Genomic DNA, 115,343 nt, shown 5'->3' on the forward strand with positions numbered 1-115,343 from the left:
TCTGGCTTTTCGCTCATCTGACTACATTACCATATTTTTCGGCTCTCAATCAACTATTTTTTACCTGAATCCTTACGCTGTGCCTCCTACCTGCTTGAAAGTTTTGTTAGTAGAAGATAACCCTCAAGAAGCTGAGCTTATTGAAGATTTGCTGTCAGGAATTGGCGGGCGGCAGCGTATATTGCTGACGAAAGTAGAGCGCCTCAGTGAAGCGCAGCAGCGATTGAATCAAGAAACTTTTGACATAATTTTATTAGACCTTTCACTGCCAGATAGTCTGGGCATCGAGACGGTGGCTCGCGTACAAGAGTACGGGGTAAATGTGCCGATCGTAGTTTTGACCGCCCAAAACGACGAAGAGCTTGCCCTGCGGTTGATTTCGGTGGGCGTACAGGACTATTTAGTCAAAAGAAAAATCGATGGCGAACTGTTAATTCGATCGCTCCGTTACGCCATAGAACGCCAGAACAGCCAAGATGCTTTGCGAAAAAGCGAAGAAAAATATCGCTCGGTGGTGGAAAATTCCCTGATCGGAATTGCCATAATTACGCCAACTATTGAACCCCCAATTCCTGAAAATTGCAAGTGGATAGAAACTAACGATGCGTTGTGCAATTTGCTTGGCTACGAGCGCGACGAACTCGTACAAAAGAATTGGCTGGAGTTGACTCATCCAGAGGATTTTGATGCCAATTTTGAAAAATTGTCTCAGATGTTAGCAGGTACGCTCGATGCCTACATCTTAGATAAAAGGTGGCTTAGAAAAGACGGCGAAATAGTTTACACACGAGTTTCGCTGCGCTGTATCCGCCGCCAAGATGGGTCGATTGACCGAATAATTGAAGTAGTGTTAGATGTGAGCGATCGCTACCGCTACGAAGCCAAACTGAAAGCGTCAGAAGAATTTTTAAACCACACCATAAATGCTACGCCCGACCCAATTTTTGTCAAAGACGAGCAGCATCGCTGGATGATATTAAATGATGCTTTTTGTCAGTTGCTCGGCAAATCGCGGCAAGAACTGATCGGCAAATCAGATTATGACTTTTTTCCAAAATCTGAAGCTGATGTTTTTTGGGCAAAAGATGAAGAAGTCTTGACAACGGGTATCTGTTTGGAAATCGAAGAAAAATTCACAGACGCCGCAGGGAAAGAACGTATCATCTCTACCAAAAAAAGCGTCTTTAAAATAGCAGACGGCAGTAAAGTAATAGTTGGCACAATTAGAGATTTTACCGAATACAGACGCCAGCAGAAAGCCCTGGAACAAAGCGAAGCTAGATTTCAAAAAATGGTAGCTAATTTACCGGGGGCAATTTATCAATTCCGAATATCAGCAACTGGAAAAAAGTCTTTTCCTTACGTCTCTTCAGGCAGTCGCCAACTGTACGAATTAGAGGCAGAAGCAATAGAGCAAAATGCGGAACTAATTTTCAGCACAATTCACGCAGACGATCGCTTAGATTTGGAAGCATCGATCGCAATTTCAGCGGCTACTCTGGAACCTTGGCAGCAGCAGTGGCGACATATTATGCGATCGGGAAAAGTTAAGTGGCTACAAGGAGCGGCAAGACCGGAAAGGCTCAATAATGAGACAAACTCTGGGAGCGAAAGCGATATTCTCTGGGACGGTTTAGTGATGGATATCACTGAATTAAAGCAGGCCCAAACAGAGCGCGATCGCTTTTTCACCATTTCTTTAGACTTGCTTTGCATTGTCGGTTTCGACGGCAATTTTAAACGTTTAAATCCTGCTTGGTCAACGGCCCTGGGCTACAGTAGTGCCGAACTGCTCGCCAAGCCAGCAATCGAATGTATTCATCCAGATGATCGAGAAGCCACTCTAGTCGAAGCGGAAAAACTAATAACTGGTGCGCCCAGTATTTACTTTGAAAACCGCTGTCTCTGCAAAAATGGTTCTTACAAATGGTTGCTGTGGACGGCCTCGCCCTTTAGCGAAGAAGGTTTAATTTATGCGGTTGGCCGCGATATTACTTCTCGCAAACAAGCTGAGTCGAAACTTCAGCGGCAAGCAGTAGCAATGGCCTCTGCCCATGACGGAATCGCCATTTTTAACGAGCGTAAAGAATGTATTTATTCAAATGATGCTTATCTCAGAATGTACGGCTGGGCTGACCATAGCGAACTGCAAGGAAAAAAATGGCAAATGCTCTATAGCCCCGCAGAAATTCAATATCTTGAACGAGAAGTAATGCCACTTGTCCAGGAAAAAGGTTATTGCAGTATAGAAGGAACTGGCCAGCGCCGCGACGGTAGTCAGTTCCCTCAAGAATTATCGCTAACTATGCTTGCAGGCGGCGAGATGATTTCGATCGTTCGCGATATCACTCAAAGAAAACAAGCAGAATCAGCACTGCAATTGAGTCAGCGCCGCTATCAAACTTTGGCAGAAGCATCGCCAGTTTGTATATTTCACAGCGATGCGTTTGGCAATTGCTTTTATGTGAATCAGCGGTGGAGCGAAATCACGGGATTAAATGCAGAATTAGCAGCAGAAACTGGCTGGATGTATGGCATTCATCCCGATGATGCGGAGCGGGTAAAACATGAATGGTATCGGGCAATTATTGAAAAAATTCCTTTTAAATCAGAATACCGCTTTCAGCGTCCAGATGGTCGTGTAATTTGGGCGATCGGTCAGGCGATCGCCGAAATCGGAGACCAGCAGGAAGTTAAAGGCTATATTGGCAGTATTACTGATATTAGCGATCGCAAAAAAGCCGAATTAGACCTACTGCGGGTGACTCAAGCGGTGGAAAGTACGAGTGATGCGATCGGCATTGCTGACTTGACAGGGCGATCGATCTACCACAATCAGGCGTTTATTCAGCGGTACGGCTACACAGCAGAAGAACTAAACACAGCAGGCGGAGCAACGGCAATTTACCCCCAAACTCCAGTGCTGGTAGAAATGTTTAAAACGATCCGTAAAGGCAAATCTTGGCAAGGCGAACTCAAAATCCAAACTAAAAGCAACGAACTGGTAACAACTTTATTTCGCGCCGACTGTATTAAAGATGAAACTGGCAATTTAATCGGGTTAGTGGGAGTAATTACCGACATCACCGATCGCAAACAAGCCGAGATGGCGCTGCTACACCAACTAAGGCGAGAACGGCTGGTAGTTGCCATGCTCGATCGCATTCGCTCCTCCCTCAATTTAGAAGAAGTCCTCACCGCTGCTGTCGAACAAGTGCGGCAATTTTTGCAAACAGACCGCACAGTCATTTACCGCTTCAATCCCGACTGGAGCGGCATTGTAGTTGTGGAATCCGTAGCACAAGATAGAATTTCGCTGCGAGACTTTGACAATCTTGACTACTGTTTTAAAGAGAGATTTGTTGAGATTTACCAGCAAGGCTATATTCGAGCTATGGAAGATATTTATCTGGAAAATTTGACTGAATGCCACATTAAAATGCTGGAAGGATTTGAAGTAAAAGCTAACTTAATAGTGCCGATTTTAAAAGCACGAGAAACTATTTCCCAGACCCAACCGACCGCAGAAAATCAGCTCTGGGGACTGCTGATCGCCCAGGATTGCAGAGGCCCCCGTCCCTGGGATTCCTCAGAAATAGAATCCCTCCGGCAATTGTGCGTGCAATTGGCGATCGCGATCCAGCAATCGACGCTATTTGAACAAGCACAAACCGAAATTGCCGATCGCAAACAAGCAGAATCCGCCCTCCAACAAGCCGTATTAGCAGCAGAAACCGCCAACCGTGCCAAAAGTGAATTTCTCGCCAACATGAGCCACGAACTGCGCACGCCTTTAAACGGCGTTTTAGGCTACGCTCAAATCCTCAAAACCGACAAAGACTTAAGCTCAGATCAGCAAGAAAGTCTCACCAACATTCAACAGTGCGGCGAACACTTGCTGATGTTAATCGACGATATTTTAGACCTTTCCAAAATCGAAGCTAGAAAAATGGAACTCTACCCAGAAGAGTTAAATTTTCTAAATTTCACAAAAAATATTGCCGACCTGTTTCAGATGCGGGCTGCTCAAAAAGGAATTCGTTTCAATTACGAACAAGTATCTCCCTTGCCTAGCTGCGTCCATGTCGATCCAAAAAGATTGCGCCAAGTTCTGATAAATTTACTCAGTAATGCTGTTAAGTTTACTAACAGCGGCGGAGTAACTTTCAAAGTCGGGTATGTCGGCACAGAGGCCTGGAGTCTAAGCCAAGGAGAAAAATATCAATTGTCGCTTTTGAGTTCGGAACTGAAAGAAAACTATCTGCGATTCTTTCACAATGCGAACGCAGCGAAACACGCTTTAAAAATCCGTTTTCAAGTCGAGGATACTGGGACGGGAATAGATGAAAATAAGTTAGAAGAAATATTTTTGCCTTTCCACCAAGCAGCAGGCAATACATTTATTGAAGGTACGGGTCTCGGACTCTCGATTAGCCAGAAATTAGCGAAACTAATGGGCAGCCAAATTTGCGTCAATAGCACTTTCGGCAAAGGCAGCACTTTCTGGCTTGATTTAGAATTGCCCGCAGCCAAACTGGACTTAAAAGTTTCTCCTTTGCGGATAAAACGCTGGCTTATCGGTTTTGTTGGCAAAAAGCGGAAAGTGCTAATCGTGGACGACGATCAACTAAATCGTGATTTGTTATGCAGGATGCTACAACGTTTGGGATTTGAAATTGCCGAGGCTAAAAATGGTGAAGAATGCCTCTGGAAAGCAGTTATGTTTCAACCAGATGTGATTTTAATGGACTTGCGGATGCCTGTAATGGATGGCTTAGAAACTGCCAGGAGACTGCGGAAGTTGCCGGAATTTAAAAATGTGGTGTTAATCGCTCTGTCAGCTAGCGTTTTCGAGGCTACGCAACAAGAGAGCATCCTTGCAGGGTGCGATGATTTTCTTCCGAAGCCGATCGAAGTCAATCAGTTTTTGGAACAGTTGCGAGTGCATTTGAAACTAGAATGGATTTACGAGGAATCTTCGGCAAGCAAAAAGCGGACAACTCCCAGTTTGCCACCAGTATCTAATTTTCCTGCTTATGCTTCTCTGTTACCTGCTGCTTCTGAGTCGGTAGCAAAACTTTTGAAACTCGCAGCTATGGGCGACATTGAAGAAATTTTTGAGGAGAGCGCTAAGCTGGAAAGTTTGGAGCAAAAATTAGTGCCGTTTGCGACGAAGCTGCGCCAACTTGCTAAGGGATTTCAGCTTAAACAAATTCGGCAGATTTTACAGCAGTATATTGAGGGGAAGTAATTGGAAATTGGGAATTGGGAATTGGGAATTGGGAATTGGGAATTGGGAATTGGGAATTGGGAATTGATCCGGGAGCAGAGCGGGCGGTTTAAACCCCACTTATACAATGTTAATTGTATCTAAAAACCAAATAAATCTCCTACTGTCAGCCACAATGCAACGGTTGTTAAATGCCAGATATCTTTGGCGACAGCAGAGATTTTGAGCGGCGCCGGATGTGGCTCGATGTTACCATAAAGAATTGGTTTAAAGCCGGAACTCTGATCGGGAGAAATTAAAATTCGACGATTCATTACTCCAATCTTTTTCCTTCCAGGTAGAGGTAGATGTTAACTGTCAACTGTCAACTGTCAATTGAATGAAGGTGTTTTGTACTATTTCAAACTTGAAATTTCTGGTAAACTAAACTGTAAAGTTGCCTTTCATGCTAGACTGAAGTCAAAGGGTTTTCAGGCTATTTTTTGACAATAGAGTTTTTGAGAGAGTTGGGATTGAAATTACTTTGCCTCAGTAACGGCCACGGAGAAGATGCGATCGCCCTTCGCATCTTGCGGGAACTGCAACAGCACCCGCACCCGCCAGAATTAGCCGTGTTTCCGCTAGTGGGCGAAGGGCAAGCTTTCGCTCAACTAGAAAACGCCCCCATCATCGGCCCGGTGCAGCGGATGCCTTCGGGTGGCTTTATTTACATGGACGGAAGGGAATTTTTGCGCGATGTCAAAGGCGGCCTACTTCAGTTGACCCTAGCTCAGTTTAAAGCGATCCGGGCTTGGGTGCGATCGGCACAACAGTCACAATCTGGGAATCAAGACGCGGTTATCTTAGCCTGCGGGGATATTGTACCACTGCTGTTTGCTTGGCTCAGCGGCGCGCCCTATGCCTTTGTCGGTACCGCCAAGTCCGACTATTATTTGCGGGACGAGAACGGGCCTCTGGCTCGCAAATCCCGTTTTTTTGCTTGGATTTCGTCGCCGCGATCGGTTTATTTCTCTTGGGAGCGCTGGTTGATGACGAGAAAGCTCTGTAGAGCCGTTTTTGTCAGGGACGCCCTCACCGCCGAGACTTTAGAAAAGCTGGGAATTCCCGTCTACAATCTCGGAAATCCGATGATGGACGGACTCGAACCGGAAAACCCAGCCAGTTTTTACGGCCCTGATGCAGAGTTTCGGGAAAGATCGCGAGCGATCGTCATCACCTTACTGCCCGGTTCTAGAGCGCCGGAAGCCTATGCGAATTGGCTGCTAATAGTAGAGGCTGTAGCCGGAATTTTGTCGCTATTTGCCGATCGCAAATTGTTATTTTTCGGAGCCATTTCTCCAGAATTAAACTTAGAAGCTTTGCGACCTAGTTTAGAATTTTTCGGCTGGCGCCAAGAGGGCGAAACTAGAACGCAGCGGCGAGAAGGAAGTATTTTGCGACCTCCTGTTTCTAGCGCTCAAGAAATTCATAAAGAATCTCCTAATTTGCTCTTGCCATTGACATTTGTGCAGAGAAATGCCACGATGATCTTGACTCAGCAAAGTTTTAACGATTGTTTGTCCGAAGCCGATTTAGCAATCGCAATGGCCGGAACCGCTACAGAACAATTTGTAGGTTTAGGAAAACCTGCGATCGCCATTCCCGGAAACGGCCCGCAATTTACTTCCGCTTTTGCAGAAGCTCAAAGTCGCCTCTTAGGCCCATCATTAATTTTAGTCAAACATCCCGTCGAAGTTGCCGGCGCAGTGCAGTCTTTATTCCGCGATCCCGACAGGTTGCAGCTAATCGCTGAAAATGGCTGGCGCCGCATGGGAGAAAGCGGCGCATCAGCCCGAATTGCCGAGTGTTTAATTCAACGGTTCGGTGGTGAATCCAACAATTCTCAATGGCCTAAAATACATTAAGGACACAACAATGTTGTGTCCCTACCGAATATCTTTAGGCGTTGCTGATTTACGGTATGAAAGGCTAAATATGCAATTCATAAAAACCAGCGTCTACAAAGTTTCTGGATTTTAAAATTATTTATTTCATACCCTGATTAAGCAACGCCTATCTTTAATTCTACTTTCTTTAAAAAAAATATTGCTCGCTAACTACTAACTCTCGTAGGGTGCGCAATGCGCACATTCCTAATTCTCGTAGGGTGCGCAATGCGCACATTCCTAATTCTCGTAATGAACCGGTGCGCAATGCGCACCATACAAACTCAATCGGTACGCATTGCTACAAACTCGCCAAAAAAATTAATTCGCCGTTTTTTCCGAATATGGAACCCAGAAATCAGCCTAAGAAATTTTAAAATCCGACTTCACCAAAACACCCGGTTCTCGCTGCATAGGGAGCACATCTAAAGTATCCAATTGCGCGCAATATTTTAAATCTTCAATCACACCCAAACCGAGGAGGCGCTGGCCGTGACTGGCTTTTTCCAACAATTCATGCAGCCGATCTTGCCAATGCAGATAAAGAGCGATCGCCCCAAACACTTCATCGTTACCAGCAAAATCGATCGCCGGAATACCACTTTCTGCCAAGAGACTTTGGGCGATCGCACCAGCACACACCGTATCCTCCAACGAATAACTCCCTTCCCAACCAGAACCCACAATCCAAATACTTTCCGGCTTTTTACTTAACAGAAACTGCACCACAGATTTGCGGTTAATCAAAGCCGCCGTCAACACAGTTGCAGCAGCTTGCACTCGTTGCAAAGCCCGAGTACCGTTAGTTGTGCTGATAAAAATTCGCTTCCCACTCACCTTTTCTCGCGGGCAGTCCAGCGGAGAATTCCCCATGTCAAAACCGTCAACTGTTCCTCCGCCGCGCTCTCCCGCCCGAATCCGCTTGTCTGCAGGCCATTTTTCACTCTCTGCCATCAGCTTATCTAAGTCGCTGAAAACTTGGACAGCTTCCGCCCCATTATTCAGGGCCGTTGCCATTGTCGTAGTCGCCCGCAGTACATCAACTGCGATCGCGCAAGCCGGCATTTTGTCCGCTGGCGTAAGTTCCGGGGTATGGTAAATAAAAAGCTTCACTTTTGGGGCTACCTGCAATAAATCCTCATACGCAATAATAATAGAAAATGACACTCTCACGCCTAATCTCTCAACCACCAAGACGGTAAGGATGTTCTTAATTCCTGAAATCCTTGATTTTATTGCTTCTGAATTCTATCGGGACAACAACTAAATCCCTCTTCCTTCTTCCCTCTTCCTTCTTCCTGATGACTACTGACTACTGACTACTGACTACTGACTAATGACTACTGACTACTGACTTCTTTCTTCTTCCTTCTGCATATGTCAAAACAGCTCAATTCAAATCCCGCCCCCGCAGCCCTTAGCACACCAATTGGACTCCTCGCAGGTTTCACCTATCCTTTGCGAGCTTTCACGCTGATTTGGCAAACTCCCAAGCTGTGGACTTATGTATTAGTTCCCGTCGTGCTAAATTTTCTAATTGGTATCGGTCTTTATTTAAGCTTGCTATTTCCCAGTTTGGCAGGCATAGACGTTTTAGTTGCCGATTTATCTGTCCAATTTAATACTTTAATTGCGAGTTTGCCAGCTTGGCTGAGCTTTCTCGGCGTGTTAACAGTTGCTTTCGGCTGGCTGCTGCGCGTACTCCTAGTGTCAGGACTTTTGGTAATAATCGGGTTTTTATTAGTACAGTTCGGCGTGATTTTAGGTTCGCCCTGGTATGGCCAACTTTCCGAACAATTGGAACTGCTGCGGAACGGTCAATTGCCCGCAGAAGCACCGATGAATTTGGCGAATATTTTTCGGGATATTCAATTGGCGATCGGCTTTGAACTGCGAAAACTACAAATTTTGTTGAGCATCGGCATACCCCTGCTGCTGCTGAATTTTATCCCTGGCTTCGGCTCTATTCTTAGCACTTTGGGCGGCGTTGCTTTAGGCGCGATTATTGTCGGTTTGGACTTTTTAAATGCACCTTTGGAGCGGCGGAAGCTGCCTTTTCAGAAGAAGTTTGAGCTAATTCGGGCGAGTTTGCCGGCCAGCGGGAGTTTTGGCTTAGTTTGTTTGGGTTTGGTGAGTATTCCGCTGTTGAATCTGTTGGCGATTCCGCTGTGCGTGACGGCGGGGACTTTGTTTTTTTGCGATCGCATTTGGCCCGCCCATTTTGCCCCAGAAGAAACCAACCGCGCCCCAGAAACTAACATTACAACTTAAAAACTAGGGAGATGCTTCTAGTTTCCGCCGAATGCTTTCTCCCTTCGGCTAACTCTGGGACTTAAAACTCAGAAACGGGCTTAAAAACAACCAACTAACGAAAAAGAATGAAGCTGTAAATAGCTGGACAATATCGATCGCCGACAAATATCCGTCAGACAATAGTGCAATGCTTCTATCTGTCAGCCCGAATATCCAAGAGAGAATCCCAAACAGCCAAATGCCTTTTTGGAGCATTGACAAAAATGCTGAAACTTCGGAGTTTTGCTGATTATTCATTGATTTAGCCCTTGTTTGCGAAGAATCTGATTAACCGCGCACCCCAAGGGCTTAAGGATTTTTGGTGTCTCCTCGGATTCCCTTTGTTCTCTATATGTTAAGAAATGTTTCCCAATATTGCAACTTGCCCTGGAGGTATTTGCGCATCTATCTCAAGAGGTAGTCACAACGTCAAAAATCAGTAAACTTTGCTACACTTTGTCAGGAAGGGCGATCGATCTCCCACCATGAGTCCGCTCTTGCCATTAGTCGCAGGCGCTTGGTATAGTTAGTCACAGGCTGGGTAAAAAAGCGAAATCAAAAACTATGTTATTTAACAGTATTGAATTTGTAATATTTTTTGCGATTGTTTTCGCCATATATTATTTCCCTCCCTTGCAAAAACTGCAAGTTCCCATCCTCATAATTGCCAGCTTTATATTTTACAGTTGGAGCGCGCCCGCATTGCTGTTAATCCTGCTGCTATCAATTATTATCAACGCTACAGTCAGCTTTCAAGTTGCCCGAATTCCTGACAAAAAACAGCGATTTATTTGGGCATTATCGGGAGTATTTCTCAATGTATTAATTTTGAGTTTGTTTAAATACGCTGGTTTGCTGACTACCTTTGTGGCGGATGTTTTTAATATTGCCAGAACCGAAGGCAGTATTGCTTATTTGTTTTTAAAATTGCCTCTGCCGATCGGCATTTCTTTCTACACATTTGAAGGCATTAGTTTAATAGTTGACGTACTGACTCAAAAAGACAAAAACGAAACAGAATCACACGCTTATGTCTCTCCCAACTTCAGCCAACACCTGCTCAACACTTCATTTTTCATTAGCTTTTTCCCGAATTTACTGTCAGGCCCAATTTTAAAATCCAAGACATTTTATCCCCAACTTGGCGTTAAATATTTTAAAGACATTCCTGCAAATTTCATTTTTCGATCGCTCACAGTCGGCTACTTCCTAAAAATGGTCATCGCCGACAACCTAAAAGACTACACCTTCTGGATCAGCTTTCCCTACTACCAAGGATTTGGAACTATTACCAACTTGACGCTGCTGTTCGGCTACTCAATCCAAATATTCGCCGATTTTGCCGGTTATTCCTTAATTGCGATCGGTTTTGCTGCTGCTTTGGGTTACAAAATTCCCGACAACTTCGACTTTCCCTACATCTCCCGTTCCCTCTCCGAATTCTGGAGAAGGTGGCACATTTCTCTCTCAACTTGGCTGAGAGATTATCTATACTTTCCCCTCGGCGGAAACCGCAAAGGAAAAATCCGAACTTATGTTAACTTAATGACAGTAATGACTTTAGGAGGATTATGGCATGGGGCTGCTTGGAGTTATGCAGTTTGGGGAATTTATCACGGATTTGGTTTAGCCGTGGAACGCTTTTTTGGGTTCGATAAATCCAAAAACCAATCGCCAGAACCAAATCAAACAGAAACCAAACCAATCTGGCAGCAATTATTATTTGACAGCCTTAGCGTTGTAGGAATTTTCTCTTTTGTTTCCTTCGGATGGCTGCTTTTCAAACTGCCGCGATTTGAAGAAGCGGTTGACTTCGCAGTTACTTTATTTCGCAACTATAAAGTTAAACCCGGTTGGACTCACATTATTCCGACGCTAATTTTTTCCATACCCGTAGTAATTTATCATATTCCTCATTTTCCCACTTGGCAAAATCTGATGAAACAAGATTCAATGAAAAAAGGTCAAAAAGTCTGGAGTCTTTATCAAGATTTAGCTTTAGGAATTATGCTAGCAATGATCTTCCTCAACAGCGGCAGCTCGAAACAATTTATTTATTTCCAATTCTAGAAGGTGTTCTATGTTTGTCAAACCCCAGTTGCGTTCTATTTTGCGCCCGGTACTAATTTTTCTGTTTCTAATGAGTTTTTATCAAGTGCTTGTCAGCGGCGGAGTTGTGCCAGCTTCTGAGGGAGTTAGCCTGATTCAAAATAATATTGTCAAAGCTCAAAGGTATGTATATCAGGATGATTCGGATCTAAAAATGGTAATAGTGGGTAGTTCCTTAGCTGCCAACCTTAATGTTAAAGACATTGGAGAGGGTGTAAAGAGCATAGCTTTGGGGGGAGGAGCGAGCCAAACAGGTTTAGAAATAGTTAAAAGAAGTAAAAGTAAGCCTCCGATAGTTTTGGTAGAAATTAACGATACTATTATCCGCAAAATAGATGCCGACTTAGTTGATTCTTTGTATCACCCTATTTTTTATTGGCTGCGCCAGTATCTGCCGATGATGAGAGAGGAATACCGTCCGATTAGCGTTTTTGTTGATTCTTTTAAAAGTCGCTCGAAGCAGAATCTAAAACTGATGAAGCGAGAAGCACTAGATAGCTTAGAAGGTCGCAATCTTACTCCCGAATTATCGCAAAAAGCTATCCAAACGACTGTTGATATTCAAAGCAAACCTTTGTCAAACCAAGATGCAAAAAATATGAAACAAGAAGCTGATTTGATGAAAAATCAAATCGCTGAAATCACAAAGGATAGCGGGGCAAAAGTAGTTTTATTTGACATACCGCTTGAGTCGCGAGTTAATGCTACACTCAGAATAAAACAAGTCCGAGAATTGGCGAAAAAGCTGTTTCCGCCCGATCGCTTTGAGTGGCTACCACCCCCGCCCCCGCGAGAATGGCGTACCAATGACGGCATCCACTTGATCCGCAGCGATGCTAGAGATTTTGCCGAGTTTTTGAGGGATAAATTGCTGGGCTAGTAGGGGTGGTGTCAAGAGTGGCGGCCCAGATTTCGGGTTTCTGAGATGTACTGGATCAACCCGTAATCTGCTTTAATAATTGAATCAATCCGTTAAATTCGTCAGTCCAGGACGCATCAAGACAGATGAGTTACTGCATAAATCCTCAATGCGAACAACGCGAAAACCTTGCTGCTGCTCAAAATTGTCAGGCTTGCGGCACGGCTTTGTTAATTGCCGATCGCTATCGTATCCTTAAACCAGTGCGATCGCCCAACCCCGCACACCCCACAGACATCTTTGAAGTCGAAGATTTCGGAACAGGGGACAACGAATGGGGAACTGTCAAAGTTTTAAAACTCTTGAAACACAGCCACAATCCCGATTTACTTCGTTTGTTCAAGCAAGAAGCGCGAGTGTTAATTTGGCTAGCGGGAAAGGCGAAAGTTCCCCAAGTCGAACCAGATGGTTATTTCTCAATTAAACTCCCCCATAACTCCCAGAAATTGTCTTGTTTGGTGATGGAAAAAATTAGCGGCGAAAACTTGGCAGAATTCTTAACGAAAAACCAGTACGTTTGTCAAACACTAGCTGTTGATTGGCTGCAACAAATGCTCAATATTTTGCCGGCAATTCACAAATATCATTTAGTACATCGGGATATTAAGCCATCCAACCTGATGCTTGCAGCCGATGGAACATTGCGATTAATTGACTTCGGCTGCGCCGTAGAAGCAGACACGGATACCACACCGATAGGTTCTGCTGGATACTCCGCGCCGGAACAAATTGTAGGAAAACCAGAAGTGCGATCGGACTTTTTTGCCCTGGGGCGTACTTTTGTACATTTATTGACAGGCATATCGCCGATCGACTTTCCTGTAAATCTCACAACTGGTAAGATTAACTGGAGGAACCAGGCTTTAGATGTTGACCAGTCATTGGTAGAGTCGATCGACCAATTGATGGAACCCCTACCCGAAAACCGACCGAAAAACACCCAAGTCATTTTAGAAAAACTCAAAAATATAGACCTTTTGATTACCTCCACAGAATCGAACTAATAATTTCCAATCCTCTATGCCCAATGCCCAATGCCCAATGCCCAATCAATAAATCTCTTCCAACCTGCGAAAATCCCGCTCAACTTCCGCCCACAAAGCCCGATTGTGAGGGTCAGTTTTTACAGCTTTTTTCAAATAAATTCTCGCCTTATCAACCTGCTTTTCGCTAATTAAATGCCGTCCCCAGCGCTGATAGGCGATCGCCTGCCACTGACGCACCTCCAAATCTTCGGGCACCCGCTGGGCCAAACCCTCAATTAGAGCGATCGCCCGTGGAAACCTTTGATATTTCAACAACTGTTGCAGTTCAAAATAAGCATCTTGCTTTAACTTTTTTTCCGCCCCCGACAGATCCTGGCTATCTGGATTCGGTTGCTGTTTCCGAGTCACCTTAACAGCCTGTGGTTGAGCTTTCACCGCCTCCACTGGCGCTGTCGCAGTCGGCGGCACAGTTGAATTGGCAACTTTCGACTCCGCAACATCGGCGGGCGCAATATTCACCAGGAACTTATAAGCCTCAGTAATAGCAATAAACTTATTCTTAGCCTGTTCGTTTCCCGGATTCACATCGGGGTGATACTGTCTGGCTAACTTTCGATAAGAAGCCTTAACTTGCGATAAACTCGCACCAGACCTGAGTCCTAACTGTCGGTAATAATCTGCAATATCCATTTAGCATGAATGAGCGTGGATAATACCATTAAATATGGCAGAATCCTTAAATGTAAAGATTCTGCCAAAATTTACTGTGAACTAGGTCGTAGTGCGAGGTTTCCCCGCACTACTTCCCTATAAAAATCACTTACCTGCATCACAGGGGATTTAAGCCCCCACGTTGTAGGTGGATTGTTTTTAGGCTGGGGCTTAAATCCCCTGCCTAAAAACTTCACTGTCAACTGTCAACTGTCAACTGTCAACTGTTAAGGACGATCTTCGACTACTTTGTCGATCAAGCCGTATTCTTTGGCTTCCTCGGCGGACATGAAATAGTCGCGATCCATGTCTTTCTCGATTTTCTCGATCGGCTGTCCGGTATTTTTAGCATAGATACCGTTGAGTTGGTGGCGCAACCGCAGAATCTCCTTCGCCTCAATCTGAATATCCGTTGCTTGTCCCCGCGTACCCCCAGAAGGTTGGTGAATCATAATCCGCGAGTGAGGCAAAGCCAACCGTTTCCCCTTCGTACCGGCAGCCAGCAGGAAAGAACCCATCGAAGCAGCCAAGCCCACACAAATCGTCACCACGTCCGATTTAATGTGCTGCATGGTATCAAAAATAGCCATGCCTGCCGACACCATCCCACCTGGGGAATTGATGTACAAAATGATATCCTTACCCGAATCTTCCGAATCCAGATACAGCATCACGGCGATGATTTGATTGGCAATTTCATCGTCAATGTCCTTACCCAAGAAAATAATCCGTTCCCGGTAAAGGCGATCGTAGATATTAATCCACTGAGTATCATAACCCCCCGGCATTTTGTAGGGAACTTTTGGCACACCTATAGGCATAATTCGGAACTCCTTTTAGTTGGTAATTGGTAATTGGTAATTGGTAATTGGGCATTGGGCATTGGTAATTGGGAATCGGTAATTGTTAGGAATCGGTAATTGGGAATTGTTAGTCATAAAAAGACTATTGAATAACTAATCAGGGTAGAAACTACTAGCCATTAACCCTTAATTATTACTCATGCCCGATGCCCGATGCCCGATGCCCCATTCCCCATTCCCCATGCCCTATTCCCAGTTAGATGACTCCAGCAGCCAGCGGTTTCGCCAATTCTTCCGAACTTTCAAGAACGCGATCGATCAAACCGTATTCTTTAGCTTCCTGGGGTGTCATGTACAGCAACCGATCCATATCTTTAGTAATTTTTTCGATCGGTTGGCCAGTACAACTTGCAAAAATCTCAAGCATCGTCGCCTTATTTGCCAGCACTTCCTTCGCCCGAATTTGAATGTCGCTGGCTTGACCCCGCGTGTAAGCCTTGGGTTGGTGCAACACGATCGAAGCGTGGGGTAAACTCGCCCGAAAGCCCTTTGTACCCGCCGCTAGCAGCATCGCAGCCATGCCCATTGCCGAACCGAGGCAAATAGTGTGCACGGGCGGCTTAATGTACCGAATCGTGTCGCAAATAGCGAAGGCTTCCGTTTCAAAGCCAACGGGTTCGCCACTATAACCAGAAGTGCCTGTCGAGTTGATATAGATTTTGATGGGCTTATCCGGGTCTTCGTACTGCAAGAACAACAGTTCAGCGATAATCAGTTCTGTTACCGCAGGTACCAGAGGCATACCCAGATAAACGATCCGCTCCTTCAGCAACAGGGATGGCAAATCGGGAGGCGGCGTCCGAGAGTTGCCTTCCCCGTAGTATTGCGATTGCACAGCTTTTATTGGTGTGTTCATAAACCGAAATGTTGCCTGAACTGATGGAGCTATTCTTATAAGAAATAGTAACGCAATCTTTAGGTATCCCGCATGAAAGTTAGTTTGCTCCCGGTGTTAAACGACCCCAACCTTGATGCTACTGCGCCCTCAACCCAGCGCCAGCTAGCCATTTCGGTGTCTGCGACGGCAAGCGCGATCGACTCCAGCGTACCCTTAAACCTGTGCCTGATTCTCGACCACAGCGGCTCGATGGGCGGACGGCCCTTGGAAACTGTCAAACAAGCCGCCGGACGGTTGCTGGACAGGTTGAAGCCTGGGGATCGCTTTTGCGCGGTGGCTTTCGATCACAAAGCCAAAGTCCTCGTCCCCAATCAAGTTGTGGGAGATCCCGCCAGCATTAAACGCCAAATTGAGCAATTGCGCCCCGCCGGCGGTACAGCAATTGATGAGGGCATTAAGTTAGGTATTGAAGAGTTGGGGAAAGGCAAAAAAGAAGCTATATCTCAGGCGTTTCTGCTGACTGACGGCGAAAACGAACACGGCGACGACAGCCGCTGTTTGAAGTTGGCGAAACTAGCCGCCGAGTATAACATGACTTTGAATTCTCTGGGATTTGGCGATAACTGGAACCAGGATATTTTAGAAAAGATTGCTGATGCGGGCGGCGGTGCTCTGGCTCACATTCAGCGTCCCGAAGATGCGGTTGATGAGTTTGGCAAGCTGTTTACTCGCATCCAAGGTGTAGGTTTGACTAATGCTTATTTGCTATTTTCGCTAATGCCAAAAGTGCGGTTAGCCGAACTTAAACCGATCGCGCAAGTTGCCCCAGATACGATCGAATTACCGGTACAGCAAGAGGGCGATCGTTTTATGGTGCGCCTGGGAGATTTAATGAAGGATGTAGAGCGAGTAGTTTTGGCTAATATTTATATTGGACAGTTACCGGAAGGTACGCAGGCGATCGGGCAATTGCAAATTCGCTATGACGATCCGAGTGTCGGTGAAGGTTTGCTTTCCGATCCTGTGGCACTTTCTGCTAATGTCCTGAAAGTTTATCAGCCGGCACTTAACCCGATGGTGCAGCAGCACATTTTAGCTTTGGCTAAGTACCGTCAAACTCAACTCGCAGAAACTAGGTTACAACAGGGCGATCGCGCTGGTGCGGCCACGATGCTACAAACAGCAGCTAAAACTGCTCTGCAAATGGGCGATAAAAGTGCCGCAACTGTGCTACAAACCTCTGCTACTCGTTTGCAGTCTGGTGAAGAATTGAGTGAGGCCGATCGCAAGAAAACTCGGATTGCTTCTAAAACTATTCTTAAGTAGTGTAATGTGCGGTTAATTGCGATCGGCAGCATTGTTCGTAGTAAAGACTTTAATCCTAATTGACTAAAAGTCACAGAGAGGACTGAAGTCCTTACTACGAACCGGTTTATAATGTGTGTATCACCTATCAAGAGCCCTTGTATGAGCCAGACAATATCTGATAAAGTACGCTGGACTACCGCCGATTTGGAACTATTGCCCGATAACGGCGATCGTTACGAACTTATTGATGGAGAGTTATTTGTGACTAGATCACCGCATTGGGGTCATCAACAGACTTGTGGCAGATTTTTCTCTGTGCTTGATACTTGGTCGATGTCTTCTGGTTTAGGACGAGCTGCAATCAATCCAGGGCTGATTTTCACAGATGCCGATAACGTCATTCCTGATGTAGTTTGGGCCAGCAATGAACGCTTGGCCCTCTTGCTAGACGAAGCCGGCCATTTAACCGCCGCCCCTGAGTTAGTTGTTGAAGTATTATCTGCTGGTACAGACAATGAAAGACGGGATAGAGATTTGAAACTCAGACTCTATTCAGTGCGGGGAGTACAGGAATACTGGATCGTGAATTGGCGGTTGCAGCAAATTGAGGTTTATCGCAGGGAACAAGCAAGTTTAAGGCTAGTTGCTACACTGTTGATAAACGATCAACTTACTTCGCCTTTGTTACCTGGTTTTAGTTGCTCTGTCGCTCAGATTTTTGCTTAGATTATTTATGAAACTCTTTTACAGGGCGATCGCCCTTTGGGGATTTGTGACAATTTTGGGCGGCATATCCCCTGCCATTTCTACAAAACCCTCACCAATACTAATCGTTCAAAATTCGGCTGAAGACTTATTTAACAGCGGTTTAGCCAAATCAGAGGCTGGAGACATCCCAGGGGCGATCGCAGATTATACCGCAGCCATTCGCCTCAACCCCAACTACGCCCAAGCCTACAACAAACGTGGCATCATTCACGGCCGCAACCTCAAAGACTATCCAGCAGCCAAAGCCGACTTCGATCGCGCAATTGAAATTGACCAGAACTACGGCGACGCTTACTACAACCGCGCCAAAGTCCGCTATTTATTAAAAGACAAACCGGGCGCAATTGCCGACTATCAAAAAGCCGCAGAAATCTATCAAAAAGATGGCAAAACAGAAGATTGTCAAGATGCCATGAAACACCTCCAAAGCCTGGGGCAATAAATAGCTTTGTGAAAACATGGTATAAAATAAATACCCAAAAAAATATCAGCGTTCATCAGCATTCATCAGCGGTTGAACACTCCAAATTAACTATTCAAAAAATGCCCGTAACCTCCACCCTCACCGTCACCGTACCCGCCACCACCGCCAACCTCGGCCCCGGATTTGACTGCATCGGCGCCGCTTTAAGCCTCTACAATCATTTCCAATTCTCCCTCCTCGAACCGTCAGCAACCGAGAAATTGAAAATTACCGTTACAGGCCCGGAAGCGACTAAAGTCAAGACAGACGACAGCAATCTCGCTTACCAAGCCTTTGTCAAGTTATACCAACACCTCCACCAATCGCCGCCACCAGTCACAATCCATATAGATATGGAAGTGCCGCTGGCTAGAGGTTTAGGAAGTTCCGCTACAGCTATTGTCGGCGGGTTGGTGGCGGCGAATTGTTTAGCCGGTAAGCCTTTGAGTCAGGAAGATGTGATGCAGTTGGCGATCGAACTTGAAGGACATCCCGACAACGTTGTCCCCGCTTTGTTGGGAGGTTGTCGCCTCGCAGCTAGCAATGCACCCCCCCAACCCCCCCTTAGCAAGGGGGGGCTAAGAGCAGAATCCCCTCTTACACCCCCCCTTAGCAAGGGGGGGGTTTCCTGGGAGATTTGCGATATTCCCTGGCATCCTGATATTGTGCCGGTGGTGGCCATTCCCGACTTTGAACTTTCTACCGCCGAAGCGCGCAAGGTTTTGCCCAACGATTACAGTAAGGCTGACGCGATTTTCAATGCAGCACACCTCGGTTTGTTGGTGCGGGCTTTGGAAACGGGTAATGAAAACTGGTTGCGCTGCGCCCTGCAAGACAAAATTCACCAACCTTACCGGCAATCGCTGATTCAGGGATATGAAGCGGTGCAACAAGCTGCTGTCGCTGCTGGCGCTTGCGGTACGGTAATTAGCGGTGCCGGGCCGACGATTTTGGCTTTGACAAATTCAGCATCTGCGCGGGCTGTTGAAGAAGCAATGGCGGCTGCTTGGATGGAATTTGGGGTGAAGGCTGATGTAAGGGCTATTTCTCCCGATACTCAAGGAGCACAAATCTCGGCTTAATTATTGGTAAGGTGGGTAGCCAAAATGGTAATTGTGCAATCTTTCAGTCATCAAAAACCTGGTTTTTCGGCCCCACGCACTCCGACAAAGAAACCGGGTTTTTTACCAAGTGTGCGGGTAACAACGAAGTATCTCGGAAAGAACCCGGTTTCTGAACCCACTCGATTGTAGCGACAATAGCAGATGGCTACCACACCGAATGCGATCGAACCACCTTCAGTATCGAATAATTTACTTTAGTTTACTTAAAAAATCGTTCAATTCCCCTACCAACCATTTTTTCTCAGCTTGCGGCAAAAATAAGCCCAAAAAATAGTGACGCGACTTGGCGCGAATTCGGCAAAAACTAATCGATTTTTTGAGCAATGGCAGATGAATTTTGCTCAATTTTACCCGCTGGATATCTTGAGGGATAATTTGAATTTGTCTGCTCAACAAATAACAATAAATCAAACACAAACACATCAAACCATAAAATACGATTAATATTATTAGAGCTTGGACAGAGCTAAATACAAATAGATTAAATAAGTTAGGTACCCAGTAGGCTAAAGTGTATTTAAAAAAGCTGAACGCGCCCACTGGTAAGGCTATGGAATTTATTATGGCGTAGAAAGGTTGAAGGATCAAAAAGCTGGGAAGTAAAACTTTACAAGTCCGATCGATAAAGTGCAAAAACCTTTTGAGTTTGCTAGGTAAATGAGTGGGGTGTATATGAATGAACAACCGCCGTTTAGCATCAATTAAAGTAATTCGGGATTGGGGCGATCGCTTAAACATTTTGTCTGGATTAATCCCGCTTGGCTTGTTCTCTCGCAGTGCTGATAAAGCATCTTTTGCTGAGTGAAATCTATCTTCAATTTCGGGTTCAACTATCTTCTCTAACCAGTCGGCAAACTCTGTAGAAATAGAGACGATATCGCGGAATTGTACCTTCAGCTTTTTTCTGGGTAAATCTGATGGAAATTTCTGGGTTAACAAGAAAAGCAGTGTTGTGCCTAATCCATACAAATCTGTTGATAATACAGCTTTTCCTCGGAATTGTTCTGGTGCCATGTAACCGTAGGTTCCCACAACGGTACTGCCTCCAGTAACAGTATGATGGTAAGTATTTTGAACTGCGCCAAAATCAACTAAAAAGACTCGCCCATTTTTTTGGATAATAATATTTTGAGGTTTAATATCTCGGTGGATAGTAGCAGGTAACAGCGATTGCAGATAAGCCAGAATTTCTAGCAATTGATGGGCGATATGACGAACTTGCGCTTCATTTGGTTTCCAGCCATTTTCTATCAACTGTGCGAGAGATTTTCCCGGTGCGAGTTGTTGGGCGATATAAAAACAACGATCTTGGGAAGTATCAACTTGAAAGTAGTCAATGTAGCGAGGAATTCCCGGATGATTCAATCCCGATAAAGTTTTTGCTTCTCGTTCAAATAACTCGACTTTCTTCCATTCAGTTGTCAGACGCAGGGACAAAGCTTTGAGTGCAACTTTTTGATTGCTTTTTAAATCTACAGCAGCATAGGTGATTCCAACTCCACCCTGTCCTAATTTGCCGAGAATGCGATATCTTTCAGCAATAATTTTTTCCGATTGTTGAATAATTTCCATATTTTTGTGCCTGGGTTGATTTTGGATGATTAGTGGGTTCGCTACCACACCGAATGCGATCGAACCACCTTCACTATCGAATGATTTACTTGAGTTTACTTAAAACATCGTTCAATTCCCCTACCAACCATTCTTTCTCAGCTTGTGGCAAAAATAAGCCAAAACAATAGTTACGCGACTTGGTGCGAATCCGGCAAAAACTAATCGATTTTTTGAGCAATGGCAGATGAATTCCACTCAACTTTACCCGCTGGATATCTTGAGGACTGATTTGAATTGGTCTAGTGAATAGACGATAAGCAATCCTACACAAGCACCTACATAACCACATCAAAGCATAAAATATGGTAAATGTTGTTATAGATTGGATTGATATAATAAAAAATTGCTGAAATAATTTATTTACCCAGTCGGCTACAGCGTATTTAAACAAGGGATAGCCTATGTTCTGTAGGCCTATAAAAAATCCCAGAATCAAAGAGATGGGAAGTAAAACTTTATAACTCAGATGAATGAACTGGAAAAACCATTTGATTTTGCTAGGTAAACGATTGGGGTGTATCTTGATGAATAACCATTGTTTAGCGTCAATTAAAGTAATTCGAGATTTGGGCGATCGCTTAAACATTTTGTCGGGATTAATCCCGCTTGGCTGTTTCCCTCGAAATGCTAATAAAGCATCTTTTGCTGAGTGAAACCTATCTTCAACTGCGGGTTCAACTATCTTCTCTAACCAGTCGGCAAACTCTGTCGAAATAGAGACCAGATGTCGGAATTTTACCTTCAGCTTGTGTCTGGGTAAATCCGATGGAAATTTCTGGGTTAACAGGAAAAGTAGTGTTGTGCCTAATCCATACAAATCTGTTGATAATACAGCTTTTCCTCGGAATTGTTCTGGTGCCATGTAACCGTAGGCTCCGACAACGGTACTGCCTCCAGTAACAGTATGATGGTAAGTATTTTGAACTGCGCCAAAATCCACTAGGAAGACTCGCCCATTTTTTTGGATAATAATATTTTGAGGTTTAATATCTCGGTGGATAGTAGCAGGTAACATCGATTGCAGATAAGCTAGAATTGCTAGCAATTGATAGGCGATATGACGAACTTGCGCTTCATTTGGTTTCCAGCCATTTTCTATCAACTGTGCGAGAGATTTTCCCGGTGCGAGTTGTTGGGCGATATAAAAACAACGATCTTGGGAAGTATCAACTTGAAAGTAGTCAATGTAGCGAGGAATTCCCGGATGATTCAATCCCGATAAAGTTTTTGCTTCTCGTTCAAATAACTCGACTTTCTTCCATTCAGTTGTCAGACGCAGGGACAAAGCTTTGAGTGCAACTTTTTGATTGCTTTTTAAATCTACAGCAGCATAGGTGATTCCAACTCCACCCTGTCCTAATTTGCCGAGAATGCGATATCTTTCAGCAATGATTTTTTCCGATTTTTGTAGTGTTTCCATATTTTTGTGAGCAGGTTAATTTTGGATAATTAGTAGGTTGCACCCCAATCTCTAAGTATTTCTGCTGCTGCTTGTCGGTGGGGAGTCGAGTTGGTTTCTGCTACATTTAGCGGCGTGTAGCCTGAGAAGTTTCTAGCGTCAATTGTGGCACCTTTAACAATCAGCAATAGTAAAATTTCTAAATTCCCATAATGTGCGGCTTGGTGCAGTGGAGTTGTGTCATATCTATCTCTGTTATTAACATCTGTGCCGTTTTTAATTAGTAGTGCAGCAATATCATTGTGTCCGATCGATATCGCTTGATACAACGGAGTTTGACCGTTCGCATTTCTAGTGTTAACCCTTGCACCATTAGCAACTAGCAGTTCAGTGATATCTTGAGATCCTTGAGCAACAGCAAGATGCAGGGGAGTTTGACCCAAGTTATTTTTGGCATTAACGAATGCACCTTTGGCAATGAGTTGTTTTGCTACATCCTTAAGTTTGAAACTGACAGCGATATGCAGTAAAGTTCGGCCATCGTCATCTTCACTATTAACATCTGGGTGTTTACTAATCAGCAGTGCTACTGTATCCTGAAGTTTCAGGTCTACGGCGATGTCCAGTGGAGTTTTTCTGTGAGTTTTTCTGTGAGTTTCGTATGACGGAGTATTTCCATTATTTTTAACATTAATTTTTGCGCCATTAGCAATCAAAAAAGAGGCGATTTCTGGGCGTTTATCTTGAACAGCTCGGTGTAATGGAGTATTGTCAAATTCGTCCCTAGCGTTGATATCCAGCATGAGCCATGCAGCAACTTCTTTGGTGGCTGCATAGTGCAGTGGAGTTCTTTTTTTACTATCCCTGATAACAATATTCATGCCGTTGTTAATTAGCTGTTGTACCAACTCCTTAAAGCCTATTTTTGCTGCGTTATGTAATAAAGTTGTACCCTTGCCATTTCGGGCATTTTCTTCTTTAATGTTAATTTTTGCGCCTGCAGCGAGTAGTATTTGTGCGATCGCCTTCGATCGCGCTATATGTAGAGGAGTTATGCCATTTTTGTTTTTGGCATTGACGTTTGCGCCTTTAGCAATCAGCAACTTGGCCATTTCAGGCGATCGGGCATAGAACAGAGGAGTTGTACCCATACTATTGCCAGGTAAAGACCCTCGCAATCTATAAGTCCATATAGACTTCGATATATCCCAATCAACATGAGGTTCACTCTGGGCGTTAATATCTACACCTTTAGCAATTAGCGTCTGTGCCACTTCTATGCGATCGTATCCAGCAGCAAAGTGTAACGGGGTAAAGCCAAATGTATCCTGAGCTTTGACATCTGCACCCTGGGCAATTAACAATTCTGCCACCTCTTTTGAGCCAGCAAAGTGTAGTAAATTAAGATTTTCTATCCTGGTATTGGCACTAATACCAAGATCAAGATAATGCCTAACAGTTTTAGTATCTCCCTGTTTAACAGCCTGGAAAACTGCATCGGGGGTAAATCCAATCCGGTTGAGGATGGGATATTTAAAGTGATTGAAAACAGCAACAGTAGTAACAGCAGCAACAGCAGCAATTCCTATTTTCAGGCGTTTTTTCCATTGCCTCGCTCGATTGGATTTAACGCTAAGTATTCGAGGATTGCGAAGCAATTCAAGCGCTTCTTTTGCCGATTGAAAGCGGTTTTCTAAATCTGACGCTATCATTTTTTCTAACCAATCGGCAAATGCTGAAGAAATCTGAATTTGAAAGCGAAAATCTATCTCTAGTATATTTGTTGGTAATTCGGCGGGGGAACGGTGGGTTAGTAAATACAACAACGTCGCTCCTAAACCATATAAATCTGTTGCAGGTACGGCTTGTCCAAGAAATTGTTCTGGAGCCATATAACCATAGGTTCCAACTACGGTACTTCCTCGCATTAAAGTATTGTAATAAGTGTTTTGCACTGCTCCAAAATCTACTAAGCAGACTGCCAAATCTTTTTGTTTATGGGAATTGATGGGCGATTTGAATACAATGTTCTCTGGTTTAATATCCCGGTGGATCACAGGTGGTGTCTGTGAATGGAGATAAACTAAAATCTCCAAAATTTGTGCGGCAATGCGTTGAATTTCGGATTCGCTAGCGTGCCAGCCATTTTCCACTAAACTTGCTAGAGATTGCCCTTGTGCCAGTTCTTGTACTATATAAAAACAACGGTTATCGGGAGTATCGACATAAAAATAATCCAAATAACGCGGAATTCCCGGATGATTCAATTTTGATAAAACATTGGCTTCTCGTTCAAATAGTTCCAGGACTTTCCAGTCATTCATCTTCTGTAAAGACAAAGCTTTGAGTGCAACTCGCTGGTGTGTTTTGAGGTCAATGGCTTCATAAGTTGTGCTACTACCGCCTTCTCCGAGGAGATTTTTAATCTGATAGTGTTTGACTAAGTTATGGGGAATTTGTTGAACAATATCCATAGCATTATCCTGAGTTGATGAGTACCAACAAACATTTTTTATTTGGGTTTTTACAACCCAAGTTTTGAGAAAATATTCAATAAAAATTGAGCGTTTGAGTAAAATTCAAACAATTCAATAGAAAAGTCAATGAATGACTATGTATATGTGCTTAAATTTCAATGACCGTATTCCTACGGATAGCTTACCCAGAATTTTAGAGTGTCATATCACCTTTAGCAAAAATTTGCGGTTGACAGATTTTGCCGTAGTCAATTCCAATAAGCACTTGTAACAGAGCGGGTTAGATCGTAATTTCAGGCTTTGAGTTGTCAATTATTAATCTTATTTGACTATCTCGAATCGCAAACAGGACGATCGCTTTTGTGCAAGCGCCCTCTCGGCCCTCTGCGCCCTCTGCGTTAAATAAAAAATTAGGCATCGGGAATACACGCAGCAGACCAAACAATCGATCGCACTCCTCAATTTTCGATGGGATCTAAAATTCACATAAAGTTCCATCCCCGATCGCAAAACCCTTCCTAAAATAGAAGATAGGGACGATCGACCTAAAAGCCGATCGAGGGGCAAACGCCAAGCACCTGAAAATCCCCAACTAGCGAGCCGCAAGACAGGGAGAACATCAAAATCATGGTAAACGCGCCAACAGGGGAAACCCGTCTGGGCCCGACCGAGCAGGTGCAAGCCTTAGACCGCGATTGCACAACCCTATCCCGTCACGTACTCCAGCAACTCCACAGCTTTTCAGCAGATGCTCAGGATCTCAGCGCTCTGATGAATCGCATCGGGTTGGCTGCTAAGCTGATCGCGCGCCGACTTAGAGCCGGGTTAATGGCAGATGCTTTAGGGTTTACAGGGGCTGTGAACGTGCAGGGAGAATCCGTCAAAAAGATGGATATCTATGCTAATGAAGTGTTTATCTCGGTATTCCAGCAAAGCGGACTTGTCTGCCGCTTGGCTTCCGAGGAAATGGAAAAACCCTACTACATTCCCGAAAATTGTCCGATCGGACGCTACAGTCTGCTCTACGACCCCATAGATGGTTCTTCCAATCTTGACATCAATCTTGATGTCGGCTCAATATTCAGCATCCGCAAGCAAGAGCTACGGTGTGCACACAAGTCTAGTTGGAAATCAAATGACGGAAAAAAACGGAAGTTTATTTTTTTAATCCTTGATTTTCCGTTAATTATTATCAATAAGGTAAAACTATTGATAAATAAATCGATCGTCTAAAAACTTTGCCTACTCAGGATTGTGTCAGACAGAGCCAAGTTTTTAGGACTTGTGTGTACACCGTAGATCTCTACTGGTTAAAGTTCGTGAAAGTAATACATCACAACGCCAGTTACTGGATCGTTCTCGATACTGAGATAACCCGTTTTGAGCATTGCTGTGAAAGCCTCTTCCACTTCGGCAAAAGTAGCGCCCGTTGCCATCACCCCTTGGGTTACAGATAATCTGCCATTCTTGGTATAAGCTGCCTTCAGGAGTTTAATCCCTAACTGTTCGGGGGTTTGCTTGGGGTATGTCGAGGCGATCGCCCCGCCGATCGGAGATAGCGGTATACCTTGGGGAGATACGCCGAGTTTGCCCCTGAGACTAGCATTGTGTTCGTCCACCATGTTCGGTAGCAGCAGCAAGTCAAACAATTGCCCGAACCCAAACAAGCCAAAGGTACACAGCCACAGCAAACCCGTGCCAATCTTGCCGTTATAGAGACGGTGGAGTCCGAAGGGGCCGAAAAAACAAGCAGCCCATAACAGGTAACTAACACCTAAATTGCTCATTTTATGACCGTCCTGTCTGGTTATTCTAAGAATTGGAGTCCCTTTATACATTTTGTACTTTCTATCTGGTGTTTGAACAGTTTGACACCAGCAGATCTTTGTGCATTGTCCGAAGTTATTGGTTATTTAAGCTGTTGTGCATTTAAATTGTATATTTCGACGATCGATCAAAAATCTTCTCCCCTCTCCCCCTCTCCCTCTCTCCCCCTCAATCACCATACACAATTGGGATGCAAAACAGCTTACTACCAATGCCCCATGCCCCATGCCCCATGCCCGTAAGTAATTGTGCGTAGCAATTCTTAACGCCAGCAAAATATTTTCAGGGTCGAAAACTTGGTACACTGGAGGGCGTGGAATATTTCAGCAGCTTTGAGTTGGATGCCACACAAAGCGCAAAAGTGCGCCGCACAGCGCTGGTAGGAGATAAAAGGGCGATCGCCCCTTCCGATACCTCAAACGAGCGAGCAATTATAAGCAAAAAATCCAATAAAAATATGGTAGATTCCCTCAAAAAACCAGCTTTTGCAGAACAGCAAGAAGCGAAAACCCCAGCCAAAGAAACTATTCTCACGCCGAGATTTTACACAACAGACTTTGACGAGATGGCCAAAATGGACATCTCCATCAACGAAGCCGAACTCGAAGCAATCATCAAAGAGTTCCGCGTTGACTACAACAAAACCCACTTCGTGCGCGATGCCGAGTTCGATCAATCTTGGGAACACATCGACGGCGAAAAGCGCAAGTTATTCATTGAATTCCTCGAACGCTCTTGCACCGCTGAGTTTTCTGGCTTCTTGCTCTACAAAGAATTAGCACGCAAGCTCAAAGACAAAAATCCGGTACTCGCCGAAGGTTTCTTGCTGATGTCCCGCGATGAAGCGCGACACGCCGGATTCCTCAACAAAGCGCTGTCGGACTTTGGTTTGTCCCTGGATTTGGGTTTCTTGACAAAGAGCCGCAGTTACACATTCTTTAAGCCGAAGTTTATTTTCTACGCCACTTACTTATCCGAAAAAATCGGTTATTGGCGCTACATCACGATTTATCAGCACTTGAAAGCGCATCCTGAAGACCAGATTTATCCGATTTTCCGATTCTTTGAAAATTGGTGCCAGGATGAAAACCGCCACGGAGATTTCTTTGATGCGGTGATGAGAGCTCAGCCTCAAATGCTGAACGATTGGCGCGCTAAGCTTTGGTGCCGTTTCTTCTTGCTGTCGGTATTCGCGACAATGTATCTCAATGATATCCAGCGCGGTGGTTTTTATCGATCGCTCGGACTCGATGCTCGCGAATACGACATTGAAGTGATCAAAAAAACCAACGAAACCGCAGGTCGCGTCTTCCCCGTGATGCTAGACGTGAACAATCCAGAATTTTATGAACGGCTGGATATTTGCCTCAAAAACAATCAGCAATTGACCGCAATTGTCGCTTCTGAAACTCCGAAATTCTTGCAATTGTTCCAAAAATTGCCTCTGTATTTGTCCAACGGCTGGCAGTTGGTGAAACTGTACTTCATGAAGACGATCGAATCGCCTTCTGTTGAAGGTGCAGTCCGTTAAGTTTTGATTTTTCATCCTCTGTTACGGCGGTTCTGCGGAAGTAGAGCCGCTTTTTTTTGGTATGATGTTAGGTTGGTTTTCGTGAAAGGGCGATCGGGTTTCAAATTCAATTGAGGAACTTTATGAAGAAGTTAACTGTGAGATGAAAAGTGAGTAATACGAGTACCGGAAGACGCAACTCTTTTGAACTAGAAGATATTCAAAGGCAATGGAGAGAATGGCAGTAGAAAAGTAAAAAAATATTTTTAGCAAGTTGGTAATTTTTACGCTATTCTCAACTCAGTATTTTAAAATTCAGGCTCTCAAATCTACGATATTCCGGTGCACTTTATGCAAGCGAACAAAAAACAATCCCACAAATCAATTGTGATTTTTTATCTAGGAATGCTCGGCATTTTCCTTGTGTCCTTAACTCTGCGCTTTTGGGAACTGGAGCGATTTAACACTTTCGTATTTGACGAGGTTTATTACGCCAAATTTGCCAACGATTATCTCACCAGAACTCCTTTTTTCAACGCTCACCCGCCGCTTAGTCAATACATAATTGCGATCGGGATTGCGATCGGCACTCATCTGCCTTTCGGGAAAACCGCCGTCAACAGCCTAGCAGGCTCAATTCTTTCACCTTGGGACTACCGCTGGATTAATGCTCTCACAGGTTCCTTTATCCCGCTAGTTGTCGGAGCCTTCGCCTATCAGCTCCTTCGCCGCCGCACCTTTGCTTTTCTTGCTGCTTTATTTATCGCCTGCGACGGTTTATTTTTAGTTGAATCTCGCTACGCACTCAATAACATTTATCTAGTTTTATTCGGAATACTTGGTCAATTATTTATTCTTAAAACCGTAGAAGCTGAAGGCAAAAAGCGCTTGCTTTGGCTAGTATTAGCTGGGATAGGATTAGGTGCATCTGCTGCTATCAAATGGAACGGATTGTGGTTTTTGTTGGGGGCTTATCTCATTTTAATCTGCGCTTGGGCCGTGCGTTTAATTCAGGCAAAGAGAGGAAATGAAGAACCAATCCGCGAGGTGAATTCTGCTCTCCTTCCGCCCGAAAGTCCAGTACAAAAATTGACTGAGCTAACTTTTGTTGAAGTATGCTGGAGTCTAGCTGTAATTCCTCTTTTAGTTTACAGCATCTGCTGGATTCCTCACCTGCATCTCAATCCAACTCCCAATTTCTGGCAGATGCAAACGGAAATTTTGACTTATCATGAACGCATTAAAAGTGGCCCTAGCGTGCATCCTTACTGTTCCACGTGGTACAGTTGGCCTTTGATGCTCCGCCCCATAGTGTACTTCTACAAAACTGCTAGCAATAATGCAAAACCCGATCCGGTTTTGCCACCTTTACCCAGCGGTGCAACTGAGACAATTTTTGACGTTCACGCGATGGGAAATCCTTTCCTTTGGTGGTTTTCTACTTTAGCTTTAATATTAGTAGCAGGAGTTTTAATTCACCGGATTGTGGTGTGGTTCCAAACGCGCCAAGTGGCTTCTGTTGAAAGCATAGAACAGCAGCAGCCGATTTTGTTTCCGCCGACGGCCCAAATGTGGATGTTGTTATATTTGATAGTTAATTGGGCTGCTAATTTGCTGCCTTGGATGAAGGTGAGTCGCTGCGTATTTTTGTATCATTATATGGGCTGTTCTGTGTTTGGAGCCTTAGCACTTGCTTGGTGGGTTGACAGGTGGCTGCACAGCCCTCAAACTCGACTCCGAGGGATGGGGGTAACAATTAGTTTTCTGATTTTGGGTGCTTTTATTTTCTGGATGCCTATCTATTTGGGACTGCCTTTGTCGCAAATGGAATGGAAAATTAGAATGTGGCTGCCGTCTTGGGTTTAGGTGAAAATATTAGCGATAAATTATGTTGGAAATACTGCCCAAAGATTCAGCCGAAAATGATTTTATATTACAATAAGGTTCACTTAAAACCGAGATTCCCTTAAAAAGGGTGGAACAAGAAAGCTTTGAAATTCCACCTTTTTAAGGGAAATTTAGGAGTTTTCTAAGCACAAGGAGTCTTAAATGAACCGTATTGTTTTATATTAGACATTTCTAATAATTCTTGTAGACGGGCATAGATCCTGCTCGCTTACTGTCTTTTCTATCCCATGTTTATGACATTAAAATCCTGGGTTTATGATATAATGCGCGATAAACTGGTTCCCCGCGTTTTTGAGTAGCAATTTCTCTTTCCGTAGCAACGGGCATGGGATTTTCTGCAAGCCATTCCCCGCCATTTTGACGCTGAAAACTGGGATGAGATGAAAAGCGATCGCACATTTCGACTTCTACTTCCTCAATATCCGATTGAATAAACACTTCACCGCCAACAGCCAGATAAGTAGCCAACTCGCTGACTAATTCCTGCTGCACTACCCGCCGTTTGTGGTGCTTTTTCTTGAACCACGGATCGGGAAATTGAATGCTAACTCGCTGCAAAATACCAGCGGGCAAAGTTTCTAAAATTGGTTTCAGGGAACTATTCGCATTGCAAAACAAATAGTGCAAATTTGTCAAACCTTTTTCATCGCGCCACAGATTAGCCTCATCTACCAGAGGTTCTCGAATTTCTAATCCGAGAAAATTCCAATCTGTTTGGATTTGCGCCATATGCCACAAAAACCTTCCTCTGCCGCAGCCGATATCTAAATGTAGTGGTAAATTTAAATTAGCATAGATTTTAGTCCAATCCGGCGCAGTGGCGGATGTTCTATATCTCATGGATAGGGGATTTACGTGTTCCCGAACTCTAACTCTTCCCAATTTTGATGTCTCCTGAATATAATTTTTAATCGCTGATGTCGGCGGATTAACGCGGATTAACGCAGATGAATTGAGAAATAAAAAATCGCAGTGTTATGATTTTTTATTTCTAATTATTGTATCAAGCTTCTGGTTCAATCCCTGCTGCTCTTAATTGTGCGGCTAATCTTTGCGATCGTTCTCGTTCTTGTTCAGCTTCTTGTTGAACAAGGGCTATTTCTTGTTGAACAAGAGCCATTTCTTGTTGAACAAGGGCTATTTCTTGCCTTTCCCTTTCCACCATCTCTGCTCCCCACAATAACATCTGTCCGCTCTCATCCCACCAGCGCAACCAATATCCGGTTCTTTCGGCTTTTGTTCCCAGCCAAACACCCAGAAATAACCCAACTCCAGCGATCCAATAACAACCATTTGCATCGGGTTGTTGTGCCTGATACCTTTCTCCTGAATCCAACTGATATATTTCTAAAAATCCTGTCCCAGGTTCAAAAATTGCATAGATTGGAGCTCGCAATACTTGTTCGTAAAAAAACCATTTTCCCGGTGGATAAGTTCTTTTATTAGAATATTCATCATTGGCAGTAGCCGACACAAATTCCATCACTATATCTGGAATTTCTCCTTCTAAATTAGGAGTATAACTACGGCGAATTTCTTGATTAGGAAATGGCTGTACGTTGCGGGCATAAAACCAGTCTGGAGCTTTGACAACTAGCTGGTTGTTTAATGTCGCGCAGATCGCCATATTGGGGGCAATTAGTATTCCTGCTACTATGAATCCTGCAATTTCTAATATTTCTCGCAAGGCCGCAGCTAGGAGAGGTTGGTCAATATTTTCCACAGGTTCCTCGTCTAAAATGAAGTCGGCGGGCAATTTTTGCCAGGTAATTTTTAAGTCGGTTGTACTGACTGTCATGGTATTTTACCTCTTACTAGGATTGTTGGAGTGCGGTTTGCAATACTTCCCGATGGAAGAGCGATCGCCCTACTATAAATTTTATCCTTTCCTGCGATAATGCGTCGCCGTTGGCGTAGTGTTCGATCCAGGTTTTGCTGATTAAATAAGGATCTTCGGGCAATTCTGATAATAAGTACCCCGGCATTTCTAACTCGTCCATCAATTGACTAACTTTGGGATCGTAGCTGAGAGCAAAGCAGCGGCATTCTTCCGAAGCTGCCATAATTAAACTATGGTAGCGCATCCCGATCGCCATTTCGACTCCCCGGAATAGTCCTTTCAATTTTCTCGGATCGTCTAAACTAAGTATCTCACTTCGTTTCGGCAGGGCTTCGTACAAATGCTTCGCAATTTCTAAGTCGCGAGATGCTTGAAAAGGTATCAGTAAAATTAAGGCTCTAGTTGCTTTTTGAAAGTCAACTAAAGCTTGAGTTAAAATTGACAATCTGGCCGGAGTTAACGTAGGATGGGAACGCAAACAAACTGCAACTCTGGGCGCAGGTAAATCCCATAAACCGGAGACGGGGGAATTCTCTAAAGCCCACACGGGATCGGGCGCTAAAGTGAACGGAATTTGCCAATCTGCAAGTAAGGTAGCTGAGCCTTTATCCCGCACGCTGACGGCGGTGCATCCAGCAAAACACCGCTGAGATAATTTGCGGGTAATCTCTCGATTTAAAGGCCCAATTCCCTGGGCCCAAGCAACTGTTTTTAAGCCCATTTGTTGCGCTAGTCCCATTAAACCCCCATAATAGAAAGGGCTGATCATGCTGGTAGCGTCTTGGATTAAACTGCCGCCTCCCCAGATTAGCGCGTCGGCGCTGCGGAGTGCTTCGAGGACTTGAAACGCATTCATACGATCGCGCGCAGCTACCCCGTACCGCTGATTTGTCTCGACAGGATTGCCGGACAGGACGATCGGCGTCACCCCATCTGGTAACATTTGCAGTAGCGATGCCAACAGCGCCTCGTCGCCACCGTTGCCTTTACCGTAATAGCCGCACAAAATTGCTCGCATTTCTACTCTTGGTTTATAATGGGGAATCTAAGTATTACAATATCTAATTGTTGCGGTCGATTCGTAAAATATTTTAACAGTTAACAGTCAACAGTTAACAGTCAACAGCCTTAAACAAATAAATACATATTTTATCTTCCCCGTTCTCTGTTATTTTAGAATACAAAAAATGCACGCTTTGTCAATTCCTACCTGGATTATTCATATCTCTAGCGTCGTCGAGTGGATTGCAGCCATCTGGTTAATTTGGACTTACGGCGAAGTCACTCAAAACCGAGCTTGGTGGGCCCTTTCCGCCGGAATGCTCCCCGCCCTAGTCAGCGCCATGTGTGCTTGCACTTGGCACTATTTTGACAACTCCCCAGCCCTAGAATGGATCGTTACCCTGCAAGCGGCGATGACTCTCATCGGCAATTTTACTCTGTGGGCGGCGGCTTGGTGGATTTGGCGATCGGCTCAACCACCAGAAAAAATTCAAGATTAAAAGAGGTGTCAAGTCAATGAAAAATAGCACTTTTTGGGCAACATTTACAACAAGTTCACTTTTGCTAGCCGCCGGATTTTTGCTTCCCAGCGAAGCCAGCAACAACCGACTGCAAATCGCCCAACAGCCAAACTGTAAAAGCCCTCAAACCACGGTTGATATGACTTTATGTTCGACTCAGGAGTTTAAAGCAGCAGACACCAAACTCAATCAATTATATCAGCAAATTCTACCAAAAATCAACAGCAAACAAAAGCAGAGATTGACTACGGCACAGCGTACTTGGGTGAAATTTAGAGATGAAACTTGTGATTATTCAGCAGGACATTTTGAAGGCGGTACTTTGGCTCCTTCTGTCTACATTTCTTGCAAAGCAAAAGTTACACAACAGCGCGTTAAAGATTTGGAAGGTTATTTGGAACAAGCAAGTTTGTAAGCAAATCAACAGAATTAGTTATTAGATTACCGACTTCTTCTGTGAGATGTTGTATCTGTGACAAAAATCGGGTTTCTGACCTAAAATATAGCATCAAAGCCTATATCTGTCGTTCAAAAAACCCGTTTTTGTACGTTGCCGGTGCTGTAAAATAAAAAATCAATTTATCTTTTTAAACGGCAATAGTGTACAATCTAAAGTCTAAAAACTAAAAGCTAAAATCTCAAATCGCCATGTCCTTCGTTGGTTTGCACATTCACAGCGATTACAGCCTCCTAGATGGCGCTTCTCAGCTACAGCAGCTCGCCGAACGGGCGGTGGAATTGGGGATGCCCGCGATCGCCCTTACAGACCACGGAGTGATGTATGGTGCGATCGAACTCATCAAAGTTTGCCGAAATAAAAATATCAAGCCCATAATTGGCAACGAAATGTACGTCGTCAACGGCGACATCGAAGTCAAAGTTAGAGGTAGAAGAAAATACCATCAAGTTGTCTTAGCCAAAAATACCCAAGGCTATAAAAACCTCGTCAAACTCACCACAATTTCCCACTTAAAGGGAATGCCAGAACGAGGTATTTTTGCCCGCCCCTGCATCAACAAAGACCTACTAAAACAATACTCCGAAGGTTTAATTGTTACCAGCGCTTGTTTGGGTGGCGAAGTTCCCCAAATGATTCTGCAAAACAAGCTAGATGAAGCCCGCGAAGTTGCCAAATGGTATAAAGAAGTATTTGGGGATGACTACTATATAGAAATTCAAGACCACGGTTCCCAAGAAGACCGCATGGTGAATGTAGAAATAGTCCAAATTGCCCGCGAATTTAACATTAAAATAATTGCCACTAACGATTCTCACTATATTTCTTGCAACGACGTAGAAGCCCACGATGCTTTGCTTTGCATCAACACCAACAAACTGATTGAAGAAGACAAGCGGATGCGCTACAGCGGTACTGAATATCTTAAGTCCGCTGACGAGATGGCGCAACTGTTTCGAGACCATTTGGACGACGAAACCATCAAAGAGGCGATCGAAACTACCCTAGAAGTAGCAAACAAAGTATCAAGATACGAGCTAACAGGAGAAGCACGAATTCCCACAATTCCAATTCCCCCAGAACATACCGCCGATACCTATGTAGAAGAAATATCTTGGCTAGGACTATTAGAACGCCTCAAAAGCCGCACCAGAAACGAAATCCCCCCAGTCTACAAACAAAGACTAGAATATGAGCTAAAAATGATTCAGCAGATGGGTTTCTCTGAATATTTTTTAGTGGTTTGGGACTACATGAAATATGCTAGAGACAACAATATTCCCGTCGGGCCAGGACGTGGTTCTGCGGCAGGTTCTTTAGTTGCTTACGTCCTCAACATTACCAACATAGACCCCGTACACCACGGATTGCTGTTCGAGAGATTTCTCAATCCCGAACGTAAATCTATGCCAGATATCGATAGCGATTTTTGCATAGAAAGACGCGACGATATGATTAAATATGTCACGGAAAAATATGGTACAGACCGCGTAGCACAAATTATTACTTTCAACAGAATGACATCAAAAGCTGTCTTGAAAGATGTTGCCAGAGTTTTAGGTATTCCCTACAAAAAAGCCGACGAAATGGCAAAAATGATTCCCGTGTCGCGGGGGAAACCGGAAAAACTCAAAGTTATGATTTCCAATGGAACACCGGCACAGGAATTTAAAGACAACTACGAAAATACAATTTGTATCAATGCAGAAACTGGTACCGAAGTTCCAGTGCGTCAGTGGATTGACATGGCAATTCGCATTGAAGGAACTAACAAAACCTATGGCGTTCATGCCGCGGGTGTGGTGATTTCTTCCCAGCCATTGGATGAAATTGTACCATTGCAAAAGAATGACAATGGTGCCGTGATCACCCAATATTTCATGGAAGATTTGGAATTTTTGGGGTTGCTGAAGATGGATTTTCTGGGACTTAAAAATTTAACAACTCTCCAAAAAACAGTCGAGTATGTTAAGCAAACGCAAGATATAACTATCGATTCCGAAGCTTTACCTTCTGATATAGAACGCAGAGCTCAAGAGACATTTACTAGGAACAACAAGTTGCCCGGTGATGTAGCAAAAACTTATCAACTATTAGAAAAAGGAGATTTGGAAGGTATTTTTCAGCTAGAATCTTCTGGGATGCTGGATGTAGTAAAAAAAATTAAACCTTCCTGTCTGGATGATATTTCTTCTATTCTGGCGCTTTATCGTCCCGGCCCGCTGGATGCTGGTTTGATTCCACAATTCATCGATCGCAAACACGGTAGAGAAGTGGTTAAATATGACCATCCGCTGTTAGAACCAATTTTAAAAGAGACCTATGGAACGCTTTGTTTCCAAGAGCAAATTATGCGGATGGCTCAAGATTTGGCGGGCTATTCTTTAGGTCAAGCTGACTTGCTGCGTCGTGCAATGGGCAAGAAGAAGGCTGATGAAATGCAGAAGCAAAAGGAAACATTTATTGATGGGGCAACTAAGAATGGTGTCACTCAAAGAATTGCCGAAGAGTTGTTCGGGCAAATGCTACAATTCGCAGAATATTGTTTTAATAAATCCCATTCAATGGCCTATGCCTATATCACTTATCAAACTGCTTATTTAAAGGCCAATTTTCCTGTAGAATACATGGCTGCACTGCTGACTGCTAACAGAGGCGACCAGGAGAAGGTACAGAGATATATTGCTAATTGTCTCAAGCTGAAGATTGACGTTGAGCCACCTGATATTAATGGCTCTGAACTTACTTTTACGCCGCTTCCTATAGAGATGACAAAGGCCGAAAAACATAAAATTTTGTTTGGAATTTCGGCGGTTAAAAATGTGGGTGAGGGGGCTATTGAAAATATTTTGGAGGCACGCAAAGAAGGGGGTAATTTTAAGTCGCTGCCGGATTTGTGCGATCGCGTAAATCTACATTCTGTCAACCGCCGCGCCCTAGAAGCCTTGATTCAGTGTGGTGCTTTTGACAAAATCGATCCCAACCGCCAGCAATTGGTAAACGACCTCGAAGGGGTGATGAAATGGGCCCAAGACCGCAAGAAAGATCGAGAAAGTGGTCAAGGTAATCTGTTTGACTTGTTAGGTGGGAATAGCTTTGACAAGTCGGTGAATAAATTTGAGTCTGCACCAAAATCAAAGACTGTCAAAAATTTTGATACACAGGAAAAATTGCGTTTAGAAAAAGAATTGCTTGGTTTTTATGTATCAGAACATCCCCTGAAGTTTTTGCTGCAATCTAATCAAGATCCAGATGTTGTGACTCTGGCACAGTTAGCCGATAAAAAGGGTAAAGTATCGGTTATTGTCATGCTCAATGCTATCAAACTGGTAGTGACGAAAAAAGGCGACGCGATGGCAATTTTGCAATTAGAAGATTTGACACATCAAATCAAAGCTGTTGTGTTTCCCAAGGCTTACGAACAACTCAAACCTTACATTGTAGAAAATGCGATTTTGCTAATTGGTGGGAAAATAGAGAAAGATGGCGAGGAAATTCAGATAATTGTAGATACTGCAAAGCCTGTAGAAAAACCAGAGGTTACAGAGGAAATTGAGGTAGCCCAACCGGAAATACAAAATTCTTGGGCGGCGCCATCCCAAACACAAAATTCTTGGGCGGCGCAACCGGAAAGACAAAATTATTTGGCGGCGGAACCTGTCAACTTTGCCCGATCGACAAAACCAGTGCAAGTTCTAGAAATGGTCATTGTCAAGCTTACACCGCCGCAGGTGCAAGATACGAAAAATCTCAATTCCCTCAAAGCTATTTTGCAAGAACTTTCCAATCGTGGAGAGGATGCTAGCGTTTCTGTCGGGGGAATCGTTGTCGGTGAATATTCCTGTCAACCGCTTCGCATCAACCGTCAGTTGTGGGTACAAGATGGCGAGGGCGCTGTTAGCCGTCTCAAGTCGGCGGGATTTGATGCTTGGGTTTTCCCTCTCGACAGTCGCGGGGATGCTGCAATATTTCGAGAAGTGCGATCGCAACTTAACATACATTCTTGGGCCAGTCGTTTACTTGACGCAGATGTCGATCGCATTTCCCAGTATCTCAACTATCTCGCCCAACTAAACAAACGCCCGCCAAACTAAGCCGACGTGCATCTAATTTTCAAAATCATCTTTCTTTTAATCTCTTGTGGGGTGGGCTTCGACGCCGCCCCAAAAATTAAATTCCAATACCACAACAGCTTAACTACCGCTATTCTCCCGCGTCTACAACACAATCTTGATCCTCACCACTATTTTGTGAAGATTCTTTAGCCTTAATCACCGCTTCCCGAAAACCTAAAACTACTAAAATATTGGCAAGTGTCAAAAATAGTTCCGCAGAACCGTGCAGCCAATCGACATTTGCTAGAGACTCATTGTAGACAACTTTTGCGTAAATTGCGGCAGGAATAGTCACAGCCACAAAAACCAAAGTGCCGTAAAATCCCATCAAAGCTAAACGGGGTGTTTTTCCAGATTTAGTCAAAAACCAGAGAAATCCCAAGTAGGGAAATAGGGATAGCACAAATAAACTTTCTTTGGAAATCATTAGTAATTGGTGAGCGACCAGATATCATGATAAATTAAAAAAACAAAAATTAATGTGAATAATTTTTAAGCTTTTACTTTGAATTTTTTATGTCTAATTTGACAAATTAACCCATTTTTATCGAACCGCTAGAGACTCACCCAAGTCCATAGCTTTTAACTTCCTCCGCAGCAGGTCGCTAGTCTTAAAAAAACCTAACCCACGCGGAGACACAACCCGTAACTTTTCCTCTAACACCGTTGTTAGCATAACACATTTTCAACTGCTCCAGTCTGTCAATTATTCCTCTACCCAGCTATCAGAAACTGAGACATTTCCAAAGTTATCTGTCTGCTGGGAGGCATCAAGCAAGGCTCGCTCAAAACCTCTAAATCTAAGCCGGGTTTTCTATCTGCTGCGATAATTTCCTTGAGCTTAGCATCAAAATCAAAACGCGGACCACAATCCCAAACTTTGAGTTCCAAGCGTCCGTTCAATACCGTAATTTTCAGTTGAATAGGAGTTTCTACTGGCAGATTTGTGTGAGCGTGGCGAACAGCATTAGTGAAACCTTCCGCTAAAGCTAACTGAAACTGGAACCAAACCTCATTGGAAATCGATAAATCTTGCAACTGCTCAAACCAGTCCAAAACTTTAGTTAAAGAATTCATATCCGTGTTAACTTGCAAGCTGATCTGTTTAACAGAACTTTCATTCAGTTCTTCTTCCTGCTCAATGTCATCTTGCCAATCCCACTTATTTTTTAACAAATTCATTAACCCATCTAAAGGGGTAGCCTTTTTTGTTTGTTTGGAGCAATTGCGACCTTCTACTTTGTAAATTTTGCTCACAGACAAACAATTTCGACCATCGGGAGTCCGGGTGTAACTCAGCGCGTCTGCAATCTGCCACATGAGTTTGATCCCTCTGCCGCCTTCTGCTAGTTCGTCTATGCTGTTCAACATTTGTTTTCCCTGTCTAAAAGTATTAGTTGTTACCACATTTAACACCCGCCGAGCAAAGCTGTAGTCTTTTATACGTGCTTACTCAGTATTATTTTGGCGATCGCACCACAATCTTATCTTTTTTATAGAAGGCATCGCATCAGCAATATGTCTTAAGAGTCTAAGCCAATTGGCTTATTTATCGATCGCCTGTACGGAGAACGATCGCCCTCCGCAGCAAAATCCAACTACATCGGGTACAAATTACCGAGCCACTGCCGGAGCCAGCCATTTACCCCAGCAGTCAAAAGCTCGAAAATACAAGGCATTCAGCGCCTGCAAACGGCGACTCGCCCATCGCCTGCAAAACTGCTTTGAGGTGTTTGCTCTCATCCTAAAGGTGTAAGTAATATCCGCAAATGCGATCGCCGACAAATCTTACACCGTCGAGGCGTATCAATGCACTAGACTAGGACTTGCGCCAACAACCCGGTTTCTGCTAAAAATATTGGGTTTGACAGCGAAGAATTAACAAGAAAACCAGGTTTTTAGCCCCTGCGTAAGTCCAGTCTGTTATGTTCGAGGGAGAGAAGGGGAGAAGGGGAGAAGGAGAGAGGGGGAGGATGTCAAAAGTACGGAATAAGTAATTGAAATATACAATTTAAATGCGCAACACCTTATGACCAAAATTAAACTGACAATTCTGGCCGCAGCGATACTGCTACTCCCATTTTGCGCAGCAGTTCCCTTACCAGCCCAAAATATGTCTCTACTCAGGCGGCTGATAGCAACAAGAGAATGTCCCGGATGCGACTTATTTGGGGCTTCCTTGAGCGGTGCAGATTTGTTTGGGGCTTCGTTGAGCCGCGCCACTCTCAGCAGGGCCGACTTAGTTGATGCCGACTTGACGGCGGCGGATTTAATGGAAGCTAATTTAAACAACGCCAACATGAAAAATGCCTTTTTGGCCTACGCCGACCTCAGCAAAGCCGACATGAGCAGGGCCGACATCAGGGGAGCCAACTTAGAAAATGCCAACCTCAGCGAGAGTTCTCTGATCGACGCATCCCTTCAGTTGGCTAACTTAAAATGTAGTAATTTGAGAGCAGCGAAACTAAGTCGAACAGACCTGAGAAATGCCGATTTTACTGGTGCAAATCTCATCGGTGCAGATATCAAAGAAGCTGATTTAAGCGGTGCAAATTTCAGCGGTGCAGACCTCAGAGGGGCAGATTTGAGCGATGCGAGATTGAACAAAGCTAATCTTACAGATGCTAATTTATGCGGCGCCCGGATGCCGAACCGCAAAATATCTCGGCGAGGTTGTGAAGTTAACAAACAACAACCGATTAGCTCGAACAATTACTGCAATTATTGCCGTCCCATCAAGGACTGGTGGCTGAATGTTTTAAGGTTCAATTAAGCGGTACGATCGCGATAACTTCCTTTTTGCTTCTGGGCGATCACTAGCGAACCCAGAAACCGGGTTTCTTCGCAGATTTCTCGTTACCCAAACCAAAACTCGTGGAAACCCGGTTTCTCGCCCCCATGCGTCATTAACTACTACAAACTCAACTCAGAAGCCCGGTTTCTTGCTATACAACTGCTTTTCTCTACTTGGAAGTACCTAGAAATTTGCTCACTACCCGCAGATATTCTACACCGCCGATTTGTGCCGAATTATTGTGTCCTCCATCAGGAACCATGTAAAGCTGTTTGGGCTCTGGTGCTGCATCAAACAGTTTTTTGCTCATTTGGGCTGGAACTACACTGTCAGCAGTCCCGTGAATAAATAGCACGGGCATTTGTAGCCGATCGACCTTTGATAGAGAATCAAACCGCTGCGTCAGCAAATAATTTATCGGAAACACCCTAAATAGCGGTTTTTGGAAATCCACCATTGCCAGTACCGAAGTAAAAGAACCCTCCACAATTAACCCCGCGGCCTCCGGGTGGCGCACTGCCAGATCGATCGCAATTGCCCCTCCCAAAGAATGACCATAGATATAAATTTGATTTGGGTGAATCCCGCGCTGTTTCACCAAATAATCCCAAGCCTGTTCAACATCCTCATAAACCCTAGATTCACTGGGAAAATCGCCCTGGCTTTTTCCGTAACCGCGATAATCGATCAGAAACACCGACAAACCTAAGCGATGAAATCTATTAGCGTGTTCGACATTTGCTCCCACATTTGAACCATTACCGTGCAGGTACAAAACTACCCGCCCTAACTTCTCCTTGTTAAGTGGAGAAACCGGAATTGCCTCTTTTGATTCTCCCAAACTCAAAGGAACCGAAACTGCTTCTCTGACTTCGCCCCGAAATTTGCCGGGTTTTTCCGAGGCAGGAATCCACCACCCGTGCACACTTTCCACCGCCCCTGTTTTAGCTGGAATTGGCAGCCAAACATCTTGATATTTCAACTGAAAATCATCTGGCGTAGTTGCGATCGCCCGCGCCGGAAAAAAGATAAACTTACCTTGCGCTGCCAATAGAAATAGACAAGCACCAGAATAAGCGATCGCCAAAACCATCCCAAAAGTTATTAGCGGTTTAGACAAAAGAAATACCAAAAACTTGTTCATAGAAAATAGGCACGGGGGGAAATTAGATATCGCTTAAAAGCTAACGGTCGTAAATGATTAATTTAGACCATTAGCCAAGATCTATTACTAACTTCCGTCGCCCCGTTCCGCCGACTTTCAAAAATTAATCCAATTTCGGGCGATGCAAGTGCCAATTGGTAGACTGTTCGTAAGCATGAGCCACTTGAAACAACCGAGATTCTTGCAAAACATTACCAATCAGTTGTATGCCCACTGGCAGTCCTTGATCATCAAATCCGCAGGGCAAACTCAAAGCTGGCAAACCAGCAAGATTCACCGGAATAGTCATCAAATCTGACAAATACATACTCAGGGGGTCGTTAAATTTTTCGCCTGCCTTAAAAGCCGTAGTCGGAGCAGTGGGACAGACCAAAACATCAACTTGAGAAAAAGCCTTTTCAAAGTCTTCTTTAATCAAAGTCCGAACTTTTTGAGCTTTGAGATAATAGGCGTCGTAATATCCAGCCGACAACACATAAGTGCCGATCGCAATCCGGCGTTTAACTTCCGCACCGAACCCTTGAGAGCGAGTTTTGGCATACATATCCAACAGATTATCGGGATCGGGCGATCGGAAACCATACTTGACTCCATCATATCTCGCCAAATTCGCCGAAGCTTCCGAGGGAGCAATAATGTAGTAAGTGGGCAAACCGTAGCGGAACCGGGGACAAGAAATGACTTGAATTTCTGCTCCCAATTGTTGAAATTGTTCGATCGCCTTAGTCACAGCATCTTTAACACCAGAGTCCAACCCGACGCCAAAAGTTTCTTTAATTACACCAATTCTAATCTGACCCTTCGGTCGCAAACTGGGTCTCAAAGCTTGAGCGTAGTCAGGAATTGGGACATTCAGACTCGTGGAATCTCTCGGATCATAACCCGCGACGGCCCCCAACAAAATCGCCGCATCCTCAACAGTCCGGCCAAAGGGCCCGATTTGATCGAGAGAAGAAGCATAGGCCACCAGACCGTAGCGAGAAACCAACCCATAGGTCGGTTTCATCCCCACCAAGCCACAAAAAGCAGCAGGTTGGCGGATCGAACCCCCAGTATCCGAACCCAAGCTCACGACGCATTCTCCGCCAGCTACCGCCGCGGCAGAACCGCCAGAAGATCCTCCGGGCACGCGCTCCAAGTCCCAAGGATTGGCGGTAACTTGGTACGCAGAAGTTTCCGTCGAGCTCCCCATTGCAAACTCGTCCATATTCGCCTTGCCCAGAATCACGGCACCGGCTGCTTTGAGTTTGGAGACGACGGTTGCATCGTAGGGAGGCACAAAATTTTCTAAAATCCGAGATCCACAGGTTGTGGGAATGCCCTCGGTGCACATATTGTCCTTAACGGCGATCGGGATACCGGCCAACAGCCCAATTTCCTCGCCTGCTGCAATTTGGGCATCCACTTTGTGGGCCTGCGCCAATGCGCTATCTGCTGTCACGCACAGAAAGCTTTTCAATTTCGGCTCTAGCTGGGTAATTCGGTCTAATGTTTCTTGAGTAATTTCCACAGCAGAGCGTTCTTTCTTGACCAGTTGTCGGTGCAACTCGCGGATGGATGCCATGCTCGTACCTTTATCAATTCTACTTTCAGCCACTTAGCCAATATAGCTGGCAATTGCACCCACTTACAGCCCTTCTTGATCTGCGTCTATCTGCGTGCATCTGCGGTAAAAAAAAGCTAAGTATTTGCCCCAACGATCCCCAAGAACACAATTTCATCCGGAATTATCCCCAAAACCAAAGATATATGGTAAGAAGTTCCCGATGCCCCGTTGGAAGAATGCCACCTAAAGCTCACCTAGAATCTCACCTGACGGCAGAGGAACTCAAACTTCGCTACCGGCAGGCACAAAACACCACAGAGTCGCGCCGCTGGCACTTGCTACTCTTAGTTTCTCGAAATTGGACTATCAAACAATCAGCCCAAGTCGTAGGTATCAACTACGACTACGCCAAAGAAATTGTCCAGCGCTACAACCGAGAAGGGCCTAACTCTGTGAGAAACCGCAGCGGAGACCGCCAGCCCCCTCCTGCAAAATCCTTGCTGAGTCCAGAACAGCAAGAAGAACTGCGACAAGCGCTGCAAGGCTCTGCCCCCGATGGCGGAGACTGGACAGGCCCCAAAGTAGCTCTCTGGATTGCCGAAAAGACTGGTAGCGCTCATGTCTGGCCCCAACGTGGCTGGGATTACCTCAAGCGGTTGGGTGTTGACTGGCGGCGGCGACGCAGAAAGTAGATAGTTCGCAATATTTTAGAGGGAGTCGATCGCACTCCTCGCGATCGACCCCCTTTATTTTGGCAGAAGTCATTGGGCATTAGTCATTGGGCATTGGCCAAACAGGGCATTGGGCGAAGCGAAGCGGAGGGATTGGCCAAACAGGGCATTGGCCAAACAGGGCATTGGCCAAACAGGGCATTGGGCATTCGTCAAAATAACAGGTGCGTCACTCGATCGATTGTCGCTCTTTGTTGAGAATTTTCGATGTATCCGCACCCTACGGCTCAAATCCCAAATCCCAAATCCCAAATCCCAAATCTTAAATCGAGAATCTCAAATCTTAAATGGTTTGACTCTTGTAACAATAGCTGCTTAGATTGAATTTGGTTGTGTTGAGGATGTCGAATATATGCGAGGAATCGGGCGTTTTTTGTCGATCGCAAACAAGATGGCGGCAGTAGCAGCCAGCATCGGACTGGTTCAAGTGTTAACCATCGCCAGTTCATTCTCCCAATCTAACCCGCGTTCCCTAGACGAACTCTACAAAACTCGCGATCGACTTGTCACCCAATTAGAACAACCCGCCTCACCCTCCCCAGAACCAACGCTTCTCTCCCGGCTAGTTCCCATCACCGCCAATCCTCAAGCACAACTGATACAGCAGTTGCAAGCGGTGGAAGTCCAAATATTAGTAGAACAGAGAGCTAACGACAACTTACAGCAAGCAGTCCGTTTAGCCAACCAAGCCGTAGAAACGGGACGAAAGGAAAATCAGTCGATCGCATCTTCGCAACAAACTCAATTTTTGTGGTACCAGGCCCTCAACAACTTACACGAAGTTCCGCAAAATTCATTTTTAGCTCCCCTCACAGCCTCAAAAACTCAAGAATACCGGGAAAATTTCACCGCAGCCACCTCTCAAGTGCAGCAAGCAAAATCAGATTTTTTGGCCGAGTTGGCTCGCGAAAGCGGTTTATCTAGGCAAGCGTCGATCGGCATTTGCCACCTTTCTAGAGAATGCGTCAACCTGCGGGGCGATGTGCCACCTGCCAGCCCGGCCAGCTTAATAAAAGTGCCGATTGCTGTCGCCCTGATGCAAAAACTCGAACAAGAAAAAATTAGTCTGAACCATGAAGTATTCGTCGAGCGAGGCAATTTCACCGAAGACTCATCGACAAAGATTGTGTCCAATCGCAATTACCCGGTACAGCTACTGTTAGAAGAAATGATCGATCGCAGCAGCAACATCGCCACCAATCAACTGATCGATTATTTAGGTTCCGATTACATCAATCAATTCTTAGAAAATCGCGGCTATCAAGTCACCCGCGTCAACTTCAAATTGATGGGGGAAAAAACTATGCCCTCCAACCCCGGTTCCGGGCCCAACCGCTTGACTGCTAACGAACTCACCGAAATGATGGTGCAAATTTACAACGGCGAAACACCGGGTGCTAAACTGTTAGTAGAAACTCTCAACCAGCAGTACGATCGCGCTCTGGGATTTGCCGCCTTGAAAGGAACTAGGGCTCAGTGGTTGGGCGAAAAAACTGGCGAAAATTCCCTGGTGCTCGGCACAACATTAGCAATGAACATTGACGGCGAATCCTACGTGATGACTGTGATAGACAGCCGCACAAGTGGCGATCTACAAATCCGCCAGTCTATTGCTAAAATTGCCGATTATATCAGTAAGAATCCCAGCTTTTAAGAACTCCGGGGCTAGGTTCACCAAAATACGAATCTGGTTTAAGCATCAATCCTGGACAGGTTAGAAGCCCATCCCACAAATCCTGCTTTTGATTGCTATAGCAACCGCCAAGATGATTAGGAAGTTCTACATTTTAATTGTTATATCTCAAAAAACAATCAAAGTATTGTGGAATGGGCTTCGAGCCGCGTTCCGAATCGGCAATTTAAAAGAGCAACAGCCGATCGAGAAGTTCCTTCTTCCCTCTTCCTTCTTCCCTCTTCCTTCTTCCTTCTCTTAAACAATGCCGCATCAAAAACTTAGCGTTTCCGTCAAAGGCGAAGGATTTCCGATTCTCTGCTTGCATGGCCATCCCGGTTCCGGCGATTGTATGTCTGTCTTTACAGAACACTTATCACAACGGTTTCGGACGATCGCCCCAGACTTGCGTGGCTATGGCAACAGCCGCACCTCAAATCCCTTTGAAATGACCGACCACTTGCTTGATTTAGAAGCACTTTTAGACCGATTGGGAGTCGATCGCACTTTAGTCATCGGCTGGTCTTTGGGAGGGATTTTAGCCCTGGAATTAGCCATGAAATATCCCCAGCGAGTCACCGGTTTGATTATCTTGGCATCCGCCGCCAAACCGCGCGGAAGTCACCCGCCCATCTCTTGGCAAGATAATCTTTACACCGGTTTAGCCGGAATTATCAACTGGGCGATACCCGGTTGGCAGTGGAATATTGATACTTTTGGCAGGCGATCGCTCTTTCGCTACTTGATACAGCAGCATACAGCGACCCCTTACCGCTACTTAGCACGGGCAGCTACTCCCGCCTACCTCCAGACTTCCAGCAGCGCTACAAAGGCGTTAAATACCGCTCTCAGGGCCGGATACGATCGGTTGCTGCACCTCGGCGATATTCAATGTCCGTGCTTGGTGATGGCCGGAGAGGGCGATCGACATATCACCTCAGCATCCAGTTTAGAGACAGCCCGCCACCTTAAAAACAGTCAATGGCAGTGCTATCCAAATACAGCCCACTTGTTTCCTTGGGAAATTCCCGATCGGGTAATCGCAGATATCGATCGTTGGATTGAGAATTTCCCCCAAGCCGCTAGCAATTGAGAGAGCCACATTGTGAGGAACCAAACATTTTAGATCCAAGTTGAATCTCCAGATTTACGATCTGTCAAGTAAATCTAAAATCTAAAATCTAAAATCCACTATCCGCTCTAAACAAGCAAAAGCCCTCCCTCACCAAACTTTCCCAAATCATCTGCAACAGTCAAACTAATAGGTTTGCAGCGATGAAGCGAAACACTAATACCTTCTGCACCTTCATTTTCTATGTCTTCTACATATCCTGCTTTTTCACCTTCCGCCTCTTGAGCAGTCAAGAAGGGGCCAAAATAGTAAATGCACTGCGGCGCTGAAGTTTTAACTTCAACCCACCAAGCCAATCCGAAAAAGTTGAGTAAGCTAATCAAAAGTTCTTTCATGTGATTTTGCAATGTATTTTACGGTTTTTTCCAGAGTGCTGCGGGCAAGGCCTAGGCCTTCGTTATTTACACTTTGTTATACTGTGTTGCATTCTTTTTTTCAATCACCAAAGATGCAAGTTTGGGGGCCAGAAGCCCCCGGCTTTAGGATGTGGGGCTAATCACCGTTACGATCCGTGGACGTGAAACTTTTTGGGCCCGCGCTGGCGGTAAATTTCGTATAAAGCCATTCCCGTTGCTACCGAGACATTCAGGCTAGGAGTCTTTCCCCTTAAAGGAATTGAAACTAATCCATCACATCCGCGCTGTATCAAAAGGCTCAAACCGTCAGCTTCACCGCCCACAACTAAAACAGTGGGCCCGGAGAAGTTGATTGTCTCTACTGAATCACCTACGCCTGCGGCAGTGCCATAAATCCAGAATCCAGCCTCTTTCAATTCTTCCAATGCCCGGTTAAGATTGACAACTCTTGCTACTGGGAGGTTTTCCAACGCGCCGGCTGCCACTTTTCTGACTGCCGAGGTAATCCCAACGGCCCGCCGCTGCGGAATCACCATGCCCTGAGCTCCCAATGCTTCTGCGGTGCGAACAATCGCCCCTAGATTGTGGGGGTCGTTGAGTCCTTCTGCTACCACAATTACGGGATCTGCGCAAGCAGCCTTAGCCTGTGCGATCAGTTCGCTCAAATCCAGGTATTCGTAAGCTGATACTTGGGCGGCTACGCCTTGGTGGTTTGCCTTGCGCGTGATGTAGTCGAGGCGCAAATCGTCAACTTCATCGATGATGCTGCCGTTGGCTTTGGCTTCGGTGAGTAAGCTGTGAAAGCGGGGATCGTAGCGAAGGTGGGGGACAACCCAAATTCGGTTCAGCACTTGGTCGCTTTCTAAAGCTGCTTGCACCGCATGGCGGCCATAAATCATGTCGTCTGTGTCTGCGTCTGGTTGCACGACGGTATTTGAGGCAGTGTCAACCGGGCGAGTGTCTCTGTCTTTGTCTCTGTCTCGGAAATGATTGCCCCGGAATTCTGGCGGGCTACTGTCTCTGTTTTTGTCTCTGTCTTTGTAAAAATTGCCCCGGGATTCCTGCGGGCTGCTGTCTCTGTTTCTGTCTCGGAAATTGTTGCGGGCTGGCTGTGGGCTGCCGTCTCTGTCTCTGTCTCGGAAATTGTTGCGGGCTGGCTGTGGGCTGCTGTATCCGTCTCCGTCTCTGTCTTTGAAGTTATTTCTGCGGATGGACGGTTGGCTGTCGGAATCGACTCTCCGTTTGAAAATTGCTCGCACGGGCATTTCTCGGGATTGGGGGGAAAAGCTCGATCGCTTTTGAGGCGCGTCTACTTCGCGAGTGTCGGGACGGGGCTTGCGTTCAAAGCGGGGAAAGGACGGTTTTGAGTCCTGACGGCGGCCTTCGCTGCGGAATGGTTTGCTGTCGGAATTCGATCGCGAGGAGTTGGGTTTGGTAAATTTTCTCATTGGTTTCTTTTCGTCAAAACGTTTTGGCTGAAAGCTAATCGATTCTTGATTCTTGATTCTTGGTTGAGGGAGCAATCTTGGGGCTTAGAAAATTGAGCTTTTCGATTGAGGGAGCAAGGATTTTGCTGTGCTAAACTTGCTAATGATTGACTGATAAATCCTGTTTTCCTTCGCGATCTTTTTGCTGTTTTAGGTTAGCCACCGTGCAATAATTATTGATTAATCCGTGGGTTTTCCCAACTCTTAACTACTAAATACTTTCAGTCTCAAGTTGTAAAAGCGCCAGAACTTCGGTTAATCTTTCGGGATCGGTGAGGTACAAATATCCGATCAAAGTTTCTAAGCTGCTGGCTTGTTGGTAGATATCTGGATCTGCTCGCTTAGAACGACCCGATACGGCATTGCGGCCGCGCTTGACAATTGCTAATTCTGTACTGTTCAAGTAAGGAGAGATCGATCGCAAGTGACGCGCTTGAGTTTCGGCTCGTACTTGCCCCACCACCAATTCGTGATAAGCTTGCAATCTTCTGGGTGGCATTAAATACGAACTCCGAATGTAGAGTTCGTAAACTGCATCCCCCAAATATGCCCAGGCTGCGGGCGAAATCCTTTCTATTTCTGCTGGTGTAACCCTCGCAGGATGCACTCGATTTAAACTGATATCACTTAGACTCAGTTTTGGTTCGTCATCTGCGATCGGCAACATACTTTTTTAAATAAAACTTCGGCACAGCTTGGCTTTTCTAGACTTACTTATTTCGTCTTCTGCCACTTCATAAATTATAGCTTTCACACGAGTGTTCGCTGTGAGAGCTCGAAGCGGGATCTATCCACAAGCGAGCGGGACGCTCGCACTCCGAAAAAACGCTTTTTACACTCATCTGGATGCTGACCTTCTTATAACATTTTTCCGTGTGTTTACAACATATATTTTACTGCCACTCCACATCCCTCAAAGCATCGGGGGAAATCGCAGCAAAACCTGTCGCAGATTCTGGGAAAATGGTTATTTTTTTTAGCGGCAAAACAAAAATTTGCTATCCAGCGTTGATAACCGGATAGCGAATTAAATCCACTTTGCTACTCAAGCATCCTTGACGTTGATTACCGCCTCATCAACCGAAGGCTGCAAAGACAAAAATTTCTCTAAGCGAACCAGTTTAACAGTCTGAGTTACGCGGGCATTTGAGACAATTTGCAATGTCCCTTCCAAGGTTTGGGCTTTCTTGACAAGTTGCACAAGTGCGCCCAAACCGGAACTATCCACAAAGTCTATCTTAGACAAGTCCAAAATTATGTGTTTTGGGCCCTCGTCAATACATTTACTTAGTACCTTCCGAAAAGTGGCCTCAGAAAAAGCGTCCAGCAGGCCAGTCAGGCGAAATAACTGATAGTTATTCCTGACTTCGCGAGTGCCTCTGAGGCTAACGGTCAGGGTCAATGACTCAGAAATGACACCCTCCTAGCTAGATATGGCTTAAAGTCGAGGCTTCATTATAGGAGTTTTTTGGTTTTTTGTCTACTGTTTTTTGGTCAGCAGTCAGTTGTCAGTTGTCAGTTGTCGGTAGCCAGTTGTCGGTAGCCAGTTGTCGGTAGCCATCTGCACCAATAGCCTCTGTTAACTACGGCTAAATTTTCGACACTTCGGCAAGCGGGCCAACTACCAACTACCAACTACCAACTGCCCACTGCCCACTGGCTAAGCTGGTACTTTCTGATTTTCTCGCATTGACTGGACGAATCGATCGAACAAATAGTCAGCGTCGTGGGGGCCGGGACTGGCTTCCGGGTGGTACTGGACTGAGAACATGGGCAGGGTTTTGTGCTTTAATCCGGCTACGGTGCGATCGTTCAAATTGAGGTGAGTAATTTCTACTTCCGGGACTAGGGAATCTGGGTCGATCGCAAAACCGTGATTTTGGCTAGTAATTTCTATTTGCTCAGTCAAACCCGCCGGATGATTCAATCCCCGGTGCCCAAACTTCAGTTTAAAAGTTTCCGCACCCAAGGAAAGACCCAGAATCTGGTGTCCCATACAGATACCGAACACAGGTTTGTCAGACTTCAACAAAGCTTTCGCAGTCGCGATCCCTTCCGTTACCGCCGAAGGATCTCCAGGCCCGTTGGACAGAAAAATGCCATCCGGGTTGTATTTGAGAATTGCCTCGGCTGACGTGTTGGCGGGTACAACAATTACCCGACAGCCGTAACTGGCCAAACGCCGCAGAATATTGCGCTTAATCCCAAAATCTAGCGCTACCACCGTCCACATTTCGCCGTTAGCAGGCTTGACTGTCGGACTGAACTCCCACACCGCATCTGTGGCTTCCGACCACTCGTAAACCTCGCGGGTGGTCACTTCTCGCACCAGATTCAGCCCGTCCATGTTGGGGGCATTTTGCACTTGCTCCAAAAGCTCCGCCTGGTCGAGAATTACGGTCGAAATGCCGCCGTTAATCGCTCCCACGGTGCGAATTTTGCGCGTCAGGGCGCGGGTGTCGATGCCGTAAATGCCGGGGATGTCGTACTGTTTTAGGTAGTCTTGCAGGGATTGTGAACAGCGCCAGTTACTGGGGCGACTACAGACGTTACGGGCGATCGCACCTCGAATTTGCGGCCGCGAAGATTCTTCATCTTCAAGATTTACCCCGGTATTACCCAATTCTGGATAAGTAAAAGTAACAATTTGACCGCAATAGCTCGGATCGGTCAAAACTTCTTGGTAGCCCGTCATTCCGGTGTTGAATACGACCTCGCCGACGACGGTGGCGTCAGCGCCAAAAGACCAGCCGCGGTAAGCAGTACCGTCAGCCAGGACTAGGAGAGCGGGTTGTGCAGTTGAAAGTGACATGGCATCCTTAATTACAGTCGTTTGGTTTAATTCTTACCACTGCCTGGGATTTGATGCTAGCCGGTAATATACAGATATTATTTTGATTTGTGCCAGCCGAGGGTAAAAAGTGCTGGTGACGGATTTCTGGACTATCTATACCAAAAGGCAGTTGTCGTTGTTACGATCGACCTAAACCCTTTTATCAAATTATGGCCTGCAAATCTCCCTTACCTTTACCCTCCAACTCAATCAAGCCTCTGCTGAACGCTCAAAACCTGCGGAAACCTATACTGGCTTTAACCGCGGTTATTTCTCTGAGCAGTTCAATTTTAGTTTACACCGCAGTCAACTCGTCGCGAGCGGCAGCTCAAGAAAGTGAGGGATGCTTCATGCGGAACTCCAGCGGCCAAACTGTCAGCTTGAGCAGATCAGTCTGCGGTTTTCTCCCTCAAGAATTAACTCCCGCTGCTTCGCCTGATGCCAAGTCGGGAGTGTTTCTGGTCAAAATTAAACGCCGAGAAGCTAATATCCCAGTCATAGAAGTCACGTTTAACGGCAAACAAAAGTTCGATATGATGGTGGATTCTGGAGCCAGCGGTACAGTAATTACACCAGCAATGGCTAAAGCCTTGGGCGTTGTTCCCCAGGGATCAGTGCAAGCAAAAACTCCTAACGGAGAGGCTACTTTTCCCCTCGGTCGCCTGACTTCTGTTGAAGCTGGAGGTCTGGCAATTAAAAATGTAGTTGTTGCTATCTCGCCAGCCCTAGATATCGGACTTTTGGGTCACGACTTTTTTGGCAATAAAGATGTGACTATTAAGCAAGATGTCATTGAATTTCGATCGCGATCATAAAGAGAAGTTCGGCAGCGGATGCAATTCAGTTGACAGTTGACAGTTGACAGTTGACTGTCAACTGAATGAACGAACCTTTTTACTCACCGCAAAAACTCAACCAACTGCTGCAATTTCAACCAAGATTCGCCACTCGATAAAATGTCCTTAGCGAGAGAAACTCCTGCCGCGTGGGAACCAATAGGAATTGCACCTCCCACTTGAAAAGCCAAAGACGCATTCAAAGCTACAACATCCATTTGTGCTGCTGTACCTTTGCCTTGCAAAACATTCCGCAAAATCTCGGCGTTTTCCTCAACATTTCCACCTTTCAATGAGCCGATCGCACTTGGCGTCAATCCTACCTGTTCCGGGTGCAAAGTAGTCAGTTCAACTTCGCCGCCTGACAAAACCGCCAAATCAGTCACATCACCCAAGCCCGCCTCATCCAACTTTTCTCGGCCGTGGACGACTATCGCCAAGTCAGTCCCCAACTCGCCCAAAGCTTGGGCAATAGTTGATACCAGACTAGGATCGAACACTCCGATTATCTGCCCTGTAGGGCGCAGAGGATTGACGAGCGGCCCTAAAAGGTTAAAAACAGTCCGTACCTTCAAAGTGCGCCGGAGCGACGCTACAGCCTTAAGTGCGGGATGCCAACCGGGAGCAAATAAAAAGGTGATGCCTACTTCGTCTACAGCGGCTTTTACCTTCGCAGGATCGGCGTTGAGGTTGACTCCGAGTGCTTCGAGCACGTCAGCAGAACCGACTTTGCTGGATGCCGATCGATTTCCGTGTTTTCCGACTCTAACTTTGCCTGCCGCGGCAACAAAAGCTACAGCGGTGGAAATGTTAAACGTGGACGCACCATCGCCGCCGGTGCCACAAGTATCAATTAATTTGAGATGGGAAATGGGAGATTGGCGATCGAAAACGCTCTGGGACTCACCTGTCAGCGACTGAGAGTGCAATACCTGAGCCATTCCTGCTAATTCTTGGGCAGAGATGCCTTTGGCTTGGAGGCCTGCTAAAATCGCGCCGGAAAGCACCGGGGGTATGGCTTCTGCTAGCCATCCCTGCATTAAGTCGGCGGCTTGGGGGCGTGAGAGAGATTGTCTGTCTAATAGTTGTTGCAGCAGGGCTGGCCACAGAGGATTCTCCTCTGTCAGGGTTGAAGCTGCGGATGTATCTGGTGCAAGTACGGGAGAATAAGTCATTTATTAGTTTTAGTCGAATTTAGCCCGATCGAGCTTGGTGGCCAAACCGAGAATCGATCGGGATTTTACCAGAGTTGCTGGCGACATTTTACGCCCCGCACCCAGATTTCTGCACAAATGCCACCACCGCTACAGAATTTTTCCGCCCGAAGCTACCGAATATGAATTTTTTGATACAACAATTGCCCTCTTATTGTGGCAACTTTACAAATAGAAACCCCAGATGATACAACTGCTAGCAGTCCGCTGTATTATCTGTCCGCAAAAATAATTAATAGTAACTGCTTTTGATAAAAGCGTGACTTGCCGGTAATTCACAGCATCCTTCTGCTTAATTAACGGCTCAAATTTGACAGGTGGTAGACCAAAAATATTAAACTCAAACACAAGACCAGGGTATTGAAACGTGGGAAATCAAAAATTAGAAAATAAAGCGATAGAATGCCTGAATGTCGCGGAGGCACTACACCAAATGGAAGCAAAATATTACAGTATGTTTGAAAATGCTGTATCAGGCATTTTCCAAACAACCCAAGAGGGTCGCTACATCAGCGCTAACCCAGCTTTGGCTCGCATCTACGGATATAATTCCGCCGCAGAATTGATGGGCAGTCTGACTGATATCAGCGATCAGCTTTACGTCAATCCCGATCGGCGCGATCAGTTTATTTCTGCTTTGCAATCACAAGGCATCGTATCAGATTTTGAGTCGCAGATTTATCGCCGAGACGGCACAATAATTTGGATCGCTGAAAATGCGCGGGCTGTCTGCGATGCAGGGGGGAAATTGCTCTACTATGAAGGCTTTGTGGAAGATATCACCCAGCGCAAGAACGCAGAAGCTGGACTGCGCTCAAGTGAAGAACGCCTGCGCATGGTAATTGAAGGTGTTAAAGATTATGCTATATTCATGTTAGATACTAAGGGATATGTAGCGAGCTGGAATTCTGGAGCCAAAAGAATTTTGGGGTATGAAGCCAGCGCAATAGTCGGCAAAAAATCTGAGTGCTTTTATACGCCTGAAGATATTGCAATTGGCCAACCCCAAGAAAAATTAATCACAGCTAGGGAAACAGGTAGATATCAAAGTGAAGGGTGGCGCTTGGGCCAAGACGGCTCCCGATTTTGGGCGAAGATTATTGTTACTCCTTTGCGCAATGAAAGCGGAGAGTTGCAGGGCTTTTCTCAAGTAATGCAGGACATTACTCAGCAAAAGCGGGCTGGAGAAGAAAAAATGCAGTTGATTGCTTCTTTGCAAGCATCAGAAAGAAAGTTTCGCACTCTGTACGAATCGACTACAGATGCGGTAATGCTGCTCGATGAACAGGGTTTTTTGGATTGCAATCCGGCAACTTTAGAGTTATTTGGATGCAGCAATGAAGCGGAGTTTTGCGGTAAGCATCCTTCGGAATTTAGCCCGCTGTTGCAACCGGAGGGACAAGACTCTACGAGTCTGTCTCAAGAGCGAATTAATACGGCTATGGCAACAGGAAATTGCCGTTTTGATTGGCTGCACCGCCGTTTGGACGGTTCCCAGTTTCCGGCGGAAGTGCTGCTAACTTCTATGGATATCGGCGGCAAAATGGGCCTGCAAGCTGTGGTGCGCGATATCACTTATCGGGTGCAGGCCCAGGAGACTTTGAAGCAGGCTAACGAGGTGTTGGAATACCGGGTTAAAGAGCGGACAAGTCAGTTGGAAGCAGCTATTAAAAAGTTGCGTTTGTCGGAGGAAAAGTTTTCTAAGGCTTTTCGATCGAGTCCCGATCCGATGACTATTACTACTTTTGCTGAGGGTCGTTTTATTGAAGCTAATGATAGCTTTTTGTCGATAACTGGTTACAGTTTAGAAGAAATTACCGGCGATACAGTACCGGGATTAAATATTTGGGTAAGGTCTCAAGATCGACTTGATTTTAGGCAATTGCTAGAAGCACAGGGTGTTGTTCGCAACCAGGAATGCGAATTTCGGGTGAAGTCGGGATCGGTGGTGGTGTGTTTGGTGTCAGCCGAATTGATTAATTTGGAGGGGGAACTCTGTGTGCTGGTGGTGATGACGGATATTACCGATCGCAAACACGCAGAAGAAGCCCTACGGGAAAGCCAGCGGGCCTTATCCACGCTGATGAGCAATTTGCCGGGGATGGCCTACCGTTTTCGCAACGATGCCGATCGCAGTATGGAGTTTGTCAGCGAAGGTTGCTATCAAATATCCGGCTATTCTCCCGAAGAATTTATCGGTACCAGGCAAGTTTCTCTCTCGGAATTGACACACCCAGACGATCGCGAAATCTTCTGTAATGCCGTGGAAGTTGCCCTGAAAGAAAATCGACCCTATCAGTTAAATTACCGAATTACTGCTAAAAACGGCGAATTAAAATGGGTTTGGGAGCAAGGTTTGGGAGTGTTTTCCGACTCAGGACAATTGATCGCTTTGGAAGGGTTAATTACTGATATTTCCGACCAAAAACGCAGCGAAGAAGCTTTGCTGCGATCGCAAACAGAGTTAACCCAACAAAAACTTCAGCTTGAACATACTTTGCACGAATTGCAACAAACTCAAGCAATATTAATTCACACCGAGAAAATGTCTACCCTCGGTCAAATGGTAGCCGGTGTTGCTCACGAAATTAACAATCCTGTTAGCAGCGTCTGCGGCAATCTCGTCCACGTCGGCCACTATACGGAAGATTTGCTGAATTTACTCGATATGTACCAGCAACACTGCCCGCAGCCACCAGCATCAATTCAAGATAAAATTGAGGATATCGAGCTAGAGTTTCTGTTAGAAGATTTGCCGAAAGCGATGTCTTCGATGCAGATTGGAGCCGATCGCATTCGGGAAATTGTGCGATCGCTCAGAAATTTCTCTCGCAAAGACGATTCTCAAATGAGCAAGGTTAATCTACACGAAGGCATTGAAGGGACGCTACTAATCCTGCAAAGCCGGTTGAGGGCGCACGGCAACTATCCCGAAATTGCGGTGATTAAGGACTATGGAAATTTGCCTTTGGTTGAATGCTATTCGGGTAAAATCAATCAGGTGTTTATGAATTTGATCGGAAATGCGATCGATGCGATCGAGGAATACAACGCAGGACGATCCATTGCCGAAGCCAAAGCTAACCGCAGCAAAATTAAAATTAGGACAGAATACCAAAACTCCAAGGCTATAATTCGGATTTCTGATAACGGCCCCGGTATGCCAGAAGAAGTTTGCCAGCAGTTATTCGAGGCTTTTTTTACCACCAAACCCGCCGACAAAGGTACTGGTTTAGGCCTGTCAATTTCCTACAAAGTGCTCCAAGAACACGGCGGAATGCTGAGTTGCGTCTCTGCACCGGGCCACGGAGCCGAGTTTATCATGGAAATGCCGATCGAACAAATTAGTCATTAGTCATTAGTCATTAGTCATTAGTCATTGGTTATTAGTCATTAGTCATTAGTCATTGGTTATTAGTCATTACTTATTAGTCATTGGTTCTTACTAAAAATCACCAACTACCAACTACCAACTATCAACTGTCAACTACCAACTGTCAACTGTCAACTCTCAACTGTCAACTGACACCTATCCCAATAAATTCGAGCCACCTTATCCCCCGGATTTTCGCGCAAACAATCCGCAAAAAGTCCCCCAGCTTCCCCAAAGCTCTTCAAATTGTACAAAGACAAAGCCTCAGCAAACACTTCCAAAGTAGCCAACTTTTTCGCTTTAACCTCCGGCAAATCCGCATCAAAAACCTCATAAACAGTCACCCATTCAGACTTCCCCTTAACCTGAACCTTATCAATTACCCGAATTGCATAATCAGCAGGATTTGTCAAGCGATCGAAAGTCTGTTGAGTAATTAACAGCGACACCCCGTAATTCTTCGTCAAATTTTCAATCCGAGCAGCCAAATTAACCGCATCGCCAATCACAGTACCGTCCATCCGGCTGTTTCCGCCAACAGTACCCAGCATCAAAGAACCAGTATTAATTCCCACCCCAATCTGAACCGGCACATCGCCCGCAGAAGTGCGCTGTCGATTGTATTCAGCAAGAGTATGCAGCATCGCAATTCCCGCTTTCACCGCATCATCCGCACCCTCGCTAAACAAAGCCATAATTGCATCGCCAATATATTTATCAATAAACCCCTGATTTTCCACAATCAGCGGTTCCATATAACTTAAATATGAATTTATAAATTTAAAATTTTCTTGCGGTGTCATCTGTTCCGAAAGAGTAGTAAAATCGCGGATATCCGAAAATAAAATCGACATTTCCAACTCCACTGCGTCTCCCAATTTAACATCAACAATACTGTCACATCCCAAAAAAGCTAAAAACTGATTGGGTACAAAGCGACTTGTCGCTGCAACGATTTCTAATTCTGCATCCAGTGAAAGTTCCAAACTGCAATTAACCTCAAAGAGTTCCTCAATGAACTTTTTGCGCTCTTTTTCCGCTTTTTTGCGATCCGTAATATCTAAGAGAGTATTAATAGCATAGGTAACTTTGGCGTTGGTATCATAAATGGGAGTTGCAGAAATTTCTACGGGAATAATTTGATCGCCGTTATGCACTTCTATATCGTCAGCGGTGGCATTTTCCCCCCTCAATGCCCGCACAATCGGCAAATCATCGGGAGGATATTCTTGATTAGTACCTGCTAAATAGGTTTGATAAACCTCTGAGAATTGCTCGGAACTCGTATCCGGCACAACTCCTTTACCAAATATCTCTTTTGCTTTCTGATTCACATAGTAAACTTTGCCATCAGCGTCCAAAACTCCCACCCCAATCGGCATTGCTTCCAAAAACTGCGTCAAGCGATTTTCATTTTCATGAAGTAGAGTAATCAGCAAGGCTTGCTCACCATTGAGATGCGCCAATTCCTCATTCATTTGCTGAAGTTGTGCATTTTGTGCTACCAGCAGTTGATTTTGCCGATAACTGTTTACTGCTTCTTTTACCGTCAAACTCAAGTCTTCTCGTTGCCAGGGTTTGGATATATAACGATATAAATTTGCATTTTTGATAGCATTTCCCACCGCTTCAATATCTGCTTGCCCTGTCAGCATGATTTTGATAGTTTGGGGCGAGATTAGATGGACTTGTTTTAATAGCTCATCTCCCTTCATCTCCGGCATGATATGATCGGAAATAATTAAGGGTACTTCATACCCATCTGACAGTAATTCTTCCAGCAACTCTAATGCTTCCTCCCCACCCTCGGCAATTTCGATCAGATAAGCATTGCCGACAGCTTCTTGGAGTTCTGTTTTGAGACTTTTGAGTACAGTATTGTCATCATCTACACAGATAATTACCTGTTGTTTCATATCTTCGACAAACCAGATTTAATGGTTTCCAGCAAATCTGCCTCTGACCAAGGTTTAGATAAGCAGCTATGGAGGTTAGCCTGTTTTTTGGCTCTGTCAATTGCTAATTCATCAGCTTGACCTGTGAGCATAATTTTAATAGCATTGGGATATTTTTGATGAATGCGAATCAGCAACTCATCTCCCTTAATACCGGGCATTAACCAATCAGAAATAATTACAATAACTCTGGCTTCTTCTTCGTCATAGAGTTCGCCGATTACATCTAAGGCTTCTTCAGCATCTTCGGCTCCTTCATAGGTGTAGGCATTCCCAAATTCTGCTGCTAGCTGCGTCCTGAGACTGTCTAACACCATTCTCTCATCGTCAACGCACAAAATAACTGGTTTAGACATCTATTTGTTGTCCTTTTTAATTTTCCTTGGTAACAAAATTAGCAAAAGTAGTAAAAGTGTATTAGTATACCCGATCGCATTTTAAGATGCTAGTTCGCGATCGCGCGGGCGACTATCACCTTGGTTGTTAACCAAAATATTTGCTTGCAATCGTCGTGGGAGAGTTCAAAAACCCGATTTCTTTGGTCGGGTGCGATCGCGAACTAAATCCCACAAGCTGACCGATCGCCAAATCTTTTCCCCTTCCCAGTCGCCGAAACCAAGCAATCTAGATACGTAGCAGCTTAGCTGAGCATAACGCATCGTACTGCGGTTTTACATCAATTTCCGGTAGAATCCGAGTTATTGACTTTAAAACGTTTTAATTTTTGCCATCCTCCCAATGGGGTAGATTGCAGCTTAGGCCCAAGCCAGTAATACCCGACCTAGGTTACGGCGTTATATTGTGCCGGAGATCCTTGACTTGCTCATACAGCGCTCATTGGCAAGAAAACATTAAATGTAGTTTGGCCCGGAATTGATTCTACCTCTATTTTCCCCTGATGTTTGTCAACAATCTTCTTGACAATATCTAGTCCCAAACCGCTGCCTTCTCCGGCAGGTTTAGTCGTAAAAAACGGATCAAATATTTTTACTTTAATCTCTTCTGGTATCCCCTTACCGCTGTCGCTAATGCTAATCTTAGCCTGCCCGGATTGCTCCGCTAACTCGATTTTTAGCGTACCTCGATAATCCATTGCTTGCAAAGCATTGTGAATTAAATTCGTCCAAACTTGATTCAATTCGTCGGGATAGCATATTATTGGTGGGATGTCGGTATAGTTTCTCACTACCTGAACGCCTTGTTTGAATTGATTTTGATAAAGGGTTAAGATTGTTTCAAGGCCTTCTGTAATAATCGCTGCTGTCTTTTCTCCCGACTGTTCGTAGTGAGCATAAGTTTTCAAGGCAAACACGACTTTCGAGGCTCTGTCTGTGGCCGTGTTGATAGTAGCGATGCCTCTTTTTAACTCAGAAAGTTTGTAGGCGATTTCTAGTACGTGCAAGCTATCGGGTTTTTGCAGCAGCGGCACAAAGCTGTCAATTTCACTATACACTCCCATCATTACTAGGCGATCGGCTACGATATCTGCATCGGCTATTTCTAATTCTTGCAGTTGGCTTCTCAAAGCTCTCTTTAATTTGCGTTCTTCTTTCGTTGATAAGTTTGTTTCTTGTTGCAGGGAACGCTGGAGTAAATTCAAAAAATTATGTGTTTCGTCTGGAGAGAGAGATTGAAACAGTGCGGGAAACTGTTCTAGAGTTTGATTTAAGAACTTAGAAACATTGCCGGCAGAGGAACGAATTGCACCGAGGGGAGTGTTAACTTCGTGGGCAACTCCGGCAACAAGTTGTCCTAAAGCAGCCATTTTTTCTGATTGAATCAATCCTTCCTGGGTGGTTTTGAGTTGTTGCAGAGTATCGCTGAGTTCCTGATTTTTCTGGTGCAACGCTGATTCAGCTTGTTTGCGATCGCCAATTTCTCGCCAAACTGTGTGTAGAATTTTTTTACCATCTACAGGAATTAATGTCAGCAATACTTCTACCCAAAAATCTTCTCCGTCGGTGCGGCGGTGCATCCATTCAAAGCGGTGACTTCCTCGCAAGAAAGCTGTGGCTGTCATTTCCTTAGATTTCTCAAAAGACTCTCTACCGTCAGGTTGAATCTCTGGGGAAAGTTGAGCTGGATGTAGGGAAAGAAGCTGTTGTTTGTCTGTGCAACGCATCATTTTAACCGTTGCGGGGTTGCAGTCGATAAAAGCGTTCCCATCTAACAGCAAAATCGCATCGCCCGATTGCTCATAAAGTTGTCGAAAACGAGCTTCTGACTGCTGGAGTTCTTGGGTTCTTTCTGCGACTTTGGTTTCTAAGTTGGCATAGAGTTGGGCGTTTTCTATGGAGATGGCGGCTTGGGAGGATAAAACTTTTAAGACTGCTAATCTGTCGGGAGTAAATGCACCTGTTGTCAGATTATTTTCGAGGTAAATAATGCCGATCGCCTTTCCTTGATGTTGGATTGGCAAACACAAAACTGACTTTGGTTGCTGTTGAATAATGTAACAATCAGCAGCCCAGGTAGTCTGGGCCGTGGCATCATTAATTACCAAAGTTTCTTGGGTTCGCCAAACATAGTTGATGATGGTGGTGGGAATTTGCTGCGAAACGGCTACGGAAGTAGAGGGGGTGTTGCAGGCTTTACCGCTAACGCATTGAGTTGCGATCGCCCATGAATCTCCCTCTGCCAAAATCATCGATCCTGTTTGGGCTCCCGCATTCTCGATCGCCACTTGCACTAAACTTGAGAGCAACCGATCCAGGTGAATTTCTTCTGACAGGGATTGAGATGCTTTGATTACTGTTGCCAAGTCCAGAATTTCGGACACTCCTGAAGTGGTACTTACGACAGTTCCTGTCATCATTTGGGCAATTGTATCACCTGTGTTTAAGATTGTTTTCTGGTTGAGAATCGGGGCGATTAATTGGGGATAGCGTTTTTCTAAATCTTCAACTTTTGCCCGGGCACCCCACCGCGCGTAGGCGTAGTAGGCATCAGTTAAGTAGACTTGGGCAATTTTTTCTTTGCCCCATTCAAGATAAAATTTGGCTGCGAGTTCGTGGGCTACTGCTTCTTCGTTGATGTACTCGTTTTCTTGGGCGAGGGCGATCGCGCGATCGTACATTTCCACCGCCTCCAGCCTTTCGCCTAGCACCTGATGCCGCCCGGCCTCTACCAGATAGAACTTATGTAAATGATTCATCGGAGCATGATGCGCCCACTTTTGCATTTTTTCTTGGTTATTTTTCACCCGATTGAGTATCACATCTTGTTCGGAACTTGAAGCCTCAGCAAATACAGCTAAATGTGCCAGAGAATCATAAAAATGGAACAGAGGGACGCAGATCAGTGCTGTCACGCTGCCTAGATATTGTTCGGCTAAAACAGCATTTTTTATAGCTTCCTGATGTTGACCAAATACATAGTTTAAAATTAGTTTATATAGGTAAATTTGATGAATTTGACAGCCATCATTTGCTCTAATAGCAGTTTTGAGTCCTTCCTCTTCATTGTAGGACTCACCAATTAAACAAGTGGGATTTGGATTATTACCTAAGAAATTCAGGACTACTTGCCGAACTAATGCGATCCAACTCAATAAAACTTCTTGCCGAATTTTACTAATAGCCTTGCTGTATGTTGATATCTTTTGTTCGACCTCCGTAAGCTCTTGACCCAAAAAACATGATACATCGCATATATGAAATCCACAATGACCGGCCATTTCAAAGTCTCCACTCTCCACGGCGCTTTGATATCCCTCAATCAAAACAGGTAGTGCTTCTCTAAGATGTTTTTTCCAGTGCAGGATCAGAGAACCCCAGACATTCAATACCTTAGCCTTGACTTTCTCAACATTGAGCCGCTCAGCCAAATTTGCAGCTAAGTAACCAAATCGATAACCTGTTTCTATATCTTGGACTACTCCACACAGAATTAATCCGTAAGTAGAATAACCAAATGACGACCAGGTGGCATTGCCATATTTGAGTGATAAATTAACCATTTTGCACACAATCAGTAACAGCACTGTTGGTGCAGCAACATAAGCAGCAGGAGCAATACTTGATAGGATATACATGGCTGCTAACGGTTCGGATTCAGTCATTTCGGGTAGATTAATTAACGCTTCGATGTCTTGTTCGGCACAGAGTAAAGCAGTTTCTTCTAGCCCTTTTTGAATATCGGACTGGCTGGGCAATTCTGGTAAAATTACTCCCAAATGTTTGAGCACTTGCAGCCCAATGCTAACATCTTCTGTGAGGTTCCCCTGGGAGGCAGCAGCTTGAATTTTTGCATCATAAACTTTTACTTTGTCCAGCATCGAAGTCGCTTGTTGGAGAACAATATTAGCGAATTTCTCCATCTGCTCAAACTCACCATTGAGATAAGCCACTTCTGCTGATTCCGAGTACAAAGCCAATGATAGCCTATACTGACGCTGCCAACTATCTACAGCTAAAAATTCTAGTCCGGTAGTTAAATATCTTTTTGCAGCACCATAGGCTATGGAACTTTTAGCTCTACATCCAGCAATTAAATTCAATTGAGCTAATTCATCTCGTTCAGTCGGAGCAATAATGAATTCCTTACCCATATTCAAATGGTTGACAATATCGAAAATTTGATCTTCTATTTCTTCTGCCGTAGGGGCGCTGCCTCCGTGTCCGCTCTTAGTCAACAACAGTTGCCCTATTTTGAGGTGAGTTGACTGTTTCTGAGATTCGGGAATTAAAGAATATGCTGCTTGCTGTACGCGATCGTGTAAAAATTTGTAGGGAACCGATAAATCAGATGTTTGTGCCACCTCTGATGATTCCGAATCCTGAAAGAACTTGTAAATTTCGCTGATGGGAATCACTAACCCCTCTTGCAGCGCTGGCCACAATTCATCCGCTGTTTCCACCTGGGATTTTTCATGGACAATTGCCAGGGTTGCTAAGTCAAATTGGTTGCCGATACAAGCGGCTAGTTTTAAAACATCCTGGGTATTTACAGGCAGCTTTTGCAACTTAATCGCCATAAACTCGACTACATCATCAGTCAAAGCAAGGGCGCTCACTCGGGCAATATCGCACTGCCAAGATGCGGAACTCATATCAAAAGAAATCAACCCATCTATCTGGAGAAAATTGAGGAATTGTGTAGCGAAGAAAGGATTGCCTTGAGTTTTGCTGAACACGAGTTCTGTTAAAGGAGTTGCTCGTTCTAAAGGACAAATTAGACTATCGGCAATCAGGCGATTTAGGGCTGGTTTGTCTAAGGGCGCTAAGGTAATTTGATTGACTGGTAATGATTTTTTGCGAATCTCGTCCAAGGTCAAAATTAGCGGGTGAGTACCGAAAACTTCGTTATCCCGATAGGCTCCGATTAACAGCAGATATCGGGTATCTGTCTCACTTACCAGCAACTGCATTAGCTTCAGCGAAGCAGAATCTGCCCACTGCAAATCATCTAAGAAAATGACTAAAGGATGCTCTTTTGTGGCGAAGACTCCGATAAATTTACCGAATAGCAAATTAAAGCGATTTTGAGCGGCAATTCCTTCTAGTTCTTGGACTTTGGGCTGCTGGCCGATCAGGTGTTCTAGTTCGGGGATGACATCGATAATTACCTGGGCATTTTCACCCAAAACTTTTAAGATTTTGGCTTGCCATTTCTGCACTTCTGCGGTAGTTTCAGCCAGCAGTTGCCTCATCAAATTTTGGAAGGATTGTACCCAGGCAGAAAAGGGAATATCGCGCTTGAATTGGTCAAATTTCCCTTTGATGAAGTAGCCCCGCTGGCGGACAATGGGTTTGTGAACTTCGTTGACGGCGGCGGTTTTGCCGATGCCGGAAAAGCCGGCGACTAGCATGATTTCGACCCCTCTATGTCCCTCCTTACTATGGGGGGATTCAGGGGGGTTGGCAACGCGATCGAATGCTGCTAATAATGTGTTAACTTCGGTTTCTCTGCCGTAGAGTTTTTCGGGGATGGCGAAGCGATCGCAAATATCTCTAGCCCCCAAGGTAAACTGGTTAATCTCGCCTGTTTCTTGCCACTGCTGCCAACAGGTTTCCAAGTCATGCCTGATCCCGAAAGCGTTTTGATAGCGCGATTCTGGGTTTTTCGCCATCAATTTTATTATGATGTCATTCAACATTGCTGGGATGGTTGGGACGAGTTCTATTGGGGGAGTTGGAATCTTGGCAAGATGGGAGTGAACTAACTCCATTGCATCGGTAGATTTAAATGGTAATTGTCCTGTCAGCACTTCGTAAAACGTGACTCCCAGCGAGTAGAAATCGGTGCGGTAGTCGATACCTCGATTCATTCTCCCGGTTTGTTCGGGAGACATATAATTTAGCGTTCCTTCCAGAACGTTAGGACTTTTAATTTCTTGATTTTCTCTGGGTAAAAGGGAAGAGATACTGAAGTCTATGATTTTGATTTCTTGGGTATTTGGATTAATTAGGATATTCTGAGGTTTGATATCTTTGTGAATAATTCGATTGCGATAGAGTCCTTCTAATATTTGGACTGTTTGAATAGCTATTGGTAAAAAATCGTCTGGACTTAGTGGGCGAAGGGCGGTATATTCGGAAAGAGATATGCCTCCAAAATCTTCCATGACTAAAGCAAAACTGTTGCGGTAGTTTGAGAGTGCAATTGGTTTAATTATTCCTGTCAGGTCAATATTTTTGGTAATTGTGTATTGATTGCGAAACTGTACGAGTTCGTGGAAAGTTGGATATTCGTTTTGGAGGATTTTGATGGCGACAGGTTGTAGATCGGATTCGGATAGCGCTCGGTAAACTTGGGTTCTAGCGCCGTTGTAAATGCGATCGAGGATGCGATACCCAGGAATTGTTAGTGATGTGTCTGTCATGGGATTTTGGATTTTAGATGTTAGATTTTAGTAACGGTAGGGTGCGTCAGAAGGTGTTTTTTGAGTCGGTAGTCAAAACCTTATAACCTGACGCACCCTACTACAATTGTCGATATTTTTTTGGAAATTTTTGATGGCGACGCACCCTACGACTGGTGAATTTTAAGATTCTCGGCAAGGACTAAATGACACCCGATGAAAGACAGACACACCGCAACGTTCTAAAGCTAATTTATGTTTTTTTGTACCATAGCCTTTGTTATTTGTCAAGTCATATTCGGGATAATTAACAGCCATCCGCAAGATTAATTCATCGCGCCAAACTTTGGCGACAATGCTAGCGGCGGCAATCTGAATCGATCGCGAATCACCTTTAATCATCGTCTCTTGGTCGATCGCCAAATTAGGTATTCTTTGATTCCCGTCAACCAAACACAAATCCGGCGTGACATTCAACTTCAAAATCGCGCGCTTCATTGCCAACAAAGAAGCCTGCAAAATATTCAGGCGATCGATCTCCCGCACCGAAGCCGCACCAATTTGACAGTCAACCGCCACAGCCCGGATTTTGATAGCTAACCGACTCCGGGCTGTGGCACTCAACTGCTTGCTGTCGCGCACCCCGCAACTTACTAATTCATCGAGAACCTCGTCGGGCAAAATGCAGGCCGCAGCCACCACTGGCCCGAACAAAGCTCCTCTTCCGACTTCATCTACACCTGCAATTATTCGAGGGAGAGAGGGAGAGGGAGATGGGGAGATGGGGGGAGAGGGAGAGGGGGAGATGGGGAGATGGAAAGATGGGGATTTGGGGAGAGAGGGAGATGGGGAGATGGGGAGATGGAAAGATGGGAAGAGAGTAAAAATTTCTACTTCTTCCTTTTTCCCTCTTCCTTTTTCCCTCTTCCTTTTTCCCTCTTCCTTTTTCCCTCTTCCTTCTTCCTTCTTCCCTTTTCCTTCTTCCTTCATAATCACTCATCCAAAACGGCTGATGAGCGGCGACGACGGCGGCGGTTGATCGCAGGTTCTTCAGGTTCCACGGGTTCGATCGGCTCATTGAACTCGATCGGCTCATTGAACTCGATCGGCTCATTGAACTCGATCTGCTCATCGAACTCGATCGGCTCATCAAACTCGATCGGCTCATCAAACTTGATCGGCTCATCAAACTCGATCGGCTCCTTTGAGAAAGCCATCACCTCGTCGGTTTCCTCCATCTCCTCAAAATCATCGGTTTCGTCGATCGAACTCTCGTCGTAAATATCCGCCTCATCATCCTCAAAAAATTCAGGCTCAACATTCTCAGTTACAGACATCTCTGCATAATAATCCTCTTCCTCAACATCCTCTGCTCCCGCCGACGGTTCAAATTCAAATTCGAGTTGCTCAAAAGGAGGCTGATTCGGGGGATTTCCGGGGAGTGTCACCGAAACGATCACATTCTTAGGATTTTTCGCGCTGCGATCCGTCAGCACCAAAGGAGAAACCCCCATCAGAGCATAAACATCCTGTTCCTCTGGCGTCATTTCCACCGAAATCACCTCAGGAGGCTCCACCATCGGCTTCAGCAGCTCAGACTTAGTTGGGCGCACGCGATCGAAATCCTCGCGCCTGCCAACAGTCGTCATATTCACCACCAACCCGAAGCCCTCCGAAGCTGCCCGGATGCCGGGGGGAGCCTGATACTCAGAGCGCGTATCCACGACGGGCGCACTCGAAGTATTCGGCAGCCGCAACTTGCTGCGCACCGGTTCCTCTTCCACCACCGGCACGGCAAAAGGCTCTTCGCCAATGCGGCGCCGCCGTCGCCGTCTGGTTCCGTTGCCCAAATCCTGATAGCTGGGATGGTTGAGCAAGTCTAAAGCCGAGGCGTTACCGCCAGTTTCAATAAAATCCAAACTTTCGCTCTGAGGTTCCCAAGCAGCCCGCTGTGGCTCTGGAGAACGTTCTTCTCTGACTGGTGCAGCAGTGGCAGCAGCCACAGGCGTTAAGCTGCGACGTTCCACTCCTTCTGGCAAGTTCAACATCACCCGGTTGGAGGTAGCCACAGTGCGATCGGCCGATTCTCGCACCGCTGGAGCCATGTCATCTTCGCCGGGGAGTTGCACCAGATGACCCAACCCGCTGCAAGTAGGGCAAGTGTGGCCGAATAACTCGTAAATATTTTGACCTTGGCGTTTGCGGGTGAGTTCTACCAGTCCCAATTCCGACAGTTGAGCGATTTGCGGTCGAGATTTGTCAGCTTTCAGGGCTTTATTGAAATGTTCCAGCACCTGCAACTGATCGCGGCGGGATTCCATGTCGATAAAGTCAACAATAATCACCCCGGCAATATTGCGGAGTCGCAGTTGTCTAGCAATTTCCGTTGCTGCTTCGCAATTTGTCCAGAGTACCGTTTCGCGAGCTGTGGCCGATCGAGTAAACGAACCAGAGTTGACATCAATCACCGTCAAAGCTTCTGTGGGTTCGATTATCACATAACCGCCCGAAGGCAAGTCTACCCTTGGTCTGAGGGCTTCTCGAATCGCAGCGTTGACGCGGAAAAACTCTAAAATCGAGGCGCGCTCTCGGTGGTGGTCGATCAAAACTCCCGCAGGAAGTTTACCGCCATTCCAGCTCATCAACTGCTGCTTGACTCGCTTAATCCCATTTTGCGAGTCCACCACAATCCGATTCACGTCACCGCTGAACATATCCCGCAGCACCCGCTGGATAAAATCGTCATCGCGGTTGAGTAGTGCCGGCGCCCGCGTGGAACCACCTTCGAGTTGAACGGTTTCCCACTGCTTTTGCAGGACTTCCAAATCTTCCATGATGGCTTCTTCGGTCTGGCCTTCGGCTTCGGTGCGTACCAGCAGCCCCATCCCGGCTGGTTTCACCAAAATTGCTAGGGCTCGGAGGCGGTTGCGCTCGACTTCCGACTTGATTCTGCGGGACAGATTGACTCCTCTGCCGTAGGGCATCAGTACCAAATAGCGGCCCGGCAGGGTAATGTTGCCTGTCAGCCGCGGGCCTTTGCTGCCCGTGGGTTCTTTCATCACCTGTACCAGCACTTTTTGCTGCGGGGTGAGGAGTTCTGTAATTGCTCCTGCCGATCGCTTGAGCCGCAGTGGGCCAAGGTCTGTGACGTGCATAAACCCGTTGCGTTCTGGGTCGCCAATATTGACGAAGGCTGCATCTATCCCAGGGAGTACATTTTCAACAATTCCCAAGTAAATATCACTGACTTGGTGGCTGCCTGTGGCTACCACGAGTTCTTGGATTTGATCTTCTGAAAAGACGGCAGCAATGCGATGCTGCTCTGCTATAACTATCTGCTTTGTCATTCATTTTCCTCAAAAAACTGGCAGCAAGTTAGAGACACTAACGCTGAAAAGTGCCTCTGACTTTAACTGTAATTAGTAGTAGTTTGAAGAGTTATTAGCTGTGAGTTGGTGCAGGGTGGAAGGAAATTTAACTGTTAACTGTTCACTGTTAACTTAACTATTAACTGTTACAAATTAAGTGCCTAAACCCGCCCTTACAGAGTTATGAGTTATGCTCAGCAGATAAATCTGAGAGATAGAAATAAGGAGGCTTTTATCGAGTTAGCAATATTGAGTTTTAAGTTGAGAATTGCTTTCCTCAATACTCAGAATTCAACACTTGCAACTCTTCCTTTGAACTCAGCGAATAAATTCAGTGACACTCCCACCAATTTCTTAACACACAACTCAACCCAAAAAACTGATAACTCCGCTTGTCTGGTGGTTGAGGGCTGGTTTTGAGCGAAAGTAAGTAGGAGTGAAAGCGCCTAGATTTTTGTTGAATTCTTGCGCGATCGCACTCAACAGACTCTACTCTTGGCATTCGACTGCAACCTCCGCCCCTGCCAACCCTAAAACCTTGTCAAAAACATCTATTGTTGAATACCCGCTCTGCGGCTTGAACCATAAGATTTTTGAATAAGCCGACGATCTACAACCAGTCGATCGATCGAAATTAATCAATCAATTTGGTTCATGCTCCGCTCCTGCGGGTTTAGCGCTAGATTTAGCCCGTGAATGTACAAAAAGGCTTGAAGTCTTGAACAGAAGCAGTTTGCACCCAGCCCGCGTTGCTGGTTGACTCTTAGCGACGAGCGACTAAAGCGCTCAAGCCGCTGCGGCTTCCATAACAAGCAATTATAGCTTGACACGACACATCCCGACGAAAGCCGAAGGTGAAATATTCCACCACGGCTTCCCTATTTTAACCATAACTCAGGATTAGCTGACTGCGCTGAACTTGCACAAGTTGAATTTCTTGCTGGCTGACTTGTTCCAACATGAACACAAGATGTTCTGGCTTCAGCAAATTACCATCGCTGCGACAACTGCCGGTATAGCGCAAGACGGCTATACTTTCAGATTTACCGCCATTCGCGCTAGTTTCTGGTTGCTGCTCTACAAGCTCTAGTTTATGCAGCCGATCGCGCAAATTCACATCCTGAGTCTTACCCGACTTAGTAGTGTGCACCCGCCAAAAAGCCTCTGTTTGGACGATCGTCCCAAGCCAAGCTTCCCAATTCGCATCAGCAGCGACGCAGACAGGAGCAGAATTCTCACCTTCTAATTCAGGATTTTCTGCCAACGCGCCTGTTGCTGCGACAGTAATCATGTACTCAGCGGCTTCTAACAACTGACTAGCAGAAGGAGCTTTGAGATCGATCGACTCAACCCTGTAAATCGGGATATTTTCCGGCAGAGTCGCCGCCAATTTTTCCCGAAACACATCAAGATCGATCGACTCAGTGAGTTCAAAATCAGCAATTTCCCCAGTGCTCGTAACACCCAGAGGCAGGGCATTTGCCACAGAAATTCGAGGATTCGGGTGAAAGCCACCGGTAAACGAAATCGGCAAATCGGCCCTGCGGACAACTCGATCGAACAATCGGAGCAAATCCAAATGACCAACCAAAGCCATATCGCCCACCTTTCCAAACCAAACCCGAAAACGCTGTTTCCGTTCCGTATTCGGCACAAACTCCCCAGCAAACTCAGGAATTGGCAGCGCATCCACAACCACATTGTGTCCGAAATCCGTGCCACAAACCCCGCAGCGCGAACACCCTTCAAAGGAACAATCAGGAACCGTCGCGGCTTCTAAAGCCTTTTGCAAGTCAAGCTTTAGCCAGTTTTTATCAATTCCCGTGTCCAAGTGATCCCAAGGTAAAGGCTGATCGAGAGAGAGGGGGAGAGAGGGGGAGGGGGAAGAGGGGGAGAGGGAGGGGGAAGAGGGGGAGAGGGGGAGAGGGAGGGAGGGGGAGAGGGAGGGATAAGAGGAGAGGGGGAGAGGGGGAGATGTGGGAAAATTTTCCTTCTCCCCTCTTCCTTCTTCCTTCTTCCTTCTTCCTTCTTCCTTCTCCTCTTCCTTCTCAAACAGATTCCACTCGCCACTTTCAACTTGGCGGTATTTCCAAGTAAGGCCCGATTCATCGATCGCCCTTGTCCAAGCTTTGTAAGCTGTATCCAAACTTTCCCACCAAGCATCCATACCAGCGCCAAGTTCCCAAGCGCGGTGGATTACAGCGCCCAAACGTCGATCGCCCCTACCGACAAAATCCTCCATCGCCGAAATCCGCACATCAGTATAATTCACCTTAAGATTTCTCATCCCGCGAAATTCACCTTTCAGCAATCTTTGCTTGCGAGAAAACTCAGCAGTAGAAACCGAGTGCCACTGAAAAGGAGTGTGAGGCTTCGGCGTAAAATTAGAAATTGTCAAGTTGAAATTCAGTGTGCGTCGGCCATCTAGCCTGCATTCCCTTTGCAGCCAGCGGACTGTTTCGGCGATTCCCAGCACATCAAAATCCGTTTCTCCGGGCAAGCCGATCATAAAATACAGCTTGATTTTATCCCAACCGCGATCGACGGCAGTTTTGACACCCCGCAACAACTCTTCGTTTGTCAAACCCTTGTTAACAATGTCGCGCATCCGCTGAGTACCAGCTTCCGGCGCAAAAGTCAAACCGCTTTGCCGCGTACCACCGAGAATGTCAGCAATATTATCGTCAAATCTGTCAACCCGCTGGCTGGGTAGAGACAGAGAGATATTTTTGTCTTTCAGGCGGTTTTTGATTTCCATCCCGACTGCTGGGAGTGCCAGATAGTCGGAACAACTCAGGGAAAGCAGGGAAAACTCGCTGTGCCCGGTGGCTTTCATTCCTTGTTCGATCGCTTCTACGACTTGTTGCGGTTCCACATCGCGCGCGGGGCGAGTCAGCATTCCCGGCTGACAGAAGCGACAACCGCGGGTGCATCCCCGGCGGATTTCCACTGTCAATCTGTCGTGCACTGTCTGAACGTAGGGCACTAAGCCGATCGAATAAGCTGGTATGGGAGTCGCCACTCGACGTAGAATTCGATCGGGAACTTGCGGGCGGTTGGGATGAACAGAACCATCGGCCGCCATATCGTAGAATTGCGGGACATAAACGCCGGGAATTTGCGCTAAATCCAGCAGCAATGCTTCTCGGCTCAAATTATTAGCTTTGCCTTCTGCCAAAATCAAGCCAATTTCCGGCAGCAATTCTTCTCCATCTCCCATTGCGATGAAGTCAAAAAAGTCAGCGTAGGGTTCGGGATTGGAGGTGGCGGTTTGTCCGCCAGCAAAAATTAGCGGCAAATCTGCGCCATTTTGGGCATTTGTCGCTCTTTCTTGCCAAGTTAGGGGAATGCCGGCTAAATCCAGCATTTCCAGAATGTTTGTGGCTCCGAGTTCGTAGCTGAGGCTGAAGCCCAGAATATCAAATTCTGTGAGCGATCGCCTGGATTCTACGGCAAACAGGGGAGTTTTAGTCGATCGCAGTTTTGCTGCTAAGTCTGGTGCGGGCAAATAAGCTCGATCGCACAACTGTCTCGGCCCAGCATTCAAAATATTGTAAAGGATGATGTGTCCCAGATTGGAAGCACCAACTTCATACACTTCTGGATAAGTTAGCACCCAGCGTACAGACGCTGCATCCCAAGGCTTGCGCACAGCCCCTAACTCGTTTCCTAGATAACGAGCAGGCTGATTGATTTCTGCTGTAAGTAATTCTTCGACTTTTACTGCCACGGCTCGACTCGCTAAATACTTGCGACTCTTAAGCAGCCTACCTTAAAATCTGCCAACACGCCAACGGCAGTCTTCTCTCTTTGGGGGCGTTTAACTGAAATTGCTGTGTTTTGTAACTTGTTTTCACCGTTGAGTACATTCTAGGAGTGCTTGTTTACACACGAATTGGTGGCTTCAAAGCTTTCGACATTTTCAAATATCTCAAAAACTCGATCGAGTTGGCTGAGTTCCAGAATCATTCTTATCCCGGCGGAAACTGAGCAAATACTAAACCGTCGCCGCATTTTTTTCGCCTGCTTGAGGCCGGAAATCAAGGCCATCAAACCTGCACTGTCAATTAATGTAACTGCGCCCAAATCCACGACTACTGCTACAACTCCGGGTGCTGCAATTGCTGTGGTTAGTTGCTGTCCGAATTTTTCGGCTGTGGCTGCATTCAGGTGGTCAAGGGGTCGAATCACCGTAATTGGTTCCTGGGCAAGAAGTGTCATATATCAAACCTATGGTTGCTACGTATTTTCTACTACCGCACTGGACGGGCATCAGCCTAAACCTACTTAACACTTACGAGCCTAACTTGCTCTGAGGAAAACCGACCAGTAGTTTTGAGTAGTTTACTGAATCTTTATTTATTTACTCTTTTTTATGAAACTTTCTGCAATATTTGGGGAGTAAAGGTAAGCTACTATACTATTTTTTATTTATGCCAGCAAGTTTAGTCTTGGCAATGGTCAAAATTGCGATCGACTTTGCCCTAGCTGTTAGGTTAAACTGAGGAATGTAATTGAAATCACTTGTTAGTTCTGATTTAGATCACGCGCCTGATCGACTGTTTAGATGATAATCAAACTGTACGGAGTTCTCCGAGCTAATATGCAAGCAACCTATGCTATTCGTCATCTTGTAGAAAAAGCCCTCTACATTAAGCAGTTGACGCCTGACATTGAAAACGAAATCAACTACGAGCTCACCCGTTTGGGCTACATCTCGGATATTGATTATGAGGCTTTAGAGTTATTAATGGATGAAATGGATGCTGGCCGGGTGCAATTGGTATCTAGTCGATAGTTGGAACCGGACGGCACAGGAAAAATTCAATAGCAAAACAAAATCCTGATCCTTGCACGGCAGGAAATAGAGGAGTGCCAAAAGCATTGGCTGCGGTACAGTATTTTTCCAAGGTCGCACTAATTTGCTGAACTTGATATTTGAGGAGCTGGTTTTTGCACCTCAGTATCAGAAACTACAAACTTTGACCTAAATTAAATCTATAACTTTAGGGGCTTGACAAATGAGCTGCGATCGTAATTTGTACTAAAAAGAACGTTTGTTGACCGTATTCTCCGATCGCCCAAATCCTATAAAATTTAACATTCGTTCGTAGTTAGCGCATCCATCATCGCCGAGTCAATCAAAAATCGATCGCGCGTAGCGCCAAACTTGCCACCACCGCCACCAACTCAGCAGGATTGAGAGGCTTGGGTACGTGAATTTGAAAACCCTGCCGCAGCGCCCGTACCCGTTCCTCTACGCTACCGCTAGCCGTGAACGCCACCGCGGGAATTTCCTTCCCAACTTGCGATCGCACTTGCCACATCAGAGCATCTCCATCAGGAGCCTGCATCCCAATATCGATCGCCAAAACATCTGGATTCAGCCTTGAAATCGCCTCCAAAGCTTCCTTTCCCGATGCAGCCGTCTCCACCACAGCCCCGCAATCTTCGAGCACTGTACGCACAAATTCCAGGGAATCCCCGTCGCGATCGACCACCAAAACTCGCACTCCCGAAAGGTTACTGCTGACAAAAGACTCATTTACAGGGGTTCGCGCCGGGGTTTCTCGAACCACAAACTCCCCAGTCCCGGCAATAGAAAATTCGCCCTCGCCCTGTCGTTGTTTAATTGGCAATCTCACCAAAAACGTCGATCCTTGTCCCTTCCCGGCCGATGTCGCTTGCACCGTCCCCCCGTGCATTTCCACAAAATGGCGCACTAGGGCCAAACCCAAACCTAATCCGTCGTGCGATCGCGTTGTAGAGCTGTCACCTTGGCTAAATCGCTCGAAAACGTGTGGCAAAAACTCCGCCGCAATCCCTTGTCCCGTGTCGCTAACCTCAATTTCCACACTAGGCAGTGACAAATTTTCAAAATAGGCGGATTGGGGTCTACTCGTCCTCTCCACCTTGCGTAGCGCCACCCTCACCTGTCCTCCGTCAGGAGTAAACTTAATCGCATTCGACAGTAAATTCCACGCCACCTGCTGCAATCGGCCGGAATCACCAAACATCCGCCCCGCAGTTTGGTCGAAATCCGTCACAATTTCAATATTTTTTGCCCCAATCGCGGCGGCGAGAGTTTCGATAGCACCTTCCACCGTCGAAATCAAATCCACCCACCGCAAATTCAGCGACAGTTGGCCAGTCATAATCTGCGACACGTCCAACAAATCTTCAATTAGCGTCCCCAGCGATCGCGTATTGCGATCGATCGTTTCCAGAGCCTTAAAAGTCGTTTTTTGATCAAACTTGCGGTGACGCAGCAGTTGCGCCCATCCCAGCATCGCATTCAACGGCGTCCGTAATTCGTGGGACAAAGTTCCCAAAAACTCGTCTTTAATCCGGTTTGCCCGCGCCAATTCCTCAGCTCGATCTTGCAGTTCTTTTTCCAATTCCTTGCGAACCGTCAAATCGAGAATAAAAGCCACTGATTCTTGTCGTTTTTCACCCAATAAAATATACCCCATCAACACCGGAATCCGGCTGCCATCGGGCCGAATGTATTCCTTTTCATAGGGAGTGCAAATACCCTCGGCTTTTGCCTCTGCGATGCCGATTTCGTCCAAAGGCAGGTACTCCGGCGGTGTAATATCAATCCAGCGGAGTTCCCCGTGCTGCAACTGTTCCCGCGTGTAGTCCACCATCCGCAAAAATTCGTCGTTAGCCTCACTAATACCACCGTCAACATCGCCGAACAGAATCCCGATCAAGTTAGATTCTGCCAACATTTTTAGCTTTTCTTGACTAGCTTTGAGTGCAGATTCTGCTTGCTTGCGATCGGTCACGTCTTGGATATAAGCAGACAAACCAGAATCGCAAGGATAACAACGCACCTTCAACCACTTATTCCATAACGGCACGAATTCTTCATACTCCACCGTTACCTTTTCTGCTAATGCTTGAGAAACCATTTTGTAAGACAGTAAATCGACAGCCCATGGATATATTTCCCAAACATTTTTACCTATCAGTTCGGCTTCTGACTTGCCTAAAATCTCAAGAGCTTTGTTGTTGACATAGGTGTAGTTACAATTTAAATCTACCGCGATAAAAGCGTCGGTAATGCTTTCGAGAATGTTAGTAGTTCGATCCTTCGCCGATTGCAGCGCTTTCGCTGTTTCTTCTGCTTGCTTGCGAGCTGCTTGTTCGTTTTTCAAAGCGGCAGCGCGTTCTTGTTCTGCCAGTTTGCGATCGCTAATGTCGATGCAAGAACCGATGTAACCGGCAAAAGTGCGATCGGGTCTGTACAGGGGTACGCCCGTACTTACAACCCAGCGATATTCCCCGTCATAGCGCCTCAAGCGGTACTCAATCCGGTACTCGCTGCGGGCGTCGAAGGCTCTCCGGTAAACATCCATATATTGTGGTAAGTCATCGGGGTGCAAGCTTTCCATCCAACCGATGCCGATTTCTTGCGCTAAAGTTCGATCGGTAAACTCCAGCCAAACTTTGTTAAAGTAATCACCAAGTCGATCGATATCCGACATCCAAATCATCACCGGCGCGGTATCTGCCATAATCCGAAATCTCGCTTCGCTCTCTAGCCGCTGTGCTTGAGCTGCTTTGCGATCGATCCGTTCTTGAACTTCCCGCAGAGCCCGTTCAATCGACGGCACCAACCGCGTCAAACGGCGTTTGAGAACGTAATCTGTAGCGCCACTTTTCAAAGTCTCAATTGCCACTTCCTCGCCCAAAGTAGCCGACACAAAAATAAACGGCACTTCCGGACAAGTAGCGCGGGCGATTTCCAGCGCTGCTATCCCATTAAAACAAGGCAGCATATAATCTGCCAGAATAATGTCATAACAATTATTTTCCAGCGCGGCGGCAAAATCTTCCCGAGTTTCCACGCACAGCAAAGAAAAGTCTAGAGCGCCATCCATGAGATATGCCTCAATCAGTTCGGCATCTAGGGGACTGTCCTCTACCAAAAGGATATTGAGCGTTTTCACAAAAATTCCTTAATATTTTTTACAGAAATATGTAATCAAAATTCCTTGAATATTTCCATTATTTACTCAATTCCCAGAGTAGATCTAAAGAAAACATAAAAAATTGCTCAGATCCCTGTTTCCAAGTCTGCCCCAGTTTGCCACTGCATCCCCAGCTCTGCTCAAAAAAAATATCTTTGTCAGTCCTGAACTCACAAAAACCCAGTCAAGAGTCAAAATCAGAGGTTGTGATACCAGTTTAAAAAAAGAATGCAACTTTACTTTAGGCAAGCTGCAAACCATACATAATCAATCATGCCCTATTCTCTATTCTCTATTCTCACATGGTATGAGCGATCGACCTTAACGCTGAAACCGGGTTTTTGACCCCATTTGTGACCCTGAATTTGTTTCAAATGTCGGACACACAGGTATCTATCCCAAGATATATCTTTGCGAACTTGCTCTAATTCAGAAACCTGGGTATTAAAAAAATCGGTGAAATGGGATTGGCCGTCACCACTGGTACGGGTGGTCAAACTAAATTTAACAGGACTCGCTTAGGACTGCCCAAAACGCACTGGCTCGATGCTGCGTGTGTAGGTAACGTTGAGACGCTCGAAGTCTTGACTTCAAAGCCGTTGATAATTATGGCAAAAGGACATGGAATGCGACAAATGTGCGGTACAAATAAGTATGGTTTTCCCATTCGGCACAAGTCAAGAGTGCAAATTCACCAAGGATTTCAGACTGGCGATATTGTCAGTGCAACCGTTACCGCCGGCAAAAAAGTGGGCTCTTATGTAGGGCGGGTTCTCTGTCGCGCTTCAGGTAGTTTTGACATCGTAGCTAAGTCTGGGAGAGTAGCAGGCATTAGTCATAAATATTGCAGTCCAATTCACAAGAAAGATGGGTATAGCTATGCGTTTTGAGAAAGAAATTTCAAGGCGACTGAAGTCGCTGCCGACTTCCTCCCCGTGTCTAAAGCCAGGGGCACGCCGGGCTCGTTTTTTGGTGATTTGGTCAAAAAAGTCGATCGCACTACCAGTCGCATCGGCAGCCAAATCGGGTGTTTGAGTTAAGTCGTAGTTGGCATTAAATAAAACATTGGTATCGCCTGCTGCATTTGGGCTCAATCGATTTAGGCGATCGAACTTACTGCCAAATAAGTCTGGCATTTCTGCTAAAACACTCGGCACATTTCCCTGAAGAGGCTTTGCTTCAAACAGTCCGGCTGTATTCAACATAAGCTATTTTTCGGGAGATTTCCACTATCGGATATCAATTTGACTATATTTTACGGTTGTTCAAAGATTAGTTAATCGATTTGAGATTGGAGATTGACTTGCAGGATTGAATTTGGGATTTGGAACTTTGTTCTAATTCTGTTGAATTTCCAATCATGAGTTTACCAGAAAGAATTGGTTTAAAGCCGGAACCCTTGTAGGGAGAAATTAACAAAAGACTATTCATTACTCCAATCCTCTTCCTTTCAGGTAAAGGTCACTGTCAACTGTCAACTGTCAACTGAAGTAGTACGGTATCCATTTTTAAGCGGAGTCAAATAGTTTAAGAAATAGCTTGAATTTGAGAAACATTTAATCTATGATGTCTCACCTTTCTCGATCGCACTTCTGTCAAGTTCTAAAAAAAATGATTGTTCGATGGGAGGGGGCGCGATCGCGGTACAATCACCAAAGGTCTTGCTCTAGCCAGCCCCATCCTCAAAATTCATCAGTTCTCGAAGCAGCCGAAAAGCCCTCAACAGAAAAGGCCCCGACTGTGATCGCCTCAACACTGCGAGCTGATTGGTTGATTCCGAGCCAAAATGTCTTAAAATATACAGTACGGTGAGCTGTCGCACAGCCCGCAAACATTAAAAGCAAGCGCCAAATAGCAATAATTCTTTAAAATATAGGTATAGTACCGCCGATCCCTAACTCTTCCGCGCTCGGAAAGGGCAGGGTTTGGCAGCATAAAAGACGATCGTCCATAGTAACTTTCAGTAAAGCCCGTGCAGTTGCTTTATTCTCAAGTTTATTCAGGTTATTGCAGCCAGTTACGAGGAGATTTGACCCGCCGTGCTCCAACGCATCAAACAGGACTTAAAAAACGACCTGATCGCAGGTCTGTTGGTAGTGATCCCCTTAGCTACCACCATCTGGCTGACAATTACCATCGCCAGTTGGGTGATCAATTTTCTCACCAAAATTCCCAAGCAGATCAACCCTTTTGACGGACTCAACCCGATTTTGGTGAATCTGCTAAATCTCTTAGTAGGGCTAGCTGTGCCCCTGCTGAGCATTTTAGTCATCGGTTTAATGGCCCGCAACATCTTCGGTAAGTGGCTGCTAGACTTTGGTGAACAGCTATTGCAGGCAATTCCCCTAGCGGGTTCGGTTTACAAAACCCTGAAACAACTGCTGGGAACTATCCTCAAGTCTAATAACAAATTTCGGCGGGTGGTTTTGGTAGAGTATCCCCGGCGGGGAATCTGGACTTTGGCTTTTGTAACCGGTACGATCGAGAGTAACGACATTCCGTCTCATCTTTCCGGCGAAAGCCCGATCGGCATTTTCATCCCCACTACTCCCAACCCCACCACAGGATGGTACGCTATAGTCCCGGAAGCAGATGTAGTCAATTTGTCAATGTCGATCGAAGATGCCTTTAAAGTCATCATCTCCGGCGGCATCGTCAACCCCAACAACTCAATTGCAGTCACCGCCGACAACCCTCCTGGTAAAACACTCGAACCCTTGGTATCCGAATCAAGATACCAGCCTGTACCAGTCGAAGAAGATTAAACCAAGATCAGACGACGGTTGAAAGCGCGCCTAGAAAAACGTAATTTCAACCGCCGAGTCTTCAACCCACGCACCATCTGGGTTTTGTTTGTGTAGACGCGGTTTCAACCGCCGAGTCTTGTTCAAAACCTGCCCACAAACAATCGTGACCGAGGGCAGGTTTTTTGCTAAGATAAGACGGCGGTTGAAACCGCGTCTAGACAAACGATGTCCGCCTCCGCGGACTAAAGAAAGATCAAGTAATGTCAACCTTCTGATCTTCAACCCGCGGAGGCGGGTTTTGTCTGTGTAGACGCGGTTTCAACCGCCCAGTCTTGTCCTTTCAACCAGCGCCTAACAATCTCAACAATTCCTAAATTCCTAAAGTCCCAAATTCTATCTAAAAACTATGAAAAAAGCACGCGAAACATCACGCGAACTCGCACTCCTTGGCATCAGCCAATTGCCGACAAATCCAGAACTCTTAGAAGCCAAGAAACTGCAAGATGTTCTTCTGGCAGCCATCCGCACCCTGACTACAGAAGTTCAAGAATCCCTGGAAGCAGCAGCATCGGAAATACAGCGAGGTAACGACAAACTGCTGGCTAGCGAAATCCGCGCCGCTGATATACAAAGTGCTAGAGCAATGGTGCGGGAAGCAGTCGAACTCACGCAAACCGCTATCAACCGTCTCGGTTCAGCAATGGAGTTTCCAGAATTGATCCAGCTAGCCAACCAGCAAGATGTCCGCACCTATGCTTTGCAAATCTTGACGAAAGTTAGCGCCAACCGCGTTCAAATTGACGAATTGCTCTCGGAAGCGCTGGTAGACTGGCAAATCGATCGCCTGCCTAGGATCGATCGAGATATCATGAGAATTGCGATCGCCGAAATCCTCTATCTTGGCTTACCCGAACAAGTCAGCGTCAACGAAGCCGTCCAACTCGCAAAACGCTACAGTGGCGACGAAGGACATCGGTTTATCAACGGAGTCCTCCGCCGAGTCGTCGATAAAATTAACGCAGAAGTTGTGAGTCAATAGTCGATAGTCTGTAGTCATTAGTCATCAGTCATTGGTCATTAGTGATTGGCAATCCGCAATCCGCTCTACACTAAGGACTTAGGACTAATGACTAATAACTACTCTCTATTCCCCAATTTCCTATGGTTTTTAATTGGTTTCGTCGCCAGTACAGCGAAAGCGGATCTTCTGAACCAGAAACTCCCTCCGAACAAACCCCAGATGAGGCGGCACAATCCGCACCGGTTGAGCCTCAAACAGATGCAGCAGTAGAGGAAACCTCCCCCGCTGTAGCCGAGGATTATCTCAATTGGGCTAAAGCTGCTTACAAAAATATTCAAAAACAGCAACAAGCTGAAACAGCAGTTGCTCAAACAGCAGAAGCCGAGATTCCAGCAGCCGAAACAGAAGTTGCAGAAGTTGCAGAAGCTACAGAATTTGCAGAATTTGCAGAAGCACCCACCGCAGAAACTGTTGCAGATATTGCGGAAGTTGCAGCACCAGCACAGACAGCAGAAGCCGAGATTCCAGCAGCCGAAACAGAAGTTGCAGAAGTTGCAGAATTTGCAGAAGCACCCACCGCAGAAACTGTTGCAGATATTGCGGAAGTTGCACCACCACAGGCTGAAACTAGCGATGCCGAAAAACTTGATGCAGTCAGTTTAGTAGAGATTCCCGAACCTCCGCAACTAATAGCCGAGGCGATCGATTCTGTGCCTGTTGCTCAACAATTAGAAGTTACAGCCGAAAATATAGAAATTGGCACACCTGCAAATGAGCTTGCAGACACAGAATCGATCGCATCTGAGGACTCCGCAGCCGAATCTTTGCCGTTTTGGGCCAGAGCTCAGGCCGATCGCCTCGATCGCATCGAACGTCTCAAGGAAACCGCCCTTGAGGAACCAGAAGTCATCGCAGCCGCCGCCGAAAGAGCCGCAATTATCGAAGAAATTCCCGGTTTTGCCTTTGACGAAGGCTTCCTCTGGTCATCGGAAATCCTAGCCAGTCAAGGCCGCCGGCCCGATCAAGTATCCGTCGAAGAAATCAGTTGGCTGCAAAAACTGCGCAAAGGTTTAGAAAGAACTCGCCGCAGCTTAATTAATCGACTAAAGGCGATCGTCGGTCAAGGCCCGCTCAATGAAGACGCCGTAGCCGAAATTGAGACTTTGCTCCTACAAGCCGATGTCGGAGTCGCAGCCACCGACATCATTATCAACCGCCTCCAAGAAAGACTCAAACAAGAAGTTTTGCCACCAGAACAGGCTCTAGCCTTCCTGAAAACCATCCTGCGCGACATTCTTGACGCTCCGACAGCCGAAACCGCCGCCGGCAATCCCGCCTACAGTCTGACTTTTGCCCCGGAAAAAGACACTTTCAACATTTGGTTGATTGTAGGAGTTAACGGTGCGGGCAAAACTACGACGATCGGCAAACTAGCCCACATAGCCCAAAAATCCGGCTACAAAACCCTAATTGCTGCCGCCGACACTTTCCGCGCCGCCGCCGTCGAACAGGTGAAAGTTTGGGGCTCCCGCAGCGGTGTCGAAATTATTGCTAACGAGGGGAAAAATACCGATCCGGCTGCTGTTGTGTTTGATGCGATCGCCGCTGCGGGCGCCAGAGACACAGAATTGTTGATCGTAGACACCGCCGGCCGCCTCCAAAACAAGAAAAATCTGATGGACGAATTAAGTAAAATCCGTCGCATTATAGACAAAAAAGCCCCCGGTGCTACCGTAGAATCTCTACTGGTTTTGGATGCCACGCTAGGTCAAAATGGTTTGCGACAGGCAGAAGTGTTCGCAGAATCTGCAAAATTAAGCGGAGTAGTATTGACAAAACTCGACGGTTCTGCTAAAGGTGGTGTTGCCCTAGCAGTAGTGCAGCAGCTAGGTCTGCCCATCCGCTTTATTGGAGTCGGAGAAAGCATCGAAGATTTGCGCCCGTTTTCTAGTTATGAATTTGTGGAAGCCCTACTCGATTTTAGATTTTAGATTTTAGATTTTAGATTGATGAGGTATCTGTAGCCGTCCCAATTTTTAGAGGCGGATACAGAGCTTCAAAATATCAAATTCTTAACCTTGAACTAGCATCGCAGGACTTGCGCCGACTGCCACGGGCGATCGAGTGAAAACTAAATATCTAGAAATAATACCTTCGTTCTGTTATTGCTTGCTTCGGATCAAAGCGTGATCCAAAGCGTGTCAAATTGAGCTACGGATGTAATATTAGTCTGCTGTCTGATTGCACAGTCTTCCCGATCCCCCCTAGCCCCCCTTAAGAAGGGGGGGGACAAGAGCGCTCAAAGTCCCCCTTCTTAAGGAGGACAGAAAATGGTCAAAGTCCCCCTTCTTAAGGAGGACAGAAAATGGTCAAAGTCCCCCTTCTTAAGGGGGACAGAAAATGGTCAAATTCCCCCTTCTTAAGGGGGATTTAGGGGGATAGGGCCTCAGCTATAAACGAGATTTCTTAACGATTTCAGACTTAAGTTGATACAACTGTCCTAGTGCCCAACTTCCTTGGCGAGACCCAAACTACTTGCTCGATAAAAAACCGGATTTCTGTTCAGGTGCTGCGTAATTCCTCACTCAATCATCCTCCTTTTAAGATCGAAAATCACAAATTTAAAATGACTGCTGTGCCCTTGCCTCGCCCCTCACCTCAACCTGCTGACCGCCCTCCGGGTCGCAATTCCACCGACGCGACGCCAGTATTTGCCCTCAAAGAACTGGTGGCGCGCTTGTACCGATACCAGCACAACGTTCAAGATATGTTGGGCTCCCTGGGATTTGCCCTGCGCAGTTTTAACAATCTCAACCAATTTTTGGAGTTGGTGCCTTTGGTGGCAACTCGCGTTACCGACGCCGACGGGGGAGCTTTAGTGCTGTTCAAACCCAACGGTCAAGTCAGGTTCCAGCAGTTGCACTGTCAGGAAGGACGGCAGTGCCAAGATATGCGAAAAGCGCTAGAAATAGCCACCAGGCAAGCTACAGCAGGTGCGGGCGTGGCTGGTGCATCTTTTTGGGAAACCTCTGGGCAAACTTCCAGTCTCGACCTGCAAGTAAGTCGTTATTTGGGCCCGGATGTTCATCTGTTTGGGGCGCCAATTTTAGTCAAAAATTTGGAACGCGGACGGCTTTATGTTTTTAGCAGTGATCCGCAATATCTGTGGACTCCCAGCAGACAGAAATTAGTTCGGTTGGTGGCGGATCAAACCGCCGTGGCCATCTACAAAGATGAACTTACTGTTAAGTTAGCTGAAAAAGAACGCTTAGATAGAGAGTTAGAAATCGGGGCGGAAATTCAATTGCGGCTGCAACCCCGCAGTTGTCCTAAAATTCCTGGTCTTGATGTGGCTGCTCGCTGCCAAACTGCTAGCAGAGTCGGCGGTGATTATTATGATTTTATTCCCGCTGACTATGACCCGATCGGCAAGGAATATGAGGGGGAACACCCCCCATCCCTGATTAAAAATCTCAAGTCCAAAATCGACAAGGGCCGCTGGAGCATAGTCATCGGCGACGTGATGGGCAAAGGGGTACCGGCTGGCCTGTTGATGACGATGACGCGGGGTATGCTGCGGGCTGAGGTTTTGAACCGCCACTCGCCTGCGAGAATTTTGCAACATTTAAACCGGGTAATGCACGCGGATTTGGAGAATTCCCACCGTTTTGTGACTCTGTTTTATTCGGAGTATGACCCGAAAACTCGCGTTTTGTCTTACAGTAATGCTGCTCACCATCCGCCTTTGCTGTGGCAAGCTGCAACTAATTCGATTGTTCGGCTCGATACTTTGGAGGGAATGTTGATTGGTTTGGATGCTGATTCACGCTACCAAGAAGCCCACGTGCAATTGCAGCCTGGTGATACTATTATTTATTACACGGACGGATTTACTGATGCTGCTAATCAAACGGGCGAGCGCTTTGATGAGGATAACTTAACCGCGGCTTTTCAGTGGGCTTGTCAAAATTATCAGCAGGCTGAGGAAATTTTGGATTATTTGTTCGATCGCGTTCAGCAGTTTATCGGTATTGGCAATCGCAACGCAGATGACATGACACTGGTTGTACTTAGGGTAACATCTTCGATAGGAGAAAATCACCATGATAGTTAGTTTAATTTCGGAAATTACTGTTGGATTTACCAGCTCGATTAATTGGAGCGATGTGGCTCACCTTTTAGTTCTGAAATCTCATTTGAGTACGGTGATTTTGGGTCAAAGCTACGAAATTTTTACGAATTTTCAGAAAGCTTGGAACAATTTTGTGACGACTGGTCAAATAGGAGCTTTTTTTATCGGTATATTTGTCGGCTGGTTCATTAAGGGAATTTTTCCTTAGATTTGTGCTGGGGATTTGAAGGCATTAGGAAAAGACTGTAAAAGTTCAAAGTCAGGACTTCATTATTTTTTCATACAGCGCAATTTTTACATTTTTGTAGTCAGGACTTCAGTTTTTTAGTGTTAATAAAGGTATAACCGGGAGAAGGATTTGTATTCCTTACTACAAACCGGGAGAAGGACTTGTGTTCCTTACAAAAAATCGGTTTTCAAAGACTTCTACAACAGGCATATAATCTAGTTTTACTTTCCGCAATGACAACACAACCGAAAACTTGGAGTCAAAGATTTGAATCGGCACTGCACCCGGCGATCGCCCGATTCAATGCTAGTATTGGCTTCGATATTGAATTGATTGAGTATGACTTGACTGGTTCTGTCGCTCATGCTAAAATGCTCGCCAAAACTGGAATTATTTCCGCAGCAGAAGGCGAACAGTTAGTCAATGGTTTAGAACAAATCCGCCGCGAATACCGCCAAGGTCTTTTTGTGCCGGGAGTTGATGCAGAAGATGTTCACTTCGCCGTAGAGAAGCGGCTGACTGATATTGTGGGGGATGCGGGCAAAAAGCTGCACACTGCTCGATCGCGCAATGACCAAGCAGGCACTGATACTCGTTTGTATTTGCGCGATCGGATTGCCGAAATTCGTGAGCAATTGCGAGAATTTCAAGGGGTTCTGCTCGAAATTGCGGAACTTAACGTCGAAACTTTAATCCCTGGTTACACGCACTTGCAACGCGCTCAGCCGATTAGTTTGGCTCATTACCTGTTAGCTTATTTTGAAATGTCCGATCGCGATTGGGAACGTCTCGGCGATGTCTTGAAGCGGGTGAATATTTCGCCTTTGGGTTGTGGCGCGCTGGCGGGGACGACTTTCCCGATCGATCGACATTATACGGCAGAAATCTTGCAATTTGACAAGGTTTATGCTAACAGCTTGGATGGAGTGAGTGATCGAGATTTTGCGATCGAATTTCTCGCAGCCGCCAGCATCATCATGGTACACCTGAGCCGTTTGTCAGAAGAAATGATTTTGTGGTCTTCTCACGAATTTGGATTTATTACGCTCAAAGATAGCTGCGCTACGGGTTCTAGCATCATGCCCCAGAAAAAAAATCCCGACGTGCCGGAGTTGGTGCGGGGCAAGGCGGGGCGCGTTTTCGGTCACTTGCAAGCCTTGCTCGTAGTCGTGAAGGGACTGCCTTTGGCCTACAACAAGGATTTGCAAGAAGATAAAGAAGCTTTGTTTGATAGCGTCAAAACTGTACAGGGTTGCTTGGAAGCAATGACGATTTTGCTGCGGGAAGGAATCGCCTTTAATGGCTCACGCCTCGCCGCCGCGGTTGCAGAAGACTTTTCCAACGCTACAGACGTAGCAGACTATTTGGCTGCTAAGGGTGTTCCCTTCCGGGAAGCTTACAACCTCGTCGGCAAAGTCGTGAAAACTTGCCTGTCGGGGGGCAAACTCCTCAAAGATTTGACACTTGAGGAGTGGAAAGACTTGCACCCAGCGTTTGAGACAGACATTTACAGCGCGATCGCACCTCAGCAAGTGGTGGCGGCTCGCAATAGTTACGGTGGTACCGGGTTTGAACAAGTGAGAAAATCACTGATTGCTGCGCGCGATCGGATCGCCTAAACATCATCGTTGAATTCTTGGGCTAATTCAGGCTGGCTATCTCTCCTTAGAACGATCGTGTTTTGCACTATGGTTCTAAGTTGAGCAGATAGCCTGACTATATTACTCTTCAGCAGCAGCCATATCTTTGTCCCGTCCGCCGCCGCTCATGGCGCCCATGCCACCGCCGTTGCCGCCGTCAAATCGTCTTCTCTTGTTGGAGAACATATCTTGATTTCTCCGCTTGCGAAACTTGCGAGCGTATGCTTGATTTCGTTGTGCCTTCTCTTTCTTGAGATTGCGGCGCTTAGCCATTATGACCTCACTAATAAACATTGACATTCCCCTGGCTTTCGCCGAGGGGATTCTTAAGGTTGAAACTCTCAGCACTCTTAGTTACTGAGATTCTTGGTTCAACGAAGTCACTTGCTTCCGACAGGATTTCTCCAGCCCCAGTAGAGGTGTCTTCTCCCCAAGCGTAAATTCCGGTATACCTTACCGTACTTGATCAGTTCTCTTTATGTAGTTAGGTTTTGTTCAAATTTAGCTTTCCTAAACCGCAACACCTATCGGTGTGACTACGCACTCAACTAATCGAGTTAAGTTTTTACGTTGTTTAGTTATACTCAATTTTAGACCGATGATGATTATATCACACCCAGCACTCTTACGGATCGAGAAGAACACTCCCTCCAATGAGAGTCTCTTGAGTCGCTCTTCATCTGGGCCCGATCGGCACACAATCTTGTTTATTTGCGAAAATATTTCTACAAACTCTTGACAAATACCACAAATGACACTCAATCCTGGTGACATAGCCCCTGTGTTCAGCCTGCCCGACGCTGCCGGCAAACTTGTCAGCCTCGCAGATTTTCGAGGGGGACGAGTTGTACTCTATTTTTACCCTCGCGATAGTACCCCCGGCTGTACGAAAGAAGCTTGCGGCTTTCGCGACATCTACTCAGACTACGAGTCGCGCAATATTGTAGTGCTCGGCGTTAGCACTGACGACGCAAAATCTCACACCAAGTTTGCAGCCAAATATCAACTGCCTTTTCCTTTGCTGTGCGACTCAAACGCCGAAGTCGCTACCGCCTACGGCTGTTACGGACTCAAAAAATTTATGGGCAAAGAATTTATGGGCATTACTCGATCGACCTTCGCGATCGACCCTGATGGTAGGATTGAAAATGTTTGGCGCAAAATCAAACCAGAATCTCACGCAGCGGAGATTTTAGGACAGTTGCCGGATATTTCGCCTGCATGAAGAATTAACAATTCTGACCCCAAATCTGGGAGATAGCAGGTCTAAAATTACTTTCCCCTCAACAAGCTTTTAAGTTTATGCGTCGATTGTGGCAATTTGTACAGACTGTGCTGGGTCTGATTTTTCGACATCCCGTCACTGGTACCGCCGTGATTCCTGTATTACCTGACGGGAGAATTGTCTTAATTCGTCGCCGCGACAACGGTCGTTGGGCACTGCCGGGAGGTATGGTGGATTGGGGAGAGGATATTCCGACAACGGTGCGGCGGGAATTGGCGGAGGAAACTGGACTCGATTTAGTCAAAATTCGTCGGTTGGTGGGCGTTTATTCGGCTGCCGATCGAGACCCTCGCTTGCACTCGATTTGTATTGTGGTAGAAGCAGAGGTGCAGGGAAAGATGCAAGTTCAGGATACGCTGGAAATCAGTGAGGTTGAGGCTTTTTTGCCGACGGCGATCCCGAAGGACGAACTCAGCGACGATAACGACGAACACTTGCAGAACTATTTTCAAGGTCTGACAACTTTGGCGTAATCGGCAGGGCATCGAAATTTGAGCAACGTTGGGAATTATCTCGCCGTCAAAAGCTGTTTATTATGAGTATGGAATTAATTTTTAATGTTTCCATGCTTTAATTTATAATCTCTGAACATTAATTTAATCATCTTTTTATTGCTGAATATTAAACCGGATGTACTCACCGCTACGCAATTCTCGGGTCAAACTCTCTTTAGGGCACATCTTCTGGCGCGAAGTCGGCAGAGGCCCAAATTTAGTATTTTTGCACGGTTCTTGGGACGACGGCAGTCAGTGGCTGCGGACGATCGAGCATTTGAGCCCCGACTTCCAATGCTTCGCACCAGATTTGCTGGGCTTTGGTAACTCGGAACGCCCGAATGTTAATTATTCGATCGACCTGGAAGTAGAATGTCTCGCCCAATACCTCGATACTTTGAACCTGCGAGAGCTTTATTTAATTGGTGACTCTTTGGGTGGCTGGGTGGCGACTAGCTACGCCATCAAATATCCCGATCGAGTGCAGGGTTTGGTGTTGTTGGCCCCAGAAGGTGTCAAGGCTAGCAACCGACGAGGGCGGTGGGAGACGGCTAGGTGGCTGGTTGGTAAACCTCCGCTGGCTTACTGGTTTTTGCGATCGATCTATCCAATTGCTAAGTTGCTGGGTAGCCAAAAGAAGATTGACCAACTGCTAAAGTTCAGACAGCAGTTGATGCAGTCCCCAGTTGCCGTGCAGTTGCTGTTCAGGCGGAAGCGGGCTGAAATTACAGCAGAGTTAGTAGATGAGAATTTGCCTTTGCTGAGAACGCCTGTTTTGCTGTTGCACGGTTCTGAAGATACCTCCGCAGCTTTCTCTGTGTGTCAATCCTATGCTGCTCTAGTTCCTAATGCTGAACTGAAATCTGTCAGTCCGGGGGAAAGCAATTTGCCGCAGGAAGTCCCGGATATTGTTGCTAACTATATTCGCGATTTTGCTAAGTAAATTGGTCATTGGTCATTGGTCATTGGTCATTGGTCATTCGTCATTGGTCATTGGTCATTGGTAACAGTTAATCTAATTAGCCTTTAAATTAGACGAGCAATTGCATAAGTCTTTAATTAATAGGCTAACCGCAGATGCAAGGCAGATGAACACTGATCAACGCAGATAATTTTAAGATAAGAGAGCTTGGGAGTGCAAGAGGTCTATTGTTGTCAAAAAATAATCAAATTCTTGTGGGGTGGGCTTCGCAGCACCGCCAGAAATATGCAATTTAGGTGCACAACAGCTTAATAACTAATGACTAATGACTAATGACTAATGACTAATGACTGATAACTAATTCCCCAAAAAATGGCTTCTGGTGCGTCAATTACGGAGGAAGCTGTATCGGGAAATGCTGCGGTTAGGTATTTTAAAAGCAAAGTGCGATCGCCCCCAGTGACTGCAATTTTGCTATTAGGAAACAAACGCAGCCAATCTTCAATAAAATCCCTAACCCCTGCCACCGCCGCATACACAACTCCGCTTTGAATAGCCCCAGCAGTATCTGTAGCCCAGCGGTGGGGCAGAGTTTCTGGTAATCTGACTGAGGGCAATGCAGCGGTTTTTTGACCTAAAGACGACAACTGTAAACCCAAACCCGGTAAGATTGCACCCCCAACTAAATACCTATTGACATCAGCCCCAGTAAATGTTAAAGCTGTACCAGCATCTACAAGTAAAATTGGCCAACCCAATTGGTTGCCAGCACCCAGTAAAGCCAAAGCTCTATCAATTCCCAGGGTAGGATAGAGTCCCCCGATCGCCAACTGGTCTAAAGTAATAATTCGGACTTCAGGATAACTCTGCCAAATTGCTGTTTGCTGGGGAACGACTGATGCCAAAACTAGAGGTAGCGGCACTACAGAAAGTGTGTGAAAATTAGAAACAGCGGGAGTAGCAGGAAGACAAGGGAAATTGTGAGCAGATATTTGCTCGATCGCCCTCATCACTGTTTTCACCAAAAATTCGCCTTTTTCTGCCTCGGAGAGCCGGGAAACAGCATCAGCTTTCAGATGCTCTGTATCCCATGTTTTCTCCAGGGTTTTGCCCGCAAACAGTCCCCAGTGCAGCCGTGAATTGCCGATCGCCAAAGCTATTTTCACCTGGCTTTTACCTCTCAATTCAGGTATGAGATTGTCGGTGCAAGCTGGCGGCTGAAAATTATCGGCAATTGAGTTTTCCATGTTGATCGATCGCGCGCAAACATTGAACTAAAGATAGATTCTAGATTAATTTTATTCGCTTAACGTGGCGGTTAACTCTAATTGACATCTAACTAACTTTAATGGTGCGCGCCAAATTACTATGGTCGGCTACAGAACTCATAATTTATATTTATAAATATTTGTAAATATAATAATTGCTATCCTCATACTGAATCCTTTATAATATATGAAGATTCCAATAGTCCTGGTAGCGACGATTTGGCTGTTGACGGGGTAAGCTCAGGTATAAAAAACCAGACTAAATCAAGATCCTGTAAAACTACTGAGTAAATATGTCTTTAAAAATACAAGAACACGAAAACCCCTGGCAGAAATTAACTTGCCGGTTGCCTGAATCAGGAAATTGGAGACAGGAAGAAGGTCTTTTGTTACCAGAAATAGACGCACAAAAAGCCCTGATCGTGCAGATGCAGCAGCAAGTTCAGCTATCAAACTTGCTGAACGACATTAATAACGAAATTCGCAGCACCCTTGACATTGAACAAATTTTAACATCGGCTTGCAGATTGCTGGGGCAAGCGCTAGAGTGCAGCCGCGTCAGCATTTTAGTCAAAGAATCCAATACAGAAAAAATTTTAGTCACGCGGGGAGAGTACAACGCGGGGGACTATCCGATGCAACTGGGAATGAAAGTACCGATTACTGACAACCCGCACTTGACTGCTGTGGTGTGTCAGCAAGAGTCGCTAGCATTGACGAAGTTTCTCGATTTTCCGGGGTTGAATGAACAAACCCGAAAAATGGCCGAAACTTTGGAAATTAAGTCAATGCTGGCAGTAGCTACTCGCTATCAAGGTGAAGTGAATGGCATAATTGGGTTGCATCAGTGCGATCGCGAACGGGAATGGACTGATTGGGAAAGGCAACTTGTAGAAGGGGTAGCTTCCCAATTAGCGATCGCGATCAATCAAGCCAAACTCTACAGCAAAACCCGCTGCCAAGTCGAACGAGAATCGCTGCTGCGGCTGATCGGCAACCAAATTCGCAGTACGCTGGATCTGGGAACTATCCTGCAAACAGCGGTGAGGGAAGTCCGCCAACTGTTGCAGTGCGATCGAGTAATTATCTACCAGTTTGAAGATAACTGGCAGGGAAAAGTTGTCGTTGAAGACATGATAGTTCCTTGGCCTTCAATTTTAGGAGATATGGGGGCCGATAAGTGTTTCAGGGGAGATTACGCCGATCTTTACCAGCAAGGGCGAGTCAAAGCAATTAATGATATTTTTAATGCTGGCTTAGAGCCTTGTCACGTTGATTTCTTAGATAGTTTGCAGGTAAAAGCTAATCTGATTGTACCGATTGTTACATCCAGAAGCGAAGAAAATTCACTCCCTACAGCCGGAAGTTCTAATTTAAAATTTCCCGGTAGACTGTGGGGTTTGCTGATTGCTCACGAGTGCGGTGATACCCGGAATTGGGAGCAGCAAGAAACGGAGTTACTGTCGCAGCTAGCTGACCAAATGGCGATCGCAATTCAGCAAGCAGAACTTTACAGCCAAGTCCGAGAAGCTGCGGTCAAATCTCAAGCTCAAACCCAGCAATTGCAAGCAGCGCTTCAAGAATTGCGATCGACTCAACAGCAATTGATTCAAACCGAAAAAATGTCTGGTTTGGGGCAAATGGTGGCGGGAATTGCTCACGAAATTAACAACGCCAACAATTTCATCCACGCTAACTTGTTTCATGCTCAAGAATATTTTAAAGTCTTGAACGAAGCTCTGGAAATTGCCGGTAATGCCTGCCCGGAAGCAGCGGAAGCACTTGTCAGAATCAATGAAGAATTAGAACTAGATTACATTCGAGAAGACTTTGGTAAACTGCTCAATTCCATGCGAGAAGGCAGCGGCAGGATTCGCTCTATCGTGACGACGCTGCGAAGTTTTTCTCGCTTAGATCACGCTGAATTTAAAGCTGTCGATTTGCATGAAGGCTTGGAAAGCAGTTTATTGATGCTGCAAAATAAGCTAAAAACAAATATTAAAATTGACAAACAATACGGAAGTTTGCCACTAATAAAATGTCATGCGGGTCAAGTCAACCAAGTATTTTATAATTTGATTGACAATGCTTTAGATGCGATCGACTCAGCGCGCAAACCGGGGGAATTAACCATCCGCAGTTGGCAAAGCGAGCCGGACTGGGTAACAATTTCTGTGCGCGACACCGGAAATGGGATTCCTGCGCAAATTCAAGACAAGATTTTTGACCCATTTTTTACTACTAAACCTGTGGGAAAAGGCACTGGTTTGGGACTTTCTGTGTGCTATCAGGTAATTGTGCAAGCTCACGGCGGCCGGATTCGGTGCGTTAGTGAGGTTGGCGAAGGAACTGAGTTGATTGTGGAGTTGCCGTTGACAAATCAGAGGGTAAGTGCATAATTCCTGCTTTAATCAGATTAATGACCAATGCCCAATTCCCCATGCCCGTGGATTTATAAGTAATTAACCGGGCTTGATATTAATTGTCAACTTGCTGCTGATAGGCCTGATAAACAGCCTCTAAAAAGACATTAGCATCAACTTTTGTCGGCAGTTTTTCCCAACCTATGATTTGTTTAACTTGAGTAGCCAGTTGTTTGCTCAATTCATTTCTGGCATGAGGTATCATAGCTTCGCGCCGCTGCAAATACTCTCGAATTACAGCAAAATCTTCTGGCAGCAAGCGGGAGATATCGGCCTCTACAAGCAGTTTCTTTGCCAGGGATTGAGCCGATGTTGATACTTTCAATGCAGCAGTTGTCCCAGGTTGTTCTTCTTGAATTACCAGGGTGCCTGCTACCAAATCTCCTAAACGTTTTTCCCGCTGGTTTAAAACTATGAAAAATACACCTATAAAAAATAAGTCGTCAAAAGGCCGCATCAAAGCCCGTAGTGTTGATTGCTGAAGCCTGACTGGACGGCCGTCATCCCTAATTACTCGGATTTTGGCACGACGCTTGCCTGGTGTTTGACCAGACCACACCGTTTCAAAAAATACAAAGTAACCTACATAAATGAAAAAACCAATTAATGTCTGAACTGCTATCAACCAGAGTTCTAAGCGATTGGTACTTCCTAGCAACTTTGCGATCGTCTCAAGGAACACTGAATTAAATATCAGCGCACCTAATAGAAACACTACTACGCTCAAACCCAAAATGATATAGTCTATCAGCAATGCGTATGCTCGGTTGCCAATGCCGGCTAAGGTAAATTCGAGTTCTACACTTTCGGGAGTGTGGAGAGTGAATCGATTAAAAAGTCGCATAAATTTGAGCAAATTTTATGTTTTGACTGAGGCTGAATTAGCGATCGCGCATTTGCAAACCCAAACCTTCTTTGCGGCTGCGGAGGTCGTAGTAGATAATGGCTTTCATAGCCTGCCAAAAAGGAGTCACAAGCGCACCGCTGCCAAAGCTCAATAGCAAAATCAGAAGATAATAAACTAAGTAAAACATACCAGATTCTGCGCCCAAAACTGCACTTAAAACAACTTGAACGAGCATAGCAATTATCTGCACAACAATCGTGATCGGGAGTGAAACCAAAATGCCCACAAAAAATATCCACTGAATGCGTCCCACCGACCCCTTAGTTAACTCCCAACTACGACTAATTGCCGAACTAGCAGTCAGATTATTTTCGATCGCCAGTGGTAACTCAACAATGAACAATTGAGAAAAAATTCGGATACATATAATTAATAAAGCAATGACCGCAACTACTACCAGCAAACCTCCAATCAATCCAATAATTGTGGAATTTTGCCCCAACATACCAGCAGCAACCCCCACTGCGACAGATAACAGACCGATCGCGATCGCACCTCCCAAATATACCCCACCTAAAATCAGAGATGTCAGTACACCCGCCCAGAAAAAATTCCACATCCGAGGATCTACCTCGCGGCGAGCATCACTGACAGTCTCTGGATGTTCACTAACTTCACCGAAAGCCAGACGAGAAATCAGCGCTGCGATCGCAGAATATTTAGCCCAACCATAAATCGGAACTAACAACCACAGATAAGCTGTGAAAGCCAAACCAAAATATAACTTAAAACGATCGCGGTAAATCCGCAAAGCAGCACTAACAACATTACCGACGCTCAAGGGGCCTGTTTGTCCAGAAGAACTAAGATTTTTTTTAGGCATGGCTGGATGGATTTAGTTGTGTGAGGCGGAAAATTTACACCTATCTTAAGCTATATCTAATATAACTTAGTCAAAACTTTATGAATATTAAACGTTGGATCGCGCGGCGGGAACCCAACTGGAAACGGTTGGACACTCTTTTACAGCAAGTAGAAAAAAAGGGGCTAAAGTCTCTAGCTGCGTCTGAAATCACGGAATTAGCGAGTTTGTACCGTTCTGTGTCGGCGGATTTGGCTAGGGCGAGAACAAATGAAGTCGGTAATATTTTGTTACAAGATTTGCAAAAGTTAACTTCTCGCGGCTATACCCAAATTTACCAAGGTTCGCGCCGCCAAGATTGGGATGCTTTAGTGGAGTTTTGTCGCTGGGGTTTTCCGGCTACGGTACAGCAGACGTTTGGTTATACGGCGACTGCGACGGGTATTTTTTTAGTAATGGCGTTGATTGCTTGGTGGTTTGCTTGGCAAGATCCGCAGTTTTTGTCCCTAGTAGTTCCTGGACATTTGATTAAAATGGTGCGCGATGACGGGAAATTGTGGATGGGTTCAATTGTGGGAATCGAACCTTTAGCTTCTAGCGGTATTATGACTAACAATATATCCGTATGCTTTGCGGCTGTTGGGGGAGGGATTGTTTTCGGTCTTTACACTGTTTATATTATGGCATTTAATGGAGTGAGCATCGGCGCGATCGCCAGTTTAGTCGCTCAGCACAATTTAGCTTATCCTTTTTGGGCGTTTGTATTGCCTCACGGTGCTCTGGAGTTGCCGGCGATTTTTTTAGCTGGGGGCGCTGGTTTAATCATCGCCCGGGCAATTTTTTTTCCTGGCAAATATCGTCGTGCTGATGCGATGAAATTTTACGGTACTCAAGCTGCACAATTGGTATTTGGGATTGTGCCGATGCTGGTAATTGCTGGTACTATCGAGGGTTTTTTCTCGCCAAATCCGGCAATTCCCGATCCGTTGAAGTATTTGGCTGGGATCGGGTTGTTTGCGCTGTTGGTGATGTATTGCAGTAAAAGGCGATCGGCTACATTGGTGTCAAATTAAGCCTGAAAACCTTTGTATCTCTCATTTATCGACAAGTCTCGATCCCCCTAAATCCCCCTTAAGAAGGGGGACTTTGAGGACTTCCGGTTCCCCCTTTTTTAAGGGGGGCTAGGGGGGATCTAAATCTAACGGTCAAACAGCAGTCTGTGAATACATTTGACCTTAAATTGACCCAAATAGCATCTTACCTAGCCATATCGAGTCCAGTAATTAATTAAAATCATGACTCTGACTAACATCCGCTTTCCCGAAGACAATCCTTTTGCTCGAATCAAGCTTCGGCATATATTTGGATGGTTCTTGTTATTCTGTATAGCCCTTATATTGCAAATAAATATTCTTTGTTCTATACGGGGGATAAAGTTCGACACCACAGAACCATTGGTTAATGAGATATTGGCAGTTTATTTATTAATTCTGTCACTAAGTTTGTTTTGGCGAGAATGCAGGCTAGCGGGAATTGAAATTAAATATCTCATTGGTAAAGTTCCCGATCGCTACCAATGGTTGCCATTAGTACGTCTGGCGATCGCTAGCCTATTTTTTTCAATAGGTATCTTCCGAATATTTTATTATCTTTTGTCTTTTATTGTACCTTCCTTTGTTGAACTAATACTGACTGAAAAGAGAAGCAGCAGCATTTTAATAGCAGCTTTAAAATCATTCTCCCCAGCGCTTTACTACTTACAATTGGCCTTGGATAATTATGTAATAACTCCTGTATTTGTGGCGTTTTTTGTAATAAGTATTCCGCTACACAGATGCGCTGCCAAATGGGGAAATATTACAGGAATAATAGCTATGTGTCTGCTGTGGGGAACTTTTGCATATAAGTATTTTATAACGATGATTATTTTTATATTGATTGCCGAAATTTTATATGTAAAAACCCGCAGCTTACTTGTAGTAATAATTTTTACGATGTTGCAAAATATTAGTTTTACAGTTTGGAATTTGTCATATAAAATATTTTTTGCGGACAATCAAACAGGAAGCACTCTAGAAATATTTCGATCGCAAATACAGCTAGGCGTCTTGTTCTTTGCTTTGTCAGCCCCTTGGGTAATCGGTTTCATCTACAAAAACTGGTCGGTTCTCAAAGGGCCTTTACCTTACTTTGCTAATGCTGCGGAAGCTGAGAAGATTAAAGCTGATTCCGAGACTTAAGTTGCAAATATCGGTTAACTAATTGCTCGCTAATTTGATTGGCTGGTGCATCCAAAACCAAAACTCCTTTTTGTTTCAACTGTGCAAAAGCTACCTGACGCTGTGCTAGTAAATCTAAAGCGACAGCACGATTATAAGCAGGTGTAATTTCCACGGTGGAAGTGTGAGCGATTTTGTCAACTTGAGGGTCGCGCAAAGTTACGCAAAAAGGCAAATAACGAGGTGTTAAACGCGCTAAAGCCGAAAGCATTTCGGTAGAGGCGGTAACGTCTACTAAATCAGTAATTAGCACTACTAATGCACGGCGAGTTTGTTGACTTACTAATTTAGTTACAGCACCAACATAGTCTGGTTCTAACAAAACTGGCTGAATTGGTGCAAGGCGTTCAATTAATTTAGATAGTTGATGTTGTCCCCTTTCTGGGGGTATCCAAGTGGTGATTTCGCGATCGAACACACCGACTCCCACGCGATCGCCCCGATTTAGCCCCGCCAAGGCTAAAGACAGCGCTGCATTCACTCCCCAGTCAAAACGCTTCAAACCCTGCACTCGCGCCGTCATCAGCCGTCCCCTGTCGAGTAAAATAATCAAAGTTTGCTCTTTTTCTGGTTCTAAAACTCTCACTAAAGGGCGCGATCGCCTCGCAGTAGCTTTCCAATCAATCAAGCGAGGATCGTCACCAATAGCATATTCCCGCAGTTCGGCAAATTCAGTTCCCATGCCGAGTTTTTGTAACCGCCGCATTGTGCCGCTATTTTCCAATGTTAGCCGAATAGAGAGTTCTTTCAACATCACTAAATCGGGATAAACGGCCACTTTTTCACTAGCAGCTATTTTCCAGTCGTGCCATGCTAAACCCCAGTTTCCCAACTGCCGCACCTGAATATCTCCCCACTTATATTCGCCGCGATTTGACGGGCGGATTGTATAACTTAATTCCTCATCTGTGTTAGGATTGAGGGAGGTTTCTAGCAGCGCTTGAGAAACATCAAATTCTAAGGGATAGGAGTCACAGATGCGAATTTTAGCTGTTTGATTTGCAGATCGCACTGACAGTAAAACCAGATTGTCTCGCCCGATCGAAAGTCGGTGCAACGGATGGCGCGTAACTTGCACCAGATGAGATTTGACGCGCAGTGCGTCGGTAATAGCTAGACCTACAATTAAACAGTCAAATAACAAAGTGCCGATAATACTTGTCTGCTGATTTACAAGCATAGCTAGCAAAAGGGCGATCGGTATGCCGATCGCTAACAGAGAATAAAGGCGAACAGAAGGAATCATTTTGTTTACCTCGGTACAGCGACTTGTTTTAATACCGAAGCTATTACCGAATCAATTTGTAAGCCATCTAGCAGGGATTCTGGTTTGAGAATCAGACGGTGACGCAACAGCGGAAGTGCGATCGCCTTGACATCATCAGGAGTAGCATAATCCCTGCCGGCTAGCCAAGCGTGAGCTTTACTACTTTGCAACCAAGCTACAGCCGATCGCCCAGAAGCACCCAATCCCAAATCAGGATGTTTGCGCGTATTGTGTACCAAAGCTAACAAGTAATCGAGCAATTTATCTTCTACTTTGACTGTTTGTACTGCTTGACGGGCGCTGAGGATTTGCTCTACCGTTGCTACGGATTTTATCCGAGCTAAATCGAGGCGTTTGGCGCTAAATCCTGCCTCTGAATTTAGCAGCATTTGCTTTTCTGCCGCTGCATCGGGATACCCAACCACAAGTTTAAATAAAAATCGGTCTAACTGAGCTTCAGGTAGCGGATAAGTACCTTCAAATTCGAGGGAATTTTGAGTGGCTATCGTCCAAAACAACTCTGGTAAAGCTAACGTCTCACCGTCTAATGTTACCTGCTGTTCTTCCATTGCTTCTAGCAGTGCTGACTGGGTTTTCGGAGGCGTGCGATTGATTTCATCCGCCAGTAAAATCTCAGTAAAAACAGGCCCTTTTTTCAGCGTAAAAGTATGACTGTTAAAATCAAAAATATTCGTTCCCAAGATATCAGATGGCAAAATATCCGGCGTTAGTTGAACGCGGCGAAAATCTGCTTGAATCAATTGGGCGATCGCTTTTACAAGTAGAGTTTTCCCGGTTCCAGGAACTCCCTCGATAATCACATGGCCGCCACTCAGTAGCGCCACTAGCAACTGCTGTATTATGGAAGACTGGCCGACAACTATTTTATCGAGGGATTGGCTGAGGCGTTTAAAAATAGAGTTTGTTTCGCTCATTTTGGATTGTTCCTATTAGACGAGAGATGTTGACGGATTTGCTGCCATTTACCCAACCAGGCTAGCAAATCTCGATCGCTGATTTGGCGGGATTTCCGAGATGGCGATCGCACCAATTCAACCAATTCTGCCGCTTTTCGCCCTGTTTGCTCCTCCCAAGCAGTTGTCAGGGTTTCACTTTCCAGGGATGTCTGTCCCAATAATAAGGCTTTTTGGAGTTGTAACTGTTCTGCTTTGCCGATCGTTTCTACCGCAAAATCAGTGCTGTTGGCTTTTTGCAAAACACCCGCTAATGCTTGAATGTAAGCTTCGCTGTTGTCAACCTGCGGCGCTGATAAAGTTACAGGCTGTCCAAACCTGTTCCACCCGGCAAAAATAGCAACGAGTAAAATAATTGTACCCTGTATCAAAACGGGAAATAGAGGAGTATTGGCTAAATAAGTGAATAAATTTCCCTCGTATTCGCGTTTAAGAACTTCTGGATCTTTGTAGCCGTGAATGTATTCGTCTACCCAGACTTTATTGAGGATTTTACTCGTTCCCTGACTTTGCGGGTTGCTAGAATTTTGGATTAATTTAACTGCTAGAGCCTGCTGGGTACCTTCTATTTCTTGTTCTCCACCTTCTAATTGAGTAACCAGCCCTGCTAAAAATTCATAATTACCTGGAAAATCCTGATAAGCATTAGCAGCTAAATGGGAGGTGCTGGCAAAATAAACTGTACCCTTTCCCACTGGTTTTTCCCAAACAATTGCCCCAAATTGATCGCCTAAAATTTGTTTTTTGTCTGTGGGGGTTCTCCGCGCTGTGTCAATCTTTATTTCCCCGGCTGAAGCTGGATGCAAGCTACTAAAAGAAGCTGCTGTCACCGGTGCGCGAACTCCCAAAATTACCAAAGTATTGCCCTGTTTTACCCAATTTTCCTCTCGCTCGGAAACAACTTCTGGTATCAAGCTACCATAGATGCGTAAAAGTGTACTGGGCGGTTTTGCATCTTGGTTTTTAGTAAAGTCTTCAAAAGGTTTTTGCCAGCGCTGAACCTCGGTTCCCCGTTTTGACATAAAAGCATACCATGCTCCGTAGCCGTCCGGCGCTCTATTATAGGTAGAACCGCTGTTGATTTTGTTGTTAGCAGGAGCAAATAACAGGGTAATGATAATTATTGCAGTAATGGCGATCGCACCCAACAACCAAAACCTACGATTTGATAAGTTCATCGCTGTTCAATCCTTAATTTGTTGGTAAGCTTGCTGACACTGTTCAAAGGTTGAGGCGGAAGCTTCCGCATTCCCGAAATATAGTTGCTGATGTATTGTTATCACGGTTTCGTAAGGCACTGGCTGGGGTAATTGCTGGATTAGTTCCAAATATTCGCCATCAGTGCGGCTGGGTTGGTGAACCGCGGTTCCCGCATCATTTAACCGCTGCAACATCGCCATGTAAAGACAGCGGCAAGCTTGGCGGTATTTGCCTTGTTGCTGCAATTTTTGCGATCGCAACAACCACTCTGCTACCGACAAATCGTTAATTGTTTTTTTCGCACTTCCATCAGTTGTTTGATTCCTCTTTTTGAAATTATGAATATAAAAACGTAACAGTTGCCCAATCTGCCAACTCGCCCAGACTGCGAGCAATGCTAAGATTAACCAAAAGGCGGCTCTGGCGATCGTCCGCAAGATGGGAGAATCAAACCAAGATGGCAATTCGACATTCGGCATATTTTGGGCAGTTTTTAGTTCCCACCATTCCAGAAATCGCTGTTGTGACTGTGCTAATTGCCAACCGAAATTTGTTTTCTCAAAGGAGCTTTCCGACATAGTTTTATATTAGTTAATCGATTATAGTTAATTAATTTAGGATTTTTTAATCCTATCATCATCTCCAGAACCCTGACTGTTTTGACTGGTTGGGCGATCGTCTAACCGATTTAACTCACTTTCAATACCACATATATTAGCTTTTTGTCAACTGTCTATCGATCGAAAATTGATTATATTAAATTATCAAATCAATCTTCTGCCATAACTTTGAAGTTACTTAACACCGTCATAAGAAATTTGATAAAGATTTACAAAAGAAACGTGTCAGAATGGAAACAATAAGGTAATGGATAACAGACAAGGAGGCACAGTATGGTAGCCCTGACTGAACGAGTCCAACGCAAATTGACGGTGGAAAAAGTCGAAATTGCCTCTGATACAACGGCAATTCGATGCCTGGACTGGGATAGAGACCGCTTTGACATCGAATTCGGTCTCAAAAACGGTACAACTTACAACTCATTCATCATTCGTGGCGAAAAAACTGCCCTCGTCGATACCTCGCACGAGAAGTTTCGCCAGCAATATATGGATACTCTGACGGGGGAAATTGACCCGAAACAGATTGATTATCTAATTATCAGCCACACTGAGCCAGACCACAGCGGTTTAGTTAAAGATGTGCTGGCGCTGGCACCCCAAGCGATTGTCGTGGGGGCGAAAGTAGCAATTCAATTTTTAGAAAACCTGATACACCAGCCATTTGAGCGACTGGTAGTTAAAAACGGCGACAAACTAGATTTAGGAAATGGCCACGTTATCGAATTTGTATCCGCGCCCAACTTGCACTGGCCTGATACTATTTTCAGCTACGACAGCAAAACTCAAGTGCTGTTTACTTGCGATGCTTTCGGGATGCACTATTGTTCCGATAGCACCTACGATGACGATTTAGCTGCGATCGAGGAAGATTACCACTTTTATTATGAGTGCTTGATGGGCCCCAATGCTCGATCGGTCTTGAGTGCAATGAAACGCATGGCAGAATTGGGAGAAATCGGTACGGTGGCGACCGGTCACGGGCCGCTGCTCAGGTACAATGTAGTTGAACTTACCGGACGTTACAAAAAGTGGAGCCAAGCTCAAGCTAAGGCAGAAACCACGGTAGCGGTATTTTACACTTCTGATTACGGATTTAGCGATCGACTCAGCCAGGCGATCGCCCACGGGATCACCAAAACCGGTGTCGCCGTAGAAATGATGGACTTGACAATCGCCGACTTGCAAGAAGTTCGGGAACTTGTCGGTACTGCTGCGGGTATCGTGATTTGTTCGCCGCCTAGTAATGGCGCTGCTGCTGAAAATGCCGAAGCAGCTATCAACACAATTTTAGTTGCAGCTAACAACAAACAATCCTTCGGTTTGTGCGAATCCGGCGGCGGTGATGACGCATCTATTTACCCGCTGCGAAACAAGTTCAAAGAGTTGGGTTTGAAAGAAATATTTCCCAACATTTTGATTAAAGAAGCGCCGACGGAAGCGATTTATCAACTTTGCGACGAAGCCGGTACCGACTTGGGACAATGGCTGTCGCGGGACAAGGCTGTTAAACAGATGAAATCCCTCGATAGTGATGTTGATAAAGCTTTGGGACGCATCAGCGGCGGATTATACATTATTACTGCTCAAAAAGGCGCGGTTAGCAGTGCGATGTTGGCTTCTTGGGTGACGCAGGCAAGTTTTAAACCGCTGGGTTTAACTATAGCAGTTGCTAAGGATCGGGCGATCGAATCCATGATGCACGCGGGCGATAAATTTGTCCTCAACGTGCTCGAAGAAGGCAATTATCAAAGCTTGATGAAGCACTTTTTGAAGCGTTTTGCTCCTGGTGCCGATCGATTTGCCGGAGTCAAAACTCAACCTGCTACCAATGGTTCTCCGATTTTGACAGATGCTCTAGCTTACATGGAATGCGAAGTGGTTAGCCGGATGGAACTTTCGGATCATCATATCGTATATGCGATCGTTGATAGCGGTCGCGTATCCAATCCCGAAGCGCTGCCGGCAGTTCACCACCGCAAAGTCGGCAATCACTATTAGAAGGAAGAAGGAAGAAGGAAGAAGGAAGAAGGAAGAAGGAAGTTTCAACAAGCGTGTTTAACCCCTGATAAAGGTCGTTTACATCCGAGGCTCGATCCCCCCTTAAGAAGGGGGGAACCGGAAACAGATCAAAGTCCCCCTTTTTAAGGGGGATTTAGGGGATCTTGCCTCAGCTACAAATGAGATTTATCCAGGTTTTAGGATTTTGATATCCATGCACTGCGCACCTTGCGTACCCAACAGTTGCTTTTCTTTATTTCTCTCTTCCTTTCTTACTCTGCGTTAGGGTGTGCAACACCTGATCGGGCTATAAAAATATGGTGCGCCACCAGCACCTTTACCGGGCAAACACTTGTCATTCTGAGTGTATTTTAACTAGGAGAATTGCCAATGCCAACGAAGCTTTTAGAAGACCGACATTACACAATTATTATTGCCAGAAGCGATGCCAGCCGAGACCCTCAACATCCTTTGTACGAGGAATGGGTAGAAGCACAGGCATCTCTGATCGACTTAGCAAAAAAATGTCAAGAATTTGACAATGACGGCATAACCGTCTATGAAGCTTCTACTCCTATGTGGAAGTATAAAAATTCAAATGTTGCCCGGTTGGCTGAAATTTTGCAGCGACAAAATACGGAACCGGATGCAGCAAAGCCGACTGCTATTAATTTGGCAGAACCTCTAACAACAGCTTTTAGCGATTATTTTCAGATCAAAACAAAGGGTGCTGGGAAAAAAGGAGCAATAATTGTTGCAGTCCTAGATGAAAAACCAGAAAATAGCGCTGCTATCGCCGAAATTATTGTAAGTGCGGCAAATAAAGTAGATAGAGATGAAGAAATTGGTGTGAGCTTTATCCAAATTGGGGAAGATTTGAAAACCAGGGAATTTCTAATTTACCTGGATACCAATTTACAGGCTCAAGGTGCAAAATTTGATATTGTAGATACCAAATTTTGGCACGAAATTAAAAGAAGTTCTGTTGTTCAGTTTCTCATAGGTGCAATAAATGACTAATGCTCTAATTTCCAGAACCGCATCTGATGCCAAACCCCGCGACGTGCAGTTTGTCCCAATTGCCACAGATACATCAGCAGTGCGATCGCGCACTTGGGATAGACTCAAATTTGAAGTAGAATATTCTCTCCAAAGGGGGACGACAGCAAACAGCTATATTATTCAAGCTGACAAAACTGCTTTGTTCGACCCACCGGGGGAATCTTTCACCCAAAATTATCTGGATTGTTTGCAGAAACGGGTCGATTTGACTAAGCTAGATTATGTGATTTTAGGGCATTTCAATGCTAACAGATCCGTTACAATTAAAGCTCTGTTAGAATTGGCTCCGCAAGTAGCTTTTGTTTGTACGAATCCAGCGGCGATTGGTTTGCGAGGGGCTTTTCCCGAACAAGAATTAAACATTATGATCGTACGGGGAGAAGAAACTCTCGATTTAGGAAAAGGTCACAAATTAAAATTCATCGCGACTCCGACTCCTCGCTGGCCTGATGAACTTTGTACCTACGATCCGCAAACTCGAATTGTGTTCACTGACAAATTTTTTGGAGCTCATGTTTGCGGCGACCAAGTATTTGATGAAGGGTGGAGTGTTTACAACGAAGACCGCCGCTATTATTACGATTCGCTGCACGCATCTCAGGCTAAACAAGTGCTGGCTGCAATGGATAAATTAGCTGATTTATCAACAGCATTTTATGCTCCCGGTCACGGCCCGATCGTCCGTTATGGCCTCCACGAATTGAGCAATTTGTATCGGGAATGGAGTCAACAACAAAATTCAAAAGACTTGACAGTTGCTTTGATTTATGCTTCGGCTTACGGGAATACGGCTACTTTGGCGCAGGCGATCGCCAAAGGAATTACTAAAGCCGGTGTTGGGGTAGAAACAATCAACTGCGAATTTGCCGAACCGGGAGAAATTCAAGAGGCGATCGAGAAATGCGCCGGATTTATCATCGGTACTCCGACTTTAGCAGGACACGCGCCGACGCAAATTCAAACGGCTTTGGGAGTTGTGTTGTCTACGGCCACTAAGAGCAAATTAGCCGGGGTTTTCGGGTCTTTTGGCTGGAGTGGAGAGGCGATCGACTTAGTTGAAGGTAAGCTGAAAGATGCTGGCTATCGCATCGGATTTGAGCCGATTCGAGCGAAGTTTAAGCCGACGGCTGCGACGATTCACGAGTGCAAAGAAGCGGGAACGGATTTTGCTCAGGCTTTGATTAAGTCGCAAAAATTGCGTGCGCCGAAACCGCAGTTGACTGGTGGGAGCGATCGCACGGAACAAGCAGTGGGAAGATTAGTCGGTTCCCTGTGCGTACTCTCGGCGAAGCGCGGGGATGTCACCAGTGCGATGTTGGCTTCCTGGGTGTCGCAAGCCACGTTTAGCCCTCCGGGTTTGACGATTGCGGTGGCTAAAGATCGATCGATCGAAGCTTTGATGTACGCCGGAGATAAATTTGTGCTGAATATCTTAGCTGAAGGGCGACAGTTACGCAAGTATTTCATGAAAAACTTTGCTCCGGGAGAAGACAGATTTGCCGGAGTTGAAACAACAGAAGCTAGCAACGGCTGTCCGGTTTTGACTGATGCTTTAGCTTATCTGGAATGCGAAGTAATAAGTCGGATGGAATGTGGCGATCACTGGGTAGTTTATGCGGCGGTTGAAAACGGTCATTTGCAGAAAAATGACGGGGTGACAGCGGTGCATTACCGGAAATCTGGGACTCATTATTAAGCTGCGATTAAGACACGGCAATGCCGTGTCCTTACAGGTTTGTAGTGAGGAATTTATTCCTCAAATTGTGATGAGGAATAAATTCCTGATTACCAGAAAGAATTGGTTTAAAGCCGGAACCGTTGTAGGGGAAAATTAAAAGAGGACTATTCATTGCTCGAATCCTCTTCCTTTGTATTACTTCCGGTTAGATCGGAATTATTCAACCACAGAGAACGCAGAGAACGCAGAGGAAGAGTAGAGAATTTTATCATTCCGATGCTACTGGATTTGATATCAACTGTCAACTGTCAACTGTCCTCAGCAGTCTTTTCCGGCCACAGATAAATAGCGCCAGAAATCAAAGTTAAAGCTACAGAAACCCAAAACGCAACTAATGCCGGAACGTTCCACGATTCGGACAGGGGAGCGATTAAAAGTGCGATCGCCACAATCTGACTAACCGTCTTCAACTTCCCCCAAATATTAGCTCCAGAAATCGTAGTTTTATTAACACGCCACCCGGCAATTGTCAACTCCCGCCCCAAAATCAAAAACACTGCCCAAGCCGGGACTTTACCCAACTCAATCAATACTAAAAGTGGCGCGAGCACCAACAGTTTATCCACCAAAGGGTCGAGAAACTTTCCCAAATCGGTAATTTGGTTCAGCTTCCTAGCCAAATAGCCGTCCAGCCAATCAGTAGCCGCAGCTACCACAAAAATCGCGGTGCAAATCCAGCGGCTTTGGGCGCTTGGGTCATACAAACCGTAGAGCAGAAACGGCACTCCCAGCAAGCGAGAAAAAGTAATCAAATTAGGCAAATTCATCATAGAAGGAAGAGGGAAGAAGGAAGAGGGAAGAAGGAAGAGGGAAGAAGGAAAAAGGAAGAAAATAGAGGGAAGAAGGAAAAAAATAGAGGAAAGAGGGAAGAAGGTAGACGCAAAAATTAAGGGCAAGCTTTTTACAAGCTTGCCCTTAATTTAACATTTTTTGGTAGCTGTTTAACTTTTAGAAAAACAGCTTTTAGCTTAATATTCATCTAATCGCAGCTCACAAAAAATAAACAGACAACTCAAAACAGCAGCTTGATTAACACGCACCGTTTCTACTAAAAACAACCCAAATTGTTTTGCAAATCAGACTGATATCGTAGGCAACAGACCACTTGTCCTGATACTCAAGATCCATGCGCATAATCTCATCAAAGTCTTTAACTCCAGAACGTCCGTTGACTTGCCACTCCCCAGTCAGGCCGGGTTTGACATTTAAACGCTGCCAGTGAAAATCCTCATAGTCAACAACCTCATAGTGAATTGGCGGTCGAGTTCCCACCAAACTCATCTCGCCGATCAACACGTTCCAAAATTGAGGCAACTCGTCCAAACTCGTGATCCGCAAAAAGCGGCCGACGCGGGTAATTCGCGGGTCATTGTCATTCTTAAAAGTTTGACCCTTGGCTTCGTTGGTAACTAGGTGTTTGAGCTTTTCTGCATCGACAACCATCGATCGAAATTTCCACATCCTGAAATGCCGCCCTTTGAACCCACAGCGGACTTGACTGTACAGCAGCGGGCCTGGACTGTCCCAAAGCATCGCCACCCATATCGGCACCGCCACCGCAGCAGTGATTGCCAGTCCCAGCAGCGAACCCAAAATGTCGATCGACCGCTTGACCTTGCTAGTTACGGATCGGTGAAGAGGCTGTTTGGATACACAAACCCTGTAAGTAAATTTCGGAACAAATAAGGAAAGCATTTCGGATAATACTGATAATTTAGAGGCACTCATCACAAATTTTATTGGATTTATCTCAATTTTAACGAGATCTCACGTCCATCTTATGAGACTCAACAAACTTGAACCACCTCAAATCCTGGGCTTTGCACAATCTTTAAAAAGCTGCCACACTTTTATAAAGTTTCTGTGTATTTCTTCTCAAAAGGTATAAAAATTATGTAAAATTAAGTACATTTACTGAAAAAATTAATTTTTGTGACCAAAAACCTGGTTTCTACGAGGAATATTCGGGAAAGACAGGGAGAATTCCACTGAGAAACCAGGTTTTTGGCAGTTTACCAAAGCACAGGGGATTTAAGCCCCCACCTTTAGGTGGATTGTTTTTAGGCAGGGGCTTAAATCCCCGGCCTAAAAACTTCGCACTCAACTGTCAACTGTCAACTGTCAACTGTCAACTGTTAACGATCGCTATCCATGCGAACATCCCAAGCAATTGTTAGTGGCTCTAATAATTTTTGCTGGCTGCTAGAGGCGAGCAGGCCTAAATATTCGCGAACAACAGAGGCGTGTTCCACATTCAAACGATAACCCCGCGAGACATCTTCAAAGAAAAGCGGCTCGGCCAAAATTGCTTCCCAATCGGGATTTTGCCTCGACTCCTCGGCTAGCAGCATGAAATCTTCCTCCTCCGGCAAAAGTCCCGCCGGCAATTGTCCTGACAAAATCCGCAGAATCCGGGGCTCGCAGGTGCGCGTGTTCACGCCCTGGCGTTCCAATAACTGCAAAATTTCCTCAAAGCTCAGAGTTTCCCTGCCCAAAACCTGCATTAATTCCCACAGCAGAAAAAAGTCGCTGTACTGTTGTGGCACATCCAAAATTTGAGGATAGAGAGCCAAACTCGCCAACCCGCAGGCAACTTGACCACTTTTTTTGGAATTTTTGATGTTTTGCGGTAAATAACTTAATGGAGAATTGTGAGTTTCCGAAATATCTCGATCGCCCTCCCATTCCCGATCTTGAACCACGATCGCATTCGGCAACTTCTGCCGCAACCAACGGGCGATCGCAGCCCAACCACCCATGCCCCCAGTACAAATCGCCTGATTAATCCCCGCCGGCGACATTCCCGCGCGGCTAAGCAAAGCATTTAATTCACGATTCAACTGCTGCACAAAAGGCACTAAAACTAGACTTTCCAAATCTTTGCGCTTCACATCCCAATGCTGCTGGCCAATATCCAAAACAAAACTTTCTTGATGTTGCAAAATAACTTTTATTTGCCTTGCAGCCTCTAACAATTGCAGGCCAAAAACAGAACCTTGCAACCGCTGCTGCAATTGATAGCGACTCGGTAAATCTGGATGTCCCGGACGTGGCAAATCGATCGACATTCCCCAAGTTTCATTTTTCGCCAACAACTGACAAATAATATCCTGATCGAAAGCATTGCCAGCCGCATCAAAACTTTGGCAAGTAAAATCAGCACGAGTTAAATCTTGAAGATTTTCCGGCAACTCAACTAAAGCTAATTCCACTGTCACCGCCCCCGCATTCAGAATCAAAGTTCCCCCGCTAAAAGACGAAGCATTTACAGTTAGCGGTGCAGCTTCTGCGAGTTCGCTATTAATAGAATTAATCGCCGAAGATGGCACTTCTGTGGGATTTTTGATGGGAATTACAGCAGCAACCAAAGTGGCGATCGCATCTTCTACTACAAAAATTTGCGAACCAGAAGCCACCAGATCCGCGCCCAAAACAGCCTCCCGCAGGTTAAACCGATAAGCATCCGACCAGCTCGCCGGAGTTCCCAAAATCACACCCTGCAAGTCTTTCAGGGCTGCATCGAGAGTTTCTGCTGTCAGTCCCGAAGCTTTACAGATTAAATTAGAAACTGGCAAGAGAGCAAAATTTGCCGCCATTGCAGAATCCAAAACTTCCCCCACTTTGCCAAATTTTTGCCCCTGGTTGCTCGGATTCAAAGTAGCCAGCAGCGCCCGCACAGCGTGCAGTGGTAGGGCGATCGACATAGCCCGATTTGACGACCACTGCAACAGCGGTTCGTACATCCCAGCAGTTGCGCGCTGATAAGGAATGCCCACCTTTAAAGGCAATTTAAAATTTTGCAGTAAAAATTCTCCCGCAGGTACATCCAACTGCCGGCATCCCACCGACTTGACTGTCACCTGCTGGCCACTTGTGCTGTTTGGGGCTGTTTCCTCGATCGCCACGACTGAGGGAATGCGAAAGCTCGCGCTCGCTGTGGCAACCTCAGCCTGCGGTGTTTCCCAGTAAATCGGGTGCAACTGGCCGTTGGCGCGATCGAGTAAAGCCGCCGACAGCCCACAGGAACCGAAATCAATGCCCAAATACCAACGAGAATTCTGGCGTTTTGGGGATTGAGAGGATGAAGGGGCGATCGCACCTGGAACAGAATGCAGCGCCGACTCTTGCTGCTGTGGAACAGCAAATTCGCGAGACTCGGACTCGGTTATTTTCTCAACAACTCCGGTTTTACTCTCTGTAGAAATTAGGTTTTTTTTTTACTTTCTGGAGGTTCGGCAGTTTGGGACTGTTCTCCATTGGTATCGTTCAAACTCGCCAAAATCTCGTCTAGCGTCAAATTCGATTCATCTTCCTCAGCAAACAAATCATCCTCAAGTTCGTCTTCTAAAACAAAGGGTTCATCCTCAGATGAAAGTTCCAACACGTCGGAGAACAAATCCTCCAGCGATCCGAGTTCTTCCTCTGCCGCTTCGCCCGATGGATCACTCGCCGATAAATCTAAGCTGTTAACCGCACTGGAATTCGATCGCCGTTCCGCAGTATTGTCCAATCCCTCCAGATTGTAGAGGTCTGTCTCCAACAGTTCCAGAGTATTAACGTCCAACTTTAGGGCTCGATCGAGGTCATCTTCTAATGCCTCAACCGGTAGCAAATCCTCGTCCGGCGAAGCTTGGATGTAAACATCATCGAGTCCCTGGGACGAGGTTCCAAACTCGTCAGTTTGAACATCACGGGCACTCGGCACGTGGTTGGGTTGGTTGGGGCTAATTTCTGCTGGCGATGGAGGCGTAGCAGCAGTGTCGAAATACTCACTTAGGTTTTGAGCCGTTTCTAGATTTTCTCGATCGTCCAAGTCAACTTTTGGCTCGATCGAACTTAAGGCTGACGGTTCTGAAACCTGAGATACTGTTGCCGCGATCGAACTTAAGGCTGGCGGTTCTGAAACTTGAGGTATTGTTGTAACTTGTGGTTCAAATAAATCTTCAGTATCTAAAGTTAGAGCCTCTACAGAATTACCAATTACGAATTCTGACTCTTCATCTGTCATATAATCTGACAGCGATTCGCCTTCATCCAGCAGATTGGCAAACAAATCTTCAACAGTATTTAGGGGTTCTGCCCTTTCACTTTCTGCCACAATTTGAGATTGTGCCGCTGCACTTTCGGCAGCAATTTCACTATTTTCGATCGTAAAATCTTCTGGTTCTAATTCTAGTTCTGCGACGGCTTCTCCTGCAAACAAACTCGCGTACAAATCCTCAACATTTTCGCCCTTTTTTGCTAACAGATCTTCCGACTCACTGCCAGAAAACTGAGTTTCCAGTCGAGGTCTTTCGGGTGAATAACCAAACAAATTGTCTGCCCAATCTGGGAGCGATAGAGGGGCTTCAAGGCGATCGCTATCGCGCCTCAATTTTCCGAATTGCGAAGAAATTTCTGTCCCGGCGTAGGGCAATCTGTCTTGATCAGGGAGTTCGCCGCTGCGCTCTTCACTGTCGGCGGTGGCTGAGGGTTCGATCGCAGTATTTGAGAGAGCGGGAGTGGCCCAGGAGCGATCTGCTGCGGTTGGGGTGGTCGTTTCGAGATTTGCCTGGGCGATCGGCTGCTGCACGTAAGAAGACCCTTCTCGTCTCAACTGTGTGGCCAAGTGGTTAACAAAAGCCGCCAACATTGCCTCGCTCTGCTGGCTCAAACCATACATATTATCGATTCCTTGTCCCAAGGAAGCTTGATAGCTTTGGAGATTTGCTTCCAAAGCCTCGAACACGATCCCCATCGTAGAATCGAGCCTCATCAGCAGACTGTCAGCACTAGCTTGGAAGCGTTGCATTTGCTCCAATCTTTGAGCTGGTGTCAACAACGGGTGTTCTTCTAAGGTTTGTGGGTTTAAAGCCGATGGCTGCGATTGTGCAGCACTGCTTGGTAACAACTGATTTTCTAGGCTACGGAAAATTTGCGATAAATCGCGATCCAAGCTTTCTTCCAAGCGCCCCGTCAGTACCTGCAAGAATTCAGAAATGATTTGCTGTTGGTTTGCTTGTTGCTGAGCTAGGGATTGTTGCTGCTGTCGTTTTGCTTCTAGCTGTTGGATTTCTTGAATTAAAGCTTGCTGCTGTTGTCGCAGAGCTTCTATGTCTTCTTGGAGCGGCCCCGTCAGGCTTGAGCGCAGGTTGCTGATTTCCCCGGTGACGGCAAGCATAATTTGCTCTGCTGCTGAGGGGCGATCGACCCTCGGCGGCATTTTGGGCACTGGAACTGGTTCCGGGCGGACATTTGGGCTGGCTGGCCCTTTGCGGGCAGCTACCTTTGAGTCTGAGGAAACCAGATAAGCGCGAACTCGCTCTAAAAGTTGGCGCTGGTGGACAGTATCGATCGAACCCGTCCAAGGCAAGCGGGGTGCGGGCTTGCTGAGTACCTCATCAATCTCAGCAATCAGTGCTTGAATTTTGTACTTCTGAGAATTCAAGGGCGGAACCTCTGGGAATGCGGCTAGGGAGAAACTCGATCGGCAAAAGATTGAAGTCAGGCGGCAGCTATGCCAATAGATAGAATAATCTGAATGCGAGTTCGTCAATAATTTACTAATATTTTCCGACAACTGTGAATCAACCTTTTGCCTTCGGATGACTTCTCTTGCATATAATATGTTAGCCGGTACTTCCGCATCAAATGCCCGGTAATTCAGTTGACAGTTGACTGTTGACAGTTGAGGGCGACCTCTCCCGGTCAGGAAGAGGATTCGAGTAATAAATCGTCTGCTTTTAATTTCTCCCGATCAGGGTTCCGGCTTTAAACCAATTCTTTCTGGTAATTTCGACTGCCTGCAAGTGATCTCAAATTCTGTGGCTGCTGTCATTGTTTCCGGGCACAGACAGGCGATTCAGCCAAGAGGGATAGCAGCGATCGCACGAACTGCCACTGTCTCACCCATAACCCCGCGTTTGCGACGGTGGCCCCGCGCCCAGTCTCTCATCAGGTAATGCGGTAAATTTTTGTTTCCATCTTTCACAGACTTGGAAAAAACCTCAAACAATCTGCGATTTGGGATTCCCGGATTCCGGCTTGTCCCCGTACACTCAATTTGACAAATCTTTCATCATAGCTTTTGATCTGTGTTCATGGCTAGAGATTAATGGTACTATAATCTCAGGGGAGCATAAAAAAATGCTGGAAATTGAGTTGGTTTCGGTTGCCAAGAGCGCCAACATTTGGGCTGGGAATTGCTGTATATTTTTCTGGTAGTGCTGACATTTGACTGGTTGCAGAGAGTTGCAGTCGGATGTGGTCGCCGTCTGTCCGGTGTGCGGACTTATGCTGCCACTAGCCGATCGACTGCCGAGCCTGTTGACCACAAATCTCTGAGCAGTGTTAAGCTTGTGTTCGCGAAGTGCTTGTCTTCGGTAAGTCGATCGCTCAGTTGGTTGCCGCGCTGCTAAAATTTTGTTAATAAAATTTGCTCCGCGGTATGTATCTAAACAATTATGGTATGGTGTTTGGTTTCTAGCTCACAATCAGAGCTTGAGGCTATTAATCCCCATATTCGACCTTTGACGGCAAAACTTTAGAGGAAAAATTGCTGATTTTAGATCCTTGTTTCTCAAATGCTTGAATCTCAAATCGAATGACTCGGCTGCAAGCTATTTCTAACTGCCCAGCGCAGATCAAGCACATAAATTAAAATGATGGCCTCATGGAAGACCGCTTTAACGCCCGAGATCCAAATTCCGATATAAATCAATTGATAGTTTCTACTCCTTTTTTTGCAGGATTACCCGATCCTGTAATCGAGAAAGCAACTGTCCACATCGTTACCCGCAGTCATCCGTCAAATCAAGTGATTTTACTCGAAAATGACTGGGGAACATCCGTGTATTTTATATTGGATGGTTGGGTGAAAATTCGCACCTACAACCTAGATGGAAAAGAAGTAACGCTGAATATTTTAGGGAAAGGAGAACTATTCGGGGAAATGGCAGCGATCGAAGAAACACCGCGATCGACAGATGTGATCACCCTAGCCCCGACACTGATCGGAAATATGCCAGCTCAGGATTTTGTGCAGCTTATTCATACCGAGCCCCTCGCAGGCATTCGGCTAGCTCAATTGATGGCACGCCGCCTGCGGCAAGTCAACCGCCGTCTGCGTTTGCGAGAATCGGACAGTACCTCGCGAGTAGCAGATATTTTGTTATTTTTGGCAGAGGGGCAAGGAAAAATCATGTCAAGTGGAGGCACAGAAATTCCCAACCTGCCGCACAGAGAATTAAGTAGCCTCAGCGGGCTGGCTCGCGAAACGGTAACGCGAGTGCTCAGCAAGCTGGAAAAAAAAGGAACGATTCTGCGCGAACGTGACGTTTTGTGCATTCCAGACCTACACGCCTTAGAGCGTCTGTTAATGTAGAAGTATCAGAGACTGCTAATTAGAATCTAATTCAAAAGCACTCTCTGTTAACTAACTGATATTGATGATTTCTCGCCGGAGGTAAAGCTGTGAGTTTTAAGAAAATTTTCGCCGCCGTTGATGATTCCGATCTAGGCCACCGCGTCTTTAGTCAAGCTTTAGAATTAGCTGTGGGCGATCGGGCAAAGATGATGTTATTTCACTGCGTTACTGTCAACACGCTGGGCGAGACGGCAGTGCCAATTCCGGTCGATTTGGGCATGAATGTCGAGTTAATGGATCAAGCTTATCAAGCTCAACGTTTGCGCATGGAAAGGGAGGTAAAACAGGCTGAGGGTTTGCTGAAAAATTATAGCGACGCCGCCGCCAAGCAAGGATTGGAGGTGGAATTTGACTGCCAAATGGACGGCGATGCGGGGCATTCTGTCTGTGAACACGCCCAAACTTGGGGGGCAGATTTAATAGTAGTAGGAAGACGCGGCCGCACGGGGTTCACAGAAGCTTTCCTCGGCAGTGTCAGC

88 protein-coding genes and 2 pseudogenes (1 of these 90 running past the window's edge) are annotated in these 115,343 nt (G+C 45.7%); 45 read left to right on the forward strand and 45 right to left on the reverse strand.

Annotation, left to right across the window (positions count from 1 at the left end):
* Nucleotide 1: 1 nt before the first annotated feature.
* A complete protein-coding gene (locus tag QUB52_RS05865; protein ID WP_332976128.1) occupies nt 2-5,251 on the forward strand; it encodes a PAS domain S-box protein in 5,250 nt (1,749 codons plus the stop codon).
* A 119-nt stretch (nt 5,252-5,370) separates the two neighbouring features.
* On the opposite strand, the gene QUB52_RS05870 is transcribed toward QUB52_RS05865, so the two are convergent.
* A complete protein-coding gene (locus QUB52_RS05870; RefSeq protein WP_332973661.1) occupies nt 5,371-5,544 on the reverse strand; it encodes a hypothetical protein in 174 nt (57 codons plus the stop codon).
* A 168-nt stretch (nt 5,545-5,712) separates the two neighbouring features.
* Between QUB52_RS05870 and QUB52_RS05875 the strand changes: the two genes are divergently transcribed.
* Nucleotides 5,713-7,134 (forward strand): lipid-A-disaccharide synthase-related protein, encoded by a 1,422-nt coding sequence (locus tag QUB52_RS05875; protein ID WP_332973660.1) that lies wholly within the window; start codon nt 5,713-5,715, stop codon nt 7,132-7,134.
* A gap of 384 nt (nt 7,135-7,518) precedes the next feature.
* On the opposite strand, the gene QUB52_RS05880 is transcribed toward QUB52_RS05875, so the two are convergent.
* Nucleotides 7,519-8,268: a 2-phosphosulfolactate phosphatase family protein gene (locus tag QUB52_RS05880; RefSeq protein WP_332969065.1), complete on the reverse strand. Its 750-nt coding sequence runs from the start codon at nt 8,266-8,268 to the stop codon at nt 7,519-7,521.
* 264 nt (nt 8,269-8,532) lie between these two features.
* On the opposite strand from QUB52_RS05880, the gene QUB52_RS05885 reads away from it, so the two are divergent.
* Entirely contained in the window at nt 8,533-9,426 is an 894-nt protein-coding gene (locus QUB52_RS05885; RefSeq protein ID WP_332973659.1) for an EI24 domain-containing protein, read from the forward strand.
* A 48-nt stretch (nt 9,427-9,474) separates the two neighbouring features.
* On the opposite strand, the gene QUB52_RS05890 is transcribed toward QUB52_RS05885, so the two are convergent.
* On the reverse strand, nt 9,475-9,705 hold the full coding sequence (locus QUB52_RS05890; protein WP_265238294.1) for a hypothetical protein: 231 nt from the start codon (nt 9,703-9,705) through the stop codon (nt 9,475-9,477).
* Nucleotides 9,706-10,011: 306 nt separating this feature from the next.
* On the opposite strand from QUB52_RS05890, the gene QUB52_RS05895 reads away from it, so the two are divergent.
* The 3 genes from QUB52_RS05895 (at nt 10,012) to QUB52_RS05905 (ending at nt 13,479) form a co-directional block, all read left to right on the forward strand.
* Nucleotides 10,012-11,517, forward strand: a complete 1,506-nt coding sequence (locus QUB52_RS05895) for an MBOAT family O-acyltransferase (RefSeq protein WP_332973658.1) — start codon at nt 10,012-10,014, stop codon at nt 11,515-11,517.
* A gap of 10 nt (nt 11,518-11,527) precedes the next feature.
* Nucleotides 11,528-12,436: a hypothetical protein gene (locus QUB52_RS05900; protein WP_265238298.1), complete on the forward strand. Its 909-nt coding sequence runs from the start codon at nt 11,528-11,530 to the stop codon at nt 12,434-12,436.
* A gap of 125 nt (nt 12,437-12,561) precedes the next feature.
* On the forward strand, nt 12,562-13,479 hold the full coding sequence (locus tag QUB52_RS05905) for a serine/threonine protein kinase (RefSeq protein ID WP_332973657.1): 918 nt from the start codon (nt 12,562-12,564) through the stop codon (nt 13,477-13,479).
* Between the two features lie 45 nt (nt 13,480-13,524).
* On the opposite strand, the gene QUB52_RS05910 is transcribed toward QUB52_RS05905, so the two are convergent.
* The 3 genes from QUB52_RS05910 to QUB52_RS05920 form a co-directional block, all read right to left on the reverse strand.
* Nucleotides 13,525-14,151 (reverse strand): J domain-containing protein, encoded by a 627-nt coding sequence (locus tag QUB52_RS05910; protein ID WP_332973656.1) that lies wholly within the window; start codon nt 14,149-14,151, stop codon nt 13,525-13,527.
* A gap of 248 nt (nt 14,152-14,399) precedes the next feature.
* Complete coding sequence (locus QUB52_RS05915) at nt 14,400-14,993, reverse strand: ATP-dependent Clp protease proteolytic subunit (RefSeq protein ID WP_194065252.1); 594 nt, start codon at nt 14,991-14,993, stop codon at nt 14,400-14,402.
* A gap of 238 nt (nt 14,994-15,231) precedes the next feature.
* A complete protein-coding gene (locus QUB52_RS05920; protein WP_265238303.1) occupies nt 15,232-15,891 on the reverse strand; it encodes an ATP-dependent Clp protease proteolytic subunit in 660 nt (219 codons plus the stop codon).
* A gap of 72 nt (nt 15,892-15,963) precedes the next feature.
* On the opposite strand from QUB52_RS05920, the gene QUB52_RS05925 reads away from it, so the two are divergent.
* The 4 genes from QUB52_RS05925 to thrB all read left to right on the forward strand — a co-directional run bounded on the left by QUB52_RS05925 (nt 15,964) and on the right by thrB (nt 19,494).
* Nucleotides 15,964-17,199 carry a vWA domain-containing protein gene (locus tag QUB52_RS05925; protein ID WP_332969046.1) on the forward strand — a complete coding sequence of 412 codons (1,236 nt, stop codon included), beginning with the start codon at nt 15,964-15,966 and terminating at the stop codon, nt 17,197-17,199.
* A 141-nt stretch (nt 17,200-17,340) separates the two neighbouring features.
* Nucleotides 17,341-17,907, forward strand: a complete 567-nt coding sequence (locus tag QUB52_RS05930) for a Uma2 family endonuclease (RefSeq protein ID WP_332973655.1) — start codon at nt 17,341-17,343, stop codon at nt 17,905-17,907.
* A 7-nt stretch (nt 17,908-17,914) separates the two neighbouring features.
* Nucleotides 17,915-18,391, forward strand: a complete 477-nt coding sequence (locus tag QUB52_RS05935; protein ID WP_332973654.1) for a tetratricopeptide repeat protein — start codon at nt 17,915-17,917, stop codon at nt 18,389-18,391.
* A 101-nt stretch (nt 18,392-18,492) separates the two neighbouring features.
* On the forward strand, nt 18,493-19,494 hold the full coding sequence (thrB, locus tag QUB52_RS05940) for a homoserine kinase (protein ID WP_332973653.1): 1,002 nt from the start codon (nt 18,493-18,495) through the stop codon (nt 19,492-19,494).
* A 231-nt stretch (nt 19,495-19,725) separates the two neighbouring features.
* Here the strand turns inward: thrB and QUB52_RS05945 are convergent, their stop codons facing one another.
* The 3 genes from QUB52_RS05945 to QUB52_RS05955 form a co-directional block, all read right to left on the reverse strand.
* A complete protein-coding gene (locus QUB52_RS05945; protein WP_332976129.1) occupies nt 19,726-21,108 on the reverse strand; it encodes a serine/threonine protein kinase in 1,383 nt (460 codons plus the stop codon).
* Nucleotides 21,109-21,193: 85 nt separating this feature from the next.
* Nucleotides 21,194-22,570, reverse strand: coding sequence for a serine/threonine protein kinase (locus QUB52_RS05950; protein WP_332976130.1), 1,377 nt, complete (start codon nt 22,568-22,570; stop codon nt 21,194-21,196).
* A 29-nt stretch (nt 22,571-22,599) separates the two neighbouring features.
* Nucleotides 22,600-25,023 (reverse strand): ankyrin repeat domain-containing protein, encoded by a 2,424-nt coding sequence (locus QUB52_RS05955; RefSeq protein WP_332973649.1) that lies wholly within the window; start codon nt 25,021-25,023, stop codon nt 22,600-22,602.
* Between the two features lie 630 nt (nt 25,024-25,653).
* Here QUB52_RS05955 and QUB52_RS05960 point away from each other — a divergent pair.
* A pseudogene (locus QUB52_RS05960) lies at nt 25,654-26,127 on the forward strand (class 1 fructose-bisphosphatase); the annotation flags it as partial.
* Between the two features lie 209 nt (nt 26,128-26,336).
* On the opposite strand, the gene QUB52_RS05965 reads toward QUB52_RS05960, so the two are convergent.
* Nucleotides 26,337-26,813, reverse strand: coding sequence for a TM2 domain-containing protein (locus tag QUB52_RS05965; protein ID WP_332969039.1), 477 nt, complete (start codon nt 26,811-26,813; stop codon nt 26,337-26,339).
* Between the two features lie 497 nt (nt 26,814-27,310).
* Here QUB52_RS05965 and acsF point away from each other — a divergent pair, with 497 nt between their 5' ends.
* Both acsF and QUB52_RS05975 read left to right on the forward strand, forming a co-directional pair.
* The gene (gene acsF / locus QUB52_RS05970) at nt 27,311-28,384 is read left to right on the forward strand and encodes a magnesium-protoporphyrin IX monomethyl ester (oxidative) cyclase (protein WP_265239667.1); all 1,074 of its coding nucleotides are present in this window, start codon (nt 27,311-27,313) and stop codon (nt 28,382-28,384) included.
* A gap of 330 nt (nt 28,385-28,714) precedes the next feature.
* The gene (locus tag QUB52_RS05975; protein WP_332973648.1) at nt 28,715-30,229 is read left to right on the forward strand and encodes a dolichyl-phosphate-mannose--protein mannosyltransferase; all 1,515 of its coding nucleotides are present in this window, start codon (nt 28,715-28,717) and stop codon (nt 30,227-30,229) included.
* 273 nt (nt 30,230-30,502) lie between these two features.
* On the opposite strand, the gene trmB is transcribed toward QUB52_RS05975, so the two are convergent.
* The 3 genes from trmB to csaB form a co-directional block, all read right to left on the reverse strand.
* Nucleotides 30,503-31,153 (reverse strand): tRNA (guanosine(46)-N7)-methyltransferase TrmB, encoded by a 651-nt coding sequence (trmB, locus tag QUB52_RS05980; RefSeq protein ID WP_332973647.1) that lies wholly within the window; start codon nt 31,151-31,153, stop codon nt 30,503-30,505.
* A gap of 121 nt (nt 31,154-31,274) precedes the next feature.
* Entirely contained in the window at nt 31,275-32,069 is a 795-nt protein-coding gene (locus QUB52_RS05985; protein ID WP_332973646.1) for a Uma2 family endonuclease, read from the reverse strand.
* 16 nt (nt 32,070-32,085) lie between these two features.
* Complete coding sequence (gene csaB, locus QUB52_RS05990; RefSeq protein WP_332973645.1) at nt 32,086-33,129, reverse strand: polysaccharide pyruvyl transferase CsaB; 1,044 nt, start codon at nt 33,127-33,129, stop codon at nt 32,086-32,088.
* A 169-nt stretch (nt 33,130-33,298) separates the two neighbouring features.
* Here csaB and QUB52_RS05995 point away from each other — a divergent pair, with 169 nt between their 5' ends.
* From QUB52_RS05995 to QUB52_RS06005, 3 genes are all read left to right on the forward strand, one after another.
* Entirely contained in the window at nt 33,299-33,613 is a 315-nt protein-coding gene (locus QUB52_RS05995; RefSeq protein WP_332973644.1) for a DUF2499 domain-containing protein, read from the forward strand.
* Nucleotides 33,614-33,629: 16 nt separating this feature from the next.
* The gene (locus QUB52_RS06000) at nt 33,630-34,049 is read left to right on the forward strand and encodes a lysozyme inhibitor LprI family protein (protein WP_332973643.1); all 420 of its coding nucleotides are present in this window, start codon (nt 33,630-33,632) and stop codon (nt 34,047-34,049) included.
* 233 nt (nt 34,050-34,282) lie between these two features.
* Nucleotides 34,283-38,185: a DNA polymerase III subunit alpha gene (locus tag QUB52_RS06005; RefSeq protein ID WP_332973642.1), complete on the forward strand. Its 3,903-nt coding sequence runs from the start codon at nt 34,283-34,285 to the stop codon at nt 38,183-38,185.
* Between the two features lie 109 nt (nt 38,186-38,294).
* On the opposite strand, the gene QUB52_RS06010 is transcribed toward QUB52_RS06005, so the two are convergent.
* Together QUB52_RS06010 and QUB52_RS06015 are read right to left on the reverse strand one after the other, a co-directional pair.
* Entirely contained in the window at nt 38,295-38,633 is a 339-nt protein-coding gene (locus tag QUB52_RS06010) for a DUF3593 domain-containing protein (RefSeq protein ID WP_265239621.1), read from the reverse strand.
* A 287-nt stretch (nt 38,634-38,920) separates the two neighbouring features.
* A complete protein-coding gene (locus QUB52_RS06015; RefSeq protein WP_265239622.1) occupies nt 38,921-39,577 on the reverse strand; it encodes an ATP-binding protein in 657 nt (218 codons plus the stop codon).
* Nucleotides 39,578-39,746: 169 nt separating this feature from the next.
* Here QUB52_RS06015 and QUB52_RS06020 point away from each other — a divergent pair, with 169 nt between their 5' ends.
* Nucleotides 39,747-39,962 (forward strand): hypothetical protein, encoded by a 216-nt coding sequence (locus tag QUB52_RS06020; protein ID WP_332969031.1) that lies wholly within the window; start codon nt 39,747-39,749, stop codon nt 39,960-39,962.
* Between the two features lie 273 nt (nt 39,963-40,235).
* Nucleotides 40,236-40,979, forward strand: a complete 744-nt coding sequence (locus QUB52_RS06025) for a pentapeptide repeat-containing protein (RefSeq protein WP_265239624.1) — start codon at nt 40,236-40,238, stop codon at nt 40,977-40,979.
* Between the two features lie 190 nt (nt 40,980-41,169).
* Here the strand turns inward: QUB52_RS06025 and QUB52_RS06030 are convergent, their stop codons facing one another.
* Together QUB52_RS06030 and gatA are read right to left on the reverse strand one after the other, a co-directional pair.
* Nucleotides 41,170-42,144, reverse strand: a complete 975-nt coding sequence (locus QUB52_RS06030) for an alpha/beta hydrolase (RefSeq protein WP_265239625.1) — start codon at nt 42,142-42,144, stop codon at nt 41,170-41,172.
* A gap of 124 nt (nt 42,145-42,268) precedes the next feature.
* The gene (gene gatA / locus QUB52_RS06035; RefSeq protein WP_332973665.1) at nt 42,269-43,729 is read right to left on the reverse strand and encodes an Asp-tRNA(Asn)/Glu-tRNA(Gln) amidotransferase subunit GatA; all 1,461 of its coding nucleotides are present in this window, start codon (nt 43,727-43,729) and stop codon (nt 42,269-42,271) included.
* A 218-nt stretch (nt 43,730-43,947) separates the two neighbouring features.
* On the opposite strand from gatA, the gene QUB52_RS06040 reads away from it, so the two are divergent.
* The gene (locus tag QUB52_RS06040) at nt 43,948-44,403 is read left to right on the forward strand and encodes a helix-turn-helix domain-containing protein (RefSeq protein WP_332969029.1); all 456 of its coding nucleotides are present in this window, start codon (nt 43,948-43,950) and stop codon (nt 44,401-44,403) included.
* 391 nt (nt 44,404-44,794) lie between these two features.
* Nucleotides 44,795-46,096 (forward strand): serine hydrolase, encoded by a 1,302-nt coding sequence (locus QUB52_RS06045; protein WP_332969028.1) that lies wholly within the window; start codon nt 44,795-44,797, stop codon nt 46,094-46,096.
* 205 nt (nt 46,097-46,301) lie between these two features.
* Here QUB52_RS06045 and QUB52_RS06050 read toward each other — a convergent pair whose 3' ends face one another.
* Nucleotides 46,302-46,442: a hypothetical protein gene (locus tag QUB52_RS06050; protein WP_332973667.1), complete on the reverse strand. Its 141-nt coding sequence runs from the start codon at nt 46,440-46,442 to the stop codon at nt 46,302-46,304.
* Between QUB52_RS06050 and QUB52_RS06055 the strand changes: the two genes are divergently transcribed.
* Nucleotides 46,380-47,207 (forward strand): alpha/beta fold hydrolase, encoded by an 828-nt coding sequence (locus tag QUB52_RS06055; RefSeq protein WP_332973640.1) that lies wholly within the window; start codon nt 46,380-46,382, stop codon nt 47,205-47,207. The genes QUB52_RS06050 and QUB52_RS06055 overlap by 63 nt on opposite strands.
* A 107-nt stretch (nt 47,208-47,314) precedes the next feature.
* On the opposite strand, the gene QUB52_RS06060 is transcribed toward QUB52_RS06055, so the two are convergent.
* From QUB52_RS06060 to carA, 5 genes are all read right to left on the reverse strand, one after another.
* On the reverse strand, nt 47,315-47,581 hold the full coding sequence (locus QUB52_RS06060) for a DUF1816 domain-containing protein (protein WP_265239630.1): 267 nt from the start codon (nt 47,579-47,581) through the stop codon (nt 47,315-47,317).
* A 167-nt stretch (nt 47,582-47,748) separates the two neighbouring features.
* Nucleotides 47,749-49,050: a 23S rRNA (guanosine(2251)-2'-O)-methyltransferase RlmB gene (gene rlmB, locus QUB52_RS06065; protein ID WP_332973639.1), complete on the reverse strand. Its 1,302-nt coding sequence runs from the start codon at nt 49,048-49,050 to the stop codon at nt 47,749-47,751.
* Between the two features lie 250 nt (nt 49,051-49,300).
* Nucleotides 49,301-49,756: a Mini-ribonuclease 3 gene (locus QUB52_RS06070; protein ID WP_265239632.1), complete on the reverse strand. Its 456-nt coding sequence runs from the start codon at nt 49,754-49,756 to the stop codon at nt 49,301-49,303.
* 378 nt (nt 49,757-50,134) lie between these two features.
* Entirely contained in the window at nt 50,135-50,491 is a 357-nt protein-coding gene (locus QUB52_RS06075; RefSeq protein WP_265239633.1) for an STAS domain-containing protein, read from the reverse strand.
* 258 nt (nt 50,492-50,749) lie between these two features.
* Nucleotides 50,750-51,901, reverse strand: coding sequence for a glutamine-hydrolyzing carbamoyl-phosphate synthase small subunit (gene carA / locus QUB52_RS06080; protein ID WP_332973638.1), 1,152 nt, complete (start codon nt 51,899-51,901; stop codon nt 50,750-50,752).
* A 191-nt stretch (nt 51,902-52,092) separates the two neighbouring features.
* On the opposite strand from carA, the gene QUB52_RS06085 reads away from it, so the two are divergent.
* Nucleotides 52,093-52,737 (forward strand): retropepsin-like aspartic protease family protein, encoded by a 645-nt coding sequence (locus tag QUB52_RS06085; RefSeq protein WP_265239635.1) that lies wholly within the window; start codon nt 52,093-52,095, stop codon nt 52,735-52,737.
* Nucleotides 52,738-52,820: 83 nt separating this feature from the next.
* Here QUB52_RS06085 and trpD read toward each other — a convergent pair whose 3' ends face one another.
* Complete coding sequence (trpD, locus tag QUB52_RS06090) at nt 52,821-53,933, reverse strand: anthranilate phosphoribosyltransferase (RefSeq protein WP_265239636.1); 1,113 nt, start codon at nt 53,931-53,933, stop codon at nt 52,821-52,823.
* A 37-nt stretch (nt 53,934-53,970) separates the two neighbouring features.
* Here trpD and QUB52_RS06095 point away from each other — a divergent pair, with 37 nt between their 5' ends.
* Nucleotides 53,971-54,147: a hypothetical protein gene (locus QUB52_RS06095; protein ID WP_332973636.1), complete on the forward strand. Its 177-nt coding sequence runs from the start codon at nt 53,971-53,973 to the stop codon at nt 54,145-54,147.
* 258 nt (nt 54,148-54,405) lie between these two features.
* Nucleotides 54,406-57,327: a PAS domain-containing sensor histidine kinase gene (locus QUB52_RS06100; protein WP_265239638.1), complete on the forward strand. Its 2,922-nt coding sequence runs from the start codon at nt 54,406-54,408 to the stop codon at nt 57,325-57,327.
* 149 nt (nt 57,328-57,476) lie between these two features.
* Here QUB52_RS06100 and QUB52_RS06105 read toward each other — a convergent pair whose 3' ends face one another.
* The 7 genes from QUB52_RS06105 to QUB52_RS06135 form a co-directional block, all read right to left on the reverse strand.
* Nucleotides 57,477-59,261, reverse strand: a complete 1,785-nt coding sequence (locus tag QUB52_RS06105) for an adenylate/guanylate cyclase domain-containing protein (protein ID WP_265239639.1) — start codon at nt 59,259-59,261, stop codon at nt 57,477-57,479.
* Nucleotides 59,258-59,656 (reverse strand): response regulator, encoded by a 399-nt coding sequence (locus QUB52_RS06110; RefSeq protein ID WP_265239640.1) that lies wholly within the window; start codon nt 59,654-59,656, stop codon nt 59,258-59,260. Before QUB52_RS06110 ends, QUB52_RS06105 begins: the two co-directional genes overlap by 4 nt.
* A gap of 467 nt (nt 59,657-60,123) precedes the next feature.
* Nucleotides 60,124-66,123, reverse strand: a complete 6,000-nt coding sequence (locus QUB52_RS06115; RefSeq protein WP_332973635.1) for a trifunctional serine/threonine-protein kinase/ATP-binding protein/sensor histidine kinase — start codon at nt 66,121-66,123, stop codon at nt 60,124-60,126.
* Between the two features lie 162 nt (nt 66,124-66,285).
* The gene (locus QUB52_RS06120; protein ID WP_332973634.1) at nt 66,286-67,092 is read right to left on the reverse strand and encodes a ribonuclease HII; all 807 of its coding nucleotides are present in this window, start codon (nt 67,090-67,092) and stop codon (nt 66,286-66,288) included.
* Between the two features lie 2 nt (nt 67,093-67,094).
* Nucleotides 67,095-69,449 (reverse strand): Rne/Rng family ribonuclease, encoded by a 2,355-nt coding sequence (locus QUB52_RS06125; RefSeq protein WP_332973633.1) that lies wholly within the window; start codon nt 69,447-69,449, stop codon nt 67,095-67,097.
* 904 nt (nt 69,450-70,353) lie between these two features.
* Nucleotides 70,354-73,200 (reverse strand): TIGR03960 family B12-binding radical SAM protein, encoded by a 2,847-nt coding sequence (locus tag QUB52_RS06130; protein WP_332976132.1) that lies wholly within the window; start codon nt 73,198-73,200, stop codon nt 70,354-70,356.
* 140 nt (nt 73,201-73,340) lie between these two features.
* The gene (locus QUB52_RS06135; protein ID WP_265235433.1) at nt 73,341-73,691 is read right to left on the reverse strand and encodes an STAS domain-containing protein; all 351 of its coding nucleotides are present in this window, start codon (nt 73,689-73,691) and stop codon (nt 73,341-73,343) included.
* A gap of 382 nt (nt 73,692-74,073) precedes the next feature.
* On the opposite strand from QUB52_RS06135, the gene QUB52_RS06140 reads away from it, so the two are divergent.
* Nucleotides 74,074-74,268 (forward strand): hypothetical protein, encoded by a 195-nt coding sequence (locus QUB52_RS06140; protein ID WP_193975465.1) that lies wholly within the window; start codon nt 74,074-74,076, stop codon nt 74,266-74,268.
* Nucleotides 74,269-74,611: 343 nt separating this feature from the next.
* Here the strand turns inward: QUB52_RS06140 and QUB52_RS06145 are convergent, their stop codons facing one another.
* Nucleotides 74,612-77,428 carry a PAS domain S-box protein gene (locus QUB52_RS06145; protein WP_332974461.1) on the reverse strand — a complete coding sequence of 939 codons (2,817 nt, stop codon included), beginning with the start codon at nt 77,426-77,428 and terminating at the stop codon, nt 74,612-74,614.
* A 485-nt stretch (nt 77,429-77,913) separates the two neighbouring features.
* Here QUB52_RS06145 and QUB52_RS06150 point away from each other — a divergent pair.
* Nucleotides 77,914-78,339, forward strand: a pseudogene (locus QUB52_RS06150) (RNA-guided endonuclease IscB); the annotation flags it as partial.
* Here the strand turns inward: QUB52_RS06150 and QUB52_RS06155 are convergent.
* A complete protein-coding gene (locus tag QUB52_RS06155; RefSeq protein ID WP_332969634.1) occupies nt 78,235-78,654 on the reverse strand; it encodes a hypothetical protein in 420 nt (139 codons plus the stop codon). The pseudogene QUB52_RS06150 and the gene QUB52_RS06155 overlap by 105 nt on opposite strands.
* Nucleotides 78,655-79,060: 406 nt before the next feature.
* Here QUB52_RS06155 and QUB52_RS06160 point away from each other — a divergent pair, with 406 nt between their 5' ends.
* The 7 genes from QUB52_RS06160 (at nt 79,061) to argH (ending at nt 87,197) form a co-directional block, all read left to right on the forward strand.
* Entirely contained in the window at nt 79,061-79,261 is a 201-nt protein-coding gene (locus QUB52_RS06160; RefSeq protein ID WP_265235431.1) for a hypothetical protein, read from the forward strand.
* A 227-nt stretch (nt 79,262-79,488) separates the two neighbouring features.
* Nucleotides 79,489-80,214, forward strand: coding sequence for a DUF502 domain-containing protein (locus QUB52_RS06165; protein WP_332969635.1), 726 nt, complete (start codon nt 79,489-79,491; stop codon nt 80,212-80,214).
* Between the two features lie 388 nt (nt 80,215-80,602).
* A complete protein-coding gene (nusB, locus tag QUB52_RS06170; RefSeq protein WP_265235429.1) occupies nt 80,603-81,235 on the forward strand; it encodes a transcription antitermination factor NusB in 633 nt (210 codons plus the stop codon).
* A gap of 122 nt (nt 81,236-81,357) precedes the next feature.
* Nucleotides 81,358-83,208 (forward strand): signal recognition particle-docking protein FtsY, encoded by a 1,851-nt coding sequence (gene ftsY, locus QUB52_RS06175; protein WP_332974462.1) that lies wholly within the window; start codon nt 81,358-81,360, stop codon nt 83,206-83,208.
* 635 nt (nt 83,209-83,843) lie between these two features.
* Nucleotides 83,844-85,331, forward strand: coding sequence for a PP2C family protein-serine/threonine phosphatase (locus tag QUB52_RS06180; RefSeq protein ID WP_265235427.1), 1,488 nt, complete (start codon nt 83,844-83,846; stop codon nt 85,329-85,331).
* Nucleotides 85,321-85,557, forward strand: a complete 237-nt coding sequence (locus QUB52_RS06185; RefSeq protein ID WP_265235426.1) for a hypothetical protein — start codon at nt 85,321-85,323, stop codon at nt 85,555-85,557. The genes QUB52_RS06180 and QUB52_RS06185 overlap by 11 nt, the downstream gene beginning before the upstream one ends.
* A gap of 254 nt (nt 85,558-85,811) precedes the next feature.
* Nucleotides 85,812-87,197 (forward strand): argininosuccinate lyase, encoded by a 1,386-nt coding sequence (gene argH, locus QUB52_RS06190; protein ID WP_332974463.1) that lies wholly within the window; start codon nt 85,812-85,814, stop codon nt 87,195-87,197.
* A 102-nt stretch (nt 87,198-87,299) separates the two neighbouring features.
* Here the strand turns inward: argH and QUB52_RS06195 are convergent, their stop codons facing one another.
* The gene (locus QUB52_RS06195; protein ID WP_194066729.1) at nt 87,300-87,491 is read right to left on the reverse strand and encodes a hypothetical protein; all 192 of its coding nucleotides are present in this window, start codon (nt 87,489-87,491) and stop codon (nt 87,300-87,302) included.
* Between the two features lie 478 nt (nt 87,492-87,969).
* On the opposite strand from QUB52_RS06195, the gene bcp reads away from it, so the two are divergent.
* The 3 genes from bcp (at nt 87,970) to QUB52_RS06210 (ending at nt 89,940) form a co-directional block, all read left to right on the forward strand.
* On the forward strand, nt 87,970-88,443 hold the full coding sequence (gene bcp / locus QUB52_RS06200; protein WP_265235424.1) for a thioredoxin-dependent thiol peroxidase: 474 nt from the start codon (nt 87,970-87,972) through the stop codon (nt 88,441-88,443).
* Between the two features lie 77 nt (nt 88,444-88,520).
* On the forward strand, nt 88,521-88,976 hold the full coding sequence (locus QUB52_RS06205) for an NUDIX hydrolase (RefSeq protein WP_265235423.1): 456 nt from the start codon (nt 88,521-88,523) through the stop codon (nt 88,974-88,976).
* Between the two features lie 157 nt (nt 88,977-89,133).
* Complete coding sequence (locus tag QUB52_RS06210; RefSeq protein ID WP_332974465.1) at nt 89,134-89,940, forward strand: alpha/beta fold hydrolase; 807 nt, start codon at nt 89,134-89,136, stop codon at nt 89,938-89,940.
* A 308-nt stretch (nt 89,941-90,248) separates the two neighbouring features.
* On the opposite strand, the gene QUB52_RS06215 is transcribed toward QUB52_RS06210, so the two are convergent.
* Complete coding sequence (locus tag QUB52_RS06215; protein ID WP_332974466.1) at nt 90,249-91,166, reverse strand: pantothenate kinase; 918 nt, start codon at nt 91,164-91,166, stop codon at nt 90,249-90,251.
* Nucleotides 91,167-91,480: 314 nt separating this feature from the next.
* Between QUB52_RS06215 and QUB52_RS06220 the strand changes: the two genes are divergently transcribed.
* Nucleotides 91,481-93,586 (forward strand): GAF domain-containing sensor histidine kinase, encoded by a 2,106-nt coding sequence (locus QUB52_RS06220; RefSeq protein ID WP_332974468.1) that lies wholly within the window; start codon nt 91,481-91,483, stop codon nt 93,584-93,586.
* Between the two features lie 79 nt (nt 93,587-93,665).
* Here the strand turns inward: QUB52_RS06220 and QUB52_RS06225 are convergent, their stop codons facing one another.
* Entirely contained in the window at nt 93,666-94,454 is a 789-nt protein-coding gene (locus tag QUB52_RS06225) for an RDD family protein (protein WP_332974469.1), read from the reverse strand.
* A 37-nt stretch (nt 94,455-94,491) separates the two neighbouring features.
* Nucleotides 94,492-95,340, reverse strand: coding sequence for a glycerophosphoryl diester phosphodiesterase membrane domain-containing protein (locus QUB52_RS06230; protein WP_332974471.1), 849 nt, complete (start codon nt 95,338-95,340; stop codon nt 94,492-94,494).
* An 80-nt stretch (nt 95,341-95,420) separates the two neighbouring features.
* On the opposite strand from QUB52_RS06230, the gene QUB52_RS06235 reads away from it, so the two are divergent.
* Nucleotides 95,421-96,392: a stage II sporulation protein M gene (locus tag QUB52_RS06235; protein ID WP_332974473.1), complete on the forward strand. Its 972-nt coding sequence runs from the start codon at nt 95,421-95,423 to the stop codon at nt 96,390-96,392.
* A 222-nt stretch (nt 96,393-96,614) separates the two neighbouring features.
* The gene (locus QUB52_RS06240; protein ID WP_332976134.1) at nt 96,615-97,559 is read left to right on the forward strand and encodes a hypothetical protein; all 945 of its coding nucleotides are present in this window, start codon (nt 96,615-96,617) and stop codon (nt 97,557-97,559) included.
* Here the strand turns inward: QUB52_RS06240 and QUB52_RS06245 are convergent.
* Genes QUB52_RS06245 through QUB52_RS06260 form a run of 4 tightly spaced genes read right to left on the reverse strand, consistent with a single transcriptional unit; the run spans nt 97,537 to nt 101,617 of the window.
* A complete protein-coding gene (locus tag QUB52_RS06245; protein ID WP_332974476.1) occupies nt 97,537-98,844 on the reverse strand; it encodes a DUF58 domain-containing protein in 1,308 nt (435 codons plus the stop codon). The two genes, QUB52_RS06240 and QUB52_RS06245, sit on opposite strands and share 23 nt — an antisense overlap.
* A 5-nt stretch (nt 98,845-98,849) precedes the next feature.
* Nucleotides 98,850-99,800 carry an AAA family ATPase gene (locus QUB52_RS06250; RefSeq protein ID WP_332974478.1) on the reverse strand — a complete coding sequence of 317 codons (951 nt, stop codon included), beginning with the start codon at nt 99,798-99,800 and terminating at the stop codon, nt 98,850-98,852.
* On the reverse strand, nt 99,797-101,017 hold the full coding sequence (locus QUB52_RS06255) for a DUF4350 domain-containing protein (RefSeq protein WP_332974479.1): 1,221 nt from the start codon (nt 101,015-101,017) through the stop codon (nt 99,797-99,799). The genes QUB52_RS06250 and QUB52_RS06255 overlap by 4 nt, the downstream gene beginning before the upstream one ends.
* A 6-nt stretch (nt 101,018-101,023) precedes the next feature.
* Entirely contained in the window at nt 101,024-101,617 is a 594-nt protein-coding gene (locus QUB52_RS06260) for a DUF4129 domain-containing protein (RefSeq protein ID WP_332974481.1), read from the reverse strand.
* A 315-nt stretch (nt 101,618-101,932) separates the two neighbouring features.
* Here QUB52_RS06260 and QUB52_RS06265 point away from each other — a divergent pair, with 315 nt between their 5' ends.
* From QUB52_RS06265 to QUB52_RS06275, 3 genes are all read left to right on the forward strand, one after another.
* On the forward strand, nt 101,933-103,660 hold the full coding sequence (locus QUB52_RS06265) for a diflavin flavoprotein (RefSeq protein ID WP_332974482.1): 1,728 nt from the start codon (nt 101,933-101,935) through the stop codon (nt 103,658-103,660).
* Nucleotides 103,661-104,050: 390 nt separating this feature from the next.
* Entirely contained in the window at nt 104,051-104,680 is a 630-nt protein-coding gene (locus QUB52_RS06270) for a hypothetical protein (RefSeq protein WP_265235415.1), read from the forward strand.
* Entirely contained in the window at nt 104,673-106,418 is a 1,746-nt protein-coding gene (locus QUB52_RS06275) for a diflavin flavoprotein (RefSeq protein WP_265235414.1), read from the forward strand. Before QUB52_RS06270 ends, QUB52_RS06275 begins: the two co-directional genes overlap by 8 nt.
* A gap of 290 nt (nt 106,419-106,708) precedes the next feature.
* Here the strand turns inward: QUB52_RS06275 and pgsA are convergent, their stop codons facing one another.
* Nucleotides 106,709-107,227, reverse strand: a complete 519-nt coding sequence (gene pgsA / locus QUB52_RS06280) for a CDP-diacylglycerol--glycerol-3-phosphate 3-phosphatidyltransferase (RefSeq protein ID WP_265235436.1) — start codon at nt 107,225-107,227, stop codon at nt 106,709-106,711.
* On the opposite strand from pgsA, the gene QUB52_RS06285 reads away from it, so the two are divergent.
* Nucleotides 107,144-107,350 carry a hypothetical protein gene (locus tag QUB52_RS06285; RefSeq protein WP_265235437.1) on the forward strand — a complete coding sequence of 69 codons (207 nt, stop codon included), beginning with the start codon at nt 107,144-107,146 and terminating at the stop codon, nt 107,348-107,350. The genes pgsA and QUB52_RS06285 overlap by 84 nt on opposite strands.
* 139 nt (nt 107,351-107,489) lie before the next feature.
* On the opposite strand, the gene QUB52_RS06290 is transcribed toward QUB52_RS06285, so the two are convergent.
* From QUB52_RS06290 to QUB52_RS06300, 3 genes are all read right to left on the reverse strand, one after another.
* On the reverse strand, nt 107,490-108,155 hold the full coding sequence (locus QUB52_RS06290) for a sugar transferase (RefSeq protein ID WP_332974486.1): 666 nt from the start codon (nt 108,153-108,155) through the stop codon (nt 107,490-107,492).
* A 440-nt stretch (nt 108,156-108,595) separates the two neighbouring features.
* Nucleotides 108,596-110,503: a hypothetical protein gene (locus QUB52_RS06295; protein ID WP_332974483.1), complete on the reverse strand. Its 1,908-nt coding sequence runs from the start codon at nt 110,501-110,503 to the stop codon at nt 108,596-108,598.
* Between the two features lie 161 nt (nt 110,504-110,664).
* Nucleotides 110,665-112,887 carry a hypothetical protein gene (locus QUB52_RS06300; protein WP_332974484.1) on the reverse strand — a complete coding sequence of 741 codons (2,223 nt, stop codon included), beginning with the start codon at nt 112,885-112,887 and terminating at the stop codon, nt 110,665-110,667.
* A 1,224-nt stretch (nt 112,888-114,111) separates the two neighbouring features.
* Between QUB52_RS06300 and QUB52_RS06305 the strand changes: the two genes are divergently transcribed.
* Nucleotides 114,112-114,822: a Crp/Fnr family transcriptional regulator gene (locus QUB52_RS06305; RefSeq protein ID WP_265235411.1), complete on the forward strand. Its 711-nt coding sequence runs from the start codon at nt 114,112-114,114 to the stop codon at nt 114,820-114,822.
* Between the two features lie 89 nt (nt 114,823-114,911).
* Nucleotides 114,912-115,343 carry the 5' portion of a universal stress protein gene (locus QUB52_RS06310; RefSeq protein WP_265235410.1) on the forward strand. 66 nt of this gene lie beyond the right edge of the window, so the window shows 432 of its 498 coding nt (coding positions 1-432); its start codon is at nt 114,912-114,914; its stop codon lies beyond the right edge, outside the window.

It is taken from the genome of Microcoleus sp. A6-C6 (assembly GCF_036705955.1).
Taxonomy (GTDB): Bacteria; Cyanobacteriota; Cyanobacteriia; order Cyanobacteriales; family Microcoleaceae; genus Microcoleus.

Coding starts and splice junctions, on each gene's coding strand:
- QUB52_RS05870 (WP_332973661.1), bottom strand. CDS start 5,544: ATGAATCGTCGAATTTTAATTTCTCCCGATCAGAGTTCCGGCTTTAAA.
- QUB52_RS05885 (WP_332973659.1), top strand. CDS start 8,533: ATGTCAAAACAGCTCAATTCAAATCCCGCCCCCGCAGCCCTTAGCACA.
- QUB52_RS05890 (WP_265238294.1), bottom strand. CDS start 9,705: ATGAATAATCAGCAAAACTCCGAAGTTTCAGCATTTTTGTCAATGCTC.
- QUB52_RS05895 (WP_332973658.1), top strand. CDS start 10,012: ATGTTATTTAACAGTATTGAATTTGTAATATTTTTTGCGATTGTTTTC.
- QUB52_RS05900 (WP_265238298.1), top strand. CDS start 11,528: ATGTTTGTCAAACCCCAGTTGCGTTCTATTTTGCGCCCGGTACTAATT.
- QUB52_RS05905 (WP_332973657.1), top strand. CDS start 12,562: ATGAGTTACTGCATAAATCCTCAATGCGAACAACGCGAAAACCTTGCT.
- QUB52_RS05910 (WP_332973656.1), bottom strand. CDS start 14,151: ATGGATATTGCAGATTATTACCGACAGTTAGGACTCAGGTCTGGTGCG.
- QUB52_RS05915 (WP_194065252.1), bottom strand. CDS start 14,993: ATGCCTATAGGTGTGCCAAAAGTTCCCTACAAAATGCCGGGGGGTTAT.
- QUB52_RS05920 (WP_265238303.1), bottom strand. CDS start 15,891: ATGAACACACCAATAAAAGCTGTGCAATCGCAATACTACGGGGAAGGC.
- QUB52_RS05925 (WP_332969046.1), top strand. CDS start 15,964: ATGAAAGTTAGTTTGCTCCCGGTGTTAAACGACCCCAACCTTGATGCT.
- QUB52_RS05930 (WP_332973655.1), top strand. CDS start 17,341: ATGAGCCAGACAATATCTGATAAAGTACGCTGGACTACCGCCGATTTG.
- QUB52_RS05935 (WP_332973654.1), top strand. CDS start 17,915: ATGAAACTCTTTTACAGGGCGATCGCCCTTTGGGGATTTGTGACAATT.
- thrB (WP_332973653.1), top strand. CDS start 18,493: ATGCCCGTAACCTCCACCCTCACCGTCACCGTACCCGCCACCACCGCC.
- QUB52_RS05945 (WP_332976129.1), bottom strand. CDS start 21,108: ATGGAAATTATTCAACAATCGGAAAAAATTATTGCTGAAAGATATCGC.
- QUB52_RS05950 (WP_332976130.1), bottom strand. CDS start 22,570: ATGGAAACACTACAAAAATCGGAAAAAATCATTGCTGAAAGATATCGC.
- QUB52_RS05955 (WP_332973649.1), bottom strand. CDS start 25,023: ATGGATATTGTTCAACAAATTCCCCATAACTTAGTCAAACACTATCAG.
- QUB52_RS05965 (WP_332969039.1), bottom strand. CDS start 26,813: ATGAGCAATTTAGGTGTTAGTTACCTGTTATGGGCTGCTTGTTTTTTC.
- acsF (WP_265239667.1), top strand. CDS start 27,311: ATGGTAGATTCCCTCAAAAAACCAGCTTTTGCAGAACAGCAAGAAGCG.
- QUB52_RS05975 (WP_332973648.1), top strand. CDS start 28,715: ATGCAAGCGAACAAAAAACAATCCCACAAATCAATTGTGATTTTTTAT.
- QUB52_RS05985 (WP_332973646.1), bottom strand. CDS start 32,069: ATGACAGTCAGTACAACCGACTTAAAAATTACCTGGCAAAAATTGCCC.
- csaB (WP_332973645.1), bottom strand. CDS start 33,129: ATGCGAGCAATTTTGTGCGGCTATTACGGTAAAGGCAACGGTGGCGAC.
- QUB52_RS05995 (WP_332973644.1), top strand. CDS start 33,299: ATGCACGCTTTGTCAATTCCTACCTGGATTATTCATATCTCTAGCGTC.
- QUB52_RS06000 (WP_332973643.1), top strand. CDS start 33,630: ATGAAAAATAGCACTTTTTGGGCAACATTTACAACAAGTTCACTTTTG.
- QUB52_RS06005 (WP_332973642.1), top strand. CDS start 34,283: ATGTCCTTCGTTGGTTTGCACATTCACAGCGATTACAGCCTCCTAGAT.
- QUB52_RS06010 (WP_265239621.1), bottom strand. CDS start 38,633: ATGATTTCCAAAGAAAGTTTATTTGTGCTATCCCTATTTCCCTACTTG.
- QUB52_RS06015 (WP_265239622.1), bottom strand. CDS start 39,577: ATGTTGAACAGCATAGACGAACTAGCAGAAGGCGGCAGAGGGATCAAA.
- QUB52_RS06025 (WP_265239624.1), top strand. CDS start 40,236: ATGACCAAAATTAAACTGACAATTCTGGCCGCAGCGATACTGCTACTC.
- QUB52_RS06030 (WP_265239625.1), bottom strand. CDS start 42,144: ATGAACAAGTTTTTGGTATTTCTTTTGTCTAAACCGCTAATAACTTTT.
- gatA (WP_332973665.1), bottom strand. CDS start 43,729: ATGGCATCCATCCGCGAGTTGCACCGACAACTGGTCAAGAAAGAACGC.
- QUB52_RS06040 (WP_332969029.1), top strand. CDS start 43,948: ATGCCACCTAAAGCTCACCTAGAATCTCACCTGACGGCAGAGGAACTC.
- QUB52_RS06045 (WP_332969028.1), top strand. CDS start 44,795: ATGCGAGGAATCGGGCGTTTTTTGTCGATCGCAAACAAGATGGCGGCA.
- QUB52_RS06055 (WP_332973640.1), top strand. CDS start 46,380: ATGCCGCATCAAAAACTTAGCGTTTCCGTCAAAGGCGAAGGATTTCCG.
- QUB52_RS06050 (WP_332973667.1), bottom strand. CDS start 46,442: ATGCAAGCAGAGAATCGGAAATCCTTCGCCTTTGACGGAAACGCTAAG.
- QUB52_RS06060 (WP_265239630.1), bottom strand. CDS start 47,581: ATGAAAGAACTTTTGATTAGCTTACTCAACTTTTTCGGATTGGCTTGG.
- rlmB (WP_332973639.1), bottom strand. CDS start 49,050: ATGAGAAAATTTACCAAACCCAACTCCTCGCGATCGAATTCCGACAGC.
- QUB52_RS06070 (WP_265239632.1), bottom strand. CDS start 49,756: ATGTTGCCGATCGCAGATGACGAACCAAAACTGAGTCTAAGTGATATC.
- carA (WP_332973638.1), bottom strand. CDS start 51,901: ATGTCACTTTCAACTGCACAACCCGCTCTCCTAGTCCTGGCTGACGGT.
- QUB52_RS06085 (WP_265239635.1), top strand. CDS start 52,093: ATGGCCTGCAAATCTCCCTTACCTTTACCCTCCAACTCAATCAAGCCT.
- trpD (WP_265239636.1), bottom strand. CDS start 53,933: ATGACTTATTCTCCCGTACTTGCACCAGATACATCCGCAGCTTCAACC.
- QUB52_RS06100 (WP_265239638.1), top strand. CDS start 54,406: ATGGAAGCAAAATATTACAGTATGTTTGAAAATGCTGTATCAGGCATT.
- QUB52_RS06105 (WP_265239639.1), bottom strand. CDS start 59,261: ATGAAACAACAGGTAATTATCTGTGTAGATGATGACAATACTGTACTC.
- QUB52_RS06110 (WP_265239640.1), bottom strand. CDS start 59,656: ATGTCTAAACCAGTTATTTTGTGCGTTGACGATGAGAGAATGGTGTTA.
- QUB52_RS06115 (WP_332973635.1), bottom strand. CDS start 66,123: ATGACAGACACATCACTAACAATTCCTGGGTATCGCATCCTCGATCGC.
- QUB52_RS06120 (WP_332973634.1), bottom strand. CDS start 67,092: ATGAAGGAAGAAGGAAAAGGGAAGAAGGAAGAAGGAAGAGGGAAAAAG.
- QUB52_RS06125 (WP_332973633.1), bottom strand. CDS start 69,449: ATGACAAAGCAGATAGTTATAGCAGAGCAGCATCGCATTGCTGCCGTC.
- QUB52_RS06135 (WP_265235433.1), bottom strand. CDS start 73,691: ATGACACTTCTTGCCCAGGAACCAATTACGGTGATTCGACCCCTTGAC.
- QUB52_RS06140 (WP_193975465.1), top strand. CDS start 74,074: ATGCAAGCAACCTATGCTATTCGTCATCTTGTAGAAAAAGCCCTCTAC.
- QUB52_RS06155 (WP_332969634.1), bottom strand. CDS start 78,654: ATGTTGAATACAGCCGGACTGTTTGAAGCAAAGCCTCTTCAGGGAAAT.
- QUB52_RS06160 (WP_265235431.1), top strand. CDS start 79,061: ATGATTGTTCGATGGGAGGGGGCGCGATCGCGGTACAATCACCAAAGG.
- nusB (WP_265235429.1), top strand. CDS start 80,603: ATGAAAAAAGCACGCGAAACATCACGCGAACTCGCACTCCTTGGCATC.
- ftsY (WP_332974462.1), top strand. CDS start 81,358: ATGGTTTTTAATTGGTTTCGTCGCCAGTACAGCGAAAGCGGATCTTCT.
- QUB52_RS06180 (WP_265235427.1), top strand. CDS start 83,844: ATGACTGCTGTGCCCTTGCCTCGCCCCTCACCTCAACCTGCTGACCGC.
- QUB52_RS06185 (WP_265235426.1), top strand. CDS start 85,321: ATGATAGTTAGTTTAATTTCGGAAATTACTGTTGGATTTACCAGCTCG.
- argH (WP_332974463.1), top strand. CDS start 85,812: ATGACAACACAACCGAAAACTTGGAGTCAAAGATTTGAATCGGCACTG.
- QUB52_RS06195 (WP_194066729.1), bottom strand. CDS start 87,491: ATGGCTAAGCGCCGCAATCTCAAGAAAGAGAAGGCACAACGAAATCAA.
- bcp (WP_265235424.1), top strand. CDS start 87,970: ATGACACTCAATCCTGGTGACATAGCCCCTGTGTTCAGCCTGCCCGAC.
- QUB52_RS06205 (WP_265235423.1), top strand. CDS start 88,521: ATGCGTCGATTGTGGCAATTTGTACAGACTGTGCTGGGTCTGATTTTT.
- QUB52_RS06210 (WP_332974465.1), top strand. CDS start 89,134: ATGTACTCACCGCTACGCAATTCTCGGGTCAAACTCTCTTTAGGGCAC.
- QUB52_RS06215 (WP_332974466.1), bottom strand. CDS start 91,166: ATGGAAAACTCAATTGCCGATAATTTTCAGCCGCCAGCTTGCACCGAC.
- QUB52_RS06220 (WP_332974468.1), top strand. CDS start 91,481: ATGTCTTTAAAAATACAAGAACACGAAAACCCCTGGCAGAAATTAACT.
- QUB52_RS06225 (WP_332974469.1), bottom strand. CDS start 94,454: ATGCGACTTTTTAATCGATTCACTCTCCACACTCCCGAAAGTGTAGAA.
- QUB52_RS06230 (WP_332974471.1), bottom strand. CDS start 95,340: ATGCCTAAAAAAAATCTTAGTTCTTCTGGACAAACAGGCCCCTTGAGC.
- QUB52_RS06235 (WP_332974473.1), top strand. CDS start 95,421: ATGAATATTAAACGTTGGATCGCGCGGCGGGAACCCAACTGGAAACGG.
- QUB52_RS06240 (WP_332976134.1), top strand. CDS start 96,615: ATGACTCTGACTAACATCCGCTTTCCCGAAGACAATCCTTTTGCTCGA.
- QUB52_RS06245 (WP_332974476.1), bottom strand. CDS start 98,844: ATGATTCCTTCTGTTCGCCTTTATTCTCTGTTAGCGATCGGCATACCG.
- QUB52_RS06250 (WP_332974478.1), bottom strand. CDS start 99,800: ATGAGCGAAACAAACTCTATTTTTAAACGCCTCAGCCAATCCCTCGAT.
- QUB52_RS06255 (WP_332974479.1), bottom strand. CDS start 101,017: ATGAACTTATCAAATCGTAGGTTTTGGTTGTTGGGTGCGATCGCCATT.
- QUB52_RS06260 (WP_332974481.1), bottom strand. CDS start 101,617: ATGTCGGAAAGCTCCTTTGAGAAAACAAATTTCGGTTGGCAATTAGCA.
- QUB52_RS06265 (WP_332974482.1), top strand. CDS start 101,933: ATGGTAGCCCTGACTGAACGAGTCCAACGCAAATTGACGGTGGAAAAA.
- QUB52_RS06270 (WP_265235415.1), top strand. CDS start 104,051: ATGCCAACGAAGCTTTTAGAAGACCGACATTACACAATTATTATTGCC.
- QUB52_RS06275 (WP_265235414.1), top strand. CDS start 104,673: ATGACTAATGCTCTAATTTCCAGAACCGCATCTGATGCCAAACCCCGC.
- pgsA (WP_265235436.1), bottom strand. CDS start 107,227: ATGAATTTGCCTAATTTGATTACTTTTTCTCGCTTGCTGGGAGTGCCG.
- QUB52_RS06290 (WP_332974486.1), bottom strand. CDS start 108,155: ATGCTTTCCTTATTTGTTCCGAAATTTACTTACAGGGTTTGTGTATCC.
- QUB52_RS06305 (WP_265235411.1), top strand. CDS start 114,112: ATGGAAGACCGCTTTAACGCCCGAGATCCAAATTCCGATATAAATCAA.